Here is a 115,343-nt window from a genome sequence, read left to right as displayed (position 1 = left end):
AAACCCCCGTGAAAGACGATTCTGTACTGACCAGGGGGTGGGGTTGTCATCTTTTTGTCGGCGATCCGGCAGCCTTTACTGGTATCCCACATGAACGTTTTCGTTTCGCCGGGATGAACAGACCAGATATTTTCTGTCGGCCCCATATTCACGCCAAATGCCCTGAAACTGATCCAGGTGCCGTTCTGTTTTATCTGGGTGGAGATCGGGGCACCGAACAGGAACTCGATTTTTTCATGTCCGTTGTTCTCGATCCCGAAGGTCACGATGCCGCCGATATAGTATGACCCATGATCGGTGAACACCCTGACGCCACGATCATCGTGGAGTGTGGGTGTAGGAGACAGAGGAGTATCAAGAGAGGGAGAGGGGGTTGTGGAAATATTTGCTGGAGGTGGAATATCTGCATTCATACAACCCGCAATGACTACCGCAATGATAGTCAGCATGAGTGCCGGCAAAATTTTTTTCATTGTTTCACCTCATCGAATGAATTCCTGCAGCTAAAAAAAGGTTGATAATCTCATGCATAACAGTATGCAAAGCCGATCCGTTCAAAATCATCGTCCAGATCACTCCGATCTACCTGTATCGTATATGTTCCACTGACTGGTGCTGTGAATTCGACGATCTCATAACTATTGTCGAAGCTAACCGAATCTGTAATTAAATTACTGTCAGGATCGTAAACTGTGAGGTCCAGGTCAGATCGTAGTGGATCGCTTGACGGAGGATGATTATCATTGGGATGCGAGTTCCAACAAAGGACAGCACGGATCACCTGTCCTCTTGATGCGTAGATCTCATAAACTTTTGGGAAGTCAAAATAGAGTAGCGTTTCGTGGAAAACGTGATTGTCCCCTGCAATATCATCAGCTATCGAGCAGTCGACTCCGCCTGCTCCGTCTCTATCACTTAATCTACTTTCTCCTTCGAGGTTGTTGATCGCAGACGCCATGATGGCAGCTTTGACGGATTCAGGGTAGTTTTCGAGCCAATCGACTCGGTCTATGAGAAGCGCTGCTTCACCGGAAACGACTGGTGCGGCAAAACTGGTTCCGGCGCCTGCATCGGATATCCATGGATTCGATCTCGATGTTGAGAACATACTGATTTCATCGTCGATTCCGCTTGGTGCAACAACTTCGGGTTTTTCCCTGTCGCCATGACTTGATATCGGATCTTTGAAACTTGAATAGTATGTCACAGCATCGTCTGACCATGTTGCAGAGTCGTGATCGTCGTATGCCCCGACAGTTATCACATTATACGCGAGTCCCGGACTTGTGATGTTTCCACCAGTGCTTCCGAGATTACCCGCAGATTTGACGACAGTCTTATGATCATAATAGACGACATGATCATAATACCGGTCCATCTGGTTCATGTGGAGGGTATGGAGTTCTTCCGGAGGATCGTTGATGCTCCACGGCCACATAAAACTACATGAAAGGATATCTGCCCCGTTTGCAATCGCCCACTCTGTCGCTGTAATGATATCGCTGTCCGTAAATTCATCTCCTGCGTTTGCACTCATGAGAGCGGGACAGCCGTTTGCAATACCCCGATATGACTGGTGGGTGCTTGCAATGATGCCAGCAACCCAGGTTGCATGATCACTCAAATCTGAAGTTGATTCTGGAGGATCGTAATAACTTCCTTCGGCTAAATATGGATTTGTAAATGCAATGCCTTGATCTTCAATAACTGCAATTTGGACCCCCGATCCTGTGATCCCCCGATTCCAGACATCAGGTGCCTTCACCGACGGTGCCGCAGAATTCAGTTCAACTTTACCCGACCCTGAAAGGGCGATCGATACGACATCGGATCTTGTGCTCAGTTCGAGTATCATATCAGGAGGCAGGTCGGCAAATATCGACGGAGAGAGTTTGCTGGCATAGGTGATCTCGATCCCTTCTGCCCTGAGAAGATCGATCACCGGCTTTTCATGCGAGAGATACATCTGTGTTCGGGACTCGCGCGATTCCTCTTGTTTTTTGTCACTCGCGTCCTTTTCGATCTCAGGCATGTTTTCTGGCTCGGTCATCCAGATCCATATGGATATGTTCTCATCCGGGTCTGCTTTCTGGAGTTTTTTGTATAGATCTGGAGAGAACTTTCCATATCGATCCGCATACTCTGCTTGCTCTGTTTCTGCAACTCGATCGACATCCACGACATTCTGCTTTTCATCTATACTGACTGGATAATACTCCTCTGATTGCGTATCCCGCACTTTATATGAGTGTATTATCTCACCCGTGAGAGGATACTGCGCTACTGCCGAATGACGGATCTCCAGTTGTTCTATAGGAATATTATTCCTTTCAGAAACCACTTTAAGGGCTTTTTCTTCGAAAATCCGGTTTTCGTCTGAATATTCAGAAAGAGAATCTGCACTTGCTCCCGTCGCCATACTCACCAGCAACAGTGCCATGAGTATGGAGAATGACCACATCCCAGTCCTTTTGTTCATCTGATTTCCTCCCAATTTCTCCTGGAAGGCGGAGGATCGCAACGGCCATCTCTGATGAAAACCAACAACCCGATTGGCCTTCCAGGCAGTCACAAGGGGCCGAGCGTGTACACCGATCAAAGATGCCCGACCCCCTGTTGGACGTCTGTTCAGGCGTCCACGGCAGGTTGTATAAATCTATTTGTATATGTGGCTTGTGAGCTCAGTCTCTGCATATTGGAAAAAATAGGCTTTGTAGGGCTTTGTTGAAATCATCTGGATTGCTCTCTCTCCGGGGGGCTGGCCGCCCCCCCGAGTCCCCCCGCACCACGATAGGGGGGGGACTGCAACCCCATCTTCATGGCCATTTCTCCGCCTTCCCGGCCCTATCATGGGGGTCTCGGAGCCTCTCCCCCCGAAACGTGAGCATGCAGGAAGGCGATGGATTCAGTTCACCGGGGGGTTGAGGTGATGAAAAGAGGATGTTTTCTACAGAGCCGAAAAAAAAGAAACCATTGGTCCCTCAGATCAACCGCACGATCCCCCGCCTCGGCTGCATCGCCTGGCCGAAGCGGAACATCTTCTCCAGTTGCTCCTCGACGTCCTCGCGGTCGAAGCCTTCTCGGGCCAGGGCCTCGATCACCTCGGCGGTCCTGGCCGTGCCGTCCTCGCCGCTGAGTTCTTTGATCGTGTCTTTGATCGTGCGGATGAGGTCGCGTTTCTTCTTGGTGATCCCGCTCGCCCACTTGTCGATGTCCAGCGTGCCGGTCTCGGCGTCGTAGGCCACCTGCCGGAGACAGAGGTCGACGATCTTGACGACGCGCTCGGCGTCCGCGGGTTCGACGGTGCGTGAGAGCCGGATGCGTGCGCTCGCCTCGCCGAGGCGGACCAGAGCTTCGAGTTGCCGCGCCGTCACCGGCACCGGTTTGTTCTCGTCTGCCAGGTGACGGAGTTTGAGATAGTAGGCGATGAGGATCTCCCGCGCCTCGTCGGTGATGAGGGGGGTGATGTACCGCTTCGAGTACGCGACATATTTGCGGAGTACGTCGGGCGGGATAGGCGGGTCGACGGTGACGCTCTCCGCGGCCAGAAGTTCGGCGTGGTCGGGGGAGACCGGGCCGGTCTGCTGCTGCATGATCAACTCGCCCACCCGGTGCGCCGAGACGATGTGGTTGGCGATCGCCGAGTCCCGCTTCTCGTCGGGCTTGTCGGTCATGATGAAGATGAGGTCGAAGCGGGAGAGGAGCGAGGGCGGCATGTTGATCTGCTCGGCGATGGGTGCGTAAGCATCGAACCGCCCGAGTTTGGGGTTGGCCGCGCCGAGGAGCGCACAGCGCGAGCGGAGCGTCGCCGTGATCCCGGCCTTCGCCACCGAGATCGTCTGCTGCTCCATCGCCTCGTGCAGGGCGCTGCGGTCCTCCTTGGCCATCTTGTCCATCTCGTCCACGGCCGCGACCCCCATGTCGGCGAGGACCAGGGCACCGGCCTCCAGGGTCCAACTCCCGTCGCCGAAGTCGTCCTTCACCGCCGTCGCCGTCAATCCCGCGGAGGTGGAGGACTTGCCGGAGGTATAGATCCCCCGCGGCGAGAGTTTGACGACATAGCGGAGCATCTGCGACTTCGCGATCCCCGGGTCGCCGACGAGAAGCATGTGGATGTCGCCGCGCAGACGCGACCCATCGGGCAGGTCTTTCGCCACCCCGCCGAAGAGTTGCAGGGCGATCGCCTCCTTCACCTCGGTGTTCCCGTAGATGGACGGGGCGATCGAGGCGGTGATCTTCTGGTACAACTCCGGATCCTCTGAGAGCGCCCGGATCGTCGCCTCGTCCTCCTCTGAGATGTTCACCTCCTCGAACTCCTTCTCAGGCGACTCCACCGAGGAACATTCCAGGTAGAGGTCGAAGAGCGTGGACTTCGTCCCGTAGTTCACCCGCTGTTTCGAGCGGAGGACGCCGTTGAGGACCACCCGGTCGCCGGGAGCGATCGCACCGGTGAGGTCGTCGGCCACCTCGACGTCGAGGGTCTGCGGGCGCTCGCCGCCGCGCAACCCCTCGGGGGATTCCTGCACCCGCACCTTCTGCGAGTCGACGAAACGCGACCGCGCCGGGATCATCTTCAGTTTTTTCCGCCGGCACTCCGGGTTCGCGCACTCGTCGGGCTCCTCGAATTGCCCGAGGCCCTGCCGGATCCGCGTCTCGGTCCCGCACCCCGGACACTGGAAGAAGGCCTCGATGATCCTGGGACGGACGTCGGTGGTCTTCCTGATGATCCCCTGGACCGAGACGAAGCGGTTGATGTGGAAGGCCCTGATGTCCCTGATCCCGGTGACCCGCTCGATATGGTGGAAGCGGATGTTGACCTTCCTGACCTTCTCCTCGTCGATGACGGTCATCTGGCGCAGGGCGTCCCTGATGTCCCCGATCGCCTTGCCCGGTTTCTCGATCACCTCGTCGGCCAGACGCAAGCCCGAAGCGCCCGAGGCCTGCAGGGTCTGGTAGTCGATGTACACCGAGCGCTTGAACGGGAACTCGCGCTCGACCTCCGCGACCTCTCGCTTGCAGTACCTGGAGAGGAAAGCGACCCACTCGCCGACCACGTCGGTGATCTCGTCGGCCATCAGAAGTCACGCTCCAGCAACCGCACGACTCCCGGCCGCGTCTCGATCACTTCGCCCTGGTTCCTGAGCATCTTGACCGCCGCCTCGATCTTCTCCTTCGTGAAGCCCTGCTTGAGCATCTCCTCGACCACCTGTTCGAGGTGTGCCGACCCGTCCTCGCCGCCGAGGTCGCGGATCGCTTCCTTGACCGTCCGCACGATGTCGCGCTGCTGCTTCGAGATCCCGGTCGTCCACTTGTCGATGTCGAAGGTGCCGGACTCGGCGTCGTAGGCCACCTGCCGCAGGCAGGTGTCGACGATCTTGATGACGCGCTTGGCGTCCTCGATGTCGACCGTCTGGGAGAGCCGGATCCGTGCGCTCGCCTCGCCCAGTCTGACCAGCGCTTCGAGCTGTCGCGCCGTCACCGGCACCGGTTTGTTGGTGTCGGCGAGGTCCCTGAGTTTGAGATAGTAGTCACGCAGCGCCTCCTTCGCCTCGGGAACGATCGTCGGGAAACAGGTCCGCTTGGCGTACGCGATGTACTTCCTGAAGAGGAGCGGGTCGATGTCGGGAGTGACCGGTTTGAGCTGCTGCTCGATGTAGGCGTCGTCCACCCCTTCGACCGGCATTCGCTTCTTCTTCTCGATCAGTTCGCCGACCGAGTGGGATTTGAGGATGTGCTCGGCGATGGCCATGTCCCGCGCCGAGTCGGGTTTGTCGGTCATGATGAAGATGAGGTCGAAACGCGAGAGGAGGGAGGGCGGCATGTTGATCTGCTCGGCGATGGGGGCGTACTCGTCGAAGCGACCCATCTTCGGGTTCGCCGCACCCAGCAGAGCGCAGCGCGACTTCAACGTCGCGGTGATCCCGGCCTTGGCGATGGATACCGTCTGCTGTTCCATCGCCTCGTGCAACGCGCTCCGGTCCTCTTTGTCCATCTTGTCCAGTTCGTCGACGGCCGCCATACCCATGTCCGCGAGGACCAGTGCCCCGGCCTCAAGGGTCCATCTGCCGTCGCCGAACTCGTCTTTGACCGCCGTCGCCGTCAGCCCGGCCGAGGTGGAGGACTTGCCGGAGGTGTAGATCCCGCGCGGGGAGAGCTGCACGATATAGCGGAGGAGCTGGGACTTGGCGATCCCCGGGTCGCCGACCAGGAGCATGTGGATGTCGCCGCGGAGGTGCGAACCGTCAGGCATCTCCTTGGGGATCCCGCCGAAGAGCTGGAGGGCGACCGCCTCCTTCACGTCGGTGTTGCCGTAGATCGTCGGGGCGATGGAGCGGGCGATCTTGGAGTAGATCTTATCGTCCTGCGAGAGTTCATGGATCTCGGCCTCGTCCTCCTCTGAGATGTTCACCTCCTCGAACTCCTTCTCGGCCACCTCGATGGCGTTGCACTCGACATAGATATCGAAGAGCGTGGACTTGGTCCCGCCGTTCACCCGCTGGAACGAACGGAGGATCCCGTTGATCACCACGCGGTCGCCGGGCGCCGACGAGCCCGTGAGGTCGTCGGTGACGTCGATATCGATGGTCTGGGGCTGTTCGCCGCCCCGCAGGCCCTCAGGCGATTCCTGGATCCTGAGTTTCTGGGCGTCGACGAAGGTGGAGTGTTCGGGGACGAGTTCGAGGGGCGTCTTCTTCTGGCACTGGGCGCAGACCCGGAAGGGCTCCTGGTATTTCCCATAACTCTGCGGGTAGGGGGGCGTGATCGTCCCGCACTCCAGGCACTTGAAGACCGCGGCGGTGATCCTGGGCCTCACCTCGGTGGTCTTCCTGAGGATCCCCTCGACGGCGACGAAGGTGTTGATCTGGTTGGACCTGATGTCCCGGATCTTCGTCTTCCTGGTCAGGTTGGTGAACCTGATATGGACTCGCCGGCGGTCCTTCTCCCCGATGATCCCGAGTCTGACCAGGGCGTCCTTGACGTCGGCCATCACCTTCTCGGGCTTCTCGACGAGCTGGTCGGCGAGGGCCAGGCCCCGCCGCCCGAAGGCCTCGAGGTTCCGGTAGTCGATGTAGAGGGACCGCTTGTGCGGGAACTCCTTGGCGAGTTCGACCCGCTCTTTCTTGTTGTACTGTCGCTTGAGGAACTTCTCCCAGTCGGCGACGACGTCGGTCACGTCTGCATACTCTCTGTCTGCCATGTACCTCCTCGGTGGTGGGGGAGTGGGTCGTGCACCTCTTTACGCCTGTTTCTGCGCCGAGAGGACGAAGAGGGCGACGAGGGCTTCCATCTGGATCTCGGCGTCGGCCCCTTCGGAGATCCTGAAGTCGGCCTCGCCGAGGTGGTCGATGTAGGCGACCTTAAGGGCGGTCGGCATCTCGCCCCTGACGACAGCCTTGAAACACTGGTTGATCACCTCGTTGGGGGCGATCCCGCGGTCGCGCATCAGGTACCTGAGCGCGCCCTGTGCCCCGGCGAAGTCGCCGGTCATCGAGAGGTCGAGGAGTTCGGCGATCTCCTCGGGGCGGGCGGTGGAGGTGGTCTCGTAGACCATCGTCTCGTCGATCGCGGTGGAGAGGATCGCCGCGCCCTGCAGGGCGTTGAGCGCCTTTCTCATGTCGCCTTCGGCGATCTCCGTGATCGCGAGGACCGCTCCTTCGGTGATCTCGATCCCCTCGGTCTCCGCGACCCGCCGCACCTGCTCGGCGACGGCGCCCCCGTCCAGGGGTTTGAACCGGTAGATGGCGCACCTGCTCTGGATGGGGTCGATGATCTTGGAAGAATAGTTGCAGGAGAGGATGAACCGGCAGGTCATCGCGTAGTTCTCCATGGTCCGCCGCAGCGCCGCCTGGGCGTCGGTGGTGAGGGCGTCGGCCTCGTCCAGGAAGAGGATCTTGAAGGTCGCGCCGCCGAGGGGGGAGGTCCTGGCAAACTGTTTGATCTGGTTGCGCACGACGTCGATCCCCCGCTCGTCGGAGGCGTTCAGTTCCCGGAAGTTCATCTGCCAGGTCTCGCCGAAGAACTCCTTTGCGAGGGCCACCGCCGCCGTGGTCTTGCCGACCCCGGCCGGACCGGTGAAGAGCAGGTGAGGCAGGTCGCCGCTCCTGACGTACGACCTCAACCGCTCGACAATCTCCGCCTGGCCCACCATATCGGCGAGCGTCTGCGGACGGTACTTCTCGATCCAGATGGTGCTGTTGCCCTCCATTACAGTGTCATTGTCTCCGCCCCAAGAATAATGCTCTCATCCTGATCTTTATTACCGGAGGGGGTACACGATCATTCCATGAATGAGCGGAGCGGACCGTCTGGCGGGCTCGAGCCGGCCGTGCGTCTCTTCGCCGGAGAACTCGCGAGGACGCGGTTTTTCGAGGGCGGTACTTTCCTCTCTCCGACCGGTGCGTGTGGGCGGCGGGTCTTCTTTGCCGGGGCCCTCACTGCCGTCTGGACCGGGGAGGGGCGGGTCTGTGCCAGGGTGGCCGACCCGACGGGAACACTGCTCCTCTCTGCCGGGTGGCGGGAGAGCGAGGCGGCGGCCGCCCTGCAGGCGATGGAGGTCCCGGCCTTCGTGGCGGTGACCGGGAGACCGGTGCCCGACGAGGGCGGGCCGTCGCTGGTGCCCGAGACCGTGGTGCTGGCCGCCCGGCAGGTGCGCGATACCTGGGTGCTGCGGACCGCGGACCTCACGCTCTCCAGGGCCGAGGCGGTGCTGGCCGTTCTCTCCGATGAGGGCGCCGACCCCGACGCGCTCGCCGCGGTCGAACGCTATGCCCTGACGCCCGACGTGCTCGCCGAACTCCTGCAGATGGTGAAGGACGCTCTCGAAAGTGTGCACGAGGGCGACGGGACGGGGGCGGCGCCCCTCGACGCCCGCGCCCTCGTCATCTCGCTGCTCGAAGAGGCGCCGGGCCGGCGTGCGGCAGAGGCCGACCTGGTCGCGGCGGCCGGGGAGCGGGGCATCGGGCAGGCCGAGGCCGAGGCGGCGATCGAGGCGTTGATGGCCGAGGGCGAGTGTTACATGCCCTCGACCGGGCAGGTCAGGCTGATCTGATGCGGCCGCACTTTCTCCCCGACCTCCCGGCCCTCCTCGTCGAGGGGTGCCGGCAGCGGGTGCTCGTCGTCGCCGACCTCCACTTCGGGATCGAGTCGGGGCTCGCGAGGGCGGGCGTGCATGTGCAGAGCAGGAGCCGCGCGCGGGCCGAGAGACTCATCGCCGCCATCGAGGAGGCGGACCCCGACCTCGTCCTCCTCCTCGGCGACGTGAAACATTCAGTCCCGCTGACGAGCAGGCAGGAGTTCGCCGAACTCCCGAAAGTTTTCGAGGCGGTGCGGGCGCGGGCTCCGCTCCGGGTCCTCCCCGGCAACCACGACGGCGGGATCGCCAGGTTCCTGGATGAGGACGAACTCCTCCCCGCGGACGGGACGGTCATCGACGGGGTTGGATACCTCCACGGCCACACCCACCCGGCGCCCGCCCTCCGCGGTGGCCTGGTCGTGGCCGGCCACCTTCACCCGGCGGTGACGCTCTGCGACGAGGTGGGGTGTTCGCTCCGGGCCGAACCTGCCTATCTGTACACGCCGCTCACCGGCGAGTACGAGGGGACGCGTCTCCTCGCGGTCCCCGCGGCCTGCGAGTTCTCGGGGGGTGTGGACGTCCTCGACCTCCCGGAGAGCGGGCTCGGCCCGCTGGCACGGTGCATCGACGAAGAACATGCCGAGGTATGGCTGCGTGACGGGACCTATATCGGGACCTTCGGAGAGATCAGAGAACAGCGACGTGCTTGAACTCCTCAGGCCGGAGGTGCGGGCGCTCATCGAGGATCGGGGGTTTGAAACGCTCTCCGAGGCGCAGGCAGGAGCCATCCCGCCGCTCCTTGCGGGAGAGCACTTGGTGCTCATCGCCCCGACCGGGACCGGGAAGACCGAGAGCGCGATGTTCCCGGTCTTCAACACCCTTCTCTCCTCCCCAGGCCCCGGGTTCAGGGCGCTCTACATCACCCCTCTGCGCGCCCTCAACCGCGACATCCTGGGCCGTCTCACCTGGTGGTGCGAGCGGTTGGGGCTCACGGTCGGGGTGCGACACGGCGACACCCCGCAGAATGAGAGGAGAAAACAGGCCCTCCACCCGCCCGACCTGCTCATCACCACCCCGGAGACGGTGCAGGCCCTCTTCATGGGCAAGCGGCTCAGAAAACATCTCGAACAGATCACCCACGTCGTCGTCGACGAGGTCCACGAACTCGCCGGGAACAAGCGGGGCGCCCAGCTCGCGGTGGCCCTCGAACGTCTCCGTGAGTACGCCGGGGAGTTCCAGCGGATCGGGCTCTCGGCCACCGTCGGGAACCCGGACGAGATCGGGCGCTTCCTCTGCGGGGCGCGGCCCTTCACCCTGGTGGAGGTGCCGGTCGCGAAGCACCTCGACCTCGGGGTGCGGTGCTGCGCCGGCGAGTTCGAGGAACAGGCGAAGTGCGTCGAGGAGATGGTCGGGGCCGAACCCTCGTCCCTGGTCTTCGTGAACACCAGGGTGACCGCCGAGGCGCTGGGCCATGCCCTCCACGAGCGCGGGGACGTCGAGGTCCATCACGGTTCGCTCTCGAAGGAGGTGCGGATCGATGCCGAGGACCGGTTCAGGGTCGGGGCGGTGCGGGCGCTCATCTGCACCTCCTCGATGGAACTCGGGATCGATATCGGGCACATCGCCCACGTGCTCCAGTTCGGGAGCCCCAGGGAAGTGGCGCGACTGGTCCAGCGGGTGGGCCGCGCCGGCCACCAGCTTCACGCCGTCTCGCGCGGCACGGTCATCGCCACCGGCTTCGACGACCTCCTTGAGTCCCTGGCGATCATCCGCCGGGCGCGGGCCGGCGCGGTGGAGAAGATCGAGCCGTACGCCAACGCCGCCGACGTCCTCGCGAATGCCGTCGACGCGATGGCGGTGGAGTACGGCGAGGTGCCCCTGAATACGATCCGCGAGATCGTCGAACGCTCGGGATGTTTCGAGGACGCGGGCCCGCTCCTGGAGAAAGTCTGCAACCAGATGGTCGATCACCGCCTGATCAGGCTCGAAGGCGAGGGGCCGGCGACGCGGGTGGTCACGACGGGCCGCGCCCGGCGGTACCTCTTCTCCAACCTCTCGATGATCCATGACGAGCGCAAGGTCCCGGTCTTCGACATCGTCGCGAGGCGGACGGTCGGGACGCTGGACGAGTCGTTTGTGGTCAGTTCCCTCCACACCGGCGCGGTCTTCATCACGCGGGGCGAACTCTGGCGGGTGCTCGATTTCGAGGAGGGAAAACTCACCGTCGAACCGGCGCGGGAGGCGCGGGGCGAACTCCCTTCATGGGAGGGCGAGCAGATCCCGGTGCCGTACGAAGTGGCGCAGGAGGTGGGGGCGCTGCGGCGGACGCGGGACCTCGCGGCCTACACCCCGGACGCCGACGCGATCGCCTTCGCCGGCGAGATGTTCGCGCGGATGGACACGAACGGGGCGCAGGTCCCGACCGACCGTCTCATCACCGTCGAGGACTCGGACGAGGGCGTGGTCTGCAACATCTGCGCCGGGCACCGGGCGAACGAGGCGATCGCAAGAGTGCTCTCGGTGCTCATCTCGGCGCGGACTGGCACCTCGGTCGGGACCGAGGCCGGGGCATATAGATCGGTGCTCAGGCTGCCGAAGGGGGTGCGGGCCGCCGACGTCCGCGACCTCCTCCTCGCCACCGACCCGGCGCATGTGGAAGGGATCCTCCGCCTCGCCCTCCGCCACACCTCACTCTTCAAGTGGAAACTCGTCCAGGTGGCCAAGAAGTTCGGGGCCATCGACGCCGACGCCGATTACGAGAAGTTCAGTCTCCACCGGTTGCTGGATACCTTCAACGATACGGTCGTCGCCGACGAGGCCTACAACGAACTCTTCAGGGCGTACATGGACGTCGAGAAGGCCGCCGGGGTCTTCAGAGCGGTGCAGGCCAGGGAGGTCGCCGTCGAGGTCGGGCGGTTGTCGGCGATCGGGGCCGAGGGGCTCTCCTCGTCGCGCGACCTCATCCCGCCGCCGTCCATCGACCACGCCGTCATCTCCACGCTCAAGCGCCGTCTTGCCGGCGACCAGGTGGTCCTCTTCTGCATGCACTGCAGGGCGTGGACGAGCAGGACGCGCGTCGAGCGGGTGGCGGAGACGCCGCAGTGCCCGAAGTGTTCGGCCCGCCTCGTCGCCGCCCTCAAACCCTGGGAGGAGGAGACGGCCCGCGCCATGAAGAAAAAGGAGAAGAGTGCGGAGGAGCGGGCGGCCGAGAAACGGTTTTTGCAGAACGCAAACCTCGTTCTTTCCTATGGGAAACCGGCCGTCGTCGCCCTCGCCGCGCGCGGGGTCGGTCCCGAGACCGCCGCACGGATCCTTGCGCGGTCACGGGACGAAGAACGTTTTTACCGGGAAATATTGAAGGCGGAGAGGAACTATGTCCTCACCCGCAGGTTCTGGTGACCGGCCTTCACATGATGCTCTCGAGTTTCTGCTCGAGGAAGTCGAGGCCGCGCTTGATGTCTTCGAGGTTCTTCCCGCCGGTGAGGATGATCTTGCCTGAGGAGAAGAGGAGAGCCACGATCTTCGGGTCCTTGATGCGGTAGACGAGGCCGGGGAACTGCTCGGGTTCGTACTCGATGTTCTCGAGGTTGAGGGTGATGACGACCTTGTTGAGGTTGATGTACCTGCCGATGTCGTACGAGCAGACGATGTTGGTGATCCCGACCTGGGGCTCGTCGTAGGTGTCGACCCCCGCTTCCTTGAGGGAGGAGACGATGATGTTGAGCCCGTCGTAGAGGTCCTGCTTGTTCCTGATCCCGGTCAGGACGACCTTGCCTGAGGAGAAGATCAGGGATGCGATCTTCGGCTTGGTGATCCGGTAGACCGCGCCCGGGAACCGCTTGGTGTTCAGTTCGCAGTTCGGGATCTTCTGGGAGACCTCGCCCAGATCGATGGAATCTGCGATGACACCGGATGCAACGATGTTTTCGATCTTCAGTGACTCGTACCTTGAATCATCCATTATATATGGGTGCATCTCCTCGCACTATAATACTAACTGGAAATCTTTATGATACGTTGCGTGCTCCGGGTATTGGCGCATAATCTGACAGATCCCCTCGCCCGGATCGCCTCCCCGGCGCGTCTGGCGCTCTTCCACCATGCGGTCTCAGTTCCCCTCCTCCTCTCTCTCCCTCCGGTTTCAGGGGGGTTGTGCCGGGTCGGAGGGGGCATCGGGCCAATATCTTTATTTTCGAGGAGCGACAATAGGTAATAACGCGAGGGTTGCCGAGCCAGGTCAAAGGCGTTAGGTTCAGGGCCTAATCTCGTAGGAGTTCGAGCGTTCGAATCGCTCCCCTCGCACTCACTTCTAAGATGTTTTTAGAAAGAGGGTATCCCATAGGTACTCTCGCCTCGCCTGATGTCAGACCGATCAGACGTGCCGCCCACAGAGAGAATAAAGCATGTTTTCTTGCTCTCTCCTGCCGGGGGAGACCCCCCCGGACCCCCCACGACGAAGATTGGGGCGGGGCGGCAACAATCTCTTGAACGACACCGTGCTTCAGAAACATTTTCCACTCACCCATCAAGGTCAGAGAAGTTCTGGGATAGGCTCTGTAGAAAACATCCTCTTTTCATCACCACGACCTCCCTGTGAGCTGAATCCATCGCCTTCCCTCATGCTTGTACCGGGGGCAACGCCTCCGTACCCCCGGGATGAAGATCGGTCGGGAAGGCGGAGAGATGACCACAGAGAGGGGGTTGCAGTCCACCCCCTATCGTGATGCGGGGGGACCGGGGGGCGGCGAGCCCCCCGCAGAGATATTCAGCAAGAGGTTTTACCATGAAAATGATCGCGAAGATCATCCCTTTGAGTTTGCATAAGGATTTGAATCCACCAAACACCTTCTGGACCGATACGAAGATTGCGGATACATCTCCCGCATGATCAGGCCTCTGCCTTCCCCCCCATCGCAAGGATATGGGAATGCATGATGATCCAACGTGCCGTCCCGATCGTAGAGTCTTCATTGCCGTCTCGCGCCGGGGGGTTGCACCCCCCGGAACCCCCCACGACGAAGATAGGCGGGGGCGGCGAGTGAACACGATCCTCACCTGCTCTTCAGTCTTGAAAAAGAGGGATCAAGTGACGAGAAATTTTCATCCCGTATGTTTGAGCCGCGGGTTCATGGTGAATTCTACAAAGCCGGGATTTTATGAATCCCTCTGGGATAAAATATACAAAGGGTTATCTATTGCATTCCCCATGTGGAATCAATGAGATTCAAAGTAACATTATTGACATTCTTCCTTCTATCGATGCTTTTCATCTCCGGGTGTCTCTCGGAATCCGTCGAACTCAAAGTCGCAACCGAAGGAGCATGGAACGGGTCCTGCGTCCTTGACGGTGGCGAGGTGGTCTCCCTCTCCGGCGAAGGGCCTGCCACCGTCCCCCTGGGAACAGATCATAACGACGTCGTATGTACGCTCCAGAAGACCGGGAGTTCTGCGGACAAAATGGTGGTCTCCCTCTCTCGCGGAGAAACATTGCTCGTGGAAGGGAACACCTCGGTGCCGAACGGAATGGTTGTCTTCGCCTGCAATATTCCGACCGGCCGGTACGAACTGAAATCTCACACCGACGGTCCGAAGGAGTATCTCTTGAGCGTGCGGTATGGCGGACCGTGGGAGGCGGAGGTCCCTTCGGCCGAGGGGATACGCAAGGTGAACGGGTCCGGGTGGCAGGTGTTCTCCTATAATGCAAGTGATCTGGCCGTACGGATGGGAGCACGGAAACTGGATGCTTCAAATAATTCTCTGACCGTCGGCATCCACGATGCTCATTTGAGGGATCTTGCCATGAACAGCACGTCCGAACCGAACGGCGCTGTGTCGGTCTCATATGACGTGGAACCTGATCTCATCTTCAGAAGCGGTGTGAAGATCACGGTCTCCTCTGAAGAGAGGTGGAAGGGCTGGTACGACGTTGATGGAAATTATACCGCCATTGAGGGATTCGGCGATGATGAGATCTATTACCCGGGCGATGTGAGCGGACTGATCCGTCTGGGTCTCCAGAAAACCGGCGACGACGATGCAATGCTCTCCGTCAGTATCGAGAAAGACGGTGCCGTCATTGAGCGCGGTGAAACATCTACGAGAAATGGATCGATAACGCTCCGGGCGAATCTCTGAAGGGACGGCTCTGGAGAAATCTTCATCTTTTCAGGGTCTGGGCGGGACGGCTGAATCGATTCGGTGGAGGGTGGATGGTCAATTCTGATCACTACGCTTTTCTGTCGTCCCGACCCCGAAGATAAAAGTGCGATGGCCACGCCGCAGATCCCCGCTCATCGACTTGCGGCAAAACGCCAGAGACAAACTCAGGGCCGTGCCGTCCCCCGCCCTATCCTCTTGCGAGGCGGCAGGAAAGATCCGGGGAGGAGGAACGGAAGATTCTGATCACCACGCCGTCCCGCTATCATGACCCCCAGGATAGGAGCGGGACGGGAGCGAGCCGATCATTCTTCAGCGGGATCACGCGCCCCGTGCCGTTCCCCGTCCTATCTTCTCGCGAGACGGCAGAACAGATCCAATGAGGAGGAACGGAAGATTCTGATCACCACGGCGTCCTGCTGTCATGACTCCCAGGATAGGAGCGGGACGGAAGAGAGCCGATCGTTCTTCAGCGAAATCACGCGTTCCCTGCCGCCCCCCGCCCTATCCTCACGCGAGACGGCGGAAAAGACCCGGCGAAGAGGGACGGCATATTGATCAATCGCCGCACCCGCCCCTACCGCCGCGACCCCGAAGATTGGGCCCCCTCAGGCGGCGTTGATGATCATGAGGGACGGCGATGGGGCGAGGTCTCTACTGATTCTCCGGTCTTGATATGAGCGATCGAACGACGAGACATTTTCGCAGGTATGCTTGAGGCGTGATCTCGCATCATGGGTGATTCATACAGAGCCCAGGGCACATCCTGATATTCTCGATAGGGATGGCCGGTCCCCGGTCCTTCCCCGCCTCCTCCCCTGAGTTGTGTTGTCTCAATCGCAACAAATAGTTTATGCATCTCTGGAGCAGACATAGTGAGTTAATATGGAGGTCGAGGTGTGAAGTCCCCCTATCAGACAATCGCAGAAACCATCAATAAACACCCCGCCACGGTCGCCGGCCTCTTCGTGATGCTCCTCCTCGTTTCTTTCTATGGGATGAGTCTCATCTCGATGGAGACCGGGTCGGACACCTACCTGGACAAGTCCACGACCCGCGGGATGCTCTACGACAAGTACTCGGACTCGTTCATGTCCGACAAAATCATGCTACTGGTCGAGACCGACGATGTGCTCAATCCTCAGGTCCTCGAATACCTGGACACCCTCCAGGAGGACATCGGGGACGAGCGCTATGTCAGTTCGACGCAGAGCATCGTCGACATGGTCAAACAGGTCAACGGCGGCGTCCTGCCCCGTTCGGACGGCGAGGTGCAGCAGGCCAAGGCGAGAGTGCCCCAGGAGATCATGGACCGCTACGTCCCCTCCAACATGATGACCATCGGGATCATCACCCTCGATCCCGGAGTCTCCTCCGACGTCAGGGAGAACGTTCTCAATGCCATCGACTCGGCGGTGGCCATCTCCAACCCACCGCCTGGTGTCCAGGTGACGGTCAGCGGGGATCCGGCCTTCGCCCAGCAGATGAAGGAAGAGATGGGCTCTTCGATGGGTGTCCTCATCGGTGCGGCGATGCTCCTGATGATCCTTGCCGTCGGCCTCCTCTTCTCCCACGTGAGGTACCGCTTCCTCCCGGTCTTCATCGTCGCCACCGGCCTCATCCTCACCTTCGGGCTGATGGGCCTGACCGGGATCAAGATCAACATGGCGACGATGGGCGCCTTCCCGGTGCTCATCGGGATCGGCATCGACTATGCGATCCAGTTCCATTCCAGGTTCGAGGAGGAGCGGCGGCGGGCGCCGGTCGACGAGTCGGTGGTGACCACCATCACGAAGACCGGCCCCTCGGTCCTGTATGCGATGGTCGCGACCTCGATGGGGTTCCTGGCGATGTGGATCTCCCCGGTCCCGATGGTGCAGAGCTTCGGCCTGGTCTGTGTCATCGGCGTGGTGATGTGCTATCTTGCGGCCCTCATCATCGTTCCGACCTTCGGGGTGCTCATCAAGTACCGCCCGAAAAAAGAGGTCGAGGCCCCCACAAGCGGGAGGATGGACGCGTATAACTCCTTCCTCGGTGGTCTGGCCGTGAAGATCGCAAAGAACCCGGTCCCCATCCTCCTCATCCTTGGGCTCGTCGCCTTCGTCGGGGTCGAGATGGACGGCGAGATCAAGATCAGCACCGACGAGCAGACCTTCGTTCCCTCTGATATGCCGGCGGTCGTCGACCTCAAGAAGATCACGCGCACGATGGGATCGACCCAGACGCTGCCCCTCTATATCAGGGGCGACGACGTCACCAGCCTTGACAGTCTGGAATGGATCGAGCGGTTCGAGCAATCCGAGGTGAAGGAGAATGCCGAGATCACCGGCGCGACCAGTATCGTCACGCTGATCCAGAAATACAACAACGGTGTCCTGCCCGGCACCGACGCCGAGGTCGCCGCGGTGCTGGACCGGATCCCTGAGGCCGAGAAGGCGAAGTACCTGCGCGGGAACATGGAGACGGTCATCCAGTTCTCCCTGACCGATATGGAGATGGAGCACGCGCAGAGTTTTGTCAATAAAGTTCGTCAGGACATCGCCTGGGACAAACCGCCGGCAGGGATCGTCGCCGACCCCACCGGCACCCTCGAACTCTTCACTGCACTCATCGACGATATCGCCAAGGGCAAGACTCAGATGACGCTCCTGGGCTTCGGGCTCATCCTCGGGTTCCTCTTCCTGATATACCGCAGGATCGGGAAGGCGGCCTCCCCGCTGATCCCGATCATGATGATCGTCGGGTGGAACGGGCTGATCATGTACATCCTCGGGATCGACTACACTCCGCTCACCGCCGTCCTGGGTTCGATGACCATCGGGGTGGCCTCTGAGTACACCATCCTGATCATGGAGCGCTTCTACGAGGAGCGCGAGAAGGGTGCCGACGTCTACGACGCGATCCAGCAGGCCGTCTCCCAGATCGGGACGGCGATCACGGTCTCGGGCATGACGACAGTCTTCGGTTTCTCGGCACTGATCCTCTCGGCCTTCAACATCATCCAGAACTTCGGTGTCGTCACCGTGATCACGGTCGGCTTTTCACTGCTGGGCGCGATCATCGTGATGCCCGCGGTCCTCTCCCTGGTGGGGCGTTCCTGGCATGCAGACCAGGAAAACCCTGCTGCAGAGTGATCTCCGTATTTCTTCTTTTTCTCTCCTCTTATTTCCGTGGTTCTCAATCCCTGGATGCAGCGGGGCCGCCGGAAATTATTTTTGATTTGGGTTTGAATGCACTGTGGGCCGATAACTCAATTCAGAATTTTTAAATACTAAACTGCAGAATAATCTTCCATGGAAGGTATGGCCAAGTCCGGCACACGGGGAAGGAGCCTCACCCTCCAGATCCCCATCTTCTACAAACTCTTCGCGAGCATGCTCTTTGTCGCGGTGATCCCGGTCATCCTGCTCGGGATCATGGCGGCGGGAGACACCGGAGGGATTGTGGAAGTCCTTGGTCTCCAGGGGACGGTCTTTGTCCTGACCCTGGCGACTCTTGCGATCGTGGTGATGTGGAGTTTCTTCCTTGCAAGCAGCATCACAAGTCCTATCACGCAACTCTCCGAGGTGGCCAGACACGTCTCGATGGGCGACCTCAAAGAAGCAGAGGTCGACGTCATGAGCAACGACGAGATCGGGGACCTCGCCGCATCCTTCAACAGGATGATCAACTCGTACCGGGTCCTCGACGCCCTTGCCCGTGAAGACAACGAGTGAGGTGGTCCCTGGATGCCGCTGGACGACGAGGTACTCGCGGCGCTGAAGGAGGAGATCGGCCCTTCGGCCGGGTATCTCCTCTCCAGGTGTGCGAAGAAGACACTGAAGAAGAGTCCGTCCGGGCTGACCCGGGCCGACCTCCCCGCCCTGGCAGAGGCCTGCCACGCGGCGGTGACGCCGGTCCTCAGCACCGAGGCCGCCACCCGGCTTAGAAAGAGGATTCTGGAACTTTCGGGCATTGAAGAGGTTTTTTGATGGTTGGAATGCTCACCTTTGTTCTGAAAAAACTGCTGGTCGGCGGGGCGGTCGGTGCCGCCCTGGTCGGGCCTGAGGGCGAGGTGCTCGGTCAGGCCGGCGAGGCAGACTGGGACGGTGCCGCCCCCCTGATTCATGGGGCGGCCTCCTCCTGGGACCGGCTCGCCGGCGGACTGGAGACCGAGCGGTATGGCGGGGCCATCGTGGAGGGGACGACGGGAAGTCTCCTGGTCATGCCCATCGAGGACGGTTCGGTGCTTGCGGTCCTTCTCGGCCCGGGCGCCAATCAGGGGCGGGTCAGATACGAGATGAAGAAGAACATAGAATTGATTACATCAGTGGTATGACAGTGGAACTCCCTGAAGGAGCCAGTCTTGGCACGATGCAGGCCCCGCTCACGTGGATATTTTCCCACACCGGCAAGTTCGTCGGGAAGGTTGCGGTTGAGGTCCAGGGAGGGAACGGGTTTCTCCTGGTCAGGAAGGGCGAGGTGCTCGCCTACTGGTTCAGGTCAGGCGGGGTGGTCCTGCGCGGCAACGCGGCCCGGGAATATCTCCTCTCTCAAGAGGCGGTCGATCTGACCCTCTGTCGGTATACGACGGAGGAGTTCTCGGCCGCCCGGGAATGGTGCACGGAGCATGGCGTCCAGATCGCAGGCCGGAAGGCCGAGCCGACGCCGGTGGCCGCTCCACCGGTCCAGAGCCGGCCGCCACCAGTTCCGTCGTGGTCTGATGCCGGGATCATGATGGTGGGCAGGTGCGGTGCCGGAGGGCTTGAGGTCCTTGCCGGACGGCGACCTGCCGACCTGGACGAGCATGCGCTCTGTTCGGCCTTAGGAACCGCCCGCGACCTTGCGGACGTCCTCGGGATCGGTGCGGTCTCTGACTTCACGCTTGAGACCAGGTCCGGAACCTTCCTGGTCACCGACGATGACGACGGTGTTCTGTGTCTCATTGCGGCACCCGACGTTCCCTTCGGACGGGTCAAGGCACTCCTGCAACATAGATAAAATAAGGATCGATTCTGTCGGGGGGTGTGCCGCTCCCCGGTCCCTCCTTCTCAGCATAAGGCGGGGGATGATACTCTTCTCTTCAGGATCTTCGATGGTTCCTTCCATGTATAATCTTTGAGCATATCCCGGAAGTAGCCGTGGTTCGATAAATCACGGGATCGAGACTATTCTCAGCGATTATTCCTCTGCCTTCCTCGTTTCAATCGCCATCCCGGGGATCCGGGGGCAGCGCCCCCGGCGTGAAGATGTGGGAAGGCGTGATAGAATGATCAGACGTGCCGCCCCACCAGAAGGACAAGGACTGTTAATCTGTTTTCTCCCGCCGGGGGGAGACCCCCCGGACCCCCCCACGGCGAGGATTGGGGTGGGGCGGCAGCAATCACTTGAACGACGCCGTACTTCAGAAACATCTTCAGATCACATGTCAGGCCCGGAGAGTTTTGGGATGACCTCTTCATGTGGTGTTCTCGGGGGCAGCGCCCCTCGGTGCAAGCGTTTGGAAAGGCTACGGATGCATGGTCGCGCTCCAAAGAGGTGAGGATCTCTTAACCATCGTCCATCACTATATTCTGTGTGGATACGGCCGGAGAGTTTTTGGATGACCTCAATAACCGAAAAATCCTCCAACAATTAGCTGATCTGATTAGAAATTATATATTACATTATATCCAACTGGGAAAGTGGATACATCAAAATGTGTCCCATAGAAGTCTGGGTTCTGGATTCCAACCTCCCCAGACTCCCATGTAGCCCTGAGGCATGGTGATGTATGAGGTTCGTCCATGTAAAACCTACGCCATGCCTGAGGAAACTATCCGAAAGGAGTTGCCGAACATGGAACGAACAAGACAATGGTATTCATCCACTTTGTTCACCAGCTTGTTGCTAGTGTGCATGGTGCTTGCACCTGTGAGTGCAGAAAGACTGGATCTAGAACAGAATAAATCTCTTGAGAATGATCTGAGATTTGAATTTGAAGGGTGTACATATGTTATCCCATGTCAAGAATCCTCTTCAGATTTAACAGCAGACACAATTGAACACCCTGAAGAACTATTGATACCCACCAACGTACAGAAATACGACCTTGTTACCTTTGATCATACTACTCTAAACAAGAAAGTGCGATCAATTCTCCCATTACGAATAAATGGAACAACCTATGACACAACCCTTGCCCGAATGAATTTCGAACAGATCGATGACGGAATAGATTCATATGAAGGTACAATCCAGGGGATGAAAAACAGCAACGTCCTGATTACCATTTCCGATGATGCAATCATAGGGAGTGTAACCTTGGGAGATGAAACTTTCTGGATCATTCCCGTTGAACCCCACACAAGAACAGAAGAAAAAAAATCCCCATTGCATATAATTTACAGTTCAAAAGACGTTAAAGACTCAGAACCAGTAATGATCGATGAAGGCCCCCTACCAGCACCTTCTGGTGTCCTTTCTTCAACTGCTGTCCGGGAGATCCTTGATAAACAGAAGACGACGGATCGAGATCAAATAGCGACCGTCAACATACTCCTCGCTACTGATAACGGATTTTACAATTTTGCAGGTACAAACTGGAAAGTAACTGCACAGGATATTATTGCTACAGCAAACCAGCACTTCGGTAGAGATGATATAAAAGTGTCTCTCTGTGTCGCAAAATATGACGACTCAAAAAGGTACGATCTCTCCAATGATCAAAGAAAAACAACCTATCCACTCCAAATGTTCAAAGATCATTTCCCTCCGACCTATCTAAACGATAATTCCGCAGATATTGCACTCTACCTTGGAGGATATGACAAAAATGACGGCATACAGGGTTTAGCATGGGGCTTTAGAGCAGAGCATATTGATTACCGTAGATACGCATGGGCACAAATGGTGAAAGATGACGCATTTTATACTGGCTCACAACACGGCCGAAGATGCATATCCATTCATGAACTGGGCCATATTTTCGATGCAAATCATGAGAATACAGGAGGAGATAACCAGGCCTACAGTTGGTGGGATCTTGGACTGTATCACCGAACAGTCATGTGGAGCAATTTCGTTGAAGGTGCCAATACATATGAGTTTTCATCAGATAATTACCATGGCGACGCCACACATGACAACGCAAAGAGCATTCAGGCCGCAAAGTTAGAAGTTAAGGATTATGCTCAGATTAGATGTTAAAGGTTAACATCATATGAAGGGCATAAAAAAATAATTTTTCTTTTACCATCATGGCAGGGAAAGATAAAATGCCAACCCCACAGGAAGAGAAAGTACCGTATTACAAGATTGCGCTGATCTTGATCCTCGGCCTCGGGATCATCATCCTCATTCCATATATTCTGGGCTTCATCGTCGGCCTCACCGGGGAGGGTGCATATCTGGTCTGCGCCCACGTGGTCAATGAAAGCGAGGCCAGAAACGGAACCGTCGTCCACCTCACCGACGAAGACCTCAGACAATATCCGGCACTCCAGATCCTGGAAACTGAAGATTCATTTCCTACCGGAGAACTCCGTGCCGAGGGGAAGATCAAAGACCCACAAGAAGCCAGAGAATTTATCGAAAGATTCACGCGGACCGCTGAAGTACCTGACCGGTACGTCGAGTACCGCGGGAACTATTATTGGATCGATGTGACGATCTCGTGAGGGGAACGACGGTTTGAGGCTCAGTCCCGTAAATATGAAGAGATGTAGGTAGTATAGACCTCTCGTGGTTCCCCACGATAACAAAGGACATGGGACCACTGAATAGCAGAGGGGTTCCGGGGGGCATTCGCCCCCCGGTGCGAGATGGGGGGGAAGATTCTGCAATTGAGGGCGGCCTCTCTGATCGGCGTGCCTTCCCTCAATATACGCGCCGGGGGCAGAGCCCCCGGCGCGATGGTGTTGGAAGGCATGAATGCATGGTTGCGCAACGAAAAGGGGAGAATATCCCCACCACATCCATTGCTATCTTCTGGGAGGGGGAGGGTTGGAGAGTCTTGGGATGACCTCTATAGTAAATCGTTATGAACCCGAAGTCATATCCTCATAAGAACTCCTCCCCGGCAGGGGCAAGGATAATAGTTCCCAGGATCCAATCCTGGGTGAGTCTGATGACGCGCCTTTTTACCTTTTATCCTGAAGATTTCGGCGAGCTGCCGGTCGACATCCTTCACATGGACCTCATGATCTCGGTCGGCGACGAGGTGACCGAGGTGGGGTCGCGGATGCACCTGCGGGTGCGAGACGTTCCGGTCGAGAGGCTGGAACTGAATGCCCGCGACCTCGAGGTGCTGGCCGCCTCGTGCGAGGAGGTCCCGGCCCGCGTCGAGTACGACACGAAGGGACACCTCCTGGCCTTCACCTTCGACGCGCCTCTTCCCGCCGGCGCCGACCTTCACCTGCTCACCCGCACCCGGTGCCGTCCCTCCGACCACCTCCTGGAGGGCCTGTACTACGACGTGACCCCGGCCGGCGCCCCGCCGACCCAGATCACCCAGTGTCAGCAGTGGGGCTTCCAGCGGATCGTCCCGTGCTTCGACGACATGACCGCCAAGTGCACCTACATGACGACGGTCATCGCCGACGAACGCTATACCAACATCATCTCCAACGGCGACCCGCTCTCGGCCCCGAAACCGAATGGGAACGGTCGCACGGTCGTCACCTTCGAGAACACCGTCACGCCGATGGCCCCGTACCTTTTCTTCCTGGGCGTCGGGACGTACGCGACCTTCAGGCGCGAGTTCGAGTACCCGGACGGCCGGACCTTCGCCCTCGAACTCCTCGCCCCGCCGGGTGCGGACCCCGCGGCCGCCGCGGAGGCACTGGAGGTGCTTGCCGACGGGGTACTCTGGGTCTATCTCTTCACCGGCCCCGACCAATTCCGCGATCTTCCTCGCCGCCGGGCGTTGATGGCGCGGTGCCGTGAACGCGACCTCGCGAAGGTGGCGGGGGACGGGGCACGCGTCGCGACGTTACGGGCCGAACTCGCCGACGAGGTGAAGAGGATCACGCCGGGGTATGCCTACACCGGCACGGTCTACCGCGAGATCGGGATGCAGAACTCCGACTACGGCGGGATGGAGAATGTCGGCAACACCACCATCACCACCAACCGCCTGATGCCCTTCCCGCAGATGACCGACCGGGCCTACGAGTACATGGTGCGGGTGAAGGTCCACGAGTACTATCACAACCTCAACGGCTCCGAGGTGACCGGGAAGACGCCGTTCGAGATCTGGCTCAACGAGGCGGTGACGGTGCATGTGGAGAACGAGCACTTCGGGTTCTTCTTCGGCGAGGAGTATGCCCGTCTCCAGACGGTCCTCGACCTCGTCGATCCCGAGACCGGCACCTTCGCCCTGGACGAGGGGGCGGCCTCGATGCCCATCGAGCCGGACGGCTTCAACGATCCCAACGAGTTGATCAACGGGGTCACCTATGTGAAGTCGCCTGAGTTTGTCAGGATGGTCGAGACGGTGGTGGGGAGAGAGATGTTCGCCCGCGGGCTCGGGGTATATCACCGCCGGTTTGCCCACGGGAACGCTTCGAGGCAGGACTGGCTGGAGGCGATGGAGGAGGTCGCGGGGTGCGATCTTGCCGGGATGGCGGAGGGGTGGCTGAAGCAGACCGGGTACCCGGAGGTGCGCGTGACGCACCGGTACGATCCTGCGCAGCGCACCTGCACGCTCGCGCTCGACCAGGAGGGGGGTTCGGAGCCCTGGATCTTCCCGCTGACCGTGGCCCTGGTCGGGGCAGACGGCGTCGACCTCGCGGAGCAGACGCACCTGGTCGGGGAACGGCACGAGACGGTGGTCTTCGAGGACGTCGACGCCCCTGCCTATCTCTCGGTCAACCGCGGCTACACCTTCTACGGGCGGGTGACCGACGACGCCGCGCCCCCGGCGCTCTTCCTCCAGGCGCGAACCGACCCCGACCTCATCGCCAGGTTCTCTGCCTTCCAGCGGTGTGCGGAGGCCGAGATGCTCGGGTTGCTTGCCGACCCCGCGGCGGTGCCGTCGGCCGAGTTCTGCACGCTCTATGCCGACCTCGCCGCCGAAGACGACCTGATGCGTCGGGCGGGCGGGCAGTTCCTCACCATCTTCGAGTCGGTGACCGATCCCCGGTATGCCCACCGGTACACCGCCCTCCATGATGCCCGGGTGCGTCTGCTGCGGGGGATCGCGGCCGCTCACCGGGAGCGTCTTCTTGATCTCTACCGCCGGTACGCCGCGGCGCCGGCCGACCGGAGTCCGGCGGCGATCAAGGCACGGCAGGTGAAGAACGCCGTCCTGCAGGTGCTCGCCGCCCTCGACACCTCTGAGATCCACGCACTCGTCAGGGAGCAGTTCGAGGGTGCGGCGTGCGCCACCGACCGGATCGCGGCCTTCGCCGCGTACCTCGACTCCTCGGCCCCTGACCGGCGTGCGGTGCTCGACGCCTTCGAGGCGGAGGCAAAGGAGCACCCGGTCTCCTGGGAGACCTTCCTTGCCGTCGTCGCCGGTTCGTCCGCACCTGACGCCCTCGATCTGGTGCAGCGGGTGGCGGCCTCGCCGTCCTTCCACATCGAGCAGTCCAACGACCAGCGTGCACTCTTCGGCCGATTTGCCAGGAACCGGCGGCTCTCGCTTGAGACGCCGGAAGGCCGGGAGTATCTCGCCGGGGTGCTCGGCCGCCTCGGCCGGGTGAACGAGTACAACACGGTCAGCGCCCTCGAAGTCTTCGGCGCCCTCGACCGGATGGCCGAGGAGCACCAGGCGCCGCTGGTGGGCGTGCTTCTTTCGGTGATGCGGGCCGTCGATCCCGGGAAACAGCCAAGTGTCTACCACACCGCCCGCCGTCTCCTCATCGGGGCGCCGCATGCGGTGGCCGGGTATGTGGCCGCGTACGGTCCGGTGCCTGAACTGGAGGGGGCGGATCGGGTCAGGTGAAAATACGGCCATATCGGGCTTTGATGGGGTTCCGGGGGGGCTGATCCGGGCCCAAAATGAAGAGATCCTGAGATCTCAAAGGATCGCCGTTTTTTCACGGAACGCGGCCAGGATCGCAGGCTCATATTCGCCCCCTGATGGCCGATCAGGGGGCGGGTGATACCTGAAGTCATCTGAGAAATTTTAGGGGGCTTATTTTGCGTTTTTGATCGGTCGGCGCGCCTCCCCCCGTATGCCGGGTTTCATGGGGGCGGGTCGATACCTGCATCTGGTCCTATTAATAGTTTTATATCTTTTTCTGAAATTTTCCTGATATTATATTCTGATATGATTCTTCATGCTCTGTTGAATGCCGATGATCTCCGATATTCTTGCTTGAATAGTTTCTCGGGGTGACCGGAGCGTTTTCATCCAATTCGGTCCCCAAAAATAATAACTATTATATATTCATATGCTAGAATCTTTGATCGGAAAAACGCCTTTCATACAATTGGGGGAATCATTTTCTGCGTTTCCCCGATCATCTGCCCTGATTTTAGAGCCGAGGCTGTCGACATTGCGAGCCGACGGCTTCCAGGGAAGGGGTGCACACGGAGGTGAGAACGATAGCATGGTCTGCTGAGAGTCTGGGGATGGGGGCGTCGTCGTCGGTTCAGCCTCCGGCGCTGCCCGAGGAGAGGTCTCTTTATCGGGGGCGGCGGGTGGCGGTCGTCGTGCCGGCGTATAACGAGGAACTCGTCATCGGCACTGTCGTCCTCCGCGCCCGGCAGCATGCCGACGCCGTCATCGTTGTCGACGACGGCTCGGATGACCGCACCGCCCTGATCGCCCGGTTGGCCGGTGCTGACGTTTTCAGGATGCCCACAAACTCGGGCAAGGCGTCGGCCCTGATGGCAGGTTTTGAGTGCGCCCGAAAACTCGACTTCGCCGCTGTCGTCATGATGGATGCGGACGGCCAGCACGACCCCGCCGAGATCCCGGCCGTTCTCGCCCCGGTCCTTGCCGACGAGGCCGACCTCGTCATCGGCTCTCGCTTCCTGGACACAAAAGCCGAGGTCCCGGCCTACCGTCGGCTTGGCCAGGAGGTGCTCACCTTCGCCACCAACGTGGGCAGTGCCTGCCCGACCACCGATTCTCAGTCGGGCTTCCGCGCCCTCTCCAGGGAGGCCCTCGAGAACCTTGACTTCGCCTCAGAAGGGTATGCGGTCGAGTCCGACATGATCGCCCATTTCGCCTCCCGCGGCCTTGGCATCACCGAGGTGCCGATCTCGGTGCGGTACGACGTCCCGAACCAGCACAAGATGAACCCCCTCTCCCACGGCTTCGGGGTGCTCGCCACGATTGTCGGGCTCATCGGCTACAAGCGACCGATGCTCAGCTTTGGGGTTCCCGGCTTTCTCCTTACCTGTGTCGGCATCGGCTCCGGCATCTATGCTTTCTCTGAGTTCTTTCGCACCGACCAGTTCCACTACATCGTCTTCATGATGGGGGTTTCTGCGCTTCTTCTTGGTCTTCTTCTGATGACCACGGGTTTGATCCTCAACTCGCTTGTTTTGATTATGAGGGGCACGCAGTCTCGGCGGGAGGTGTCGGTGTGATCGCGATCATCCTCGGCACGCGGCCGGAGATCATCAAGATGTCCCCGATCATCAGGGAGTGTGAGCGTCAGGGGGTTGACTACTTCATTCTCCACACCGGCCAGCACTACTCGTACGAGATGGACCGGATCTTTTTTGAGGAACTCCATCTCCCCGACGCAAAATATCGTCTGGACGTCGGTTCGGGTTCTCATGGCGAGCAGACTGGAAAGATGCTTGCCGGAATAGAAAAGGTACTCCAGATAGGATCTCCAGATCATGTGGTGGTTCTTGGCGATCCCAATACAGCCCTTGCAGGCGCCCTGGCCGCTGCAAAAATGCACATCCCTATCTGCCATATAGAGGCAGGACGGAGAAGTTATAACCGAATGATGCCTGAGGAGATCAACCGCATCATTATTGATCATATCTCAGACTGTCTCTGTACCCCGAATGAGCTCACACAGGGAAATCTTCTGAAAGAGGGGATCGACAGTACTAAGATCATTCGCACCGGCGATCCAATCGTCAGTGCCGTTCGAGAGATCCTGACGGTTGCACAAGAATCCTCCACTGTTCTCGATGATCTACACCTGACCCCGAAGGGCTATATTCTGGTCACTGCTCACCGGGCAGAAAATGTAGATAAAAAAGAACGTCTGGAGGATATTCTGACTGCTCTTCGTGCACTCTCCACCGAATTTTCTCTTCCTGTTATCTTTCCGGTTCATCCCAGGACAGAGAAAAAGATCCGGGTATTTGGCCTCTCCCTCGAGGGGATCACCGTGACAAAGCCCTTCGGGTATCTTGATTTCCTTCAACTGGAGGTCAATGCAAAGCTTGTCCTCACCGATTCCGGTTGCATACAGGAAGAGGCCTGTATCCTTGGCGTACCCTGTGTCACCTTGAGGGACGATACCGAACGGCCAGAGACACTGACGATCGGATGCAATGTCCTCGCAGGGACGAACCCGGACCGGATCATGAGTGCGTCTCAGCGGATGATGTCTCTGGATCCAGGGTGGAGAAATCCATTTGGCGATGAACATAGCGGAAAACAGATTGTTCAATTTTTGTGTACTTAATGGGGCAGAATCATGGAAGTAAGTCATTTTCTGGACAATCAGACCATCCTGGTCACTGGCGGCACCGGATCTTTTGGCCATCAGGTCGTCGAGAGGATCCTCTCCGAATCCGACCCGAGGGAGGTCGTTGTCTTCAGCCGGGATGAGAAGAAGCAGTTCGACATGCGGAACCACTTCCAGAACCCCAAACTCACCTTTATTATCGGGGACGTGCGGGACAAAGATTCCGTCCGCAAAGCGATGAAAGGCGTGGATTATGTCTTCCATGCCGCCGCATTAAAGCAGGTTCCCAGTTGTGAGTTCTTCCCCTATGAAGCGGTGAAAACCAACGTCTTCGGGGCGTCCAACGTCCTCGACGCGGCTGAAGAGAATAAGGTAAAGAAAGTCGTGGTCTTAAGCACCGACAAGGCGGTGTACCCGATAAATGCCATGGGGATGACAAAGGCCCTCATGGAGAAACTGATGCTTGCGAAGGCACGGAGTACTCGCTCAGACACGATATTCTGTGGCGTCCGGTACGGGAATGTTATGTACTCCAGAGGTTCTGTCCTGCCTCTCTTCGCCGAGCAGATTCGCAATCACCATCTCCTGACCATTACAGAACCAAGCATGACCCGGTTTCTGCTCCCCCTGCCGACTGCAGTTGACCTTGTGTTTTTTGCCCTGAGTCACGGGGAGAACGGGGATATCTTCGTCAGGAAATCTCCTGCGGCGACGGTGACAGACATGGCCCAGGCCATGCTTGATATCTTTGGGTCTAATCTGAGTGTCGACGTTATCGGGATCCGTGAAGGGGAGAAGATGCATGAGACTCTTGTGACGCAGGAAGAGCTCATGAAGGCAGAGGAGTATAAAAATTATTATGCCATCCGGAACCTCGAAAAAATCGATTATGAAAAGTACTTCACCGATGGTAAGGACATCCCCCTCCCCAAGGAAGGCTACACCTCTGCAAACACTCAGCGTCTGTCCCTCGAAGAAACAAAACAACTGATCCTCTCCCTGAAGGAGATCCAGGAAGAACTTGCCCTGAAAAACCATAGCGGGGAGGCTCTGGTGTCTCTGAAAGAATCTCAGGACGTCGCCTTATGAGTGTGCTGAAGGTCGGGATCACCGGCCAGTCAGGCTTCATCGGGTATCATCTCACCCAGTACCTGCGTCTTCATGGCGACGAGGTCGAGGTCGTCCCCTTCGACGCCGCGTATTTCGAGAACCCGAATCAACTGGAGGAGTTCGTGCGGCAGTGCGACACCATCGTCCACCTTGCCGCGATGAACCGGGGTCCTGACGACGAGATCTATGTGACCAATGTCAGACTGGTGCATGAGTTGATCGAGGTGCTTGAAAAGACAGAGAGTAGCCCTCATATCATCTTCTCTTCCTCCATTCAGGAGGAGCGGGACAATGCCTACGGGCGGTCCAAACGCGAAGGTGTTCGCCTCCTTGCTGCGTGGGCAGAACAGAACAATGCACGCTGTACGTGCCTTGTCATCCCGAATGTCTTTGGGCCCTTCGGTCGGCCGTTCTACAACTCGGTCGTAGCGACCTTCTGCCACCAGTTAACCCGTGGCCAGGAACCAGAGATCAAGGTGGACGCGTCGCTTCCTCTTATCTATGTTCAGGATCTTGTTCGAGAGATCTTCAGGGCTATCAATGGTGCCTATGATCTGCCGGTGGTTTCTCTGGAGGCCACGGCAGAGAGGAAGGTGAGCGAGATCCTCGCTCGTCTCTGCGAGTTCAAGGAATGGTACCTCGACCGCCACATCATCCCCGACCTGAACGGACCGTTCGACACCGCCCTCTTCAACACCTTCAGGTCCTTCATCGAGCCCGATCACTTCCCTGTCTATCCCGAAGTCCACGCCGACGACCGCGGCTATCTTGCCGAGGTGCTCAAGGACCTCTCTGGCGGGCAGGTGTTCTTCTCGGTGACGAAGCCGGGGATCACGAGAGGGAACCATCTCCACATCCGGAAGATCGAACGGTTCTGTGTGATCCAGGGCGAGGCGGTGATCCGCCTCCGGAGGATCGGGACCGATCAGATCATAGAATATCATGTCCAGGGCTCCAGGCCGTCTTTTGTCGACATCCCGATCGATTACACGCACAATATCACCAATGTTGGGGCCACCGATGTCCTGACTCTCTTCTGGACAAATGAACTCTTCGATCCCACGGATCCCGATACCTTCTACGAGGCGGTCTGAAATGACAGAGAAAAGTCCACTGAAGGTCATGACCATCCTTGGCACGAGGCCCGAGATCATCCGGCTCTCCCGCGTCATGGTCCTCCTCGACCGACATGTCCAGCACATCATCGTCCATACCGGCCAGAACTATGACTATGAACTCAACGAGGTCTTCTTCAAGGACCTGGAGATCAGGAAACCTGACTATTTCCTCCAGGTCGACACCGGTTCGCTGGGAACGGTGCTCGGGGACACCCTCATCAAGATCGAGGGAGTTCTGAGAAAGGAAAAGCCCGATGCCGTCCTCATTCTCGGGGACACGAACAGCAGCATTGCCGGGATCATGGCCAAGCGGCTGAAGATTCCGATCTTCCATATGGAGGCCGGGAACCGGTGCTTTGACTTCAACGTGCCTGAGGAGATCAACCGCCGCATCATCGACCATATCGCGGACTTCAACCTGGTCTACACCGAGCATGCCCGCCGCCACCTTCTCTCAGAAGGGTTGCCCCACCGGCGGATCTATCTCACCGGATCCCCGATGTACGAGGTACTGACCTACTATCGGGAGAGGATTGACGCCTCGGAGATCCTGAGGGAACTCGACCTCCAGAAAAAGGGATATTTTGTCGTGAGCATCCACCGCGAGGAGAACGTCGACAACCCTGAGAACCTGGAGAAGATCCTGGCCGTGCTGAACCGTCTTGCAGAGCGCCACGATGTCCCGGTCATCGTCTCCACCCATCCAAGGACGAGAAAACGGCTGGAGGCTCTTCAAGAGGTGGAGATGGATCCCCGGATCCGCTTCCTGAAACCCTTCGGCTTCTTCGACTATGTCCACCTGGAGATGCATGCCCTCTGCACCATCTCAGACAGCGGGACGATCAGCGAGGAATCTGCCGACCTCTCTTTCCCTGCGGCGACGATCCGCGAGGCGATGGAACGGCCTGAGGCGCTTGACGCCGGGAGTATCATTCTCACCGGCCTTGATGTCGATACGGTGCTGGATGCAGTCGGTCTGGTGATGGCTGAGGGACAGGAGCGTGCTGAGACAGAGATCCCTGCTGAGTACCAGATCCCTGACACCTCGTGGAGGGTGCTGAAGTTGATCCTCGGGACAGCGAAGTTGAGCAATACCTGGGCCGGGATCAGAGAGCCGGTGAGGTAGGAGCTGTCTGGATATGAAGATCCTCCTTGTGGTCTCAAACTTTGTCCCGGAGATCGGGAGCACCTCGCATATCTCTTATGACCTGGCCCGTGCCTTTGCCGCCCATGGCCATGAGGTCGATGTCATCACCTCCTATCCCAGGAGGTACACGATGGACGTCTCTGATAGGGATCAGGATGTACCCACCGACGAGATCATCGAGGGGGTTCATATCCATCGGTGCAGGCATCCCTCAAACCGCGATAGGATTCTCGTCCGTGGCCTGGAGCATTTCTACCTGCCTCTCTATTATTACCGGACCTTCCGCCAGCTCAAGAAAAAGTTTGATGTCTGCCTGATGATGCTCCCTCCCCTGCCTCTCTATTATCTCGCAAAATGGATCAAGCACTACGACGGGACGCCCTTTGTCCTCAACATCCAGGACTTCCACCCGCAGGAGCTCACCGATGTCGGCTTCCTGACAAACCCTCTGGCGATTCGGGTTCTGGCGCACATCGAACGGGCAGCCTACACCAATGCAGATTATCTGACCGTCCTCTCTCCGGGAGGCGTCGATTATGTCGTGGCACGGGGAGCCGACCCCAAGCGGGTCTCTCATATCTACAATGCCGTCTCGCTCGACAGCGGTACACAAATCCGAATCTTCAAGGAAAAGGAAGGTATTGAAGATAAATTTCTGATCTCCTATGCAGGCATCCTTTCTCCCTTCCAGGGCATCGACCACATCCTTGATGTCGCAAAGGCCCTTCAGGGTCACAAAGATATCGTCTTCTTTATCGTGGGCGACGGTATGATCCGCTCCCACCTGGAGGAGCGCATCCGTACCGAGGAGATCACTAATGTCAGGCTTCGTCCTTTCCTCCCCAGGGACCAGTATCTCGACCTTGTCCGCTCCTCAGACCTATCCCTGATCTCTCTTGACGAGCGGATGAAGGCCCCCTGCATGCCCGGTAAACTGATCAGCCTCCTAGCCGCGGGCCAGCCGGTTGTCACCCTGGTGGACCCAGAATCTGAGACAGCACGGGTCGTGAGGGAGGCCGGGTGCGGTATCGTCGTCGATCCCTGTGATATCGAGGGTTTGAAAATGGCCATCATAGCACTGAAGGAGGATCCGGCGATCGCCTCTTCCTTTGGGGGGGCCGGGCGTTCATTCTTCGAGGGGCATATGGGGCCTAGTGTGGCGGTGGCGGCCTATAAGGTTGTATTTGAGATGTTCATCAAAATTTGAGGTAATCGTATGGCTAAAACAGATGTAAACAAGGAAAATTTTTCAGTGGGCCTTTTTGTCGAATATAGGAGTTTTAGAATCAAATGTTCACTTGTTAGATCCTTTTCACTGGGATTACAAAAGGAGGCTCATTAGTATGGATGTCGATATTCAGCAGCAAAGTTTAGACTATATTATTATTGCAGATCAAGGGTCCGAATCAAAGGAGAAGAATATTGATCTGGATAACCCACCAAAAATATCATTCTGCATTCCAACTCTGAACAATGAAGATACTATAGATGCATGTCTCAGTAGCATTAAGGATCAAGATTATGCAGATATTGAAATAATCATTATTGATGGTTATTCCAAAGACAAGACCATAGAAATTGCAAAAAATTTTGCTGATTTAATATTATATGACCAAGGAACATATGGAAGTGCTTGTCAAACAGGATTTAAACATGCAAGTGGAGAGGTCATCGCACTTTTTGATTCAGATATAATAATCCCCCATAAAACATGGTTAAGAGAAGCGATTCGATATTTTAACTTTGCTTCCAATGTTAGTACTGTTTGGCCTTTACTTATTGCTCCACCAAACTCATCACTTTTTGCCAGATTATATCAAACAAATTTACACCGGATTTTTATTGAGCACCGTATAGCCAATAAGATTGGTTTATACGGGGGTGGCAACTCCCTATTTTTAAGATCATGTTTGGAAGAAATAGGTGGGATCAATCCATCAATTCACTGGGGAGCGGACTTTGAATGGGCTCAAAAACTGAAAAATTTGGGATATTGTGTTGTTTATCTTAAGGATCCAGTCTATCATGACACTATGAGAACCTTTGGACTATTCGTAAGGAAGCAATTTTCGGGCGCAAAAACATTTACAAAGCATGGATTTCAGTTTATGGGACTTTCTTTTAAGGATATTTTTTACGAACATTTTATACTTGGTACAAAAGGGATGATAAAAGGAATAATAATTGATAGGGACGTTTCTTGGTGTCTCTATCCTCTAGTTGTATCTGCACGAGGATTTGCATATGGGTATACGTACTTGGTTAGCATGAGGAGGGACTGAATATGGATTTGTATAAGGTTAATTTTGAGAGACTATCTTTAGAGTATTCAGATCCCAAGAGTATAGGATACAAAAAACTCCGAATTATTGACTCATACATCCCTGAAGGAGAGACGCTTCTCGACGTTGGGGTGGGCACAGGGGAAACAATCAGTTTAGAAAAGCAAAAATTTAAAAAAATATGCGGTGTTGATGCTGATTATGATTCTGTCCGCATCTGCCGCACAAGATTCCAAAGTGATGCCTCAATTAATATTTTACACGGCTCTACTAATGACCTCATGGATCTTTGTGGTGAAACCAAGTATGATGTAATAACTGCCCTGGATATCCTGGAGCACCTTAATAGAACCGATTGTGAGACTGCTCTTCATACTTGCTATGATCTGCTCAAAGGGGGGGGGATATTCATATTTCCTGGCCCAGGTATCTTCGAGAAGATCAGGATTTGTTTGGGTCTCTCACCTACACACTTACATTCTCATTCTCCCTCAGGATGGAAAAAAATGATTGAGAAGGCTGGTTTTACAATAGTAAATACTGAAACTGCCGAATTCCCGATATTTAACAGTGAATATCTGAGGAAGAATGTTTGCATCTTTGGTAAGTGTTGCATCATTGTCGCGAGGAAATGGGGGGCTTCATGATGAAGATACTGCAGGTGATATCCAGTTTTCCCCCAGCGTATTCATATGGCGGAGCAGTAAAGGTGTCTTATGAAGTATCAAAGGAACTTACAAAGAGGGGCCACGAGGTAACGGTATTTACAACAGATACGTTAAATTCGCAATCAAGGATTAATGAGTCAGTGACGCATATGGAGGGAATAAATATATGCCGATTCAGGAATCTTAGCAACAATTTAGCCGCCAAGAACCTGGCAATAGCCCCTGGAATGGCTCTAAGTTTACGAAAGATCGTAAAAGAATTTGATGTTGTTCATATCCATGAGTATCGCTCGTTTCAAGCAATCGCTACATGTCATTATGCTAAGAAATATAATATCCCATATGTTCTCCAGCCCCATGGTTCTCTACCTCGAATAATCGAAAAAAAAGGACAGAAAAAGTTCTACGATGAGATCTGGGGAAACAGGATGCTGAAAGATGCCTCACAGATCGTCGCTGTTTCTAGAACCGAAGCAGAACAGTTCAAGCAGGTCGGAATCCCTGATGAAAAGATCACTGTGATCCTGAACGGCTTCGATGTGAGGTCGTTCACGGATCTTCCCCCTGCGGGGCAGTTCAGGGAGCAGTATGACATCCATCAAAAACATGTCATCCTGTACGTCGGGCGGATTCACAAACGGAAGGGTATAGACTTTCTCATACGTGCGTTCCACTCCTTCCTTCAGACTTGGACGGGGGATGATGTCGCACTGGTCATTGTCGGCCCGGAAGATGGGTATCGATCGGTTCTTGAGAACCTCGTGGAGCAACTCGGCATTCCATGTACGGTGAAATTTATAGGATACATTTCATCCCTTGAGGCTGCTTATCGGGACGCTGATGTTCTGGTCTATCCTTCAATCTATGAGATCTTTGGTCTTGTTCCCTTCGAGGCGCTGCTCTGCGGCACGCCCGTGATCGTGACTGATGACTGTGGGTGCGGTGAGATCATCGAGGAGGCGGGGGGTGGGTATCTTGTTCGGTATGGGGATGTGGCTGGCTTGAGCGAGACGCTCAGATCTGCTCTTGAACACTCTGATGTGAATAGAAAGATGGTTGAGGTAGGGAGGTGGTATATTGAGGAGTATCTTGTATGGAAGAAGATTGTGAAACAGGTGGAGGCAATGTATGGGGGATGTATACAATGAATTATTGTGAATGTCTCATTGGTCTGTGTTCCGTAACTATGGATGATCAAAATGCATAATTTTAGAGTAGGTATTGTTACTTTTCCAATAGGGGACGCAAGTAAAATACCATTATATAATATGCTGAAAATAACTCTCTGCTTCACGAATCAAGTCCATGTTGTTACGGGGAATGCAGGGCTTGACGTTTGTCAGCAATTAAAGGGAATTAACTTTGAATCAATATGTCATATCTCAGGTTCTAATGTAATTACTAGGATCTACAACTATACAATGACTCAGTTTATAATAAACTATCGTATGATCAAATTATCAAGGAATGTTGATTGTTGGATCTTTCCGATTTGCGCAGATGCTTTGTTACCATGTTCAATATTTGCAAAGATTATAGGGAAACCAGTTATTATGGTTTTATCTTCGTCGAGTGAATCTGTGATAAGGTACCAGTCAGATTTCTTATCTCTAATCGTTACTTTGTTTTCTAAAATAAACTATTTTCTGGCCAGTAGAATTATTCTGTACTCCTCAAGACTTATTTCAGACTGGCACCTCGAGCCTTACCACCACAAGATTCTCATTGCCCACCGACACTTCCTCGACTTCAACAACTTCGACTTCATCACTTCTCTGTCTGACCGTCCCATATTCATCGGTTACATCGGGCGGCTGAGCGGGGAGAAAGGCGTCCTGAACTTTACCTGGGCCCTCCCTGCCATTCTCAGCAACAGGCGGGATCTCCGCGTGTTCATCTGTGGGGACGGGCAGTTGAAGGGGGCGATTGAGACCTCCCTACAGGATGATGGTATCGCCACCCGCGTTGACCTCCATGGTTGGATCTCACATGATGACCTCCCTAGATACCTGAACCAGTTGCGTCTCCTAGTCCTCCCTTCCTACACCGAGGGGCTCCCCAACATCATGCTTGAGGCCATGGCCTGTGGTACCCCAGTGCTTGCGACACCGGTCGGGGCGATACCGGATGTTATAGTGGATGGGAAGACAGGGTTTATAATGGAGAACAATTCTCCAGAATGCATTTTAGAAAATGTGATCCGGGCGCTGAGTTCTCCAGATCTGGAACAGATCGCAGAGAACGGGAGGCAGTTTGTGGAGGAGAATTTTACGTTCGAACATGTTATTGCTCGGTGGAAAGAAGTGTTTGAAGAAATTTCGCAGGTGGAATCATAGGAAGCGTTACAAATTATTAGTGTTGATCTATTGTGATTGATTTGAATTCTCTCTTAATATTGGAGATCTGTAGGTAAGCGGTGAACAAATGGATATTACTAATCATATTTCCTTTCCTCTTGTGTTGGCGTTTACTGTAATTATGGCCGATATATCAATAGTTCTAGATATTCCCATATATCGACAAGTCTTTGGTTTCTTCCTTGTGACCTTTGTACCGGGTTTATTGATCTTCCATATTCTAGATCTAAAATTTAAATGCCCTTCTAAAACAGTACTCTATTCTGTAGGGTTCAGTGTTGCTATCGCGATGTTCCTTGGGTTTTTTGTAAATCTCATTGGCCCACTGTTTGGGCTCAATAGGCCAATATCAATCACCCCGCTGTTGGTGAGCATAAACGTTGTGGTTATAATATTGTTTATTATATCGTTTGTGGTGAGCCCTGCAGGATATAAATCTCCCATTGATCTTAGTGGATCTTTTGTCTTACTCTTCTCACCTCAAGGCTCCTTTTTATTATTGATCCTTTTATTAGGGATTATTGGAGGGTTCGCAGTAAGGTATTACATTTGGAGCATTTTTTCAGTAACTGCAATGTTTTTGATTTCTGTGACTGTTTCACTTATTGCTTTCGATAAATTCTTCAAGAAAAGGCACTATGCACTCACACTTTTTATCATTGGTTTGACTCTTCTCTTAAACCGTACGCTTACATCTCCATATGTGGGTGGCACTGATATTCATGTTGAATTATTTTTCCAGAAACTCACCGAAGTTAATGCCTATTGGGATCCCAGCATATATCCATATACGTGTAATACCATGCTCAGTACGGTAATTTTACCGACCGTGTATTCGGTTCTCCTTGGCATAAACACTATATTTGTGTATAAAGTAATATTCTCAATATTTTTTGCATTGGTTCCTGTTGCTCTTTATCATTTATTTAGAACCCAGATCAAGCCAAAATTTTCGTTTTTTTCAGTTTGTTTATTCATGTCATTTTATGCATTTTTTTTGGTGCTAACTTGGTTGCCGAGACAGCAGGTTGCAGAGTTGTATCTTGTCTTACTGCTACTTACATTGTTTCTACCACAAAGGAGATGCCAGTCCCTCCTAGATTCACGCCTACAGGGAATAACTTCATGGGCTGAGAATCGCTCTTGTGGCGGATCAGTCCAGAAGGAATCTCATGAAGGTGTCTCTACATTATTTAACTGGAGGAGGTGCCACCCCCTGCTCATCTTCACCCAGCGGCAAAGTTCTCTGGGAGAGGATATTAGCCTGAAAATCTTGGAAAAATACGCTCCGATCCAGAGAAGAATTCAAGTCTTAGATACTTTAGGGATAGTCTCTATTATATGGATGTCTTCCATAGTTGTATCCCATTATTCATTGGCATATATGTCTCTTTTTTTTATTATAGTCGTTTCTATCATTGTATTTATTTCCAATAGGAAGATAAATCGTATCAAATTATTGGTGATTGTTTTTGCAGTAATAATGACCTTTTCATGGTATGTATACATTTCATTATCAAAGACCTTAGAGGCATCTGTTAGTATAGTTCAGGGGATTATTCAAGGAATAGAAAATGAGTTATTTTCTCCAAGTGCAATAGACCCTAATGTTGACAAAGCATTGGGCATTGGTCTCTTCGACCTGCCCTTCTGGCATGCTATAGGCCATATATGGCAACTTGGTACTCAGATCCTTATCTTGCTGGGTTTTGTTTATGTTCTTTCAGGATATGTGAGGAAGCGATCTCGCCCAGAATTGACTCTGTTTCAGATCGTTGGTATGATAATTCTCTTTATGTCGATGACATTGCCCTTTTTCGCAAGTAGTCTGAACTTGGATCGAATTTACCATATTATTTTAATTTTTATCTCGCCGTTATGTGTTATTGGTCTAGTATACTTGATTGAATGGATCTCCCGACATTTTAACATTCAAAGTCTTAATAAACAAAAAATTATATCAGTTTGCCTCGTGCTTGTGTTTGTGCCATATTTTTTGTTCAATTCCGGTGCGATATTTGAGGTAACAGAACGGAGTAATAATCTTGTCTTAGAGATCGATCAATCTATAGATCATTCTCAATATTTCTCAAATAGCACATATTATTTTCTTAATCAAAGAGTACCCAGTGAAGATGTTGCTGCCTGTGAATGGATATCCACTTTTAGGATTACTGGTTCTCCAGTCTATTCGGACGTTCAGAGAGAATGTGAGTTATGGGGATATGGTCTTATTCCTTTATCAGACGTATTTGGAAGGTTATATCCCCCGACTACAGGGGGATATGTCTTTGTGGGGCGACAAAATGTTATTGAAAACAGATATATCTGTCTTGATAGAGATAGAGTTCGCAGTAGTGTCATATATGGTTTTGATCAAATTCAGTCTGACCTCAAGCCTCGGAATTTAGTATATTCAAGTGGAGCTGTAGTCTACAAATGATATTTAGTAGGCCCTGTAGAATCGGGCATGAACTCCTGACTCAAGCATGCGGGATGAAAAACCTGATGTGTGTCCTGGTTTCTTTGGTGTTTCATGGGGAGAGCAAACTGTCAGGTTTGTGGGATCTGAATCCCGTTGTAAAATCTAGCTTTATGTCCGTTTCAAAAGCATACGTGTGTCTTCGAACGCGAATGGTAAATTGCCTTTGAGGGACATCTCTCTCCCCTGGGAGAGGCCTATGTCACTTCAACGAAGGAAAGTTTGTGGGATCGATGTCCACAAGACCTTCTTGCATAAAATGATTGGATCTTAGATCATGGGTGTGAAGTTGTTGCCGTTGAGTCCACAGGAGTGTATGTACTAGTATTCGATCTACTCTACGCTTGAAGACAGCGTACCGGTGATCGTTGCGAATCCGTACCTGATCAAAAATATTCCTGGCAGGAAGACTGACGTCATTGATGCTCAGTGGATCGCTGAACTTACCCTGAACAATCTGATCAAACCGTCCCGGATCTTTCCGAAAGATGATCGTGAGTTGAGAAATCTCACACGGGCGCGGGAGAACCTGGTTCAAAACCGTACCCGTCTCAAGAACCGGATCCATCGTTCTCTGGAATCCGCGTCCATTAAACTTTCTTCGGTACTCTCCGACATCTTTGGAAAGTCTGGTCAGTACATTCTGGAACATTTACTGCAACATCACCAAAGCAGTCCACAACGAGATCCGTGTGGTTGTGATCAGGAGTTACTATGAAAATTACCCTGAAGATCTGCTATGAAAGATTTTCATTTGATATGCTTGAGGCGTGCTTTCGCTTCATGAGCAATTCTACAGAGCCTTCTGTGCAAGTTTCTGTTATAAATAAAGGACACTGCTTGACAGAATACGATCAGATTTTTGAAATAGATTTTCAGTTCTATTCTGGGGCACTACCGATTATTTTGGTTTTGATTAAAGAATTACCATGAAAATCACCTTGAGGATCGGGTGTGGAAGATTTTCATTCGGTGTGCCTAAGACGTGCTTTCGCCTCATTCCTAATTCTACAGGGCCTATTATTAAGGCAATCTAAGTAAATTCCCTCTATGGTTTCAGTAACTTTGTCCCATGTAAACATCTCTGCTTTTCTTATATTATTGATTGATATCTCTTCCATTATTGTATTGTTCTGCAGAAGAATCAACAATTTATGTGCAATCTGATCCGGTTTTTTCGCTTCAACCAGATATCCATTTACTCCCTCCTCGATAATATCTGGTAATCCCCCCACCCGTGTTGCAACAACGGGTAGGCCAAAGGCCATTGCTTCAATATTGACGATTCCAAAACTTTCTGACAGACTGGGCAAGACAAAAATATCTGCTTTACACATGTAGTCAGGGATCCTCTGGTGCGGAACCTTCCCAACGAAATCCACCCACCCCCTCATCTCAAGGCGATCTGTCAACTCTTCCAAGTAATTCCTCTCTTCACCGTCTCCGACGAGGATCAACCTCGTGTCAGGCATCTCCTCATGAAGAATCTGCATCGCAAGAAGGAGGTACCGAACTCCTTTGATGGGGTGCAGGCGACCGACAAAAAGGACTATCTTTTCGCGGCATTTTACCTTTTGCATTGGTGACTTGTCTATATAACCCTCCAATTCGATCCCGTTTGGCACAACTGCCATGTTGCGGTTATATATATTTTTCATGGCCTCCTTCATGTTGCTAGTCAAGGCGATTGCTACGTCTGCATTTTTTATGATGGTTTTTGAGGTCAGTTTCGTGAACCAGTCTGGGAGATATACATCTGACCCCTGTCCCCAAACAACATAGGGAATTCTCAGTATTTTTTTCGAGATTACAGCCGGAAACGCAATACCAAGGCTCTGGACATGGACGATGTCTGGACTGATCTTCTGTATTGTCCTAACAATATCAGCCCAGAAGATGAACGCACCGACAAAGCGGACTCTAACTCTTGGTAATCGATGAATGTAAAAGTCTTTTTCATAACTCTCTTTAGGGAGATCCTCATCCCAAGAAGTGATCACATGCACTTCATGTCCGCGTTGTGCGAGATGCCCTGCCATGTAATATGTTGCAATCTCTGTCCCAGCGAGCCATTTTGGGGGGAAGAGACTAACCAGAATAGTGATCTTCATCTTTACATATAATTTCTGCATTCTGCTACTTCAATTATGGGGATTTCCATTTGCCTCTCTCTTTGCGCATATCCTAAAAGTGATCCTGATGCCCCGCCACCCCATTATAAATGTCTTTCTATAATGGCTAAATCTCGTGATATTCAACGAGATTGATGATTCAGATCCAGATCCCTCAGACTGCACTTCAAAGAGAGCTTAGAACAGGTTTTGAGGAAAGGGAATTTGTATGGGAGGGTTTTATCATGGGAAACTAAAATGAAGATATATAAAAACTCTGCTCTGTAAATCTGCCACCCCTGCCATCGGGTTGGGGAGCGGGTCTGAATTTTAGACTCTGTAGAATCGGGCATGAACGTGGGGTTCAAGCATATGGGACGAAAATTTCATATTGCAGGTCTCCGGAGTGTGATATGATCCTTGATCCTTCTCCTTGTGACGGGGGAAATGTCAGAGATCTCTTGACCTGCTGCCCCTCGGCGCGAGACGGCGGGGAAGTTTCTGCAATTGAGGGTGGCATGCCTGATCATTCCATCGCGCCTTCCTTCATCTTCACGCCGGGAGCGCTGCTCCCGACCCCCGGGACGAAGATAGGAAGGGGAAGGCAGAGAGTCTGATCGTTCGGGAGACAGTTTTGTTCTCCGCATATCAACTATAGGGGAAATCTGTGTGTTCAAATTCTTGTCTGTAACTCCAGAATTGAAAGTCAGGATCATTTCCATGAAACGACATGAGGCATTCGCCTCATGCTGAACCAATGAAAACCGACAAATTGAATTTTATTCGGCTCTGTAGAATCGGGCATGAACCTCCGGCTCAAGCATACGGGATGAAAATTTTTCGTCGCTTGATCGCTCTTTTTCAAGAGAGGAGAATCGATGAGGATCGTGTTCCATCGCCGCCCCCACCTATCTTCGTCGTGGGGGATCCGGGGGGTGAAACCCCCCAGCGCGAGATGGCAGGGAAATTTCGACGACGGGGGCGACCGATGCATCAGAAGAATTTTCTATCCTCTGCGTATCGGCTTCAGCGTGATATGGCGAGTTTAAAATCTCATGCAAACCTGAAGAGAGGATCGTCAGGATCATTTTCATGGTAAACCCTCCAGTCTAGTGATGACCCCTGAAGGGAAAGATCAATAAAATCGTTGCTCCTTGTGTAAGTGACGAAACCAACCGCAAGGAGCAGTAATCAATGTCAACGAACAGTTATATCAACCTTCTTGAGACGACTCTCAGCGTGATCAGACATGCTCATATCCCTCTCTATTCCTGTAAATACTCCCGGAAAACGGCCCTGTAGAAAACATCCTCTTTTCATCACCACAACCCCCCTGTGAACTGAATCCATCGCCTTCCTTCCTGCTCATGCCGGGGGCGCTGCCCCCGGGCCCCAGGGATTGCGATAGGGTCGGGAAGGCGCAGAGAAGACCATGAAGTGGGGGGTGCAGTCCACCCCTCTATCGTGATGCGGGGGAACGGGGGGCGGTCAGCCCCCCGGCGAAGAGGACCATCAAGATGATTTCTACAAAGCCCCTCAAAGGCAATTTACCATTCGCGTTCAAAGACACACGTATGCTTTTGAAAAGGACATGAAGCTAGATTCTACAACGGGATTCAGATCCCACAAACCTGACAGTTTGCTCTCCCCGTGAACCGCCAAAGAAATGAGATTACACATCAGGTTTTTCATCCCGTATGCTTGAACTAGGGGTTCATGCCTGATTCTACGGGGCCAAAATATGAGAATTTTAGGTTCAAAGAAATTACTTTTTTGGTGCGTCAAGATATAAAATGTTTAAATTATTTGACACTCATATCTATTCTCATGGATGAGTGTGCAAAACAAAAAATGTGTGAAGAAGTTATCAGCGCTTGTGCCGCTGAAGGAGTACATGAAACTGCTTTAAAACTAATGAACATTAAATATGGGAGAGTACTGGATGCAGCTGCGGGGAGGGGAGCGTTATCCCAAAAAATAATTCAAATGGGCTTTGAAACTTATCCTGTTGATATAAATCTGGATCAGTTTATGTTAAGTGGCATTAAATGTTTCAAAGCAGATTTGAATAATCAAATTCCGTTTGCAGACGATTTTTTTGATGTAGCAATGAGTATTGAAACAATAGAACACCTAGAAAATCCATATCAATACCTGAGGGAAGTTTACCGTGTTCTTAAACCGGGTGGCCAATTAATTATTTCTACACCAAATATTACTAATATATTCTCTAGGGTTAAATATTTACTTCATGGAAATTATCATTTATTCTCAAAACAAGATGTTCTCGATCACTATCATATTGAACCAGTACCTCACTGGAAACTTGAGGCAATGCTAGAATGTGAAGGATTTGAGATCGTAAAAAAGACGTGTAGTAAGGGGTATATTCCATATTTGGATCGATATTTTGACACAGATTCTATTCTTTTGGGATGGATTTTTTTTATTAGTGCAAAAAAATGATACTGGTTGGTTTCAACACCCCGATCTCTCCTCTGATCTTTTTATGGAGTTTTTCGGAGTCATATCCCCGATCCATGCAGAAACATTCTGTTCTCCTAGTTCTGGTACATTGATTCAAGAGTTTTTCTGGCTCTTCGCTGTTTCATGGGGGGGTTGGCCGCCCCTTGGTCCTTCCGCACCAGGATAGGGCAAGGGACGGTAAATTCCTCTTCATGTTTATTGATTTTGCCTTCCCGTCCCTATCTTCATCCCGGAGGTCTGGGGGTAGCGCCCCCGGCGCGAGGTTTGGGAAGGCAGTCGATACATGCACGCACCTGAAGGGGGGGGTTCAACAGAGCCCTTACAACTTTCGTTCTCCGCTTCAGTTCCTTGTTGATTCGTTCCATCATGTTCGTTGTTCGAATCCGTTTTGCGTGCTCTTTTGGGAGTGCTGTGTAACTCATGAGTCCCGGACGGAATCTCGATGGTATTCGCTGATTTCAGAGATCATCGTTCGTTCAGGCCATCTGCGACTTCCTGAAGTCTCTCTTCGTTCCCATATGCTTCCTTCAAACTCTCAGCAACTTCTTACTGGCATTTTCGGGGAATATTTCTCAAAACCGCACAAGTAAAGTGGACCGAGCACATCTGCCATGATGCACCGAGGAAAGCAGTTTCTGCTGCCTTCTGGATCCCTGCATGGCCATCTGAGACGATCAGTTTGACTCCAGTTAATCCTCGTTCTTTGAGTTCCTTGAACAGACCGAACCAGAACTCCTCATTCTCACAGTCTGTGATTCTGGCTCCTAGAATTTCCCGGTACCCGTCCACACGCACGCCAGCGATCACAGAAGAGCTTTGGTGATGTACCGTGGTCCATCTCGGATTTTGAAATAGGAGGCATCGACAAAGATATAGGGGGTCTCCTCTTCAATTGGTCGCAGGAGAAATGTATGGACCTATTCGTCGAGATCTTGTGCCATCTGAGAAACGGAAGAAAGAAAGAGTTGATCGATCCCCAGATGAGCAACGATTTCTTGGATCCGCCGGGTTGAAACACCCTGAAGATAGGATTCATAGATCGCATTCACAAGAACTTTCTCAACCCGGGAATAACGTCCAAATACTTGGATCTCGAAGGGAATTCACGAAATTGAGGTTTCTGGAGAACAAGATCACCATGCCGAGTTTTCGAAGATCGAGTCTTGTACCCCTTGTGGTGCGCCTACTATGCATCAGTTCGTTCATACTGCTCGGCTCCAACCTGCTGGAGTATCTCTAACAACATCATCGGGTTGATAAACCCGGTGATAAGGTTCTTCATACCAGTATCATTATCAGAAAGATAATCTTCGATAAACGCTAAGGGATCCATGGCTCTGTTTCTCCTTTCTAAAAATCTAGGTTGGAGACAGGGCTAGGTTAATTTTTACAGGAGATTCGTTACACTATGAGCATGTCCCAAAACTCTCCCAGGGGGGCCATCTCCTCGAACCGAAGCGCATCCTTCCGGAAACTTTGAACCCTCTCCTCCACCGGGGGTCCGGGGGCGCAGTCCCCCGGCGCGGCGGTGTGGGAAGGCATGAATGCATGGGGGGGCAACGAAAAGAGGAGGGTATTTTCTCCACATCTATCGCTATCTTCTGAGAGGGGGAGGACTGAAGAGTTTTGGGATGACCTCCGTCCAAAATGAAAGAAGGTAATCATTGAGAATGGATCGATCCGACAATTAAGATGATTGTTCGGCCCTGTAGAAACCCTTCCGTAGAGTGATCACTCCTGAAGAGAAAGATCGATAAAATCGTTGCTCCTTGTTGTAAGTGACCAAACCAACCGCAAGGAGCAGTAATCAGTGTCAACGAACAGTTATATCAACCTTCTTGAGACTACGCTCGCCGTCATCAGAAACGCTCATATTCCTCTCTATTCCTGTAAATACTCCAGAAAAACGTATACTCAACCTCAGTTAATGTCTCTCATCATCTTCCGTGAGATCATCGGAGAGGACTACCGTGATACAGTCCAACTCGTCGATCTGATGGACAGAATCAAAGAGATTCTCCAGCTGGATCAGGTTCCACACTACACGACCCTTCACAAATTCAGCCAGAGAGTTCCCTCAATAATCTTCACCAGGATCCTCAAGAAAACTCTGGATCTCTTTTATTCACGAGGAGACATTATCCCCATAACCGCGATCGATTCATCGGGGTTCACCAGTTCATACGCAAGTCATTATTATTCCTGGAGGACGGGAAAAACGCGGAAAAACTTCCTGAAGACCTCGATTGCAGTCGATACGGCGAAACAGATCATCATCTTCTGTAAAATCTCACAAAAACCGGTACATGACATAAAACATGCAGAAAAACTCTTGAATCAATGTACCAGAACGAGGAGAATAGAATGTTACTGCATGGATCGAGGATATGACTCCGAAACACTTCATCAGAAAATCAGAGAAGAAATAGGAGCGTATTCACTGATCCCGGTCAGAAAATGGAAGGGAAAGATATACTCAGGACACTATCGACAGGAGATGTTCGATGGATTTGATCGAGAGAAATATCATCAGAGAAATAAAGTCGAAACAGCCTTTTCAGTTCTCAAAAGGAGATTTGGAGAGAGTCTGAAGGCGAGAAAGTTTCACTCACAGATCAAAGAAATCAAGATCAAAATCATACTCCACAACATCATCAAAGCAGTCCAAAATCAGATTATTGTGGTTGAGATAAAGGAATTCTACAGAGCCGATTGTTCCAAGGTATGAAAGAAAAGAAGGATCATTCATAGGACTGATACTCTTTGTATCTGGCATGAAGGATCAGGGAGGGTTTTGAGATGAACTCAAACAATGAAGGAAGGTGCAGTCGACAAGAGGTTAATGGAAATCCTCATCAGGTTTGTAATCAGGTATGCTTGAGCCGCGGCTTTATGTCTGAATCAACAGAGTCTAAAAATCTCTTTCCATGGTAGAAGTTATAGTATAGACCAAGCGCAAAAGCAAGTGCGGTCGCGCCAATGGCACCATAAAGTCCAATTTGTGGGATAAGCATGATATTTAAAATAATATTTGCTATTGCAATGATTAGTGTTCCAGAAACTGTTAATTTCGATCCTTCTATCCCCTCAGAACTGAAAAACCATGCATATATGCCATACCATGTCACCAACATCGCGGCGATCGCAAATATAAGCATCAAAGGAAGTTGTATGGGATAACCTTCTCCAAACAACCGTAAAATTGTATATTCTCCTATTAATGTTATAGGTGTCCCAAATATCATCAAATATGGGACGGTTTTATTGAGTTTGTCATAGAGTGATCTCTTATCATGTGATTTTGAAGCTGTTGGAAAAAATACAGTTATGAATATTCCTGAAACTAGGGTCAACAATGTGAATGATGCATAATAATATATTCCATAGATCCCTACACTTTCAACATCCATATAATAATTGATTATGATCCGGTCAATATTAGTGTAAAGAGTGAAGGATAACCCTCCTATGACTACTACAGAACTATATTTCCATAATGTCGAAAAACATGAACGATCAATGGTAAACGCTAGATACTTTTTGAGGAATATCAATACAATAATAGATCCAACTATCCCATAGGCAAGGCAATTAGCGTAAACCATCGTTTTGAAGGAATTAAACTGTATATGGATGAAAAATAAAAACACTGATAAAAGTGTGATTCCATACATCGGTTGAAAAATGGCATAATCTTTCATGAGATGCAGGCTACAGAGGCTACTAGTAGTTAAGGTGTAGAATACAAAAATCACTGCAAAAATGATAGATAGTTCAATAATTTCTTGATCTACAGAGAAGATAACTGCAATATGATGTTTAAATATATCATAAAGCATTACAGAAACTATAGTCAAGCAAATGACGACACTATATGTTGTCGACATAATTTTACGCTGTTGATATTGATCTCTGCTCTCAGCACAATATTTTATCATGGCCGAATTCAGTCCCAATAGCATGGGAATATAAAGGAACATAGCGATGGATTGGACAAGTGTGAAGTTCCCATACCCTGAGGGGCCGAGCACTCGCCCGGCGATGAGGTTGTATGAAAATGAAAATATTGATGATAACATTGTGCCCAAACCCACATAGGATACATTTCGAACAAATTTTATTACCTCCTCACCCATGGGTTCATGGAATATCCTTTCATAAAAGAATGATATTGGTCCCCTGAATAATTGTGAGAAGGTATTCCTAATGGTAATATTTAGACAACACTGTCCCTTTATTAGTCGGTCAGTTATGGCTCTAACCATTATATTATCCTCTGGGATTATCGCTATCTTTAGGGCATACTAGGGGCTATTATATGATAATGGTCTATCCGGATATGCATGCAATCAACTACATATTTTGGAGAGACTTATATTGACATAGCCTATCTATCATTTCCTGAGTTCATCGGGATCACCACTTGTAGAGATATTTATCCAGATTTATGTTATTTTGGCCTTATTCGCACTTTTTATGCCACATTGAATCTGTTTTCTGGGGTGTAGATTAGGGAGCATCAGCACTTACAGCGTACAATATACACATCCTCCTCTCACCCCCCTATTCCTCTTCAACATCCCCGTCACATCCACAATAAGCGGCTTGCCATTGCAGATCGAGAGCACCTCCTCCAGCATCAGCGACGCAAAGGCATCATGCGGTGAATTGATGATGATGCACGCCATCGGATCGTCGATCTCCTGGAGCGAGGTAATCGGCATCGCTCCGAACCGCTCGATCTCTTTTGCTCCGAGAAGCGGGTCATACCCATACACGTCCACATCAAACTCCTTCAGCTCGCGAACCATCTCCCTGACCGGGCTCTCCCTGGTGTCCGGGACGTTCTCCTTGTAGGTGAGGCCCATGATCAGAACCTTCGAGTCCCTGATCACCTTGCCGGCGCGGTTCAACTCCTTGATCGCCATGTCGGCGACGTGCTTGGGCATGGAGTCGTTGATCGCCCGCCCTGCCAGGATCACCTGGGGGTGGTAGCCGAGTTCCTGGGCCTTGTAGACGAGGTAGTAGGGGTCGACCGGGATGCAGTGGCCGCCGACGAGGCCGGGGCGGTACTGGTGGAAGTTCCACTTCGTGCCCGCCGCCTTGATCACCTCCTGGGTGTCGATGCCCATCTTGTGGAAGATAATGGAGAGTTCGTTCATGAGGGCGATGTTCAGGTCGCGCTGGATATTCTCGATCACCTTCGCCGCCTCGGCGGTCCTGATGTCGGGGGCACGGTAGACGGTGGTGACGAGGCTGTAGAGTTCGCAGAGGGCGTCGCTCGATTCAGGGTCCATGCCGGCGACGTTCTTGGTGATCTTTGCGAGTTCGTGGGCGTCGTCGCCAGGGTTGATCCGCTCGGGGGAGTAGCCGACCTTGAAGTCCTTGCCACAGACGAGACCTGACTCCTCTTCGAGGATTGGTTTGATGATCCCTTCGGTGACGCCGGGGTACACCGTTGACTCCAGCACGACGATCGCACCGGGTTTCAGGTGCTGGCCGACGGTGTGGGCCGCAGACTCGACATAAGATAGGTCGGGCTCTTTGGTCTTCTTCACCGGCGTCGGGACGCAAATGGAGATGAAGTCCGCCTTTTTGATCTCGGCGGGGTCTGAGGTGACGTGCAGCGGCGCCTTCGTGGTCTCCGCGATCTGCCGCGCCTTCTCTTCCACGATCTCGTAGCCGATGGTGGTGATCTTCTCTGCAAATGCCTCTGCAAGGGGCAGGCCGACATAGCCGAGCCCGACGACGCAGACCGTCTTGTCTTTCAGTGATTCCTGAACCATGTGATCGTCTCCATAAGTCCTGTTTTCAGGTCGTACTCCGGTGCGTACCCAAACGCTTCCCGCGCACGGGAGATGTCGGCGAGCGAGTCCCGCACGTCGCCGGGGCGAGGGGCCTCGTGAATCGGTTCGAGGACCTTCCCGACGATCTCCATGATGGTGCTCGCGAGTTCCAGGAGATCGATCCGCTCACCGCAGGCGATGTTGAAGGCGCCCTGGGCGTCGCTCTCCATCGCCCTGATGTTCGCCTGCACGACGTTTTTGATATAGGTGAAGTCGCGCGTCTGTTTCCCATCGCCGTAGATGATAGGTGGCTGGTCGTTCAAAATCCGCTTCACGAAGTTCGGGATGACGGCGGCGTACTGGGAGTTCGGGTCCTGGCGCGGGCCGAAGACATTGAAGTATCTGAGGCAGACGGTCTGCACCCCGAAGAGGTCGGAGAAGACCGACGCATAATACTCGTCGGCGATCTTTGAGACCGCATACGGGGAGAGGGGATGGGGGATCATGCCCTCGTGCTTGGGCAGGGTCGGGGTGTTGCCGTAGACCGAGGAGGAGGAGGCCATGACGACCTTTCTCACGCTGGCGTCGCGGGCTGCGAGGAGGACGTTCAGGGTGCCGGTGACATTTGCCTCGTGCGTTGCCATCGGGTTCTTCACCGAGCGCTGGACACTGGGAAGTGCCGCCTGGTGGAAGATCCCGTCGGCGTCCTGGAAGAGGTCCTGGAGGAGGTCGGTGTCGTTGATGTCTCCCTGGAAGAAGGTTACGTCTTCCCTCTCGACGAGGTCCTGGATGTTCTCCATCCGCCCTGTGGAGAGGTTGTCGATGATGGTGACTTCGTGGTTCTGCGAAAGTGCCCGGGCAAGATTTGACCCGATGAATCCTGCCCCGCCTGTGACAATGTACTTCATTCTTTCTCCGTTTTTTCAGATATTTCAATAAGATGGCCGTTTTTGTCGCCTCTCCCTATCCCCCGGTAGGCAAAGCCCGCGTCGATCCACGCTTCCGCATCGATCACATTCCGCCCGTCCACAATCGCGGGATGCACACACCCACACAACCCCTTCACCTCATCAGCCACCAACCCCCGATACTCCCGATGCCCCGCAAACACCACGACCGCGTCCGCACCCGCAAGCACCCCCTCTAAATCCCGACTCAACCCCGCCGGCACCCCCGCCGCCGTCGCGGGGTCAACCCACGGGTCATGCACAGCAACCTCCGCCCCCGCCGCAATCGCCGCTTCATAAAACGGCTCTGCCGGAGTATTCCTCGCATCATCCGAATCATTGAGGAACGCCCACCCGAGCAGTGCAATCTTTGCACCATTCAGCGTCTTGCCCACCTGCGCCAGCGCCGACTCCGTCAACCGGAGCATGTGCGCCGGCATGAAATCGTTGATCCCCCGTGCGAGAGTGTACAGCGACTCCCGGCCCTCCGGATAGTCGAGTTCGCCGCCGAGCACCTGCACCCCCCGTTCCAGGTGGTAGGTGTCCTTGGTGAGGCAGTGGCCGCCGACGCCGGCGCCGGGCCAGAGGATTGCACGGGTAATGCCCTCGCCCTTGATGGAAGCGATGCCGTCACGGACATCGTAGACGTTGATGCCCATCGCCTCGCAGTACAGGGCGAGCTGATTTACAGCGGCGATCTGGAGATCGCGGAAGGTGTTTTCCGCAGTCTTCGTCACCTCGGCGGCGGTGGCGGTCATCGGGATGACCTGGCCGGTGGTGAGCACCCGCGAGTAAAGATCGACGGCCCTCGCGGTGGAGACCTCGTCGATGCCGCCGACGCAGCGGTCGTGCTCGCGGATGTTCCTGAGCAATCGGCCGACCATCACCCGCTCGGGAGCGTGGGCGAGGGCGAAGTCCTCGCCCGCGACGAGGCCGGACTCCTCTTCGAGGATCTCGCGGGCCATGCCCGCGGTGGTGCCCGGGGTGATCGTCGATTCGAGGACGACGAGGGAGCCGGGCGTGAGGTGGCGGCCGACGTTTCTGATCGCTTCGATGAGGGGGGTGAAGTCGGGGAGGAGGTCTTTTGAGTCTTTGAAGGGCGTCTGGATGGCGAGAGTGACGGCGTCGCACCCGGCGACCTTCGAGAAGTCGGGCGTGCAGGAGAATGTGCCGGATGAGACGACCTTCTGGAGAAGATCTTCGAGCCCCGGCTCCTCGCCCTTCAGGGGCGACTCGCCCCTATTGAGCATCGCGATCTTGTAGCCGGAGGTGGCCGAGTCGCGCTGGAAACCGTAGACGTGCTCGATCCCCGGGGCGTCCGCAAAGAGGAGGGCGGCCGGGATGCCGACATAGCCCATGCCGAAGACGCCGACGGTGCGGATGGGGCCGCGCCGGTTGATGAGTTCCTGGAGATGTGTCATGGGGTTATGCTCCGTTCTTGATCGCCTCGCAGACCTGCACGTTGGCGAGCCCCTGCTCCGGCGTCACCGGGAAGGGTTTTTGATCGCGGGCGCATCTGACAAAAGTCTGGAGTTCGGTCTTGAGAGGCTCGACTTTGTTCACCAGGAGCTTCTCGATGATGTTCTCCTGGTGGTACAGCCCGTTGGTCTGGTCGTAAGTGCAGGGCTTGCGGTAGACGTACACCTCCTGGGCCATGAAGTCGGCCTCGATGGTGCGGTTCTCCTCCTCGATGTAGAGGGAGCGGACTTTCTTTGATGACTTGCGGGAGGCGGAGAGGTAGACCGGCGTCGTGCCGAAGGTGGCGATGGCAGCGGCGACGTCCGCCGTGCCGCCGGCCTGGAGGATGTACTTCCGGCCCGGAAAGAGGACGTTGAAGACGACGTCGATGTCGTGGATCATCAGGTCCTCGACGACCGAAGAACCGTTCACCCTGGCCGAGGCCGGGTTGTGGCGGTGGAAGGCGACGTAGAGAGGGTCGTGCACGATCCCCGCAACCTCGGTGACGACCGGGTTGAAGCGCTCGATGTGCCCGACGCCGACGACGACGTCGTCCGGGATCATGGCGATGAGGGCCGTGCCCTCCTCCGCGGTGGGGCAGATCGGCTTCTCGACGAGGGTGTGCACCCCGGCCGCGATCACCGCGCCGGCGGTCCTGAAATGGTACGGCGTCGGGACGCAGACCGAGACGCACTCGGCCTTGCTGAGGAGGTCGTCCATCGAGCGGCAGACCTCGGCGCCGGTGGCGACCGCCACCTCCTCCGCGGCGGCGGTGTCGAGGTCGTAGACATAGGTGGTGCCGACCTCTTTGAGTTCGGTGTACACCCGGACGTGGTTTCGTCCCATCGCCCCGGTGCCGATGACGCCCGCGTCCATTTAGACCACCCCGTTGATCGCGTCGCAGATGTACACCCGGCCCTCGTCGGTGACGTTGGGGTGGACCGGGATGGAGAGCACCGAGGCCGCGAGTTTCTCGGAGACCGGGCAGGCGTTGGCCCCGGCATAGAGGGGCTGGCTGGGGAGGGCTACAGGATAGTGGACGGCGCAGCCGATCCCCCGGTCCCGCAGGGTGGCCATCAGGTCGTCGCGGCTGAGCGGGAAGGCGTCGGTGACCTGGAGGGAATACTGGTGCCAGACATGGGTTCTGCCGGTGGTGACCGCGGGGAGCACCAGGCCGGGTGCGGTGATATGAGTACTATAATAGGCGGCGTTCTCCTGCCGGCGACGGTTGAAGCCGTCGAGTTTTTTGAGCTGCACCCGGCCGACCGCCGCGGCGAGGTCGGTCATCCGGTAGTTGTAGCCGAGTTCGATGTGGAGGTATTTGTCGGCCTGGCCGTGGTTGATGATCCGGCGGAGGTGTACCTTATAGTCGTCGGAGGCGGTCGTGACCATCCCGCCCTCGCCGGTTGCCATGTTCTTGGTGGCATAGAAGGAGAAGCAGGCAAGGTCGCCGAGCGACCCGGTCCTCTCTCCGTGATATTCCGCCCCATGGGCCTGGGCAGCGTCCTCGATGAAGACGAGATTGTTGGCGTCGCAGATCTCGCGCAGCGCCCCGGCGTCGCAGGGCTGGCCGTACAGGTGGACGCCGATGATGGCCTTTGTCCGGGAGGTGATCTTTGTAACGACGTCGGCCGGGTCGACGGTGGCGGTCGCCTCTTCCACGTCGGCAAAGACCGGCACCGCCCCGCACATCGAGACCGAGGAGGCGGTCGCAAAGAAGGTGAAGGCGGGAACGATCACCTCGTCGCCCGGCCCGACGCCGGCGGCGAGCAGCGCGGCGTGGAGGGCCGCGGTGCCGGAGTTGACGGCGACGGCGTGCAGGACACCGCAGTACGCGGCGAATTCCTGTTCAAACGCGGCGGTCTCCGGGCCCTGGGCGATCATGCCCGAGTCGAGGACGGCGGTGACGGCCTCTGCCTCCTCGGTTCCGAGGGAGGGCTGTGCGATGGGTATCTGCATGGGGGTGCTCCGAATGGAGAATAATTTCATAGTTCAATATATATGCCTTCGTATTCGTGTCTGAAAAATACATCGGGTTCATTAAATCCCCCGGATATGCTCTTCTTTCCCTGGCATGAGTGATCCTCGCGGCGGTCCATGTGTCCGGCCTGACTGAGAGGAGGTCGCCGTCATTGGAATGGGGGCCATCCCGTGTACCGCCCTCCCGGCGTTTCACTCCGGGGTTTGAGGGATGGACGGAGATGCGCCAGGCGTGGGAGGGGGAGGAGGCATCTGATCGGAAGGAGTCGCCGCCCACGGCCCGGCCCCCGAACTGGAGGGGGTGCCGCACCCGGCGGCCTGAAACCTGGGAAAATGTACTGGCGTGTGCACCAATGCACACATATCTTTTTGAACAATATTTCATACTCGATATCGATGCAATCTCATGGGCCTCAAGATCGGACAAAAAATGGCATATTCGGGGCTATTTGCTTCATTTATTCTCTCAGGATTCTTAATCGCCCGAATTAAAACAGTATTGGTCACATTTTGGCAAATTAAACCTGATTTTTTTGATTTTCGTCGTGCCGGGCCGTGCCGAATTGAAATCTGGACGCGTATAGGGCGCAGAACCGATCCGTGCCCTGAGCGTCCCTCGCTGGATCTGGATGCCAGGATCGGGGCATGGATTGGTCTTATCTCACTTTGGCCGGAAATATTCGGTTTTTATCAAAATATTGGCTTTTTTAGCCATATTTTGTCGTTTTAAATCCGATTTTGTCCTTGTTTTTGTGATCCTCACGAGGTATCGCGAAAGATATTTTTAAATCTCCATCTTGTGTTGTAGATCCATCAATATCCCGTAGACCCCCAGGAGGGGATCAGTATGGAGATGACCACTACCGAAATGAACAACCAGCCCGACATGCTTGGCCTGAACCGTGCAATGACAACCTGGGACGCCCTCTCTGACGACGAAATCATCGAGCAGTTCAGAGAGCGGGGCTCCTGGGGGCTGTACACCAGTGTCGACCTCAAGGACTGCGACCCTGAGACGATCAGAGACGCCGACGCGATCAGACGGTTTATCGTTGAGCTCTGCGACCTCATCGACATGAAGCGTTTCGGCGAGCCGACCGTCGTCCACTTCGGCCCGAACGAGAAGGTCGCCGGTTACTCGATGACCCAGCTCATCGAGACCTCCCTTGTCTCCGGCCACTTCGCGAACGAGACCAACGCCGCCTACCTCGACATCTTCTCCTGCAAGGAATACGGCCCCAAGAAGATGGGAGAGTTCTGCAAGCAGTTCTTCGGCGCCAGCTCGATGACCACCCACGTGCTCTTCAGGGACTGAAAGTCCCTCCCTTTTTTATTGCTCTGCAGAATTAGGCATGAAGCGAAAGCACGCTTCAAGCATACCGGATGAAAATATCATACCAGAACTGGATCGATTCTTGATCCTCATCTTTGCGTTCGAGGAGTGCATCGAAGTCGAGCATCATGCCTCCCCCTGGCTATCTTCGTCGAGGGGGGTCGGGGGGGTTTCCCCCCGGCGCGAGACGGCGGGGAAGATTCTGCAATTGAGGGCGGCACGTCTGATCATCATGCCCTCTGTTTCAGAAACTCTGATCTCATGCCTTCCCACATCGATCGCACCGGGGGCTGATCGTCTGGAGGTTGGTGCTGTCCTCTGCGTATCAGTCATGCGGGGGCTCGAGGCAGGCATATGTGGACAAATTGAAAATGGAATTTACAATTTGTCCGCCAGAACACAGAGGATGAGATCCATCATCAGGCGGGATGCAGAGGTGAAGATTTGATCCCGGATCTCCCATAACCTGGGGTACAGCACTCCCGGGATAGATGAGGCATGCCACTCATTCCTTCCCTGTCCGCACTTTCTCCACAAGTGCCGTACAATCATCGAGGTCGAGACAGATATCCTCGCCGTCGGCCCTGCGCGAGAACGACCGCGCAACGACGCAGAAACACTCCTTCCGCCGGTCGTTATGCCATGAAACCAGAGGTGCTTTCCGCCGTAGCCCGGCGATGACCTCGGTGGCATCGACCCCGTCCTGCCACTTACACTCGCAGAAGAGGATCCGGTGTTCGTCCTCGGCGAGGCAGACGATATCGATCTCCTCTCCCCGGTGCCACCAACTCCCGATTCTGGTGAAGACGAACGGCAGGAGGCCGTGCCGATTGAAGGAGTCGAAGAGGTCCGTCACCATGCCCTCGAAGTGCTTGCCGACGTACCGCGCAAAGTGCGGCCGCACGTATCGGTCCACGATCAGTGGTGCGTTGCCGCGCTCAAGCGTATCGAGGTAGGGATTGACGAACGAAAACCAGAAGTCAAAAAGGTTGTCTGAGAGGAAGTAGAGACCTTTTCTGCTCTTCTGCCCTTCGGTCACAGGGATGCGTCGGTGCACCAGTTTCAGATCGATAAGGATCGAGAGGTACTTGTTGACGACACTCTTGGAAAGCCCGGTATCGTTGCAGATGAGGCCTATCCTGTTGTTCCCCTGTGCGAGAGAGTAGAGGATAGAGAAGTAATACCTTGGCTCGACAAGTTCGGTCCTGAGGACGAAATCCACATCCCTGAAGAGAAACGAATCTTCCCTCATCACCTTCTCTTCGATATTTTTCAGGATGTTCTCTTCCGGATCGGCAGCCATGAGGTATGCCGGCGTCCCTCCAAAGACCGCGTAGAACTCGACCGCCTTCTTCATGTCCCCAAGGTAATCGAGCACATGGATGAACCTGAGAGGGTGCAGGAGGATCTGCCCGGTTCTCCTGCCAAAAAGGGGACTTTTATAGTCCATGGTCGCAGACTCCATCATCGATATGCTCGACCCTGAGAGGATGAGAAAAATCGAGGTATTTTTCAGGTGCGTATCCCAGTATTCCTGTAGCACCGAGGGAAGCGAGGGGTCTTCCTTGATCAGATAAGGGAATTCGTCGATGGCGACCACGACACGGGGATCTGCGTGCTGGATGAGATACTCGAAAAAACTGTCCCAGTCGGAAAAACCGTTTTTTTGAAGGAAGGGATCCTGGAAGTAGGCACTCAGGTCTGCAGAAAATTTTCTGAGTTGCAGTTGTTTTGATTCCTCCCTGGCGATCAGGTGGATTCCTCTGGAGGTACGGAGGAACTGATCGATGAGTTCGCTTTTTCCGACCCGCCGCCTGCCGTAGAGCACCATGAACTCCGCACCGTCGCTCTGGTATCGCTCATGGAGCTGGGAGAGTTCCCGCTCCCGGTCGAGGAAGACACTCATAAGTATTATACTCTGAAGTGTACTATTTTATGGTTGCGGGAGTTCAGAACAGAGCGCAGGAGATCTGTCCCGGTCTGATCTGAATACCTTACCTTATTTTGCAGGATCGATCGGCGGGGCACGTTGCGACTGGGGGCACGCCTCCCCCCTCACGACCGGATCAACAGCGCCTTCTCCTCGGTATAGCGCTCAAGCGCGTGCGGTCCGTTCTCCCGTCCGGTGCCGCTCCACTTCACCCCGCCAAACGGCGTCTCCGGCGGTGCCTTGAGGTGCTGGTTCACCCAGACGATGCCGGCCTCCAGGTCACGGCAGCCGCGTTCGGCCCGCCCGAGATCTTTCGTCCAGATCGATGCCCCGAGACCGTAGCGGGTTCCGTTCGCCGCCGCCACCGCCTCGTCGAGGTCTTCGACCTCCACGACCGGGAGCACCGGGCCGAAGACCTCCTCGCGGAGGGAGGGGGCGTCGACGGGAAGGCCGGTGATCAGCGTCGGCTCATAGAAGAACCCCTTCCCCTCCGGCCTCTTCCCGCCGACGAGGACCTCCGCCTCGTCCCGCACGTCCTCGACCACCGTCTCGATCCGCTCGAGCCCGGCCGCGTTGTTCAGCGGGCCCATCCGCACCCCCTTCTCCATGCCGTCTCCGACGGTGATCGCCCGCGTCTTCTCGACGAGCAGTTCCCTGAACCGGTCGGCGACATCCGAGAAGACATACACCCGCTTCACCGCCGTGCAGGTCTGCCCGCAGTTGTAGAACCGCCCGCCCGCCGCCCCGGCCGCGGCGACCGCGAGGTCGGCGTCGTCGCAGACGATCATCGGATCGCTCCCGCCGAGTTCCAGGGTCACATGCTTCATCGTCTGGGCCGCCGTCTCGGCCACGTGCCGCCCGGTCCCGATCTCGCCGGTGAACGAGACCTTCCTGACCACTGGATGCGTGACCAGGGCCTCGCCCAGCGTCTCGCCAGGGCCAGTGACGATATTGAGCACCCCGGCCGGCAACCCTGCCTTCAAGAAGAGGTCGCCGATGGCCAGGGTCGTCAGCGGCGTGGTGCTCGCCGGTTTGAGGACCATGGTGTTCCCGGCAGTCAGGGCCGGCCCGATCTTCCAGCCCGCGATCATCACCGGCATATTCCAGGGGATGATCCCGGCACAGACTCCCAGGGGACGCCGCTCGACAATGATCCGGCCGTAGGCCTTCGTGTTGATGCTCTCGCCGTACAGCGACGACGAAAGTCCCGCGTAGTACTCCAGGACATGCGCGAAACCCCGCACCTCGTCGGTCGCCTCCCGTAGGGGTTTACCCTGCTCTGCAACAAGGGTGGCCGCCAGGCGCTCCGTCTCCTCGCGCACCAGCACCGCCGTCCTGAAAAGGACCTTCCCCCGCTCGACCGGCGGGAGGTCGGCCCACGGCGCGAACGCCTCGCCCGCGGCGTCCACCGCCGCACCGGCATCCTCGTGCCCGCCCGAGGGGACCGTCCCGACCGTCTCCCAGGTCGCCGGGTTGACCACCTCCATCTCCCTGCCGCTCGCTGCCGCCTTCCATTCTCCGCCGATGAGCATCTTCATAATGCGTCACTCCTATATTTTCCTGCACAATAGCCTTTTCCCAGGCCGGCGGCCAGACCGACCTCACCTGACGGTGGTTTTCCGATGGAATGGACCAGAAAAATAGAACTCACAGAATTTCTTGCACAGCCCGGGATCGGCGTCACCGACCTCGACGACGAGGCCATCGCACGCTTCGACCAGGCCATGACGCACCGGTCCTACGCCTACGAACATCCCCTCGGTCCTCTCCTGCCCCGCCCCGACTACGAGCGGATCGAGTTCCTCGGCGACCGCGTCCTCAACTTTATCGTGGCCGAATACCTCTTCAGCCACTTCGACTGCTCTGAAGGGGCGCTCTCCAAACGGATGGAAGCGACCAAGAACGAGCACCTCGGGACGATCGTCCCCGCGACCGGGATCGGGCTCGAACAGCACATCCTCCTCGGCGCAGGCCAGCCCCTCACCCGCTCGATCATCGCCGACGTCTTCGAGGCCTTCATCTGCGCCCTCTATCTCCACCTCGGCCTCGACCGGACGCGCGAGATCGTCCTCGGGCTCATCGCCGATGACGTCCTCCACTTCGACCCCGGCGGCAACGTCATCGGCAGACTCCAGGAACATCTCCAGCAGGAGTGCTGCGAGATGCCGGAGTACCACATCCTCGGGCGCGAAGGCCCGGACCATGCCCCGACCTTCGCCTGTGCGGTCACTGTCCCCGGCATCCTCTCGGCCAGGGGCCTGGGCCGGAGCAAGGCCGACGCCAGGCGGGCCGCCGCGAGGAAGGCCCTCGCCGCCATGGAAGACCGGGCCGGCGCCTGACTTACTCGACGACCTCGGGTTCCTCGAAGTCCTCGAGGTCGTCGAGGAACGGCATCAGCCCGGTCATGTAGGGCTCGCCCTCGATCTCGCCGACGGCCGCGACCTCGATGATGATCGGGAGATCCTTGAGCCGCAGTTCGAAGGAGTAGGGATCGAACTCCCTCGCGAATTTCAGGAACCCGTCCACCGAGATGAACGGCCGTTCGGTCTCGGGTACATTTTTGTACGCCTTCTCATCGGCCGCAAGGTCGCCGATCCTCCCCATCTCCTCCTCGAAATAGAGAACCGCCCTGAAGCCGTAGTCCTGGCTGAGCCGCTGGATTTCGAGGATGTCGATCCGCTCGCCCGGGGCGATCCCCAGGGCGGCAAACTTCTCCCGGACGCTTTCGCCGTCCAGATTCTCAAATGCATCATTCTGTGTCATGGTATTCTCTCCGAGTTCATCTCGAAACCTTCTGATGGGGGTATTGATCTCTCTAGTACATTTCCCATGCTGGTATTATGTAGGTTCTGGAGTGTGGGGCTGTCGCCCCCCTCTCTCATAAGGAGGGGTAGAACACCCCGGATCCTGCCATTCATAAACCATCTGTTCTCCTGGCTGCCGTCAAAGATCGCTACGACGTTCCCATTTGCAGGACACTTCAATCCTCGGCTCTGTAGAATCGGGCATGACCTTGGGGCTCAAGCATACGGGATGAAAATGATCGTGGTTTTCCAGGGTGTTTGGATCCGTGTTCCTTCTTCAGAGCAGGACACCAGATGGGACCGTCACTTCATTGCCGCCCCCGCCCTATCTTCTCGCGAAATACCGGAAAAGATTCTGCGATTGAAGGGCGGCCGATCATTCTGAGGGAGATTCTGTACTTCGTATATCAGTTGTGAGGGATTCCGGTGAGAAGAAATCCCCATGCAGACCTCTCGGGTTCATCGTCAGGATCATTTTCATGGTAAATCATCGTGATGGTTCTCTTCGCCGGGGGGCTGGCCGCCCTCCGAACCCCCCACGACGAAGATAGCCGAGGGGCGGCACGATGCTCGACTTCGATTTACTCCTCGAACGCAAGGATGAGAGTCAAGAATCGATCCAGTTCTGAGATGATATTTTCGTATGCTTGAGGCGTGATCTCGCCTCATGATGAATTCTACAAAGCCGAAATTTGGGCTCTGTTGAATTCGGCATGAGGGGAAAGCACGGCTCATGCCTGATTCTACAGGGCCATTATTCCGGCACCCGGCACCGGCACCGCCCGATGGTGGCGGCCATCAGGGCCGAAAGGATGGCGGTCATCAGAAACGCCGCTGCAAACCCCCGGAACTCGGCGACGATCCCGGCCACGAAGGGCAGAAGCGTCATCCCCGCATAGGTCGCGGTGTTGAAGAGCCCCATCACCGCCCCCTGGTGAGTCGGGTTGGCCGCCAGGTAATTGACCTGGGCGATGATCACCACCCCGGCCAGTGCGCCGATGAGCACGAAGGCCACCGGCGTGAAGTACAGGAGCACGACCGCCGCCCCCATCAGTGCCGCCGACGCACGGATCGTCGGGATCGGCCGCAGAGACACCCGTGACGCCGCCAGAGACGAAAAGATGGTGGCCACATTCATCGCCCCGATCAGCAGGCCCAGGGCCGCCGCCTCTTCACCGGTGTACTCAGGATACAGTGCCGTCACCACGCCGGTCGCCCCGATCAGGATGATCGTCGCGATGTACATCCAGAAATAGTCCTTCCCGATGGCAAGCAGGTCGGCACCGCTGCCCGGCACCGGGCCGACCGCCACGTCCTTCATCAGCAGGCTCAGGGAGAGCGGGAGGAGGGTGACGACCGTGAAGGCCATGATCCCCCCGACCGCCCCCAGCACTCCATTTAGCCACCCGGCCACGACCAGGCCGGAGACCAGGCCCACGTTCAGGGCGGCGATGAAATTGCCGCTCATCCGCCGGTGGTCTGGCTGGAGATTGATCCAGGCCATCGCCGCCGGCACGAAGAGCCCGGCCCCGACCCCCTCCAGGGCCCGCGCCGCCAGAAGAACGAAGGGGTCGGGGACCATCAGGATCAACGCCCCGCTCGCCAGGGTGAGCAGGAGTGCGGCCCTGACCAGGGGCACCCGCCCGATCCGGTCGGAAAGAAGCCCCGCCGGAAAGACCGTCAGGGCCGCCCCGAAGAAATAGGCGGAAAAAATCGCGCCCTGGAACGCCGCGCCCTCCGCGAGGGCCGGCAGAACCGGGACGACTGCATTGGACAGCGCCATCACGGCGAAGACGCCGAGCAAAAGGGTGAGGCGCTGTCTCATCTATACCATGCGATAGGTCTCGAGGTTCATCGGCGAGCGCGTCTCGATCCGGTACCGCTTGTAGATCGAACTGGCCAGGTCGATGGTGCTCCCCTCGTCGCCGTGGATGGTGAAGATCTTCTCGGGCCGCGGCTGGAGGTGATGGACGAAGTTCATCAACTGCTTGCGGTCTGAGTGGCCCGAGAACCCGTCGACCGTCTCGATATCCAGTTTGACGACCAGCGTCTCGCGGTTGCCCATCGGGATCTCGCGCCAGCCCTTCTGCAGCCTGCGCCCGAAGGTTCCGTCGGCCTGGTAACCGACGAAGATGAGCGTGTTCCTCTCGTCCGGGGCCAGGGCGTAGAGATACTCCATGACCGGCCCGCCGCTGAGCATGCCGCTCGTGGTGACGATGACGCACGGTTCGCCGCCGATGACCTTCTCCCGCAGCTCGGAAGAGTCGACCTGGACAAAGCACTCGGCCAGGAAGGGGTTGAGCCCGTCCCTGAAGATCTGGTTGCGCAGGTCGGTGTTGAGATACTCCGGGTAGGTGGTGTGGATGGCCGTCGCTTCCTTGATCATCCCGTCCAGGTAGACCTTGACCTTCGGGATCTTCTCCTTCCTCATACCCTCTTCGAGGGCGAGCATGACCTCCTGCGACCGTCCGACCGCGAAGGCAGGGATGATGACCTTGCCTTCCCGTTCGATCGTCCGGTTCACGACCTCGTAGAGTTTGTTCTCGGCCTCCTCGCGCGGCGGCTGCAGGTCCCTCGACCCGCCGTAGGTGCTCTCCATGAACACGGCCTCGAGGCGGGGGAAACTCGAGACCGCCGGGGAGAAGAGGCGGGTCTTCTGGTAGTTGAAGTCGCCGGTGAAAGCGATGTTGTAGAGCCCGTCACCGACATGGAAATGTGCGACGGCCGACCCAAGGATGTGCCCGGCATTGTGGAACGTGAGTTTGATGTCGGGCGCGATATCGGTGACCGACCCGTAGTTGAGGGTGATCGAGTGCTTGAGGTATTCCTTCACCTCGTTGGAGGTATAGGGCTGCCTGCCGGCGTCCTTCTTGACCACGTCCAGGTAATCGAGCTGGAGAAGGGCCGCGAGGTCACGCGTCGGCGGCGTCGAGTAGACAGGCCCGTCGTAGCCGTACTTGAAGAGGAGCGGGACCAGGGCACAGTGGTCCAGGTGGGCGTGGGTGAGCACCACCGCATCGACCGACGAGAGCGGGGAGATCTCGGGCACGTACAGGTACGGCGTGCTCGTGGCGCTCCCCGGCTTTTCTCCGCAGTCGATGAGGATCTTGCTCTCCGGGGTGGTGAGAAGGAACGCCGCGCGTCCGACCTCTCTGCAGCACCCCAGGGTCGTGACCCTCACCCAGTGGTCCTTGGCGATGACGTCCCGGTGGATCCGCCGACCGATGGTGCGCAAGAATGCCTTGCGCTCGTCTTTGATGGAGCGGAGGTATTGCCGCACCTGCTTGACCGTCGAACTCTCGATCGGCGGGGTCCGCACCACCTTGGGCGTCCAGCAGGTATTCTTGGTGATCTCACGCAGGGTCGCCCCGTTCTTGCCGATGACGACGCCCGGCTTCTCGGCCTCGATAAGCACCTCGCCGGTATCAGGGTCGAAAAAAATGTCTGATATGCCTGCGTTCTCAGGGACGACCGCGTTGATCTTGGTGACGGCGGTCTCCGGATCTTCGAGGATGGTGGGTCGAACAACGATACGCTTACGCAGGTCCCTGGCAAGCACCTTGATCAGGTCTTCCTGGTCGGCGAACTTCTTGGGTTCGTCGGTGTAGATGACCAGCTCAGGGCCTTCAAACTCGACCTGGGAGATGGTTATCCCGGCCGGAACCTTGGCGTTGATCTTGTCCCTGAGTTCTTTGAGTCTGTCCTCTATGAGCATTACTATCGTCCTGAAAAAAGAATTATGGGGTCAGTTCAGGGTATTTTTTCTTCGTGACCTCGACGGTTTTCTCCTCGTATTTCTCCCCGGTAATGACGACGACGCTGATATCCTCGCCTGACGCCGAGTCACGACGCATCGCGGCTTTGAGTGCCCGGGTGGCGAGTTCGGCCGCTTCGGCCTCCTTCAGGTCAGGGTGGTACCGGTCTTCGAGGACACCGTAGGCCATCGGCGAACCCGACCCGGTGGCGACGATCTCGTCTTCCAGCGAGGCCCCGCCCATGGCGTCGACCGAGTAGACGCTCGCGCCCTTCCGGTCGACGCCGCCGACCAGGAGCTGGACATAGTAGGGGTAATACCGGTTCTGCTGGAGATAGTTGGAGAGGAGTGTTGCAGCGGCCCCGACCGAGATGGTCTTGCCGTGGCGGACCTTGTAGAGGTTGCACTCCACCTGCATCAGCCTGGCGAGCGACTGAGCGTCGCCGACGCCGCCGGCCGTGGTCATTCCTATTCGGTCTGCGATCTGGTAGACCTTCTTTGCCTTCTTGCTTGCGATGAGATTGCCCATCGTCGCACGCCGTTCGGTGGCGAGGACGATGCCCCCATCAAAGACTAAACCCACAGTTGTGGTCCCTTTGAGTATTTCCTGATGAATTTCAGGCATTCGAATACCCCCAAAAACTACACGCTAAAAGTTGGAAAAGCGTTATCAGTTATAAGTGATACCAAGAAATTTAAAGGTTATTGATCCGGGGCCTCTCCGGCCCCGGCACAAAGCACCTTGATAAGCTCCCGGTCAAAGAGCATGGCAATGAGTTTTTTGTCGCCGTTGACCACCGGCAACTGGTCGAGGCGCGAGCGCTTCATCAGGAGGGCGCACTCGCTCACACCGGCATTTTTCGGGACGGTGATGACGTTTGTGATCATCGATGCACTCACCGGTTTGTCGGGGAGCCTCACCTTGGAGACGCCGTAGCTGATCACGTGCATGTCCCTGATACTCTCCCAGGTCCATTCGTCGTCGTCGGTCCCATTCGAGAAGTCGGAGACCTCGACCGAGTCCTCGATGTGAGAACTGCGGATCAGGTCGCGTTCAGCGATGATCCCTGAGACCCGGCCCTTGTCGTCCATGATCGGCACGGCCTCGACGTCGGAGATCTCCATGATCCGTCCAACGAGCGGGAGCGGTGTCTCTTCCCAGAGGGCAAAGGTGCTGCTGGTGTAGCACTCTGAGATCTCGTCCTTGATCCTGAGTTGAGCGATCGCCGCCACAAGGTCTGCGGCCGAGATGAGTCCGACAAGGCACTCGTTCTCGTCGATGACCGGCAGTCTGCGGAACCGGTATCTGGTCATCACGGTGGCCGCTTCGGTCAGCGTGGCATCGACGGAGATCATCACCGGGTTGGGAGTCATCAGGAGGGCGACCTGGGTCTCCTCCGACTTGCGGAGGAGATCTTTTCTGGTCACCACGCCGACGACTTTTCCCTTCTCGGTAACCGGGACGCCGCTGATCCCGGTCCGCTTGAGGATCTTGAGGATGTCGTCACGGTTGCTGGGGATTTCAACCGAGACAACGTCTTTTGTCATATAATCTCTGACGTACATGTCATCTGCTATTGAAGGAATTATCTCACCACCATGGTCGTGCAGCTGCTGTTTCTGACCACGTGCTCGGAGACACTGCCGAGGAGAAGGCGGTCGATGTTGCTCTTGCCGCGAGAACCGATGATGATCAGATCGGCCCCGACCTCGTCGGCCAGGGTGAGGATCTCGTTTCCGGCGTGGCCGTCTCTCAGGTGGGTCTCGATGGAGAGTTCCTCCTGTTCGGCGCGCGCTCTGGCTTTTTCAAAGACTTCTTTCCCTTCGGTCTCCAGGAGAGAGTAGATGATCTCCCAGGTATTGTCCATAGGGATAGAGGAGAACATGCTGGTCTCGACGACGTAGACCAGATGGAGGTCCGCGTCCCAGACCTCCGCTTCATGCATGGCGGTCTCGAGGGCCTTCATGCTAATCTCTGAACCGTCGACAGCGACGACAATTGTGTGGAACATAGCTGCACCTCCTAAAATCAGAATTTGCAAGATCACTCAGTTTATGGGTTTATAACGGTTTCGAGGAGGTCACCCCGGTCCGCCCGCCTGACGATCGAGGCGACCGGGTCCGAGCTGAACCTGAGATTTGATCTCAGAGCGTCAATAACGATGAAATTTGCTTTTTCTCCCTCTTCGATGAAGTACGTCCTGCCCGCGAGGCCTGCACCCCGGACCGCGGCGCGCAAGACCTCGGCAGGCGGGAGTCTGGTGACGGTCTCGACAAAGGCCATCTCGCGCAATATGTCGGGCTGGACGAACATGACGTTGTCGGTGCCGAGGAGGGGCGTGCACCCGGCCTCAAGCATCTTTTTCACCGGCGGGTGGTCGGCGCCGCGGGTCACGCCCAGGACCCAGTTGGAGCGGATGCAGACGGCGATGGGGATGCCGGCGTCGGCGATGGCCCGCAGGTGCCGGTCGGTGGCGTGGGTGCAGTGGACCAGGAGGTCGGGGTCGTAGGCGAGGGCGCCGTCGATGTCGTCCGGGTTCTTCTCCCCGGCATGGAAGGCGACGGCCTTGCCGGCGGCCCGCGCTCTGGTGACCTGCTCCTCGGCGTCGGCGACGTCTCTGACGCTGCTGATCCCGACGCCGTCGCCGGGGCCTTCGCCGCCGTCCCGCCCGAGGATGAGCGAGTGGAGGGGCGATCCTTCGAGCGCTTCCCTGAGGGCGAGCACTCCTTCGGGTCCGCCTTCCCTGAAGTCGGCGAACCCTGCCGTGCCGGTGGCCGCCATCGCGTCGAGGCTGGCCTGCATACCGGCGACGAGCCGGTCCCGCGGGGTCGCCCTGAGGATCCGGTGTTTGAGCCCGTGCGGGGGCTTGACCAGGTCGGAGAGGTCGCCGCAGGTGGCGCAGTCCATCGCGACGGTGTCGCCGAGGTGGGTGTGGGCATTGAAGAAGGCCGGCGCGATCCAGTGGCCGGTGGGGACCGGGCCTTCTTCGATCGCGGTGACGATGCCCCCTTCGACGACGACCGTACCGGTCACCGCCTCGAGGTACTCCCCGACGAGAACGGTGCCCTGATACACCTGTTCGGGCATACCCATCCATTGACACCGATTTTATATATATTGAATGAGAACCTTTCATCATGGCGAAGAAAAGTGGCGGACGGCTGGTGTCGTCTGCGGGTCTTGTAAACTATTATGACAGCGAGAGCCGGCGGGCGTTCCATATCAACCCGATGTACGTGATCGCTGTCGCTGCGGCGGTGGGCGTCTTTATTCTCCTGCTGGACTTCTTCTACTGATATTTTTTTTTGTCTGGCCGGGTGCCGGCCCTGCATCTTTCCTGAGGGGTGGAGATCGAACTCCGGGCCGCGGTTTTGTGGCGGGGCGTGCGTGTCCCGTGATGGGGATTGGGGTGAGGGGGCGTGAAGACCAGACGTGCCGCCCATCGAGAGAATAAAGAATGGTTCCTTGCTCTCTCATGTCGGGGGGAGACCCCCCGGACCCCTCGCCCAAAGATGGGCGGTGGACGGCAACCCCCTCTCCGTGGTCCTCTCTCCGCCTTCCCCCCCCAATCTTCATCCCGGGGGTCCGGGGGCGGAGCCCCCGGCACCGATGGTTGGGAAGGCATGACGATCAGGCGTGCCGCCCTCATCACAGGATCTTTCTCGCCATCTCGCGCCGGGGGGCTTTGCCCCCCGGACCCCCCACGACGAAGATAGCCAGGGGGCGGCATGATGCTCAACTTCGCTTCACTCCTCGAACACAAGGATGAGGGTCAAGAATCGATCCAGTTCTGAGATGATATTTTCATCTTGAGCATATCCCAAAACTCTCTGAGGCTTGAACACTCCCTTGAACTGAAACGCTTCTTTCCAGGGAGGATGCCTTCCCGTCCCTATCGCCATCCCGGGGGTCCGGGGGCAGCGCCCCCGGCGCGAGGGTGGAGGAAGGCATGATGATCAGAACGGCCGCCCCCATCGTAGAATCTTCACGACCGTTTCGCGCCGGGGGGAAACCCCCCGGACCCCCCACGGACCAAAGATAGGTGGGGGCGGCGATGGGGTGAGGTCTCCATCAGTTCTCCTGTCTTGAAAAGAGAGCGATCAAGCGACGAGAAATGTTCATCGCGTATGCTTGAGCCTGGGGGTTCATGCAAAATTCTACAAAGCCGAACGTTCTTGCTCCCCTCACCCGAGCAAAAAAGGAGATTCAGTTCTTGCTGAGCGCCTCTCTGATGATGTCTTCGTCTCTCCTGAAGTGGAGGTCGTCGTGTCCGGCCCACTGCGGGCAGTTCCTGAAGACCACGGCCGGGATACCGTTGTTGCTCTCGCCCATCACGAAGTTCGAGAAACCGGCGACCTCGTCGACCACCGCTTCCTCGGTGATCTCGAGGGTGTGGCCGAAGAGGTCGTGGTCGCCGCGGAAGTCGCGGATCGCCGTCATCCCGCTCCACCCGATGGCGACGCCCGCCTGGCCCCGCCTGAAAGAGCGGCCGCAGGTGTCGGTGATGATCACCCTGACGTCTTTGCCGGAGACTGCACCGAGTGCGTCCCGCAGTCCGGCCGCGGCATTCATCGGGTCGGGGGGGAGACGGACGACCATGCCGTCCTCGACATTGGAGTGGTCGAGCCCGGCCCGCACCCCTACATGGCCGGTGACGGTCTCTGAGAGGATGAAGGGCTCTTCCAGGATGACGTCGGTGGTGTCGTCGAGGACGGCCTGGACGAACCTGGGGTCTTCATGGGTTTTTAGCGCGATACGCTCCGCGTCGACCGAGGGAACGATCTCGTCGAGCAGTCTGGTGTGGCCGTGTGCCTTGGAGTAGACCGAGGAGGCGAGGCAGAGGATGTCGCCGTCCTCGAAGGCGACCAGCCGGCAGATCATCTCTGCGAGGTCATCCCCCTGATGGATGAGTGGGAGGCCTTCGACCGGGATTACCTCGATATGCATAGAATATCTCTATCAGTCTCCTCCAGACTAATAGCCATCGGTCGGGGTTCGGGTGACGCTGGAGAAATTTTCTGGACGGGTCTCTCTGCCGGGAGGCTGGGGGAAGGCACGTCGATCAGATGTGCCGCCCCTATTGAGAACTTTCACCGTAATCTCGCGCCGGGGGTTTCACCCCCGGACCCCCCACAACGAAGAGAGGTGGGGGCGGCACAATGCTCGATTTCTGTTCGCTCATCGAACGCAAGAAAAAGGATCAAGGATCGATCCATCCTCACCCCGGGGCGCCACAAGAATGTTCATCCCGTATGCTTGAGCCAGGGGCTCATGCCCGATTCAACAGAACCGAACATTCGACCATCTCGTTCACAGCGTTCTTCGAAACCCGGAGGATTGCAGACGACACTGCTCATCGCAGCATATCAAAAAGGTCTTCTTTTGTGATGCAGTTCCAATCCGGCACCCTGGTAACGATATCGTTCAGGGTGCCTTTCGCGATCTCCTCGTGCAGGGGGATCGTGATCCGGTGTTCGCCGGCGGCCGTGTTCTTGCCCATCTGAACGTGGCTGCCGCGCTGCCGCAGGACAGTATATCCAAGAGATTTGAGCACTTTCACCAGACGAAAGCCGCTAACAACCGGAGATTTTGGCAACTGAACCGACCTGGAATTCTGTCAGGGAGACAACCGTGATCTCCTCGCCGGCTTCTATGTTCTCCTCAAAGTGGAGTTCCACTGCATCGTTGATATTCTTCATGAGTTCGTCAAGCGTTTTTCCCTGGGTGAAGATATCCACTCCCATACCACGGGCACACCACCAGTCGCCGTCATGATAGATATCAAATTTTATCAGCATGATCTGGGCCTTCCCTCGATGGTTCATGTTAGATCCCTACAATCTTAAATATGACCAGAGTCAGGTGGCACTCTCTGTGAGGCGTATGAACCGGAGACGCCGCCCTCGGATCACCGTATCCGCTGTCAATTATCAATTCTGCCGGCAGAATCCTCGAACACAACATACCACAAAAACATGCTGTTGATACAGGCTATGGATCGTTATTCTCGCCGGGGGTCACCCAAGGACCCCCACAGAGCGAGGATGGGTGGGGGCGGCATGCTCTTCCTTCAGGATCTCATTCTCTGCCTTCCCGCCTCCGTCTTCATCCCGGGGGTCTAGGGGGCAGCGCCCCCGGTGCGAGTGGTGGGAGGGCGTGGGACCAGAAGAGTCTCACCGTACCAAACCGGAGTGACGTACCGCGTCCGCCCCCATGGGTTTGATATAGCTGGGCCGAGATGGGGGGGTGTGCGGGCGGCCCTGGACGGCCGTCTGTGGAGGTGTCGAGATGACATGGTACAGCATCGGAAAACTCGGAAAAGAGGAACTTGCCCAGCGGAAGTTCGGGCCCCGCGTGAAGACAACCACTGGTGAGGCGGCCGGAGGGCCTGCGGTCCCGGCCACGATGGAAATTATTGTCAGGACCGAGACCGGAAAGCAGGAAGGACGCTGGCACTGGCACTGGTGAGAGGGCCGGCCACGGCTGTGCATCCTTGGGACCGATGAACGAACAGAAATCGAGCATCGTGCCGCCCCCACCTGGGGTCTGGGGGGCATTCGCCCCCCGGCGCGAGATGGCGGTGAAGATCCTGCACGGGGGGCGGCCAGTCTGATCATCACGCCTTCCTGCATGAATCGCGCCGGGGGTCCGGGGGCGGAGCCCCCGGCATGAACAGGAGGGAAGGCGATGGATGAAGGTCACAGGGGGGTTGAGGTGATGAAACGCGGATGTTTTCTACAGAGCCGACCCTACAGAACCCCGGCCAGATCTTTTTTCTTCTGTCGCGGCACCGGTTGCCTGATCGCGACCCTTTATCTAATAATGCGCATATGAGTAATAATTGCGGGTGCATGCCCGCGGATGTGATCAGTATGCCAGGTATGGACGGTACCGGTCCCCAGGGGAGGGGGCCACTGACCGGATGGGGACGCGGCCGGTGCAGGCCGGTCGCTCCCGCACCCATCGCAGAGACCGACGAAAAAGCAGCACCGGCACCGCCGCAGCAGGGCGTCGTCTACGGCCTCGGGCGCGGCGGACTTCCGCGGGGTTGCGGCAGGGGCCGCGGCTTTGGCGGAGGACGCGGCCGGCGCTGGTGACCGGGGCACTGCACGCCCCTTCTTCTTTTTACCGGTGCAGAGAGGAATCTTTTTCACCGCGCAGCACGCATCTCGGGATGATGTACCGCGTCATCCGCTGTCCGGGGTGCCTCACCTTCACCTATGTCGACCCCTACCAGCACTGGAAGCTCTGCCATGTCTGTGGGGAGGTGATAGACGTCATGCGCGCCCCCGTCTATCTCGAAGCCCTCGACCATCAGGACGCGGAAAAGGTTGTCTGCCAGCTCCAGGAATTTCTGGACGATACCGGCAGAGACGATCTGGACGATTCGGAGAAAAATAGGCTCCGTTTGGAATATTCCCGCTGGGTTCGAAGCCGGATCGAATAGAAGTGCCTTTTCACGGCTCTGTAGAATCAAGCATGAGGTGGGACCATGCCTCAGGCACACTGCATGAAGGGCTCTTTCATAGAGGGCATCCCAGAACCTCTCTGGCCTTGATCGGTGAGTGGAAGACGTTTCTTGAAGCACATCGTCGTTTGAGAGATTGTTGCCGCCCCTCGGCTATCTTCGTCGTGGGGGGTGGGGGGTCTCCTCCTGGCAGGAGAGAGCAAGGAACGGCTATGTAGAAAACATCCTCTTTTCATCACCTCAACCCCCCTGTGAACTGAATCCATCGCCTTCCCTCCTGCTCAAGCCAAGGGGCTTTGCCCCCGGACCCCCTGGATGAAGATTGGGGCGGAAGGCGGAGAAATGGCCATGAAAGGGGGTTGCAGTCCACCGCCTATCTTCGCGCGGGGGGTTCGGGGGGCGGCAAGCCCCCCGTCGAAGAGAACCATCACGATGATTTACCATGAAAATGATCCTGACGATCATCTCTTCAGGTTTGCATGAGAGTTTAAACTCTCCATATCACGTTGAAGCCGATACGCAGAGGATAGAAAATTCTTCTGATGGATCGGCCGCCCCTAATCGTCAAGATTCCCCTGCCATTTCGCACCGGGGGGCGTTGCCCCCCGGACCCCCCACGACGAAGAGAGGTGGGGGCGGCGATGGAACACGATCCCCACCGATTCTTCGCTCTTGAAAAAGAGCGATCAAGCAACGAGATATTCTCATCCCGGACGCTTGAGCAGGGGGTTCATGCTTGATTCTACAAAGCCCAAGGAACTATTCTTTATTCTCTCAGTGGGCGGCATGCCTGATCGGTCTGCCTTCCTCCGTCACTCGCACCTGGGCCGCCGCCCCCTGACTCCTGACATGGCGATTGAAGTGAGGGAGGCAGAGGAATGGCCGGTAGGTGTCTCGAGATCGCCTTCCCCCACCCTCTCGTCGGGTGCAGCGCCCGCGGCACCGCGGTTTGGGAAGGTGTGATGATCGGATGTGCCGCCCTTATTGCAGAATCTCCACCACCGTCTCGCGCGGGGGGTTGCACCCCCCGGACTCCCCGCGGGCGAGGATAGGCGGGGCGGCGATGAGACCAGATCTTCAAGATGCCCTGTCAGAAGGAGAGGGATCCGCCCACACGCTGAGGTGCTGCTCAGAAAATGTTCATCGCGTATGCTTGAAAAAGAAGGTTCATGCCGAATTTTATGAAGCCCTCTTCACCAGCGTTTCCCACATTTCGGGCAGATCATCGTCACCTGACGGCCGCAGTTCGGACAATAGATCCCGCGGCGTTCGGCGTATTCGAGGGGGCGGCCGCAGCGCCGGCAGAAGACCGGCGCCTCATATCCGCATTCATGCCGTATCATCATTCCAGATATTGATAGCGCCTGACCAAAAGATTTCCTTTTCCGCGGTTGGCCACGTCGCCGGTGAAGCGGGTGAGCGGGAGACCGTCTGGTCCTTCTGCCTCGCCCTGCTTCTCGAACGTCGGGAGCATCCCCGACGCGCATCCCAGCACCACGCACCTCCCGTCGGTCATGTTCCCGCAGGGCCGCGAACAGTCGCCGTGGATGGTGAGCGTCCCGCCCTGCATTTCGACGCCGGGCATATCGCCGCAGTTCCCGTGGACGATCACCTCGCCGCCGAAGAGATGTTCGGCCGTGAAGTCCCCGGCGTTCCCGAAGACCTCCACCTTCCCGCCTTTCATCCCCTTCTTCTCGCCCCGGTAGCCTGCGGCGCAGTAATGACCCGCGTCGCCGTGGCAGACGACCGTGCCGCCCCGCAGTTCGCGGGCAAACCACCCGCCGGCATTGCCCATCACCTCGATGGTGCCTGCGGCCATGAAGTTGGCGCAGTGCATCCCGATATCGCCCTCGATGACGATCCGGCCGCCGTCCATGTACTCGCCGACCCGCTTCACCCTGGAGGTGTCGCCGCGGAGCACCACCTCGACCTCGTTGACCGATGAGGCCGTGCCCTCCACCTCGATCTCAAAGACCTCGTCGAGGCGGCGCTCTTTGTTCCCCTCCCAGACCGTGAGGTCGTCAGACCCCCACCGCAGGAAGGCCGGGTTGATCGTCTCTGCCTCGATGGGGATGTGCGGGTTCGTGCGCTTCTTCATCGTCAGCACGACCCGCATCATATCGCCGCCTCCGTCTCCATCCGCAGATGCCGTTTGAGATACTCGTCCTGGACCGGGTAGTTGCTCATCCGCACCGAGTACCAGTGGTTGAACATCTCGGTGAACTCGGGGTCGCGGCTCATATCGCGCTCAGGACTGATCTTCGGGTCGACCCAGATGGTCGTGTTCTCGCCGTGGACCAGGATCTCGCCGTCCCGCGCCACCGGGCGGCCCCGCTTGACGGTCCACTTCGCCCTGGCAAACCCGTCGATGACCTTCTGGTACTCCTGCGCCGGGTCGATCTCGCCGACCTTCAGCGGGTAGACGGCGATGTCGGCCTCTGCCCCGATGCCCAGGTGGCCCTTCCCGATATCGACGATCCCGAGGGCCTTTGCCTGCCCGGCCCGCGTCATCACCGCGATCTCGTTCCAGTCGAGTTCGCGGTCGAGGGCGGGGAGGTCGACCCTGGACTCGGTCCTGCGGTGCACCGTCGCGAACTCGGCGTCCCGGTACTTCTTGCTCATCAGAAGGGCGATGATCTCGGGGTACTTCACGAAGGGCGCCCCGTTGGGGTTGTCGGTCGTGAGCAGACACCGCCAGGGGTCCTTCACGAGCAGTCCCAGTTCAAGCCCGATCGCCCACATGATCGAGTTGACCAGGTTCTTCTTCCTGTACAGCACCGGGATGATCCCCGACCCGGTCTCCAGTTCCACGTCGTGGTTGGACCACTTGTTGTGGTGGAGGCGGTAGAGGTTGAACTCCATCGGGCCGTCCGCGGTCATGGTGGTGGTCTTGCCGAACATCACCTGCCCCATGTCGATGACGATCTGGGGGCGGTTGTTCACGGTGTACGCCACCGGTTCGGCCTTCGAGCAGAAGGTCTTCCAGTCAGACCCGCCGTAGCTGTGGAACTGGACGTGCGTCGCGTACAGGCTCTGCCGTTTCTCGTTGAGGTCTGGGACCAGGTTGAAGGTCCCGACCGTGCAGGAATAGTTGCCGGGCGTGCCCAGGTTGTTGCAGTGGAGGTGGACCGAGTGCGGGAGCCTGAGCATCTCGCAGGCCCGGATCATCGCCTCGATGATCTCGGCCGGCGTCACCCCGAAGTGCGGGACCTCGTCCTTGATGCACCTGAGGTCTTTGCCGTACCCCCAGGCCTCGGTCCCGCCCGGGTTGGTCAGTTTGATCCCGAAGCCCTTCACCGCCGAGAGCGTCCACCCGACGATCGCGGCCACGCGCTCGATGTCGCCCTCGCTCACCGCCTTCATCACTCCCCAGTTGCCGTCGAAGAGCGTGTTGGCCATCATGTCCTGGAGGGGCGTGGCCGAGAACTCCTCGTGGGTGTGGCGGGCCTCGAGCGGCGCCATCGCCCCTTCGAGGAGGGTGGTGTAGCCCATGAGGGCGTAGCGGTACGAGTTGGCGTACGTCGTCGGGACCGAGTAGCCCGAGGTGGCGTGCTTGACGCCGCGGCGCACCTCTCTCCCGGCCCGCATGTCCTCGGGGCTCATGTACCGCCCGAAGTTCACCTTGGTCCCGCAGACATGGGTGTGGGAGTCGACCCCGCCTGGCAGGGTGAGGCAACCCTCGGCGTCGATCACCTCGGCCTTTGGGCCGACGTCCTCGACGATACGACCGTCCCTGACGGCGATGTCCATCACTTCCCCGTCGATACGGTTGATGGGGTCGATGACATAGGCGTTTTTGACGAGTAACTCGCTCATGGATGTCTCACCTCCGTGACCTTCTCGAAGATTTTCGTGATGATCTCGGTGTCGGTCGGGTAGCCCAGGTCCAGGAACTTCTTCACATGGATCGGCACCCCGTCCATCCGGTAGGCCGTGCCCGAGGCGTCCATCCCGGTGACGGCCACCGGGATCTGGCACCTGACGAGCGGGGTGGTCATGGTGTGCATCGGGTCGATGAGCACCGAAGGGATCGAGGCCAGGTGTTCCAGGCATTTCTTGGGGAAGTGGGCGCCGGGATCGCTTGCCACGATGAGCGCGGCGTCGCATTCCTGCCGCGCCAGGATGTCCACCGCCGTCGTCTCGCCGGGATTGTAGAAGGCGATCTGCCTGGAGAAGTCGACGGCGTACGGGTACCCGGTCATCCAGGTGAAGACTTCGTTGGAACCGTAGACATTGTAGTGGCCCCGCAGGGGCGTGAGGGTCCACTTCGTGTACCGGTTCAGGTCGTCGACCAGTTCGATGGCGTTCCTGACATTCTTGTACTTGCCGGGCGACATCGTCAGCCCGACCCCGAAGAAGAGGGCGCCGAACTTTGCCTCCTTGCAGAGGGCGGCGACCCTGAGAAGTTGCTCCTTGGTCACCCCGGCCACCGTCGGCGGGACGACGTCTTCGCGTCCCCGCACGATCGCCCGCAGCGCCGAGAGGACCGCATAGTCTCCGCCGGGTTTCACCTGCATGAACTCGTCGGCGATGCTCCCGGTCTCGGTCTTTCTGACGTCGACGATGATGAGCTTCCGGTCCCTGAAGGCGTTCTCCAGGAAGTAGCCGTCGGCGTAGGTGGTGTACCGGCTCATGTGCCTTGGGTGGGCCTCGGTCGGGTTGCATCCCCAGTAGACGATGAGGTCGGCCCGGTTCTTCACCTGCCCCAGGGTGCAGCCCGGATGGCCGACCTCCTGAATGGCCAGGATGGAGGGGCCGTGGCAGACCGAGGTGGTCGAGTCGATCACCCCGCCGAGGAGTTCGGCCATCGAGACGCCGGCCCCCTGCGCCTCACCCTGCGTGCTGGACCAGCCGTACAGCAGAGGCCGGTCGGCGTCCAGGAGGATCCCGGCGGTGTACTCCATCGCCTCTTCATAACTGGCGTCCCGCCACGCTCCGCCGTCGCGCATGATCGGGGCCTTGAGCCGGTGTTTCCCGGCGTTCATCAGTTTGTGGCTCCCGAGGGTACAGGCATTGTCCACCCGCACCACCTCGCTCCCCTCGGTCTCGATGACCAGGTCGTCGCAGAGACAGCCGCAGAACGGGCAGATCATATCTTCGTGGATCATTCTTCGTCCCCCAGGTAGGCGAGTCCGCCGACCGCTTCCATCAGTTCGGCCGGCCTTTTCACCTCGTCGTCGGTCGGTTCCAGGTCCACGGTGCAGGACTTGTAGTCCGGCATGCCGGTGGCGTGGGTGCCGGCGTCGATGACGGCGTTGGCGTACGGGCCCATCGGGACATAGACCGTCCCCTGCGGCACGCCCTCGTTCTGGACCGCGGTGAGGACCACCTCACCCGCGGGCCCGCGGACGAGCACCCGCTCTCCTTCCTCCAGTTCGAGGTCCATCAGGTCCACGGGGTTCATCATGCAGATCGAGGTCGCCGCCATGTATTCGGGCCGCGCCTTCGCCTCCAGCCCCTGCCCCTGCGCCGAGGTCCGTCCGGTGTTGAAGCGGGCCTTCACGACCGTCCCTCCTGCGTCCCTTCGGCGACCCGTGCGATCGCGATGGCGTCGGTCGGGCAGACACTCTCGCAGGTCTTGCACCCGGTGCACTTCTCGTCATGGATCACCCAGAGGTTGCCGTTGCGGATCTTCATGATCACCTCGTCGTTGGCCGAGGTCCCGGTCGCCCCGAGTTGGGGGTCGACCTCCTTGTTCACCGGACAGGCGACGACGCAGTTGCCGCACCGCACACAGGCCTCGGGTTTCACCGTCACCTGGTACCTCACCGAGATCTCGGTGTGGTCGCGGTGCTGGGTGGCGAGCACCCGCCCGGCGTCCAGGACGTCTTCGGGGCAGGCCTCGACGCAGAGGCCGCACCTGATGCAGTGCCCCTCGTAGATCTTGGGGGTCCAGCCTTCGCCCTCTTTGACCACCTCGATCGCGCCCGGCGTCGGACAGATCATCATGCAGGCGAGGCAGTGGGTGCATTCCTTGCCGGTGAGGGCCGGGTAGCCCCTGAAGTAGGGGGGGTCGACGAGCGGGGCGGTTCTGGCGAAGAAGAACTTCTTCACCCATTCGCCACGCAGGAATTCTCTCAGATACCAGATGACCGAAGCACTCATCCTCTCTCTACCTCTCATTGCAGGCGATGCACGGGTCCGAACTGATGAACGTCGAGGTCACGTCGGCGAGCGAGGTGACCTCTGTGAGCATATAGTGGGCGCATGCATCGATGTTCATAATGGACGGCGTCTGGATGGCGATCTCCTCCACCCGGCCGTACCGGTCGGTCCTGATGAAGTACGTGAGTTCGCCTCGGGGGGCCTCGCCCGAGTAGCGCGCCTCGCCGCCCTTGCACTCTCCGCCGCCGCGGACCGGGCCCTCGGGCATCATCGCCAGGGCCCTTCTGATCAGCCCGATGCTCTGCATGAACTCCTCGAACCTGACCATGATCCTGGCATAGTTGTCCCCCTCGGTCCTGACCACCGGTTCGAAACCGAGTTTCCGGTAGGTCGGGTGGTTGCTCCGGCAGTCCACAGGGATCCCGCTTGCCCGCCCTGTCGGGCCGACGGCATGGGCTTCGAGGGCCTCTTCTTCGGTGAGCACCCCGATCCCGCGGCTCCGCAGGGCGATCAGCGGACCGCCCTCGAACATCTTTATGTAGCGTCTGAGATTCTTCTCGAGACGGTCGAGGTGTTCTCTCATGGTCGCGGCGTCCTCCTCGCGCAGGTCGTAGCGCACCCCGCCCGGGATCATGTACGCGGCGTTCACGCGGTTGCCGGTGAGGAGTTCGATCATGTCCATCACCGTCTCCCGCTCGTTGAGGAGGTACATCGCCAGGGTCTCGTGCTCGATGGTGTAGCAGTACGAGAAGTTGGCGATGAGGTGGCTCTGCATCCGGTCGAGTTCGTTGGCGATGACCCGAAGGAACGCCGCCCGCTCGGGCGGGACGATCCCTGAGATCTCCTCCATCGTCTCGGTGAAGACCATGTTGTGGACGATCGAACAGATCCCGCAGACCCGCTCGGCCAGGAACATCACTTCCTGCCAGGGGCGGCCCTGCATGATCCGCTCGATCCCCTTCTTCATATAGCCCATCTCGACCTCGGCGGCGAGCACCTTCTCGCCCTTGGTCTCGCACTTGATCCTGACCGGTTCCTTCCAGCAGGGGTGGACCGGGCCGATCGGCATCGCAACATCGACGGTCTTTTTCATCCTTTCTTCTCCTCGTAGTCCTCGAAAACCTGCGGCGCAAGCGTAAGGATCGCTCTGATGATCTCGGTCGGCCGGGGGGGGCATCCCGGGACCGACGCCGCGATCGGGATATGTTTCTCTGCCGGCGGGTTGACGTACCCGCCTTCACGGTTGAAGACGCAGCCCGAGACCGGGCAGTTGCCGATGGCGATCGCCACCTTGGGCTCGGGGATCTTCTCCCAGATGGACCTGAGTTTGTCCTCCCACTGCGGGGTGCAGCACCCGATCACCAGGAGGACGTCGGCCTCCCTGGGGTTGTTGTGGACATAGATCCCGTACTGCTCCAGGTCGTAGCGGGGGGAGAGGCATGCGAGCACCTCGATATCGCAGCCATTGCACGAGCCCGTGTCCACGTACGAGACGTGGATCGAACGGGACCGCACGGCGTTTTTCATTTTCTGGAGGACGCTCATCCTACAATCACTTCCTTGAGCAGGTCTTTGCCGGCCTTTGCCGCCACGTCCGTGTCGCCGCCTTCGCTGCCCGCCGCCAGGGCCGCGTCGAGGGCGCGGGCCATCTCCTCGTCGGTAAAGAGCGGGATGTTCTGGGTGAACCGACGTGCCCCGAGCGCGGCCTCGAGGGGGTCGGCCTCGGGCGCGGCCTCGGCGACCTCCCAGCGGGCCGGCATATTCTCCATATCTGACATGTCCAGCCTCTCGATGAGGAACTTGCGCATCGGCTGGACACGAACGTTGAACCATTTCGCGATCGCCCGCACGGCACGGTCCTGCCGGGGGCCGGTGAGGACATGGTACTTCATCGGGCGCAGGTCTTTCTCATAGATGATATCCACCATCTCAGAACACACCTCCGATCCTGACAAGGGCATAACCTGCGATCGCAAGGACCGTACACCAGAGCAGGGCCTGTTCGGCCCGGTGCAGTGGTTCTTCTCTTCCGAAGAGGAGTGCCCCCAGGAGGACGAGAAGGGCGGCGATTGCACCGGCCTGATAGAGGACCGATCCCGTGAGGATCCCTTCGGTCAGGGCGATGACCAGGTAGACCGCCGCACCGCCCGCGATGAGTTCGCGTATCATAAAACCACCACCAGAAGCGCCGTCCAGGCGAGCACCACCACGATGAGTCCGGTCTGCACCGTGACCGAGTCGAAGGGAGCGAGCATCGGGGTGAGGGCGCAGACAAACGAGAGGGTGAGCATGAGCACGAGCATTGCCAGGAGCGCCAGCAGCAGCGGGAGCGGTCCCACGAAGAGGAGCACGAAGAGGTACAGCAGGACAAAGGTCTTGATCCCGTCCGCGGCCTCCAGTCCGGCCCGCCAGACGCCGAAGTGCTCGGTCTTGTAGCCGCTGACGATCTCTTTGCTCTCCACGATGGAGAAGGGGCTGTAGTGCATCTTCGAGAGGAGGACGACGTAGAGTGCCAGGGCCGCCGGGGCCGCGGTGACAAGCAGCGGGCCGTGTTCGGCCTGGAAGGCGGCGATGTCCCCGATCATCAGCGATCCGGTGAAGAAGTAGAGCACGCCTACCGAGATGAGGAGCGGGATCTCGGAGGCCGCCGAGATGACCGAGCGCACCCCGCCGAACTTGGCGTACGGCGAACCCGGCGAGAGCCCGACCCCGTGCTCGACCATCTTGTAGCAGATGTAGAGTCCGAAGATGATCAGCAGACTCCCGCCCGAGACGACGACCCAGAGGGCGGCCGTCCAGATCCCGATGGCCACCAGGACGATCCCGATAAAGATCGCCGGGCTTGCGGTCTTTGGCACCCAGGTACGCTTGAAGGAGAACTTCAGGGTGTGAAGGAGTTCCTGCCAGATCGGCGGGCCGGGCCGTCCCTGGATCCTGGCGATCACCTTCCGGTGGATGCCCATATACAGCAGGCCGATGAAGACTGCGAGTATCAGATAGCCGATCATTCTAGTACCCCATGAATGGAATGTCTCCTTCGCCCTTCCCGGCCATCCACCAGAGCATGGTGGTGACGGCAGAGACCGGGAAGGCGAGGATGGTGAGGGCCGCCGCGGTCCAGTCGGGCACGACGCCCACAAATCCGGCAAGACCGGCCCCGATCCAGAGGAGGGTCGAGACCGCTGCAACCAGTCCGTATGTCTCTTTCTTCATTGCATCACACCGCCAGGAGGATCTCGATCACCCGCAGGAACATCAGCAGGGACGAGACATGGATCAGGATCACGTAGGGCGCACCCGGCGCCCTGAAGAGTTCGGTCTTTGCGGCGTAGAAGGGAGCGATCCCTTCGCCCATCACACCGAGGAGCAGCAGCAGTTTGGCGATGAGCGGCACGCCCGTTCCTGCGGAGAGTTCCCAAATCGAGAGGGTGCCGGTCGTCGCCAGGGTGATCGCCGCACCGGCAAAGAGCGGGACCGTGGCGGTCATGGCGACGATCCCGTACTGGAAGGCGGCGTTGAGGACGTGCTGGTTCTTCACGGCGGCGACGATCCCGATGATCGTGATCCCGATGAGGGAGACGAAGAGGGTGAAGTTGAAGATGTCGCCGCTCACCATCGCGCCCAGGGTCGCGATCCCGCAGGCGACGGCCATGAACCGCCTGAACTTCAGTTCGTCAGGGGTCACTTCCTTCGCATAGACGGCGTCGGTGCCGAAGACGATGTCGAGCTGCTTCTCGGGCCTGGAGATGATGGCGAAGACCGTGAAGATCAGGGCCACCGCAAAGAGGGTTGCCGTCAGGGGCGTGATGTAGTTGACGATGTCGCCGAAGGGGACGGCCGCGAGGAGATCGCCGCCGATGGCGCCGCCGGTGAACTCAGGCATCCTGACCACCCCGCATCGTCCCGAGGAGGGACATCTTGGTCATCACCTTGACGAGGACCGCAGTGCCTGCGACCATCACGGCGAAGAACCAGTACTGCGGCAGGAGCATGAAGACCAGGAAGGCCCCGATCCATGCCGCCCAGGCATACCCGCTGACGGTTTCCAGGAGTTCGAACTGTTCCCGGTGCCCCTTGCAGAGGAACCAGAAGAGGACACCGAGGCCGGCGACGGCCCCGCCCGAGAACCCGGCGAGGACGACGCCGTAGACGACGAGGACGGCGCCGAGGATCCCGGGCGCGGTGTCCATCACTTCGAAGTGCACCCGCTCTGTGGGTTCGTCATAGAGACGCTCCTTCTTCAGGTAGATCTCGGAGAGGGCCATCAGTTCCGAGATCCCGACGACCAGGCCGGGCAGGATGAGGGCCTCGGCAAGGTCGGTGCCGACGAGGGCGATGACCGCGAGGGCCAGGATCTCGGCGAGGTCGGTGAGGAGGAGGCGGTGGAGGTCGTCTCTCTCTCGTGCCAGGGCCAGGAAGGCGACGGCGATGCCGGTGAAGGCGACGGCAAGTCCGATGGTGTATTCGTTCATCAATCGCGTCCCCTCCTGAAGACATAACTGGCGATTGCAAAGGCCACGAAGAGGATGGTCGTCTCGACGACGGTATCCAGGCCCCTGGTGTTGTACAGGATCTCGTCGATGATCCCGCCCGGGTGGGAGACGATCGTCGTCCCGGTGTAGAGCGTGATCGCCGCCATCGCCCGTGTGAGGGGCGTGAGGTAGGCGGTGACGTAGCCGAGGTACGGTGAGTTCTCCGGGTACTGCGCCACGACGGTGGTGTTCTCGAAGGGCACGCCGCCCCGGTCATAGGGGTCGAGGGGGCTGGTGCGGTCGATGCTCTTGGGGTAGAGCTGGTCGTCGTGATAGGCGAGTTCGGGGAGCGTGAAGATCCCGACGATCGCGACCAGGACGACGATGGCCGCAAAGACGCTGACCAGTTGTTCGTAGTCTGAGAGCACCTCGGAGATCCGGTGCACGAGTTCGTAGATCCTCATGGTTCACCTCTCCGCTCGATCACCCGCACCAGCACGAAGGTGGAGATGGCCGTCACCGCGATGAAGGTGAGGAGGGCCAGGGTCTCGTTGTAGGCGAGCATGACGAGCAGCAGTCCCCAGGCCGGGATCTCCAGGCTGATCATCCGGGAGAGGTAGGTGTGCGGCCGCGGTCTCGCGGCGGCAAGGGTGCCGATGACGAGCACGGCGAGGCCGAGATAGAACTCAGGCGTCATAGAAGTCCCTCCTCCCTGCGATGAGCAGGACGAAGATGGTCGCAAGCGGTGCGATGAGACTCACGGCGATGGCGACGTCGAGGTATCCTCGTGCGACGATGAAGGGTATGACGCCCCCGATCATCACCCCGAGGGCGATGAGTTTGGAGAAGGGGTCGCGCACCAGGGCGGTTGCGACCGCACCGGCAAGCACGATCGCCGCCAGCACGACGGTCAGAAACTCAATCATCGCGGGTCACCCCCGCACGGGCCGAGGCGATCGCGTTGGCCTCCAGCGTCGAACCGACAAAGTAGGCGGCGGCCGCCGCAATGGAGAGCGGGTGCTGGAGGACCAGCACGATGAGTCCGGCGATCGCGAAGTTGAGCACGTTGAGGTACGGGAGCTTCCGGTACGGGTCGGGCTCAATGAGCGTCCGGGCGGCCGCGAAGAGGGCGACCGCACCGCAGACGTACAGGGCGATCAACTCCGCCACCCCCAGATGCGTCCCAGCAGCCTGCTCGCATACCGGTGCGAGAGGCCCTGGACGGTGAGGATCGCGATGACCATTCCGGCAATAAAGTTCTCGGCAGAAAAGCCGGCCCCGACAAGGCCGGTAAAGATGAGGCTGGCAAGCACCGCGCCGGTCGTCCCGGCGTACCCGGGGTCGTGGCAGATCCGGTTTCCGATATAGACCAGAACCGCCGCCGCAAGCCCGCCCGGCAGCCCGGCGACATAAACCCCGCACGCGGCAAGCAGGGTGCCGGCCGAGGCGTCGGGCGAGGAGACGATGTTGCCCATCATGTACCCGCCGTGCAGGGCGCCGCCGTCGGCCTCGATCTTCTTCCCGATCGCAGTCGCCCCGCTCACTCCTCCCTTCTCAGGCAGCCTGAAAAGGACGTCGACGGTGACGAAGAGGATCCAGCAGAGAACGGCGGCGATCAGTACCTGTTCATAGTCAGCGAGCATTTCAGGTCTCCGGGTACGGTTTATTAAACGTAGTTAACAGGGACTAGAGGATAAATCTTTTGTAATCCTGTTAATCCGTCTCTTCTCTTTTAATTCCCGTATGATCGAGGTATTTGCTCACCATCCTATAAGAAAATTGATATTATGGCAGATTTTCTTTCAGGCCCGATCGGGGAGGATTTATACCGGCTGAGGCGCACTCACATGTACATCTCTATGAAGCCACACTCCTCCCCCCTCGACCGACCGACTCTGGTCCTGGTCTTTGTCGTCTTCCTCGCGGCGGCCGTCGCCTTCTGGGACCTCCTCTGGGTGGTTGTCCTCGCCCTGTCCCTGGCGGTGGTCGTGCTGCCTCTCCAGCGCTGTCTGGTCGAGAGATCGGTCCCTGAAGGGCTGTCGGCCCTGATGGTGACGACGCTCGTCTTTCTCCTGCTGACCGGCGCGGTCGGGTTTACGGTGGCGGTCCTTGCGCAGAACGCCGATTTTCTCGCCGAGATCGTGCAGGGGATCACGGGCTGGATCGGCATGGCCGGTGGCGGGCCTGCGCCCGGTGTCGGCCCCGAGAGCGAACTGGCGGTCTGGTTCGACGAGCGGTTCGCCTCGTTCGCCGACGCCGCCGCAGCCTTCGCCGCCCAGGTCCCGACGCTGGTTCTGGACTTCATCGTCTTCTTCCTGGCGCTGTACATGTTCGTGTACCGCGGCGCCGCCGTCGCCGTCGAACTGACGGCCGCCCTGCCCGCTCGTCTGCGGTCGGCGGTGGAGCGGATGACCGCCGCGTCGGTCGACACCCTCTATGCGATCTATATCGTGCATGTGGCCACCTCGGTGGTCACCTTCCTTCTGGCCATCCCCTTCTTCTGGGTGCTCGGCTATGACCATATCATCTTCTTCTCGTTGATGGCCGGGATCTTCCAGCTCATCCCGATCATCGGTCCCTCGGTGATCATGCTCATCGTCGGGGCCTTCGCCCTCTCCCAGGGCGACCTCAGGGGTGCGGCCCTCGCCGCCCTTGTCGGCTACCCGGTCGTCTGCGCCCTCCCGGACATCTATTTCCGCCCGCTGATGATGGGCCGGCGGGCGCGGATCCACCCGGTGATCATGTGGATCGGGTTCTTCGGCGGCCTGGTGGTGATGGGATTGGTCGGGTTCGTCCTGGGGCCGCTCTTTGTGGTGCTCGCGATCACGGCGTACCATATTCTGGTGGAGGAACTGGAGGGCTCGAAGGAAGCGGTGGACGCCTGAAGGAGGGGGGTCGGGCAGGGCGGGAGGTACGACCCGCCCTCGAATACGGCCGTATTGGCCCCCGTTTCAGGGGCATGCCCCCCGATCCGGGGCCGTTTCGGGCTTCGTTCCCGATCTGGCCATGGGGACGTTTTTTCATCCAACGCAGCGAGGAAACCGGGTCACACACGGCCCTCCGAGCCCTCGAATTACTGTGAGTAATGTTAATCCCTCGTGGCCGCCCGGTACGCCTGCGAGAGGGGTGGAATAGGAGAGAGGATTGCGGCTGGATTTTTGGGGGTCTGGCCCGATCGGCGGGTACGACCTGCCCTCAAATACGGTCATATTGGCCTCTGTTTCATGGGCAGAGGGTCAGATCCGGGGCTGGTATGGGCCCCATTTCTGATCTCTCCATGGGGTCGTTTATTCATCCAACGCAGCGAGGAAACCGGGTCACACAAGGCTCGCTGAGCCCTTGAATTACTGCAGGTAATGTGGATCTTCGTGGCCGCCCGGTACGCCTGCGAGAGGGGCGGGAAAGGAGGGAGGATTGCGGGCGGATTTGGGGGTGGCCCCCTGATCACCTGCTGTCCGCCCCCTCAATCGTTCCCGCTCTCATGCCTTTCCACACGCTCGCGGACCCCCAGGATGGCGATTGGGGTGGGAAGACAGAGGGGGGGAGAATCATTCGGAGTTTGTTCCCTATTCCGGTCTATCAAGTTCCACGCGGGGCGGAGGGTGACATCGATCTTGTAGATGCTGAGCGCTTCAGCATTGATCTCACGGCCGTCGAGCGGTAATACTCACTTCTTTTTTTGGCCTCGTGGAACCGTTCATGAAGCGAAAGCGTGTCTCAAGCATACCACGAGCATATCCCAAAAGTATCCAGAGTTCGATCAATCATCTGGATCAAGACTCTTTTCGGTTGTTCATCTGCCTTCCCTGCTTCAATTGCCATCCAGAGGTTTCCAGAGGCAACGCCTCCCGTGTGAGTTACAGAGGAAGGCAGACCGATCAGAGGTGCCGCCCACAGAGGGCAGAAAGAATGTTTCCTTGCTCTCTCCTGCCGGGGGGAGACCCCCCGGACCCCCCACGACGAAGATAGGGGTGGGGCGGCAAAAATCTCTTGAACAACACCGTGCTTCTGAAACTTCTTCTCCTCACCTATCAAGGCCAGAGAAGTTTTGGGATGACCTCCACATGAAAATCTCATGTCGCTGTCCCCTGGGACGAGGAAGGATCGGTCCTTGATTCATCTCCTTGCGACGGGAGAGCGAACAGAAATCGAGCATCGTGCCGCCCCTCGGCTATCTTCGTCGTGGGGGTCCGGGGGTCTCCCCCGGCGCGAGAGAGCAGGTTCGTATCTTCTGGGGAGGGCGGCACATCTGATCATCATACCTTCCCGCCACTCACATCGGGGGCGCCGCTCTCGTCGAGAGACCGCGTGCGGCCCGCATGCCATGTGTCTGGAGCCATCCACTCTTCAGGTCACCCTTCTTCCTTCTCCCACCGGATCATCGCCATCCTCCTCTTCCGCCTGAGCACGTACCCGCCCCCCTCCAGCGGGACGAGCACCCGTGCGAAGTGCGCCCGCACCGTCGCTTCGTTCCCCTCCGGCGCATCGTGGAGACGGGACCACTCGGCCGCCGCCTCATCGACTGAGGAGTACACGGAGGCACGTTCGGTCCCGTAGATGGTGACATTGGCATAGATCCCCATCTCGTGGAGGACATGCACCACCCAGAGATAGTCGGGGTAGTTCCCGTGTCCCTTCTCAAAGATCGCCCGGTACAGCGCCATCTCGTCCGGCTCCCGCCACTCCCCCGCGTGCCAGAAGAGGTAGACGGCCCGGCCTGCGGCGGCGTCCATCCTGGCGAGGGCCGCACGGAGGTCGGCAAACCCCAGGACATTCGCACCCACCACCACGTCGTGACTCTCGACCTCCGCCACCTCCCACCGTCCCTTGAGCGTCGTGTAGTTGGAAAGCCCGGCCTTTGCCATGTGCCGCCTGAGTCGTTCGAGCATCTGCTCCGAAGGGTCGAGGGCGGTGACATAACGCGCCCGCCGTGCGAGCGGGACCGCGAGCCGCCCGGTTCCGGCACCGATGTCCAGGACCGTCTCATTCGGCCTGACACCGATCATGCATATCTCGACCGGCACGCCGTCGGTGCCGGCCGCCCGGTCGAAAGCCCCGGCTTTTTTGTCCCAGCGGGCGCCCGGGTCGCGCTCCTCGCCCCGTTGCGCCTCGACCGCCGCCCGCCAGAGTTCGTTGTAGTCAGGGAGGTCGTCCATGTTCCCCCATGCGGGTGCGGGCATATCAGTCTGGCGGTCGGCCGCCTCCTCCCTCTTGCAGGGCACGGTTCTTCGAAAAATGAATACGCCCGTGAGAAGAAAGATTTGTAGTGAATATCATGACCGGGCGATGTGAACACAGAGTTTCGTCCCCAGGGAGGGACCATGTTCTTTGAACGAGTGGCCTCGGTCCTCGTCGGCTACCCCCGCCAGGTAGCCCTGGCCCTTCTCTTCCTCTTCCTGCTCGGCCTCGTCGGGATGACCGGCGTCTCGATGGAGACCGGTTCTGACACCTATCTCGACAAGTCGACGCGGGAAGGGGTACTCTATGACAGTTATACCGAACGCTTCCTCTCAGACAGCGCCGTCCTCCTGGTCAAGTGCGACGATCCCCTCGACCCCGAGTTCCTCGGGTTCCTGGACCGTCTGGAGACCGAGGTGCGCGAGGTCCGCCATGTCGAATCGGTCGAGGCCCTCCCCGACGTGCTCAAGGCCCTCAACCACGGCCGTCTCCCTGCGTCGCGGGCCGAGGCCCTCCCCGACGTGCTCAAGGCCCTCAACCACGGCCGTCTCCCTGCGTCGCGGGCCGAGGCCGAGATGCTTCTCGGTCACCTCCCGCCCGACCTCAGGGCACAACTCCTCCCCTCGAACATCCTCACGCTCGTTCTCGTCGATGTCGAGCAAGGGGTCTCGACCGACGTCTCGCGCGGCGTGCTCCACAGCGTCCAGGCAGTGATCGAGAGCGAGTCGCCGCCGCCCGGCGTCTCGATCGAGGTGACCGGGAACACCGCCTTCGACGAGCAGATGGAAGACGAACTCACCGCTTCGCTGGCGGTGCTCATCGCCGCGGCGATGGGGTTGATGGCCATCACCCTCGCCGTCCTCTTCTCCTCGATGAGCCACCGCCTCCTCCCGGCCCTCCTGGTGGCCGTCGGGATGATCCTCACCTTCGGGGTGATGGGCTTTACCGGGATCAACCTCAACATCGGGGTGGTGGCGGCCTTCCCGGTGCTCCTGGGCCTCGGGATCGACTATGCGATCCAGTTCCAGGCCCGTCTGGACGAGGAGTGTCGTCGCTCGCCTCTGCCTGAGGCCGTGCGCACCACCCTCGTCCGCACCGGCCCGGCCGTCCTGGTGGCGATGGCCGCCACCGGCATGGGGTTCATCGCGATGTTCATCTCGCCGGTCCCGATGGTCAAGTCCTTCGGGATCGTCAGTCTCATCGGGATCGCCTGTTGCTACGGAGTGACTCTCCTCGGCCTCCCGGCCTACGCCCTTCTCAGGGACTACCGGCCGAAGCCCGCAGCGGCAGGGCGAGGGGTGGAGATGAAGGAGCGGTATGATTCTCTCCTCTCGAGGACGGCCGGGCGGATCGCAAAACATCCGGTCCCGGTCCTCCTCGTCGCCGCCCTCGTCGCCTACGGCGGCGTGGTCGTCGACTCCTCGATCCCGATCGACACCAACCAGAACACCTTTGTCCCACCAGAGATGCCGACCAAACTCTCCCTCAACGAGGTGACCGGTCTGGTCGGGTCGGTGCGGCCCCTCCCGCTCCTGCTCCAGGGCGAGGGGGTGGACGACTACGAGACCGTCGTCTGGATGGACCGGTTCGGGGACTATGAACTCTCCCGCCACGCCGAACTGACCGGGGTGACGAGTGCGGCGACGTTGATCAAGAAATACAACGGCGGCGTCCTCCCCACCGATCAGGCCGGCATCGACGCCGCCCTTGCCCGGGTGCCCGACGACGAACTGAAGGGCTACCTCTCCGGGCACACCGCCGGGGTCATCGACTTTGCGACCATCGATATGCAGATGGGTGCCCAGGACCGGGTCAAGAAGGAAGTGATGGCCGACGTCGGGTGGATGCGTCCGCCGCCAGGGATCGAGGTGGACCCGACCGGGGACTATGACATGTTCACCTCGCTCATCGCGAACATCGCCACAAGCAAGGAGCAGATGACGTACCTCGGGTTCGCGCTCATCTTCGCCTACCTGGTCCTGGTGTACCGGAAGAGATACGCGATCTCCCCGATCATCCCGCTCGTCTGTATCGTGGGATGGAACGCCGTCGGGATGCTCCTGATGGGAATCAACTACACCCCCATGACCGCCTGTCTGGGGTCGATGACCATCGGGGTGGCGTCCGAATACACCATCCTGATGATGGAGCGCTACGGCGAGGAGATCCGTGAGCACGGCGATCCGCAACGGGCGATCCGTGAGGGCGTCCAGAAGGTCGGGACCGCGGTGACGGTCTCGGCCCTCGTGACCGCGTGCGGTTTCTCGGCCCTGGTCCTCTCGAACTTCCAGATCATCGCGAACTTCGGGATCACGACGGTCATCGCCGTCGGGTTCTCGCTGGTCGGGGCGATCATCATCATGCCCGCGGCCCTCGCGATCGTCGGCGGCGGGAAGAAGGAACTGGAGGCCGGGACCGATCAGGGCGACCCGGCCTCCTCGCCGGGCGGAGTATGATCCTTCTCCCTGGCTTCACATTTTTTTCTCTGCATCGAGGAGATCCTTTCTGTATTACCGTCCCTCTGGGCCTCATGCCTCTCTCCTCCTGACAGGACCATCATCTTCTTATATCGATAGATCAGGAAGGACACGACGGGGATGTGTCGTGCAGCAGGCATTTGGAAGACATGCCGCACAGATGGCAGAAGGAGAAATCCTTGCCGCCGCTCATCTTGTCCCGGCACCGGAAGGTGCGAAGGTCGGGTTCGCCCGGATTTCCAGAGATTTGCCGGAACGAAGGCCCTGTAGAATCGGGCATGAACCCTGGATTCAAGCATACGGGATGAAAAATCCTGCTAATGGTCTCTGGCAGGAACCACATGGGACCACCACTTCATTGCCGTCCGCCGCACATCTTCGCGCGGGGGGACCGGGGGGCGGCCAGCCCCACGCAGAGATATTCAGCAAGAGGTTTTACCATGAGGTCATCCCAAAACTTCTCTGGCCTTGATAGGAGAGTAGAAGAACTTTCTGAATCACGGTGTCTTTCAAGAGATTGGTGCCGCCCCTCCCCTATCTTCGTCGTGGGGGGTCCGGGGGGGTCTCCCCCCGGCAGGAGAGAGCAAGGAAACATTCTTTATGCTCTCTGTGGGCGGCACCTCTGATCGGTCTGCCTTCCTTCGTCACTCTCGCCGGGAGCGTTGCCTCTGGATAGCAATTGAAGCAGGGAAGGCAGATGAACGGCCGAAAATAGTCTTGATCCAGATGATTGATCAAACTCTGGATACTTTTGGGATATGCTCCATGAAAATGATCAAGAAGATCGCCTCTCCGGGTTTCCATACTGGTTTGAGTCCACCAAACACCTTCTGAACCGATACAAAGATTTCGGATACATCTTCCGAATGATCAGACCTCTGCTTTCCCGCCCCCAGCGCGAGGATGCGGGACAGATATCCCTGCGAGACGTTCCGTTCCCTCTGATGCGCAGGGCGAGGTATTTCTCCCCCATCCGGCGGCTATGCCCGACTATGCCTCTATCTTGATGTCTTTCGCCTTCTTGATCAGGAAGTAGCCACAGGCCAGGGCGATGATGACGAACCCTATCCCGACGAGGGAGAGTTCATTGACCTGCTCCGTCTCGAGGATGATGACCTTTCGAGCGACGGCGATGATCGCGACGAGCATGATCACCTCGACATGCACCCTGCGGTCCTCGACATATGCCCGGATCGTCTCCATGAGTTCGAGGCCGATGAGGACGAGGAGGAAGAGCCCGAAGACTCCGATGATCTCATGGTTCTCGAGCCGCATGGCCGATTGATAGATCAGGCCCTCGACGACCAGGACCACCAGTTCGATCACGGAAAAACCGACGATGACGGCGAGGAGGCCGATGAGGACATAGTAAATCCCCTTCTGATAGGTGTCCAGCGCTTTGAGCATGGTCCACTTGTCCTGCCCTTCATTTGGGTGGAGGAAAGATAAAATCAGGTGGTCCGGTATCTATGGTTTTTATAGGGGGCGCTCATATCAGAGAGTGGTCTTTGCGAAGCGGGAGCGAGGGTTGCCGAGCCGGGTCAAAGGCGCTGGATTTAGGGTCCAGTCTTGTAGAAGTTCGAGGGTTCGAATCCCTCCCCTCGCATTCATCCTGAACGCAGGTGTTTTTTTCTTGCTCTTCGTTTTTCCCGATGCAATCGTTTCTGACAGGTGGCACTCTGGACTGTCTGAGAGGAAAAGATTCTGCGGTGATCGCGAGGGATCCGGTTTTCTCTCATGAGTGTGGAAACCGTGGGTGCTGAGGAGATGTACGCTTCACACCCGCTATGGAGAGTCCAGTTCATGGGAAGATGTTGTGGCGGTTCTATGTCTCTGTCCTCTTGCAGTGCGTCTTTGTTTGGTATATTGATCGGTTCATAATATGTATTGATGATAAATAATCTCATGAAAATCTTTTATTTCAGAATATAACTTAAGAATTAGCTACGATTGGAGACGATCGTATGCAAGAATATTAAATTTAGCTTATTTTCTTCATGGTGACAAAAATGATAATTATAATTCTCAATAATCATAGAATTAGGTGACAAATTAATAGAAAATATTATTTGTGATGAGTTAACTCTAGTTATTTATGCTCCGCTGGCTGTGAAAGCCACCAGTAGCGAATGCTGATGGAGATACCCTCATCAAATGGATTAGAATCCCATACGCTTGGTAGAGTGTAGAGTATATACTGGCAGGTGAATCGAAGATGGAGATTACAGAGATTACCAAAACCATATCAAGAGCACTGAACGGGGATTTTTCACAGACCCTCGATGAAGAACAGTGTGACGCAGAGATCAGGCCCATCGCAGCGGCAGTGAACGAACTGATCGGGAAACTGCAGACGAAGGAAGAAGAGAACGAGGAACTCACTCTCAGTCTGAAGAATTACACCCGGACCGTCGCCGAGAACCCGGTGCCCATGCTCTACCTGGACGCCGATTGCAATGTCGTCAACGGCAACAAGGCCTTCGAAGAGTTCAGCGGGATGAGTCACGACGAGGTCGTCGGAATACATGCCGAGGACTTCACAATCCTCGAACAGGAAGGGGACGGCCTCAGCGACACCCTCAGGAAGAAGACGCGGGGAGTCTCCAGGACGGTGGTCGAATATCCTGTCGGGGTGAAGCGCGCCCTCGAGTACAGCATCCCCTTCCTTGACGAAGATGGGAAAGTTGAGGGTATCCTCCTCGTCCTCGTCGACACCACCGCGGCGGACGAAGAGCAGGCGCGGGCTGAAAAAATTGCCGAGGAGGCAGAAGCGAAGGCCCAGTGGTATCAAGAGATCATGGACGCCGTCCCGTACCCGATCACCGTCACCGACATGGCGATGAACTGGACGGCGATGAATACCGCCTTCGCGGAATCCTTCAGCCTCGATCGCGACCACCAGATCGGCCGGCACTGCAGCGCCACGAACGGCCCGCTCTGCCACAACGACGGCTGTGGCATCAAACAACTCCAGAAAAGCGGGAAGGACGCGATCACCACCTACTTTGACGTCGGTGAGGAGAACTTCCAGCTTTACTGTGCCTATCTCAAAGACGCGGTGGGCCAGAGGGCCGGGCACATCGAGATCGTCCAGGACATCACCGTCATCAAGGAACAGGAGAAGCAGGCGAAAGATAACGCACGCTGGCTTGAAGAGAGTGCAGGTGAACTGGAGGTGGCCCTCGAAGCCATGACAAAGAGGGACCTCACCGCTGCTCTTAAAATTCACAAGGACGATCCTCTCCTGAAACTGAAGCAAGATTTCCTTGACACCCGGAGTGCCATAACCGACCTGATGAGCGACATCATCATAGCCATCAAGGACGTTGATTCCAACACCGACGAGACGAGCAAGAGCGCCGAGGAGATCGCCAAGGCGATCGAGCAGGTAGCGATCAAGAGCCAGAAGACGTCGGACGACTCCAAAAAACAGCTCGACAACATCGAGGACGCCGCACGGGCGATGTCCGACCTCTCGGCATCGGTCGAGGAGATCGCCAGCACCTGCCAGGAGGTGCTCCATACCACCGAGAACGGGGCCGAAGTCGGCGAACAGGCCAAAAACCTCGGTGAGGAAGCGACCCAGAAGATGCAGGCGGTCGTGACCATCGCCCAGCGGGCGGTGGGGGAGATCGGCAAACTCAATTCCCAGATGCAGGAGATCGACAAGATCGTCAAGTTGATCACCGACATCTCCAACCAGACCAACCTGCTCGCGCTCAACGCCGCGATCGAGGCGGCCAGGGCCGGCGAACACGGCCGCGGCTTTGCCGTCGTCGCGGGTGAAGTGCGGAACCTTGCCGGCGAGTCAAAGAAGGCGACCAGCCACATCGAGGGACTGATCACCACCATCCAGGGCCAGACCGAGATGACGGCCAGGGACATGGAAGGGGTCTACGCCGAGATCAACTCGGGGATTGCCAGCGTCGACAAGACACTCGAGGCCCTCAACCACCTGGTCATGATGTCGAAGGAGGTCAAGGAGAACGTGACCGAGATCGCCAGGGCCACCGAAGACCAGGCCAGCAACACCAACCGCGTCACCGAGAGGGTGGCCGAGACGAGGGGCATGACCCAGGAGAACATGCACAACATCGAGGACATGGCCGCCCTCACCGAAGAAGTATCGGCCTCGGCCCAGGAGGTCGGGAGCGGCGCCCAGGAAGTCGCCGAGATGGTCACCCGCCTCAGGGAGAAGGTGGAAGGGTTCAAACTGGAGTGAGGCCGTGCCATGCCAGAAACTGTCGATGTCGTGAAATTCGAACTGGGCGGGGAGCGTTATGCTCTGGACATCTACCTGGCCCGGGAGATCGTGGAGATGATCCCGATCACCCCGGTCCCCAGGGCCTCGGCTCATATCGCCGGACTGATCAATCTCAGGGGCGAGGTGACCACCGTCATCGACCTCGCCGCGCTCCTCGGCGTCCCTGATCCCGAGACCGACATACCAAAGAAGATCATCGTGCTGATGCCGGAGGCGACCGGCGGGGCGAACGTCGGGGTGATCGTTGGCGATGTCCACAGCGTCATCCAGGTATCGGAGAAGAACGTCGAGCAGATCGAGCAGGCCCTCGGTGCCGACGGCTTTGTGAAGGGGATCATCAAGAACGGCGACGAGGACGCCGAGAAGGGTGAACTCGTGATCTGGCTGGATATGCTCAGGATCATGAAGGACAACGCGAGATACTGAGCGCGGCCCGCACTGCTTCCCGCACCCGTCCTTCCTGGCCGGGTATCGTCCTGACGTCCCGCACCCGGTCGATCCCGTCGATGAGCACCTCACCGGCCGGGACGATCCCGAGGTTCTCCATGAAGACCTCGACGACCGGTGCGAGATATGCAAAGTTTTCCCGGCCCTTCCGGCCGCAGACGCCGAGGAGAAGGCCGGATGTGCCCCTCAGCCGCCCCCTCCCCGTGAAGTTCAGGGCGGCGTGCAGGGCCTGGCAGCGGTCGACGAGGGCCTTGAGCCCTGACGGGACGGTGCTGGTGTAGACCGGCGAACAGACGACGAGGAGGCGGGCAGACCGCAGGGCGCGGACGACCCCCTCCATCTCGTCCTCGAAGGTGCAGGCGCCGGTGTTGTAGCACTGGTAACACCCGATGCACGGATGGATCTCCATGTCGTCCGGATAGAGCACCTGCACCGACTTTCCTGCAGCCCTGACCTCTTCGGCGACCCACCCGGCGAGGATGCTGCAGTTCCCATCGGCCCGCGGACTGCCCTGGACGACGAGCACGTCGGTGAGCGAGAGGGCCGGCGGGCGCCGGGTCTCTTCTTTTCCGAGATATTCGAGGAAGTCGAGGGGTTCGTCCTTCAACCCCTCTTCCCAGATCAAGGCGCGATGCCTGGCGACCGATGAGGGGTCGAGACCGACGGTCGGGGAGTATTCGTAGGTGTTGGTCCTGAAGACGGCGACCTCCTTTTTTCCGGCCCTGAGCGTGAGGGTGTAACGCTCCATGTCGGGGTACAGGGCCGAGAGGTCTTCTCTCTCAAGGGTGATGACAAACGTCCCTTCCGAAGTTCGGACCTCTCGCTCTTCAAGGAGGGCCCGCTTCCAGGCCATGAGGATGAGTGCACGGCCCCCGTTCATATACTCTCCGCCGGCAAACTTTTAACCAGGGGCCGGACGTTCATCTGCCGGGAGGCATGCCCGACTACTTTATCAGGTTCGACCTCAGGGGCGGGGACGAGGCGCTCATGGAGATGCAGGCGCGGTTTGCCTGCCGGCACCGGATGGGCCTTGAGGTCGGTATCAGGTCGCGGCGCGACCTGGAGACCCTGAAGAATTTCCTGGCAGGTCTTCCCCGGGCACCCGAGGTCTCGATACACCTCAGGAGGGGGAAGGAGTTTGATTTTTATTTCTCCGACGACGACCCGGGCCGGAACAGACACTCTATCGAGGCGGCGGTCGCCCTCCTCGATCTGCTTCCCGGCACCGCGGTCATCGTCCACGACGAGACCGACCCGCACGCCGGGACTCTCTCGGCATCCAGACTGGAGGCATATGCCGGTGCCTGCAGGGCGATCGACCCGCACCTCAGGCGGCATGGGAAGATCCTGTACGTGGAGTTCAGCGGGCGCCTTGTCCCCCGTGATTATATCGGGCTGATGGAGGCGGTCAGGGCGACAGGGGCGGAGTCGGTGGGGGCCTGCGTCGACACCGGACATCTCTACTACTATTTCAGAAAAAAAGTGAGGCAGAGAAGGGGAAAGGCCGTCGAGTCCATGAGTCGGTTCATCGGAGAGGTCAGGGCGACCGGTGTGCCGGTGGCGTATCATGTCCACGACTGCACCCCGGAGAGTCCTCATCCGCGCTCCCACGTCTCCGACCACCGGCCGGTGGGCGAGGGGGAGATCGGGCTTGGGGGGTTCAGGCGTATCGCCGGGTATCTTGCCGGGGAGAGGGTGACCCTTGAGATCCTCCCCTTCCCCGACCCCGGGAGGACCGTGCTCACCGACGAGGAGGTCACGCTCCTGACCGGATATGCCGCCGCTCACGGGACCGACGAGGGCCGGGAACTGCGGGACGGGAGGATCATGAAACGGACGCTGGAGGCGATGGCAGAGAGCAGGCGGGTCCTGGACGCCCTCATTGCGTCTGTATGAGAATGATATGGGAGGAGTGCCCGACCTATTTCCTCTCGTCAATCTCCCTGAACCTGACGAGGTCGGCGATGCACCGGTTGTACGGCGTCGGGATCCCGCGTCGCTCTCCCAGGTCGGCGATGTAGCCGTTGAGAAGGTCGATCTCGGTCCTCCGTCCCGCCTGGATGTCATAGTACATCGAGGGGTAGGCGGTGGCGAAGTCCGGGACCTGCACCGCGAAGAGGTGATCGAGATAGGCTTCTGCAGACGGCCATCTTGTCCCGACTCCCTCCGCATCCATCACCGCGAAGGTCTCTGAGACGATCTCCCTGATCACCCGCTGCAGGCGGGGGTCGGCCGCCTTTCCGACCGGGATGGAGAGGAGGGCGCAGATCGGATTGACCGAGAGGTTCAGGAGCGACTTCGACCATTTTGCCGACCTGATATCGGTGCTGGCCTCGACGAGAATGCCGGCCGAGCGTATCAGGTCGACGAGGCGTGGGAGTGCGTCGGCATCCGGGCCCGACCAGAGGCCAAAGACCATCGGACTGCTCTGGCTCTTCACCCTCACATGCCCGTCGCCGACGACCGAGAAGTTGGTGGTGACCGTGCCGCCGATGACGGTCCCGGCATAGTCGGCGATGACCTCTTCGTTGCCGATCCCGTTCTGAAGACTGGCGACGGTCCTCCCCCTGAGCACGTCGGCGTACTCCTCGCAGACCGCTCTGGTGTCAAAGCCCTTCGCCGTGACGATGACGAGGTCGGGTGCTGGCGGCGCCTCTCCGGGCCCGGCGACGCAGGCGATCTCCCGCACGGTGCGCTCCCCCCAGACCCCTTCCATCACGAGACCGTCTCGCCTGACCGCCGCGGCATGGCGCGGCCGGCATGCGACGGCGACCCTGGCGACCCCGGCAAGTGCCCCGGCAAGGGAGAGGCCCACCCCTCCCGCACCAAGGATCAGGACTACGGGTCGTTCTGGTTCAGTCATATCTCTGGTATCGTTCGGTGCACGACAGGATAACGGTATCCCGCTACCTTCCTCTCCAGAAGGCGCCGGCCAGGGCCGCGGCCAGGGCAAGGAGCGGTCCGAGGACCAACCCGGCCCAGAGAAGGAGGCCGAGCAGCCCGACGCCGGCCATCTTCAGGAAAAAGCCCTTCCGCTCGCTCTCCATCCCGGCCCTGAGGGCGACGACGCCGAGGAGCATCGGGCCGAGGGCGAAGAGGAGGGTGAACAGGGCCGAAGCGGCCCATCCGGTCTGCGCGAGGGTGATCCCCATCTGGAGGAGGACCATCGCCCCTCCGCCGACATACAGCAGTCCGGCCACAAGGGCCAGGAGCCCGGGCAGGTCGGGGCGCCGCGGTGCCCGGAAGAGAAAGACGGCGCCGAGTGCCAGGGTCAACACGAGGGGGCCGAAGACCAGGGCCGGAGACTGCCCCTCCCAGAGATGGACGCCGACCACGGAGAGCGGGACCCCGAGCCACTCTGAGGGTGAAAACTCCTCTCTGAACCCGACCGAGAGCCCGAAGTTCCCTTCGTCTCCGGCGACAGCGGCATAATAGGTGCCCGGCACGGTGGCGACGAGAGTGTATGCCGCCACCGGATAGAGTGCCGAGGGGGTGAAGGGTTCGTACTCGGGACGTTCGGGTGGGGTGCTCTCCACGACGACGGCGCCGGTGTCCGGCGGGACCTCGACGCCGGAGGGGACGGCCCCGGAGGGGGCGACTTCCGGCCCCATTACCACCAGCGTCGGCAGCGAGGCGGGACGGCCGGGGGTGAAGAGGCCGAGGCGGAGTTCGTCTCCTTCTTCCAGGTCGAAGCGGTAGTACTTCACCCCGCCGCCGGGCGGGAGGGTGTCGTAGACCACCCAGGACTTTTCCGGGTCTTCGACGGCGAGGGCATGGTCGAGGTGGTCGTTCTCTCCGCCCTGGACCGGGACATGGGCCGTGCCCACCGTGGTGCAGAGGCAGAGGGCGAGCAGGCACGCGAGTGCGAGGGATCTGTGGATGACACTCATGCCCGCACCTGTTCCTGACGTTATATGAAAGTGACCCCGCCCGGCGGACCCGCCACCGCGGTTGGTGAAGGGAGAGGAGATCTGGGGGCCCGGGGGGGTTTGGCATGATCAGACCTCTGCCTTCCCGCCCCTATCTTCATCCATGGAGTCTGAGGGCGGCGCCCCCGGCGTGAGGGTGTGAAAAGGCGAATGTTCAAAACGTCCGGGTGGAAGGCAGATGATGATCCGATGTGCCGCCCCTATCGTCGGATCTTCACCGTCATCTCGCGCTGGGGGGTTGCACCCCCCGGAACCCCCCACGACGAAGATAGGAGCGGGGCGGCCATGGAACAAGATCCCCGCCGATTCTCCTGTCTTGAAAAGAGGGCTCTGTAGAAACCATCCTCTTTTCATCACCTCAATCCCCCTGTGAACTGAATCCATCGCCTTCCCTCATGCTCATGCCGGGGGCTCCGCCCCCGGGCCCCCTGGATGAAGATTGGGGCGGAAGGCGGAGAAATGACCCTGAAAGTGGGGTTGCAGTCCGCCTCCTATCTTCGTGTGGGGGGTTCGGGGGGCGGCCAGCCCCCCGTCGAAGAGAACCATCAAGATGATTTACTATGAAAATGATCCTGACGATCCTCTCTTCAGGTTTGCATGAGAATTTGAACTCGCCATATCCCGTTGAGGCCAATACGCAGAGGATAGAAAATTCTTCTGATGGATCGGCCGCCCTCATCGCAGCATCTTCACCGCCGTCTCGCGCCGGGGGGCGTTGCCCCCCGGGCCCCCCCACGACGAAGATAGGGGCGGGGCGGCACGATGCTCGACTTCGATTCACTCCTCGAACGCAAGGATGAGAGTCAAGAATCGATCCAGTCCTGAGATGATATTTTCATCCCGTATGCTTGAGGCGTGATCTCGCCTCATGATGAATTACTATGAAAATGATCCAGAATATTGGCTCTGGGGATGCGGATAATGATTTTACCGCCCCAAGCATCTGCATGGACTTGATACGCAGAGGACAGAAACACCCTCTGAACGATCAACACTCTGCCTTCCCGGTCCTATCTTCATTCCGGGGTTCGGGGGGCAGCGCCCCCGGCACCGATGTATGGGAAAGCGTGATGATCAGGCGTGCCACCCCCTATCGCACGATCGTTCCTGCCATCTCGCGAGAAGATGAGATGGGGTGGGGGCGGCGATGGAGCGAGGTATCAACCAGTTCTCCTGTCCTGAAAAGGAGAGATCAACCGAAGAGAGATTTTCATCCCGTATGCTTGAGCTGCGGGTTCATGCCCAATTCTACAAAGCAGGTCACACAAAAACGATCTGAAAAGATGGAGGTGCCCATCCCCCCGGCCACTCACACCTTATGCTTGTGCATGTAATAGACACCGAGCGAGATCGCCAGGATCGAGAGGGCCATGAAGAGCATGTCCTGCGACGTCTCGAATTCCATCGTGAGCACCCTCTGGAAGAAACTGACGATGAGCACCATGATGATGACCTTGATGATCTTGCTTTTGAGGTCGTCGAGGGTATAGATCTCGAGGATATTGTTGAAGTCCCCTTCTTTACGTGCGATGTCGATCTTCGAGATGAAGAGTTCGTAGATCCCGAAACTGAAGATCAACAACACGACCCCGATCAGGTAAAAGTCGATGGCTCCGACGATCCCGATCAGGATCTCCTCGTGCTTGACCGAGGCCTCGGCGATCGAGATGCTGTGCATCAGCGTCGTGACGATCTCGATCGAACCCGAGATAAAAAGCACGACCGCACTCAATATCCCGAAAACGACGGCAAGCAACACGATGAACCGGGAGTTCCAGAGACATGTCTCGATCGTCCGCTCGATGAAACTCTGTTCGTCGTGGTTTTTTACACCTGGGGGTGAAGGGTGGGGGTCCATTTCTCCCAGATCATGGTCCCCGATCTGTACAAATAATTTGTGAAAAACCATTCGGGACAGTAGAGGTGTACCCTCCCTCTCATGACCTCATGCTACAGGCACCTTCCCGTAGCGCACCTCCATGTGCCGTCCGGCCTTACGGTACAGCAGCCTCTGGTAGGTGTTGAAGGTGTAGAATGAACGGAGGTACGGCAACGGATCCTTCACCCCTCTCAGTCGCCGGTAGATCCCGGCATAGTTCTCCAGACCATACCGGTCCCAGAGGTAGCGGTTGACCACGCCGGCTTTCAGCATATCGCCGAAGGCTTCCTCTGCCGCGTGGCCGTAGTCGAAGTCCTTGATGATGCTCTCGGCAGCGAGGCGGCCAGACCTGACGGCATACAGGATCCCGAATCCCCAGAAGGGATCCTGGAGGCCGGCCGCTTCCCCGGCGTACCGTCTCCTCTGGACCTGGAAGTGCGGCGGCAGGACAAATCTCCCCACTCCGCCGCAGGGCTTTGGCTCCCGGACCTCCAGGTCGACGAGTTCGGAGAAGGCCTGTTCGGCCTCGGCCAGACAGGCCCCTGCCTCGTCGAAGCACCTGGTCAGCATCGTGCAGAGGCAGCCGCGGCCGTTCATCACGAGGAGATAGGCATACCCATTCCTGGATGCGGTGGTGTTGATAAGCCCGTAAGCCAGGTCGTCCATCGAGGTCGAGAAGGTGTAGCCTTTCGCGACGGCATGCACGCCCCGCCTGTCGGGACCGGTGGCCACGATGTCGGCTTTCTCCACCGGGATGGATTCATTGAACCTGATCTCGGCCCCGGCATCGAGAGCCTGCTCTTTGAGGGCGTGGTCGAGACTGCCGGGTTCGTTACCCCGCCTGACCAGATAGAAGGCCGGCTTCTGACAGGCAAAGGAGAGCACCTCCCGGCCGTCTGAGACCGAGAGACGGGGGTAGGGGCGGTGCTCGAACGTAGGCCTGATTCCGATCTCCCCGAGACGTTCGATGACGTCAGTGGCATCCGACCAGTTTTCCAGGCCCTGAAGGTCGCCCCTGAAGCGCATCCCGACGTCTCTCCGCCTTTCGTACACCTCTACATCGAACCCTGCCTTCGCCAGGGCGATGGCCGAGGAGAGCCCGGCCGGGCCTGCACCCAGGATCCGGATCATATCCATAGGGGGTGATCCTGCCATTCCTGGCATATACAGGTGGCGGTCGAACGTCGCCGCGAACTCTATATTTTATAGAGGGCCCCAGAAGATCCATCGGGCACCTCTATAATTTGGGGGCCATGATTTCTATTCATGTCATTGTGGAACGGGCCGGTTGATCGCGTTCAGACGACCGCTGCAGACGCTGGACGCGCCAGGCTTGACATGCATGTCCACACCTCTTACTCGCCTGATGCCGTCGTCGGGACCGACGCCGTCGTCCGGGCATGGCAGACACGCCGGGTCCTTGCCCTGGTCTGCGACCACGACACCGTCCGCGGCTCCGAAGAGGTCTACCGCCGGATCAGAGCGGTCGACCCCGACGTACCTTTCATCCGTGCCGAGGAGATCTCGACGGCCGAGGGGGAGGTGATCGGCGCCTTCCTCACCGAGGAGATCCCCCCTGGTCTCTCCGCCGCCGAGACCGTCGACCTGATCAGGGAGCAGGGCGCCATCTCGATCGTCCCCCACCCCTTCTGCACCTTCAGGTCGAGCGCCATCGAGAGGCGCGCCCTGGATGAGGTCATCGGCCGGGTCGATATCATCGAGGGCTACAATGCCAGGAACGTCTCGCCGGAGGCGAACGGCACGGCAGAGACATACGCCATGACCCACAATAAAATGCTCTCCGCCGGTTCGGACGCACATCTTCCCTTCGAACTCTGCCGAACTTTCGTCGAACTCGAACCCTTCGATGGACCGAAAGACCTCCTTGCCCACCTCAGGGAAGGGACAATCCATTTCAGGGTCACCAACCCGGCAGTGCATACGGTCTCGCGGGCGGTGAAGGCCGTGAAGCGTGCCGGCCTTCTTCCGGGGGATCAGCAGATTCTCGCCCGTTTGGAATCAGGAATGGAACATTAAATGGGATATATTATTTTACAAATATATTTATAGTGCGGACGATATGATCAGGATCCAGACCGAGTGCCTGCGTCCCGACGGTCCGGACCCCCCCGACCTCTTTCCGGCCCCGGTCTGGTCAGGAGGTGCTGAGATGCTCGAGAACGAGACGGTAATCAGTGCGGTCTGCACCTATGCAGACGCCGAGAAAGGCTTGTTGAGGGAGGGGATCGCGGCGGTCGAACTCCCGGAAGAATTTGTGGCCGTCCTCCCCGAATATGAGGAACACTTCGGTGAACGGAACCGGTTTCTCTGGCAGTGGTGCTGGAAGATCCTGTACGAGGAGGATCCGGCCTTCGGTTTCTCCTCTGTCCCCCCGGCATGCCGCCGGGATGCGGCGCTGGTCAAACTCTTCATCATCCTGGCCACGACGGTGACCGACGACGTCTCCGACCGGCATCAGAACCGGCGGCTGCTTGAGGTGATGCTCCAGGTCCCGTTCAGGCGCGACGACCTGCAGGTGCCGGGCGACCTGAAGCCCGAAGAGGCGCGCCGGGTCCGCTACCTCGCCGCGCTCTTCGACGAGATCTATGCCAGGGTGGAAGCGGCGCCGCGCTGGGCCGAGTTCGGCGACCTCTTCTTCTTCGATCTTGTCCAGACCTGGAACTCGTTCAGGTACGCCTATCTCATCAACCGGCACCCCGAGGCGATCAGCCATGCCGAGAACCTCTCCTACAACTCGCACAACATGACCATCTACATCTGCGGGACGGTGGACGTCCTGTACTCGCCTGCCCTCAGGAAGGAAGACCTCCCCTATCTCAGGGAACTGGTCTGGTACGGTCAGCAGATGGTCAGGATCGGCAACTGGGTCGGCACCTGGGAGCGGGAGGTCGGGGAAGGCGACTACTCCTCCGGGGTGATGAGCTGGGCGCTGGCCTACGGGCTCATCACGCCTGCCGACATCGCCGCCCACCGCGCCTCGGGTGACGATGCAGCCTTCCTCTCCTATCTCAGGGATGCAAACGTGGAGGAACGGCTTATGGAAGAGTGGGAGGAGGACCATCGACGGGTGAGAGAGATCAGTGGACAGATCCGTTCGGTCGACGCCGCCGAGTACATCTGGGGACTCGAGACCCTGATGGCCTACTTCCTCGCGTGCCGCGGGTTGATCTAATATATTTTTCCCGAAGATGTACGGCAACCCGGCGGTGATTATTCCATGGTGGAGAAGCGTGACTGCAGGCCTCGGCGAGAGGGTTTCGATCGATGACCGATACCTGCGCAAATTCATGCTGGAAGGCTGTTGTGCCCATATTCTCGATCATAGCAGGAGGGAGCGTCTCAGGCTCCCGATAGCGTTCGGCCTCAAGTCCTCCCTCCTCCGCGCCCCCGCGCCCGCCCGCGCGAGGAGATGAATATGGCCGTAATGGGAGCAATATGCGATAAAGAGCTCTATATCTCCGTCTTCTGGAACCCTGATGAGCATCATCCGGGATAGAGGTTTTCAGAAAAAGGGCCGGAGAGAGGAATTTGTCCCTGCCCTGACATGGTACCTAATGAGGGGTGAGCACACACTTGTAAGGAATGCAAGAATATTGTGGCTTCTCAAGTTTTTCCATCTCCCCGAATATCCTCAAGGCAATAGAAGATATGGGCTTTGAGGAGCCAACACCCATCCAGAAACTCGCTATTCCAAAGATACTGGAAGGAAATGACGTTACCGGTCAGGCCCAGACCGGTACGGGCAAGACGGCGGCATTCGGGATTCCGCTCGTCGAAAAGATCGCTCCTGAAGACCCCAGGACGCAGGCGCTGATCCTCTCTCCGACGCGCGAACTCGCCCTCCAGACCTCCGGCGAGATCAGAAGGCTTTCTCGCTACGAGGGAAATCTCTCGGTCGTCCCGATCTACGGCGGGCAGCCGATCGGGCGGCAGTTCGGAGCACTGCGGCGCGGGGCGCAGATCATCGTCGGGACGCCGGGACGGGTGATCGATCACCTGGAGCGCGGCACCCTCTCCCTTGACGCTGTGCAGACCGTCGTCCTCGACGAGGCCGACCAGATGCTGGACATGGGTTTCAGGGAGGACATCGAGCGGATCCTCTCGGAGACCCCGGAAGACCGCCAGACCGTCCTCTTCTCGGCGACGATGCCCAGACCGATCCGTGAGATCTCGCGCCGGTTCCAGCGGGATCCGGCATTTGTGCGGGTGCAGCAGAAAGAGATGACCGTCCCGCAGGTCGAGCAACTCTCGGTGAAGGTGCGGGGGAAGGAGAAGCCGGAGGTGCTCTCCAGGCTCCTCCAGATCTACAACCCCGAACTCACGATCGTCTTCTGCAACACCAAGCAGGGAGTGGACGACCTCACTGCGCAACTCCATGCCCTGGGGGTCAGGGCCGAGGCCCTCCACGGCGGGATGAAGCAGATGCAGCGCGACCGGGTGATGGGCAGGTTCAGGAACGACGCCATCGATGTGCTCATCGCCACCGACGTCGCCGCCAGGGGGATCGATGTCGAGGACGTGGAACTGGTCATCAACTACGACCTCCCGCAGGACATCGAGTATTATGTCCACCGGATCGGGCGGACGGCCAGGGCCGGGCGCGGCGGCCGGGCGATCACCTTTGTCGGACCGCGGGACGGGTACCGGCTGAAGGCGATCGAACGCCACTCCAGGGCCAGGATCCACAACCTTCCGGTCCCGACCGAGCGTGACGTCGAGAAGAGCAGAATGCGCAACCTGGCCGAGAAAGTCAGGCAGACGATCGAGGACGGGGACCTCGACCGGTACGCCGGGATCATCGACCAGGTGATCGGCGAGGACGATCTCTCTCCCAGGGACGTCGCGGCGGCCCTCCTGAAGATGACGCTCAGTCACGGGACGCGGCAAAAATCGGCGGCAACAGGTGCGGAACCTGAGGACAGAAGCGAGGTGGAGGCAGGGATGGTCCGTCTTCACCTCAACGCCGGCAAAGACCGCAACCTCAGGCCCAAAGATATCGTGGGGGCCCTGGCCGGTGAGACCGGGATCTCCGGACGGTCTATCGGGGCGATCCGGATCGAAGAGACCAACACCTTTGTCGAAGTGCCCGAGGAGTCGGCAAAGGCCGTCGTCGAGCGCATGAAGGGCAAGAGCATCGGCAGCGTCCGCCTCATCGGCGGAACCTGCCTCACCTTTGCGACACCGGCCAACCGGTGAGACGAATTCTCTTTTTTCGGCTCTGTAGAAAACACCCTCTTTTCATCACCTCAACCCCCCTGTGACCTTCATCCATCGCCTTCCTTCATGCTTATGCCGGGGGCTCCGCCCCGGACCCCCTGGATGAAAATTGGGGCGGAAGACGGAGCAATGATCCTGAAAGGGGGGTTGCCGTCCACCGCCTCTCTTCGTGCGGGGGTTCGGGGGCGGCAGGCCCCCCGTCGAAGAGAACCGTCACGATGATTTACCATGAGCATATCCCAAAAGTAGCCGGAGTTCGATCAATCATCCGGATCAAGACTCTTTTCGGCCGTTCATCTGCCTTCCCTGCTTCAATTGCCATCCTGAGGTTTCCAGAGGCAACGCCCCCCGTGTGAGTGACGGAGGAAGGCAGACCGATCAGACGTGCCGCCCACAGAGAGCATAAAGAATGGTTCCTTGCTCTCTCCTGCCGGGGGGAGACCCCCCGGACCCCCCCACGACGAAGATGGGGGTGGGGCGGCAATAATCTCTTGAACGACGCCGTGCTTCAGAAATTTCTTCTCCTCACCTATCAAGGCCAGAGAAGTTTTGGGATGACCTCCATGAAAATGATCCTGACGATCCTCTCTTCAGGTTTTCATGAGAGTTTGAACTCGCCATATCCCGTTGAAGCCAATACGCAGAGGATAGAGAATTCTTCTGATGGATCGGCCGCCCCCAATCGTCGAGATTTCCCTGCCATCTCGCGCCGGGGGGCCTTGCCCCCCGGACCCCCCACGACGAAGATAGCCGAGGGGCGGCATGATGATCGACTTCGATTCGCTCCTCGAACGGAAGGATGAGGGTCAAGAATCGATCCAGTTCTGAGATGATATTTTCAGAGCAGCGCTCCAGCGTGTGGGCTGATCCCTATCCTCAAGACATCTACAAGACTCTACAATGCCTTTTTTCTGCGGCCTCTCCCATCAGCGCCCGAACGCCTCTCTCACCGCCGTGGCCTGGCACATCCCCCCGTGCGCGAGATGGACCCGCTCGGGCCCGCAGGCCAGCACTTTTCTGACGCTTTCCCTGATCTCCTCTCGGCTTTCGCCCCAGAAGGGGACGCCGGGCTTTCCTGAGAGGACCGAAGGGATGATGAGGTCGCCGACGAGAGCGTCGCCGCTCTCCAGGATGACCGAGACACTCCCGGCGGTGTGGCCGGGCGTCGTGATCACCCTGCCCCTGACGCCGAAGGGTGCCAGGTCGAGTTCGTCCTGGATGAGGATGTCGGGATCGCAGGCCGGGTACCTGGAGTACGCCTCGCGCTCGAAGAACCACCCGGTCAGTCTCCCCACCAGATTGAGCGGACGGATCCGGCCCTGAAGACCGTTCCTGAGATTTTCGGCGTCCTGACGATGTATCGCGATCCTGCCCCCGGTCTTCAGTCGCAGGGCCGCAGCGCTCCCGGCATGGTCGGCATGGCAATGTGTCAGGAGGATGAGGGTGACGTCCTCGGGAGCCGCGCCCGCCTCCCGGAGTTTTTCGAGGATCGTCTCCTCGCTCCCTGGATACCCGGTGTCGACCACGATCACTCCTTCTTCCATCACCAGATAGGCGCTCACCATCTGCAGAGGTACCGGCACGATCCTGGTGGGCGGTCGGGCTGCATCTTCTTCTTGCATCATCTCCCCCCGCGCCGAGATGGGGACCGCGAGATATAGGGGTGTCGGCGGCCACTCTCAGGGGCCGCGAGAGAGATCGTCCATGAATGCCGCCTTTTTCTGTGCATAGATCCCGGACAGTTGAAACACCGATTTCTCAAGGCTTTTCTCCGGGTTTTTCCGGATCAATATACCCGAGTCGACGAGACGGTGGAGTGCCGCCCGCAGACTGCTCTGGTCCAGACCGATCTTTCCTTCCCGCCTCTGCTGCGTCAGGTATGCGATGAGGTACTGATACCATCCCTGGGTATACTTGCCCTCGCCCTCGTGGAAACACCGTTCTATCGTCTCGAAAATGACCTCCCATTCCAGGATATTGGGTTCGCGCTGCTGATATTCCTCTGAGGTGATCATCTCGTCGTCGTCGGAGAAGTAGTCGAGGTACCAGTCTCCGCTGTCCCTGGAGTGGATTTTTATCGGGAGGAGACACTCGTCGCCGATGTACCGGATAAATGTTCCAAAATTGGAAAAGCCGTAGGACTTCTCGTTGAATGAAGGATCGAGTCTGAGCATCTGGTTCTTGATCGCGGCCAGGTGCAGTCCCCGTCCTTCGTCGACCCTGGAGAGGATGACCTTCTCGAGCAGTTCGATCGCATCTTTCAACTTCTTCTTCTGTTCATGGGGTTTCTCGATCCCGGCGATCGTCTCGTATGAGATGAACTTGTCGCAATTTTTCATAATAAACGGACTGGTAAAACCGTCCCCGCTGATCACCGTCACATATTTGCCATATTCTCTCAACTTCTGGATGAGCGGGAGAAAATCGCTGTCTCCGGATACGATCGCAAAAGTACTGATGAAGTCGTTCTTCAGGGCCAGGTCGACGGCGTCGATGGCGATCTTAATGTCCGCACCATTCTTTCCGCTGTTGGTGATGACGGTCCGTTCGATCAGTTCGATCCCGTGTTCGATGAGACCTTCGCGATAGGTCTGATAAGATACCCAGTCGCCGTACGCCCTCCTGACGACGACGGTGCCCCTCTCTGAGAGTTCTTTTATAATCGGTCCGATGGAGAAATTTCGGTTATATTCTCGCTTAATCCCGATCTCGATATTGTCAAAATCGATGAAAAGTGCGATTGAATCTGATTTGGTATCCATTCCAACAGGGAATAGATGTATTGGTGCATATAAACATCTCGATATCATAGCAGGAGGGATTGATCCGCGACTGACTTCCGGTGCCCCGGACCGGGTGTGGAAGGATATGGTTTTTTTTATCTCCTGTGCCGATCGAAGGACGATGATCGACGCAAAGGCGGTGCTGCTCGATATCGAAGGGGTGCTCCATGTCGCCGGCGTGCCGGTTCCCGGCGGGGCGGCGGCGGTGAACGCGTTGCAGGAGGCCGGAGTTCCCTTCAGGTGCGTCTCCAACACGACTCGCCGCTCCCGCGCCTCGCTGGCGGCCAGGCTCAGGGAACTGGGGTACGAGATCCCGGAAGCTTTCATCTTCACCCCGGCGCTCGCGGCCGTGCGGGAGATCGAACAGCGCGGCGGCGGCCGGTGTTTTCTGCTCGCCACCGGCGATGTGCACGCCGACTTCTCGGCGGCCGGGATCCCGCTCGGTGCGGACGGTGCCAGGTTCGTCGTTGTGGGGGACGCCGGCGACGACTTCACGTATGAGTCGATGAACCGCGCCCTCCGCCTCCTCCTCGGCGGTGCCGCTTTCATCGCCCTCGAGAAAGACCGCTACTGGCGGGGCGCGGCGGACTTCATGCTCTCCGCCGGCCCCTATGTGGCGGCCCTCGAGTACGCCGCCGGGACCGGAGCCCATCTTGTCGGGAAACCCTCCAAAGCCTTCTTCACCCTTGCCCTTGACGACATGGGTGTGGCTCCGGAGGAGGCGGTCATGATCGGGGACGACATCGCCACCGACATCGGCGGGGCCAAAGATGCCGGGATGCAGGCGGTCCTGGTGAGGACCGGGAAGTATCGGGAGGAGGCGGTGCAGAACGCAAAGGTAGCGCCCGATGCGATCATTGACTCGATGGCGGCGCTGGGGGAGATGGTGGGACTGCGGTAAGAAAGACCATCGCTACCGCTCTTGAGAATTATGATACAAATTTGGGGGCCGCGTCATGGCGGCCCTATTGATTGGATCGCTACTGCAAGATAGGACTGATAGCAATGAAATTGAATTCTATTGAACAGCAGCCTCCAGACCATACATGAGTTTCAATCGTGTCAGAGGAGACCGCTGACAGATGCTCGACGTAGAAATATATAAAAGCGCCGATAATGGCCTGAGGGCCCTTCATCGGTCGGACAATTATTCTGCGAGGTCATCCCAAAACACTCCGGCCTTCCCCTCGCTGAAGATGGCGATGGACGATGGTTGAGAGATCCTCGCCTTCTCGTAGCGCAAAGAAGCATCTCTGGCCTTCCCGATCGATCGTGCGGGGGCGCTGCCCCCGGACCCTTCGGGATGGCGATGGGGGCGGGACGGCATCCTTGATGATCCCAAAATGGAGATTGCCGTTCTCCTCCCTATTTTGTGGCGGGGGAACGGGGAGATGGCAACCCCACGGCGGGAGATCCGCATTCAAAACGCCTGGGAAGGAATGTTTCGTTTCGAGGAAGTGTTCAAACCTCAGAGAGTTCTGGGATATGCTCTGTATCTCTGCTCCCTGGTGCCCGGAGATCCCCGGCACAGTGCGATGCACTCCGGTCGGATGATCGACCGGACGGCATCATGACCCCGTGACGGTTGTCAGAATGAATGAAAGAGAGAAAAATTGTATTGGCAAGAATATCAATGATTTTTTCCGAATCGAAATTCTTTAAAGCCACCGTATCACGCGTACCCCCGAAGTCAAGTCCGAACCCTATAAATATTGTTCCTGTGAATCTTTCTACAAATCGATGAGTCTCTGCCCTCTTTTTTAAGATACGGGTGAATGGCGGACGGAGACCTTCGTTACAGGAGAGAGCATGTTCAGTAATGGCACCGCTATATTAGCCGCATTTATCGTCTACCTGGGCGCAATGGTCGTCATCGGGTTCTTGTATTACAACAAGACGAACACTGTCAGCGATTACATCCTCGGGAACCGGGGTCTGAACCGCTATGTTGCAGCACTCAGTGCCGAAGCCTCTGATATGAGTGGCTGGCTGCTCATCGGCCTGCCGGGGTTGGCCTATCTCTCCGGCATGAGTGCCGTCTGGGTGGCGCTCGGGCTCATCGTCGGCACCTTCCTCAACTGGAAATTCGTCGCCAAACGCCTGCGCATCTATACCCAGCGAGCAAACGATTCGCTAACCCTCCCCGACTTCTTCAAGAACCGCTTCAATGACCAGTCCGGTCTGATCAGTGCGATTGCAGCGGTGTTTATCCTGATCTTCTTCCTGATCTACACCTCGGCGCAGTTCGTCGCCGGCGGGAAACTTTTCAACACCGTCTTCGGACTCGACTACACCACCGCGCTGCTGGTCGGGTCGCTGATCGTCGTCGCCTACACCTTCACCGGCGGGTTCAAGGCGGTCTGTCTCACCGATTTCATCCAGGGGACGTTGATGTTCTTTGCTCTCCTGATGGTCCCGATCATGGCCATCCTCCTTCTTGGCGGACCCGGTGCCACCGTCGCCAGCATCGAGCAGGTCGACCCCGCGCTCCTCAATCCCTTCATGGATGCGGAGACCGGTCTGCCCCTCACCGCCATCGCGATCATCTCCAGTCTCGCATGGGCACTCGGGTATTTCGGTCAGCCCCATATTCTGGTCAGGTTCATGGCGATCAGAAAACCCGAAGAGATTAGAGAGGCGAGATCGGTCGCCATGGTCTGGGTTACGATCTCTCTTCTTGCTGCGGTTGCGATCGGTCTCATCGGCCGCGCCTTTCTGGACCAACCTCTTCTGGGCCCTGATGCCGAGACGGTCTTCATGGTGATGACCAGCGAGGTCTTCATCTCGTTCCTTGCCGGTATCGTGCTCTGCGGGATCCTCGCGGCGATCATGAGCACGGCCTCCTCGCAGCTCCTGGTCAGTGCCTCGGCGGTCTCGCAGGATCTCTACAAGTCTTTCTTCAGACATGAGGCAGGCGAGAAGGAACTGATCTGGGTGAGCCGTTTCTCTGTTCTTTTCGTTGCTGTGCTGGCCATCCTCCTCGGCCTCGATCCCGAGAGCAGCGTCTTCAAGATCGTCTCCTATGCCTGGGCCGGATTCGGCGCGACCTTCGGTCCGGTGATCCTGATGGGTCTCTTCTGGAAGCGGGCGACGCGGCAGGGCGCCCTCGCCGGGATCGTCGTCGGCGGACTGACGGTCCTGATCTGGAAGTGGTTCGGGTTCTTCGGGCTGTACGAGATCGTGCCCGGGTTCATCTTCTCGATGCTTGCGATCTATGTCGTCAGCAAGATGACGCCCGAGCCCGAACCTGAGATCGTGGCGGTCTTTGAAGAGACCGAGAAGGAACTTCAGAAGAGTGAGTCCTGAAGAGGCCTTCGATCTTTTTTTGTCCTGAGAGACGGCGTCGCTGTCATCTCGCCGGGGTTTTGGGCTGCGGTGACGAGGAGATGTGGCCTGAGGCATTGCTCTGGTGGCAGACCCTCCCCAGAGCCTTCGGACAGCCGCGTAGAATCGCTCATGAAGCGAACACATGCCTGATGAAAATTGCTCAGGATTTTAGGGTGTGGAAGGATCGATGATTCGTTTCCTCGCGGTAGGGCCGTGAGGGGACAACCCTCAATGGCCGCCTCCCGAACCCCCCGCGTGAAGATAGGCGGTGGACTGCAACCCCCCTTTTATGCTCATTGCTCCGCCTTCCACCCCAATCTTCATCCTGGGGGTCCGGGGGCGGAGCTCCCGACGCCTATGCTGGTGAAGGCGTGATGATCCGATGTGCCGCCCCTGTGGTAGAATCTTCACTGCCGTCTCGCGCCTGGGGAAACCCCCGGACCCCTCACGACGAGGATAGCCGAGGGGCGGCATGATGCTCGACTTCGATTCGCTCCTTGAACGGAAGGATGAGGGTCAAGAATCGATCCAGTTCTGAGAAGAAATTTTCATCGCGTATGCTTGAGGCGGGCGCTCGCCTCATGAAAATTACCATGAAAATGATCCTGACGATCATCTCTCCAGGTTTCCATAATGGTTTGAATCCACCACCCGCCTTCAGGACTGATACAGAGATTGCAGATGCATCTCCTGAATGATCGGGCCTCTGCCTTCCCGGCCCTATCTTCGTCCCGGGGGTCCGGGGGCAGCGCCCCCGGCACCGATGTTTGGGAAGGCGTGATGATCCGATGTGCCGCCCTCATCGTAGAATCGTTCCTGGAATCCCGCACCGGGGGGTTTCACCCCCCGGACCCCCCACGACGAAGATGGGTGGGGGCGGCGATGGAACTAGATCCCATCCGATTCTCCTCTCTTGAAAGAGAGCGATCAAGCGACGAGAAATTTTCATCCCGTATGCTTGAACCCGGAGTTCATGCCCGATTCTACAGAGTGATTTTCTGGATGGATGCCGCCGCCTCAACGGTATCAGGCGCACATCTGAGAGAAATGATGAGCCTCCCCGGCTCGGAACGGGAAAAAGAGGGGGGATCTCTTATCCCAGGGACGCGATCCCCTTGCAGTCGACAGCATTCACGAAGGTGTCGAGATCGTCCTTTGATCCCGTATCCACCGAGACGTAGACCATGAACCGGTCATCGATCCCGATCCACTGTGCATAGATCTGCGAATCTTTCTCATAGGATTCCCATGATGGATAACCCTGGGCCTTGCCGGACTTGAGATAACCGTCGGTGGTCTCGTACGAGAATTTAGTCTCCCAGAATTCCCATCCGCCGACCTCATAGTAGGCTGAGTCGTAGATGACAAGTTCTGCGGTCGTCTCCTCGTCGGCGTCCTTGAGATAACTCATGGTTGCCATGCTCCACGTTCCGTCGTCGATCTGGTTGGTGATGCCGAAGGGTTCTTCAGCAGTCCATCCTGAAGGCGCGGCGGGCAGATAGGAGATCAACGCTTCATAGCCGACTGCCGTGACGCTTCCTCCCTCCGGTCTCTCTTCCTTGCCTGCAGAGAGATCTGCGCTCGGGCCGGAGTCGCCACTGCTTGTTGCGCCGCTGGCACCCTCCTGATCTTTTTCCTCGTCTGTACTGGAAGATGCACATCCTGCAATGCAGCAGGCGGCGATAAGCATCAATACACAGATGATGGGCACTGCTTTCATCAGAGGTCCCTCGCATGATGAACATCACGATTGGATATAAATATTTTCAAATAATCCGGGATGAATTGAGGGTTGTGCAGGGCGATAAAGATGTTTGAGATAATAAAAAATCATACAAATGTATTAAATTTGAAATTCTGTGATGGTTATTAAATCTCATGTATCTGTGCATGTGGGCATCATTCCTTCGATTTGAAGGGGATATCTTGTTTGTCCGCCTTGAAGGTGACAGCAGATCAGATCGGTCCTGGCCTCTCTATTCCGGGTGGTCGGGAGGGTTCCCTCTCAATCGCCACTCCTTCATACCCTCGTCGTCTCGTACCGGGCTCTGCCCCTGAGACCGCCGGGATGACTATGAGAGAGGCACACGGTCTCTCAGTCCACCCACAATGTAAAGTGTCCTTAACACCAATAGCAATCAGATCAACAACCATGAGCATACTACTCGTCCTCTTCTGGCTCCTGATGACGGCGTTCTGGGCCGTCCGCATAGAAGACAAGAGACTCAAACTCAACCATCCAGGACTCATCGCCCTCGGCGCCGTCGTCTCCGGCGTCATTCTGTATACCACGACACCGGCGCTGGTCCCGCTTGAGATCCTCTTCTACCTCGGACTCTCGCTGGCGATGAGCGCCTTCGCCTCCTCATGTCTCCATCATGACGAGAGGATGGGAGTCGTCGGCGGTGCCGCCCTGACCGTGGCCCTCGTCGCGGTCCCGTTCATCACCTCGGGGGCATACATCATCGGGGCCCAGAGCCTCGCCGAGATCCCGCAGGTCGAGACGACCGACACCACCGTCGACCTCATCGACACCGACCACATCAGGTTGACCTCGGCCAAAACCGCCCTCTGGCGGGCCGACAAGGTCATCGGGAACCTGGGTTACAAAGTGGGCGTCTTCGAGCCCGACGTCCAGTTCCTCAACGGAGAACTGACCTGGCTGGTCCCCCTGGACTACAACTCCGTCGACAAGGCCCTCATCTATGCCGGCGAGGGCACCGACGGCTACATCCTCGTCTCGGCAGAAGAGCCGAAGGCCGAACCCAGACTGGTCACCGGGATACCGATGCGCTATACGCCGAACGCCATCCTGGAAGACGACCTGACCAGGCATATCTGGGAGGACTATCCCACCTATATCATCCACGACCCGGTCTTTCAGATCGACGAACAGGCTACGCCGAAGTGGGTCACCCTCCTCTCGCAGCCCGGGCTGTACGGCATCATCGGCGAGACCCCGCGGGGCCTGGTCATCACCGACCCGGTCACCGGCACCAACGAGTTCTACGAGATCGGAAAACAGCCCGCCTGGATCCAGCGGGTCTATGACGAAGACCTCACCGAGACCTATCTGGGCTGGTGGGGCACCTATTCGGACGGCTGGATCAACTCCTGGTGGGGACAGCGCAACCTGAAGTATCCGACCGGCAGCGTCTACATCGCGCACGGTGAGGCCGGGGCCAGCCTCTCCGCCGGCGACCCGGACGTCTACCTTGTCC

General features: G+C 57.8%; 103 protein-coding genes, 2 tRNA genes and 3 pseudogenes (2 of these 108 only partly in view). 52 read left to right on the top strand and 56 right to left on the bottom strand.

The features are described from left to right. The 5 genes from E2N92_RS03065 to E2N92_RS03045 all read right to left on the bottom strand — a co-directional run. A protein-coding gene (locus E2N92_RS03065) for an immunoglobulin-like domain-containing protein (RefSeq protein ID WP_220682235.1) crosses the window boundary here: on the bottom strand, positions 1 to 473 show its 5' portion. It extends 469 nt beyond the left edge of the window; only the first 473 of its 942 coding nucleotides appear in the window; its start codon is at positions 471 to 473; its stop codon lies off the left edge, out of view. 50 nt (positions 474 to 523) lie between these two features. After that, positions 524 to 2,479: a S8 family serine peptidase gene (locus tag E2N92_RS03060; protein WP_220682234.1), complete on the bottom strand. Its 1,956-nt coding sequence runs from the start codon at positions 2,477 to 2,479 to the stop codon at positions 524 to 526. Between the two features lie 502 nt (positions 2,480 to 2,981). After that, complete coding sequence (locus E2N92_RS03055; RefSeq protein ID WP_220682233.1) at positions 2,982 to 5,075, bottom strand: minichromosome maintenance protein MCM; 2,094 nt, start codon at positions 5,073 to 5,075, stop codon at positions 2,982 to 2,984. Further along, positions 5,075 to 7,198, bottom strand: a complete 2,124-nt coding sequence (locus tag E2N92_RS03050) for a minichromosome maintenance protein MCM (protein WP_220682232.1) — start codon at positions 7,196 to 7,198, stop codon at positions 5,075 to 5,077. The genes E2N92_RS03055 and E2N92_RS03050 overlap by 1 nt, the downstream gene beginning before the upstream one ends. A 39-nt stretch (positions 7,199 to 7,237) precedes the next feature. Then, positions 7,238 to 8,206, bottom strand: coding sequence for a replication factor C small subunit (locus E2N92_RS03045; protein ID WP_220682231.1), 969 nt, complete (start codon positions 8,204 to 8,206; stop codon positions 7,238 to 7,240). Between the two features lie 78 nt (positions 8,207 to 8,284). Between E2N92_RS03045 and E2N92_RS03040 the strand changes: the two genes are divergently transcribed. From E2N92_RS03040 to E2N92_RS03030, 3 genes are read left to right on the top strand one after another with little or no spacing between them, the layout of a single operon-like run. Further along, entirely contained in the window at positions 8,285 to 9,049 is a 765-nt protein-coding gene (locus E2N92_RS03040; RefSeq protein ID WP_220682230.1) for a hypothetical protein, read from the top strand. Next, complete coding sequence (locus E2N92_RS03035; RefSeq protein WP_220682229.1) at positions 9,049 to 9,783, top strand: metallophosphoesterase; 735 nt, start codon at positions 9,049 to 9,051, stop codon at positions 9,781 to 9,783. Before E2N92_RS03040 ends, E2N92_RS03035 begins: the two co-directional genes overlap by 1 nt. Then, positions 9,710 to 12,472 carry a DEAD/DEAH box helicase gene (locus E2N92_RS03030; RefSeq protein ID WP_220682228.1) on the top strand — a complete coding sequence of 921 codons (2,763 nt, stop codon included), beginning with the start codon at positions 9,710 to 9,712 and terminating at the stop codon, positions 12,470 to 12,472. The genes E2N92_RS03035 and E2N92_RS03030 overlap by 74 nt, the downstream gene beginning before the upstream one ends. A gap of 7 nt (positions 12,473 to 12,479) precedes the next feature. On the opposite strand, the gene E2N92_RS03025 is transcribed toward E2N92_RS03030, so the two are convergent. After that, positions 12,480 to 13,034, bottom strand: coding sequence for a TATA-box-binding protein (locus E2N92_RS03025; RefSeq protein ID WP_220682227.1), 555 nt, complete (start codon positions 13,032 to 13,034; stop codon positions 12,480 to 12,482). A 256-nt stretch (positions 13,035 to 13,290) separates the two neighbouring features. Between E2N92_RS03025 and E2N92_RS03020 the strand changes: the two genes are divergently transcribed. The 23 genes from E2N92_RS03020 (at position 13,291) to E2N92_RS02910 (ending at position 40,897) form a co-directional block, all read left to right on the top strand. Continuing rightward, positions 13,291 to 13,375 (top strand) — tRNA-Leu (locus E2N92_RS03020). 1,221 nt (positions 13,376 to 14,596) lie between these two features. Then, positions 14,597 to 15,208 (top strand): hypothetical protein, encoded by a 612-nt coding sequence (locus E2N92_RS03015; protein WP_220682226.1) that lies wholly within the window; start codon positions 14,597 to 14,599, stop codon positions 15,206 to 15,208. 920 nt (positions 15,209 to 16,128) lie between these two features. Continuing rightward, entirely contained in the window at positions 16,129 to 18,363 is a 2,235-nt protein-coding gene (locus tag E2N92_RS03010; protein ID WP_220682225.1) for an efflux RND transporter permease subunit, read from the top strand. 159 nt (positions 18,364 to 18,522) lie between these two features. Continuing rightward, positions 18,523 to 18,945: a HAMP domain-containing protein gene (locus E2N92_RS03005; protein ID WP_220682224.1), complete on the top strand. Its 423-nt coding sequence runs from the start codon at positions 18,523 to 18,525 to the stop codon at positions 18,943 to 18,945. Positions 18,946 to 18,957: 12 nt separating this feature from the next. Continuing rightward, complete coding sequence (locus tag E2N92_RS03000; RefSeq protein ID WP_220682223.1) at positions 18,958 to 19,200, top strand: hypothetical protein; 243 nt, start codon at positions 18,958 to 18,960, stop codon at positions 19,198 to 19,200. Further along, complete coding sequence (locus E2N92_RS02995; protein WP_220682222.1) at positions 19,200 to 19,547, top strand: roadblock/LC7 domain-containing protein; 348 nt, start codon at positions 19,200 to 19,202, stop codon at positions 19,545 to 19,547. The genes E2N92_RS03000 and E2N92_RS02995 overlap by 1 nt, the downstream gene beginning before the upstream one ends. After that, the gene (locus E2N92_RS02990) at positions 19,544 to 20,209 is read left to right on the top strand and encodes a roadblock/LC7 domain-containing protein (protein ID WP_220682221.1); all 666 of its coding nucleotides are present in this window, start codon (positions 19,544 to 19,546) and stop codon (positions 20,207 to 20,209) included. Before E2N92_RS02995 ends, E2N92_RS02990 begins: the two co-directional genes overlap by 4 nt. Before the next feature lie 897 nt (positions 20,210 to 21,106). Then, positions 21,107 to 22,396: a M12 family metallo-peptidase gene (locus E2N92_RS02985; protein ID WP_220682220.1), complete on the top strand. Its 1,290-nt coding sequence runs from the start codon at positions 21,107 to 21,109 to the stop codon at positions 22,394 to 22,396. 68 nt (positions 22,397 to 22,464) lie between these two features. After that, on the top strand, positions 22,465 to 22,866 hold the full coding sequence (locus E2N92_RS02980; protein WP_220682219.1) for a S1 family serine peptidase: 402 nt from the start codon (positions 22,465 to 22,467) through the stop codon (positions 22,864 to 22,866). A 449-nt stretch (positions 22,867 to 23,315) separates the two neighbouring features. After that, entirely contained in the window at positions 23,316 to 26,135 is a 2,820-nt protein-coding gene (locus E2N92_RS02975; RefSeq protein ID WP_220682218.1) for a M1 family metallopeptidase, read from the top strand. A 596-nt stretch (positions 26,136 to 26,731) separates the two neighbouring features. Further along, positions 26,732 to 27,733: a glycosyltransferase family 2 protein gene (locus E2N92_RS02970; RefSeq protein ID WP_220682217.1), complete on the top strand. Its 1,002-nt coding sequence runs from the start codon at positions 26,732 to 26,734 to the stop codon at positions 27,731 to 27,733. Beyond that, complete coding sequence (wecB, locus tag E2N92_RS02965; protein WP_220682216.1) at positions 27,730 to 28,797, top strand: non-hydrolyzing UDP-N-acetylglucosamine 2-epimerase; 1,068 nt, start codon at positions 27,730 to 27,732, stop codon at positions 28,795 to 28,797. Before E2N92_RS02970 ends, wecB (E2N92_RS02965) begins: the two co-directional genes overlap by 4 nt. 12 nt (positions 28,798 to 28,809) lie before the next feature. Beyond that, a complete protein-coding gene (locus tag E2N92_RS02960) occupies positions 28,810 to 29,889 on the top strand; it encodes a polysaccharide biosynthesis protein (RefSeq protein ID WP_220682215.1) in 1,080 nt (359 codons plus the stop codon). Continuing rightward, positions 29,886 to 31,004, top strand: coding sequence for a polysaccharide biosynthesis C-terminal domain-containing protein (locus tag E2N92_RS02955; protein WP_220682214.1), 1,119 nt, complete (start codon positions 29,886 to 29,888; stop codon positions 31,002 to 31,004). The genes E2N92_RS02960 and E2N92_RS02955 overlap by 4 nt, the downstream gene beginning before the upstream one ends. A gap of 1 nt (position 31,005) precedes the next feature. Then, positions 31,006 to 32,154 carry a non-hydrolyzing UDP-N-acetylglucosamine 2-epimerase gene (gene wecB, locus E2N92_RS02950; RefSeq protein ID WP_220682213.1) on the top strand — a complete coding sequence of 383 codons (1,149 nt, stop codon included), beginning with the start codon at positions 31,006 to 31,008 and terminating at the stop codon, positions 32,152 to 32,154. 13 nt (positions 32,155 to 32,167) lie between these two features. Next, positions 32,168 to 33,382, top strand: coding sequence for a glycosyltransferase family 4 protein (locus E2N92_RS02945; RefSeq protein WP_220682212.1), 1,215 nt, complete (start codon positions 32,168 to 32,170; stop codon positions 33,380 to 33,382). Between the two features lie 136 nt (positions 33,383 to 33,518). After that, positions 33,519 to 34,457, top strand: coding sequence for a glycosyltransferase family 2 protein (locus tag E2N92_RS02940; RefSeq protein ID WP_220682211.1), 939 nt, complete (start codon positions 33,519 to 33,521; stop codon positions 34,455 to 34,457). A gap of 2 nt (positions 34,458 to 34,459) precedes the next feature. Further along, positions 34,460 to 35,104, top strand: coding sequence for a class I SAM-dependent methyltransferase (locus E2N92_RS02935; protein ID WP_220682210.1), 645 nt, complete (start codon positions 34,460 to 34,462; stop codon positions 35,102 to 35,104). Then, positions 35,104 to 36,273: a glycosyltransferase family 4 protein gene (locus E2N92_RS02930; RefSeq protein WP_220682209.1), complete on the top strand. Its 1,170-nt coding sequence runs from the start codon at positions 35,104 to 35,106 to the stop codon at positions 36,271 to 36,273. The genes E2N92_RS02935 and E2N92_RS02930 overlap by 1 nt, the downstream gene beginning before the upstream one ends. Positions 36,274 to 36,705: 432 nt before the next feature. Continuing rightward, positions 36,706 to 37,461, top strand: coding sequence for a glycosyltransferase family 4 protein (locus E2N92_RS02925; RefSeq protein WP_220682208.1), 756 nt, complete (start codon positions 36,706 to 36,708; stop codon positions 37,459 to 37,461). A gap of 88 nt (positions 37,462 to 37,549) precedes the next feature. Next, positions 37,550 to 39,925 carry a DUF2206 domain-containing protein gene (locus E2N92_RS02920; RefSeq protein ID WP_220682207.1) on the top strand — a complete coding sequence of 792 codons (2,376 nt, stop codon included), beginning with the start codon at positions 37,550 to 37,552 and terminating at the stop codon, positions 39,923 to 39,925. 370 nt (positions 39,926 to 40,295) lie between these two features. Beyond that, positions 40,296 to 40,682: an IS110 family transposase gene (locus E2N92_RS13775; protein WP_425515763.1), complete on the top strand. Its 387-nt coding sequence runs from the start codon at positions 40,296 to 40,298 to the stop codon at positions 40,680 to 40,682. Beyond that, complete coding sequence (locus E2N92_RS02910) at positions 40,679 to 40,897, top strand: hypothetical protein (RefSeq protein WP_220682205.1); 219 nt, start codon at positions 40,679 to 40,681, stop codon at positions 40,895 to 40,897. Before E2N92_RS13775 ends, E2N92_RS02910 begins: the two co-directional genes overlap by 4 nt. Positions 40,898 to 40,929: 32 nt before the next feature. Here E2N92_RS02910 and E2N92_RS02905 read toward each other — a convergent pair whose 3' ends face one another. Further along, the gene (locus E2N92_RS02905; protein WP_220682204.1) at positions 40,930 to 42,075 is read right to left on the bottom strand and encodes a glycosyltransferase family 4 protein; all 1,146 of its coding nucleotides are present in this window, start codon (positions 42,073 to 42,075) and stop codon (positions 40,930 to 40,932) included. Between the two features lie 1,194 nt (positions 42,076 to 43,269). On the opposite strand from E2N92_RS02905, the pseudogene E2N92_RS13545 reads away from it, so the two are divergent. Both E2N92_RS13545 and E2N92_RS02900 read left to right on the top strand, forming a co-directional pair. Beyond that, positions 43,270 to 43,368 (top strand): annotated as a pseudogene (locus E2N92_RS13545) (IS5/IS1182 family transposase); the annotation flags it as partial. Between the two features lie 423 nt (positions 43,369 to 43,791). Then, positions 43,792 to 44,541 carry a class I SAM-dependent methyltransferase gene (locus E2N92_RS02900; RefSeq protein WP_220682203.1) on the top strand — a complete coding sequence of 250 codons (750 nt, stop codon included), beginning with the start codon at positions 43,792 to 43,794 and terminating at the stop codon, positions 44,539 to 44,541. A 19-nt stretch (positions 44,542 to 44,560) separates the two neighbouring features. Here E2N92_RS02900 and E2N92_RS13770 read toward each other — a convergent pair. Both E2N92_RS13770 and E2N92_RS13765 read right to left on the bottom strand, forming a co-directional pair. Further along, positions 44,561 to 44,668 (bottom strand): annotated as a pseudogene (locus E2N92_RS13770) (IS5/IS1182 family transposase); the annotation flags it as partial. Positions 44,669 to 44,786: 118 nt separating this feature from the next. Beyond that, positions 44,787 to 45,895 (bottom strand): annotated as a pseudogene (locus tag E2N92_RS13765) (IS256 family transposase). Between the two features lie 477 nt (positions 45,896 to 46,372). Between E2N92_RS13765 and E2N92_RS02875 the strand changes: the two are divergent. Next, entirely contained in the window at positions 46,373 to 47,290 is a 918-nt protein-coding gene (locus E2N92_RS02875) for an IS5 family transposase (RefSeq protein WP_220682199.1), read from the top strand. Positions 47,291 to 47,429: 139 nt separating this feature from the next. Here E2N92_RS02875 and E2N92_RS02870 read toward each other — a convergent pair whose 3' ends face one another. From E2N92_RS02870 to E2N92_RS02845, 6 genes are all read right to left on the bottom strand, one after another. Then, a complete protein-coding gene (locus tag E2N92_RS02870; RefSeq protein WP_220682198.1) occupies positions 47,430 to 48,698 on the bottom strand; it encodes an oligosaccharide flippase family protein in 1,269 nt (422 codons plus the stop codon). A 390-nt stretch (positions 48,699 to 49,088) separates the two neighbouring features. Next, positions 49,089 to 50,348: a nucleotide sugar dehydrogenase gene (locus tag E2N92_RS02865; protein ID WP_220682197.1), complete on the bottom strand. Its 1,260-nt coding sequence runs from the start codon at positions 50,346 to 50,348 to the stop codon at positions 49,089 to 49,091. Beyond that, entirely contained in the window at positions 50,330 to 51,256 is a 927-nt protein-coding gene (locus E2N92_RS02860) for an SDR family oxidoreductase (RefSeq protein WP_220682196.1), read from the bottom strand. Before E2N92_RS02860 ends, E2N92_RS02865 begins: the two co-directional genes overlap by 19 nt. After that, complete coding sequence (locus E2N92_RS02855; protein WP_220682195.1) at positions 51,253 to 52,716, bottom strand: nucleotide sugar dehydrogenase; 1,464 nt, start codon at positions 52,714 to 52,716, stop codon at positions 51,253 to 51,255. Before E2N92_RS02855 ends, E2N92_RS02860 begins: the two co-directional genes overlap by 4 nt. 4 nt (positions 52,717 to 52,720) lie before the next feature. Continuing rightward, positions 52,721 to 53,629: a Gfo/Idh/MocA family protein gene (locus E2N92_RS02850; RefSeq protein WP_220682194.1), complete on the bottom strand. Its 909-nt coding sequence runs from the start codon at positions 53,627 to 53,629 to the stop codon at positions 52,721 to 52,723. Then, the gene (locus E2N92_RS02845) at positions 53,630 to 54,712 is read right to left on the bottom strand and encodes a DegT/DnrJ/EryC1/StrS family aminotransferase (RefSeq protein ID WP_220682193.1); all 1,083 of its coding nucleotides are present in this window, start codon (positions 54,710 to 54,712) and stop codon (positions 53,630 to 53,632) included. A gap of 427 nt (positions 54,713 to 55,139) precedes the next feature. Here E2N92_RS02845 and E2N92_RS02840 point away from each other — a divergent pair, with 427 nt between their 5' ends. From E2N92_RS02840 to E2N92_RS02830, 3 genes are all read left to right on the top strand, one after another. Then, positions 55,140 to 55,463 (top strand): hypothetical protein, encoded by a 324-nt coding sequence (locus tag E2N92_RS02840; RefSeq protein ID WP_220682192.1) that lies wholly within the window; start codon positions 55,140 to 55,142, stop codon positions 55,461 to 55,463. Positions 55,464 to 55,640: 177 nt separating this feature from the next. Continuing rightward, positions 55,641 to 56,048 (top strand): S-adenosylmethionine decarboxylase, encoded by a 408-nt coding sequence (gene speD, locus E2N92_RS02835; protein WP_425515762.1) that lies wholly within the window; start codon positions 55,641 to 55,643, stop codon positions 56,046 to 56,048. Between the two features lie 37 nt (positions 56,049 to 56,085). Then, on the top strand, positions 56,086 to 56,514 hold the full coding sequence (locus tag E2N92_RS02830; RefSeq protein ID WP_220682191.1) for a hypothetical protein: 429 nt from the start codon (positions 56,086 to 56,088) through the stop codon (positions 56,512 to 56,514). Positions 56,515 to 56,571: 57 nt separating this feature from the next. On the opposite strand, the gene E2N92_RS02825 is transcribed toward E2N92_RS02830, so the two are convergent. Beyond that, positions 56,572 to 57,972 (bottom strand): ATP-binding protein, encoded by a 1,401-nt coding sequence (locus E2N92_RS02825; RefSeq protein WP_220682190.1) that lies wholly within the window; start codon positions 57,970 to 57,972, stop codon positions 56,572 to 56,574. A gap of 149 nt (positions 57,973 to 58,121) precedes the next feature. Beyond that, positions 58,122 to 59,534 carry an aldehyde dehydrogenase family protein gene (locus tag E2N92_RS02820; protein WP_220682189.1) on the bottom strand — a complete coding sequence of 471 codons (1,413 nt, stop codon included), beginning with the start codon at positions 59,532 to 59,534 and terminating at the stop codon, positions 58,122 to 58,124. A gap of 84 nt (positions 59,535 to 59,618) precedes the next feature. Here E2N92_RS02820 and E2N92_RS02815 point away from each other — a divergent pair, with 84 nt between their 5' ends. Then, positions 59,619 to 60,335, top strand: coding sequence for a ribonuclease III family protein (locus tag E2N92_RS02815; RefSeq protein WP_220682188.1), 717 nt, complete (start codon positions 59,619 to 59,621; stop codon positions 60,333 to 60,335). Between the two features lies 1 nt (position 60,336). Here E2N92_RS02815 and E2N92_RS02810 read toward each other — a convergent pair whose 3' ends face one another. The 7 genes from E2N92_RS02810 to E2N92_RS02780 all read right to left on the bottom strand — a co-directional run bounded on the left by E2N92_RS02810 (position 60,337) and on the right by E2N92_RS02780 (position 67,642). Continuing rightward, positions 60,337 to 60,759, bottom strand: a complete 423-nt coding sequence (locus E2N92_RS02810) for a hypothetical protein (protein ID WP_220682187.1) — start codon at positions 60,757 to 60,759, stop codon at positions 60,337 to 60,339. A gap of 795 nt (positions 60,760 to 61,554) precedes the next feature. Then, complete coding sequence (locus E2N92_RS02805; protein WP_220682186.1) at positions 61,555 to 62,625, bottom strand: MFS transporter; 1,071 nt, start codon at positions 62,623 to 62,625, stop codon at positions 61,555 to 61,557. Then, positions 62,626 to 64,515, bottom strand: coding sequence for a beta-CASP ribonuclease aCPSF1 (locus E2N92_RS02800; RefSeq protein ID WP_220682185.1), 1,890 nt, complete (start codon positions 64,513 to 64,515; stop codon positions 62,626 to 62,628). A 22-nt stretch (positions 64,516 to 64,537) separates the two neighbouring features. Beyond that, complete coding sequence (gene psmB / locus E2N92_RS02795) at positions 64,538 to 65,179, bottom strand: archaeal proteasome endopeptidase complex subunit beta (protein ID WP_220682184.1); 642 nt, start codon at positions 65,177 to 65,179, stop codon at positions 64,538 to 64,540. A gap of 77 nt (positions 65,180 to 65,256) precedes the next feature. Then, complete coding sequence (locus E2N92_RS02790) at positions 65,257 to 66,120, bottom strand: CBS domain-containing protein (RefSeq protein WP_220682183.1); 864 nt, start codon at positions 66,118 to 66,120, stop codon at positions 65,257 to 65,259. Between the two features lie 20 nt (positions 66,121 to 66,140). Beyond that, positions 66,141 to 66,566, bottom strand: a complete 426-nt coding sequence (locus E2N92_RS02785) for a universal stress protein (RefSeq protein WP_220682182.1) — start codon at positions 66,564 to 66,566, stop codon at positions 66,141 to 66,143. Positions 66,567 to 66,607: 41 nt separating this feature from the next. Continuing rightward, positions 66,608 to 67,642 (bottom strand): amidohydrolase family protein, encoded by a 1,035-nt coding sequence (locus E2N92_RS02780; protein WP_220682181.1) that lies wholly within the window; start codon positions 67,640 to 67,642, stop codon positions 66,608 to 66,610. Positions 67,643 to 67,692: 50 nt separating this feature from the next. Between E2N92_RS02780 and E2N92_RS02775 the strand changes: the two genes are divergently transcribed. Then, positions 67,693 to 67,851, top strand: coding sequence for a preprotein translocase subunit Sec61beta (locus E2N92_RS02775; protein WP_220682180.1), 159 nt, complete (start codon positions 67,693 to 67,695; stop codon positions 67,849 to 67,851). A 910-nt stretch (positions 67,852 to 68,761) separates the two neighbouring features. On the opposite strand, the gene E2N92_RS02770 is transcribed toward E2N92_RS02775, so the two are convergent. From E2N92_RS02770 to E2N92_RS02760, 3 genes are all read right to left on the bottom strand, one after another. Continuing rightward, positions 68,762 to 69,502, bottom strand: a complete 741-nt coding sequence (locus tag E2N92_RS02770) for a coenzyme F420-0:L-glutamate ligase (protein WP_220682179.1) — start codon at positions 69,500 to 69,502, stop codon at positions 68,762 to 68,764. A gap of 406 nt (positions 69,503 to 69,908) precedes the next feature. After that, positions 69,909 to 70,115: a type II toxin-antitoxin system HicA family toxin gene (locus E2N92_RS02765; RefSeq protein WP_246589291.1), complete on the bottom strand. Its 207-nt coding sequence runs from the start codon at positions 70,113 to 70,115 to the stop codon at positions 69,909 to 69,911. 13 nt (positions 70,116 to 70,128) lie between these two features. Further along, a complete protein-coding gene (locus E2N92_RS02760; RefSeq protein ID WP_246589289.1) occupies positions 70,129 to 70,299 on the bottom strand; it encodes a type II toxin-antitoxin system HicB family antitoxin in 171 nt (56 codons plus the stop codon). Positions 70,300 to 70,843: 544 nt separating this feature from the next. On the opposite strand from E2N92_RS02760, the gene E2N92_RS02755 reads away from it, so the two are divergent. From E2N92_RS02755 to E2N92_RS02745, 3 genes are all read left to right on the top strand, one after another. After that, positions 70,844 to 71,023 carry a hypothetical protein gene (locus E2N92_RS02755; protein ID WP_220682176.1) on the top strand — a complete coding sequence of 60 codons (180 nt, stop codon included), beginning with the start codon at positions 70,844 to 70,846 and terminating at the stop codon, positions 71,021 to 71,023. A 404-nt stretch (positions 71,024 to 71,427) separates the two neighbouring features. Continuing rightward, positions 71,428 to 71,652, top strand: coding sequence for a DUF5320 domain-containing protein (locus E2N92_RS02750; protein ID WP_220682175.1), 225 nt, complete (start codon positions 71,428 to 71,430; stop codon positions 71,650 to 71,652). A gap of 80 nt (positions 71,653 to 71,732) precedes the next feature. After that, entirely contained in the window at positions 71,733 to 72,002 is a 270-nt protein-coding gene (locus E2N92_RS02745; RefSeq protein ID WP_220682174.1) for a DUF1922 domain-containing protein, read from the top strand. Between the two features lie 1,214 nt (positions 72,003 to 73,216). Here the strand turns inward: E2N92_RS02745 and E2N92_RS02740 are convergent. The 19 genes from E2N92_RS02740 to ehaB are packed head-to-tail and all read right to left on the bottom strand — an operon-like array spanning position 73,217 to position 84,243. Beyond that, positions 73,217 to 73,366: a DNA helicase PriA gene (locus tag E2N92_RS02740; protein WP_220682173.1), complete on the bottom strand. Its 150-nt coding sequence runs from the start codon at positions 73,364 to 73,366 to the stop codon at positions 73,217 to 73,219. After that, positions 73,366 to 74,139, bottom strand: coding sequence for a formylmethanofuran dehydrogenase subunit C (locus E2N92_RS02735; RefSeq protein WP_220682172.1), 774 nt, complete (start codon positions 74,137 to 74,139; stop codon positions 73,366 to 73,368). Before E2N92_RS02735 ends, E2N92_RS02740 begins: the two co-directional genes overlap by 1 nt. Next, positions 74,139 to 75,839, bottom strand: coding sequence for a formylmethanofuran dehydrogenase subunit A (locus E2N92_RS02730; protein ID WP_220682171.1), 1,701 nt, complete (start codon positions 75,837 to 75,839; stop codon positions 74,139 to 74,141). The genes E2N92_RS02735 and E2N92_RS02730 overlap by 1 nt, the downstream gene beginning before the upstream one ends. Then, positions 75,836 to 77,131: a formylmethanofuran dehydrogenase subunit B gene (locus tag E2N92_RS02725; RefSeq protein ID WP_220682170.1), complete on the bottom strand. Its 1,296-nt coding sequence runs from the start codon at positions 77,129 to 77,131 to the stop codon at positions 75,836 to 75,838. Before E2N92_RS02725 ends, E2N92_RS02730 begins: the two co-directional genes overlap by 4 nt. Then, positions 77,128 to 77,526, bottom strand: coding sequence for a molybdopterin dinucleotide binding domain-containing protein (locus tag E2N92_RS02720; RefSeq protein ID WP_220682169.1), 399 nt, complete (start codon positions 77,524 to 77,526; stop codon positions 77,128 to 77,130). Before E2N92_RS02720 ends, E2N92_RS02725 begins: the two co-directional genes overlap by 4 nt. Further along, a complete protein-coding gene (locus E2N92_RS02715; RefSeq protein WP_220682168.1) occupies positions 77,523 to 78,128 on the bottom strand; it encodes a 4Fe-4S binding protein in 606 nt (201 codons plus the stop codon). The genes E2N92_RS02720 and E2N92_RS02715 overlap by 4 nt, the downstream gene beginning before the upstream one ends. Positions 78,129 to 78,135: 7 nt before the next feature. Then, the gene (locus tag E2N92_RS02710) at positions 78,136 to 79,221 is read right to left on the bottom strand and encodes a hydrogenase large subunit (RefSeq protein WP_220682167.1); all 1,086 of its coding nucleotides are present in this window, start codon (positions 79,219 to 79,221) and stop codon (positions 78,136 to 78,138) included. Further along, positions 79,218 to 79,673, bottom strand: a complete 456-nt coding sequence (locus tag E2N92_RS02705) for an NADH-quinone oxidoreductase subunit B family protein (RefSeq protein WP_220682166.1) — start codon at positions 79,671 to 79,673, stop codon at positions 79,218 to 79,220. The genes E2N92_RS02710 and E2N92_RS02705 overlap by 4 nt, the downstream gene beginning before the upstream one ends. Further along, the gene (locus tag E2N92_RS02700; RefSeq protein WP_220682165.1) at positions 79,670 to 80,056 is read right to left on the bottom strand and encodes a DUF1959 domain-containing protein; all 387 of its coding nucleotides are present in this window, start codon (positions 80,054 to 80,056) and stop codon (positions 79,670 to 79,672) included. The genes E2N92_RS02705 and E2N92_RS02700 overlap by 4 nt, the downstream gene beginning before the upstream one ends. A 1-nt stretch (position 80,057) precedes the next feature. After that, on the bottom strand, positions 80,058 to 80,297 hold the full coding sequence (locus tag E2N92_RS02695) for a hypothetical protein (protein WP_220682164.1): 240 nt from the start codon (positions 80,295 to 80,297) through the stop codon (positions 80,058 to 80,060). After that, positions 80,294 to 81,136, bottom strand: a complete 843-nt coding sequence (locus E2N92_RS02690; RefSeq protein WP_220682163.1) for a respiratory chain complex I subunit 1 family protein — start codon at positions 81,134 to 81,136, stop codon at positions 80,294 to 80,296. Before E2N92_RS02690 ends, E2N92_RS02695 begins: the two co-directional genes overlap by 4 nt. A 1-nt stretch (position 81,137) precedes the next feature. After that, on the bottom strand, positions 81,138 to 81,341 hold the full coding sequence (locus E2N92_RS02685) for a hypothetical protein (protein ID WP_220682162.1): 204 nt from the start codon (positions 81,339 to 81,341) through the stop codon (positions 81,138 to 81,140). A gap of 4 nt (positions 81,342 to 81,345) precedes the next feature. After that, positions 81,346 to 82,011, bottom strand: a complete 666-nt coding sequence (locus E2N92_RS02680) for a hypothetical protein (protein WP_220682161.1) — start codon at positions 82,009 to 82,011, stop codon at positions 81,346 to 81,348. Next, positions 82,004 to 82,600, bottom strand: a complete 597-nt coding sequence (locus E2N92_RS02675; protein ID WP_220682160.1) for an EhaG family protein — start codon at positions 82,598 to 82,600, stop codon at positions 82,004 to 82,006. Before E2N92_RS02675 ends, E2N92_RS02680 begins: the two co-directional genes overlap by 8 nt. Beyond that, entirely contained in the window at positions 82,600 to 83,064 is a 465-nt protein-coding gene (locus E2N92_RS02670; RefSeq protein WP_220682159.1) for an EhaF family protein, read from the bottom strand. The genes E2N92_RS02675 and E2N92_RS02670 overlap by 1 nt, the downstream gene beginning before the upstream one ends. Beyond that, a complete protein-coding gene (locus E2N92_RS02665; protein WP_220682158.1) occupies positions 83,061 to 83,297 on the bottom strand; it encodes an EhaE family protein in 237 nt (78 codons plus the stop codon). Before E2N92_RS02665 ends, E2N92_RS02670 begins: the two co-directional genes overlap by 4 nt. Then, a complete protein-coding gene (locus E2N92_RS02660) occupies positions 83,287 to 83,526 on the bottom strand; it encodes an EhaD family protein (RefSeq protein ID WP_220682157.1) in 240 nt (79 codons plus the stop codon). Before E2N92_RS02660 ends, E2N92_RS02665 begins: the two co-directional genes overlap by 11 nt. Then, entirely contained in the window at positions 83,519 to 83,770 is a 252-nt protein-coding gene (locus tag E2N92_RS02655; RefSeq protein ID WP_220682156.1) for an EhaC family protein, read from the bottom strand. Before E2N92_RS02655 ends, E2N92_RS02660 begins: the two co-directional genes overlap by 8 nt. Further along, positions 83,758 to 84,243 carry a [NiFe]-hydrogenase-3-type subunit EhaB gene (ehaB, locus tag E2N92_RS02650; RefSeq protein ID WP_220682155.1) on the bottom strand — a complete coding sequence of 162 codons (486 nt, stop codon included), beginning with the start codon at positions 84,241 to 84,243 and terminating at the stop codon, positions 83,758 to 83,760. The genes E2N92_RS02655 and ehaB overlap by 13 nt, the downstream gene beginning before the upstream one ends. A gap of 216 nt (positions 84,244 to 84,459) precedes the next feature. Between ehaB and E2N92_RS02645 the strand changes: the two genes are divergently transcribed. Next, the gene (locus E2N92_RS02645) at positions 84,460 to 85,485 is read left to right on the top strand and encodes an AI-2E family transporter (protein ID WP_220682154.1); all 1,026 of its coding nucleotides are present in this window, start codon (positions 84,460 to 84,462) and stop codon (positions 85,483 to 85,485) included. A gap of 1,467 nt (positions 85,486 to 86,952) precedes the next feature. Here E2N92_RS02645 and E2N92_RS02640 read toward each other — a convergent pair. Beyond that, on the bottom strand, positions 86,953 to 87,822 hold the full coding sequence (locus tag E2N92_RS02640; protein ID WP_246589287.1) for a class I SAM-dependent methyltransferase: 870 nt from the start codon (positions 87,820 to 87,822) through the stop codon (positions 86,953 to 86,955). 99 nt (positions 87,823 to 87,921) lie between these two features. Here E2N92_RS02640 and E2N92_RS02635 point away from each other — a divergent pair, with 99 nt between their 5' ends. Beyond that, positions 87,922 to 90,234, top strand: coding sequence for an efflux RND transporter permease subunit (locus E2N92_RS02635; RefSeq protein ID WP_220682153.1), 2,313 nt, complete (start codon positions 87,922 to 87,924; stop codon positions 90,232 to 90,234). A 1,011-nt stretch (positions 90,235 to 91,245) separates the two neighbouring features. Here the strand turns inward: E2N92_RS02635 and E2N92_RS02630 are convergent. Continuing rightward, the gene (locus E2N92_RS02630; protein ID WP_220682152.1) at positions 91,246 to 91,662 is read right to left on the bottom strand and encodes a phosphate-starvation-inducible PsiE family protein; all 417 of its coding nucleotides are present in this window, start codon (positions 91,660 to 91,662) and stop codon (positions 91,246 to 91,248) included. Positions 91,663 to 91,776: 114 nt separating this feature from the next. On the opposite strand from E2N92_RS02630, the gene E2N92_RS02625 reads away from it, so the two are divergent. From E2N92_RS02625 to E2N92_RS02615, 3 genes are all read left to right on the top strand, one after another. Continuing rightward, positions 91,777 to 91,861 (top strand) — tRNA-Leu (locus tag E2N92_RS02625). 609 nt (positions 91,862 to 92,470) lie between these two features. Further along, entirely contained in the window at positions 92,471 to 94,477 is a 2,007-nt protein-coding gene (locus E2N92_RS02620) for a methyl-accepting chemotaxis protein (protein ID WP_220682151.1), read from the top strand. A 9-nt stretch (positions 94,478 to 94,486) separates the two neighbouring features. Continuing rightward, a complete protein-coding gene (locus tag E2N92_RS02615; RefSeq protein ID WP_220682150.1) occupies positions 94,487 to 94,945 on the top strand; it encodes a chemotaxis protein CheW in 459 nt (152 codons plus the stop codon). Here E2N92_RS02615 and E2N92_RS02610 read toward each other — a convergent pair. Continuing rightward, on the bottom strand, positions 94,920 to 95,846 hold the full coding sequence (locus E2N92_RS02610) for a flavodoxin family protein (RefSeq protein ID WP_246589286.1): 927 nt from the start codon (positions 95,844 to 95,846) through the stop codon (positions 94,920 to 94,922). The two genes, E2N92_RS02615 and E2N92_RS02610, sit on opposite strands and share 26 nt — an antisense overlap. 56 nt (positions 95,847 to 95,902) lie before the next feature. On the opposite strand from E2N92_RS02610, the gene E2N92_RS02605 reads away from it, so the two are divergent. Continuing rightward, positions 95,903 to 96,862 (top strand): sugar phosphate isomerase/epimerase family protein, encoded by a 960-nt coding sequence (locus E2N92_RS02605; protein WP_220682149.1) that lies wholly within the window; start codon positions 95,903 to 95,905, stop codon positions 96,860 to 96,862. Positions 96,863 to 96,887: 25 nt separating this feature from the next. Here the strand turns inward: E2N92_RS02605 and E2N92_RS02600 are convergent, their stop codons facing one another. The 4 genes from E2N92_RS02600 to E2N92_RS02585 form a co-directional block, all read right to left on the bottom strand. Further along, a complete protein-coding gene (locus tag E2N92_RS02600; RefSeq protein ID WP_220682148.1) occupies positions 96,888 to 97,829 on the bottom strand; it encodes a ketopantoate reductase family protein in 942 nt (313 codons plus the stop codon). A 43-nt stretch (positions 97,830 to 97,872) separates the two neighbouring features. Next, positions 97,873 to 98,856: a hypothetical protein gene (locus tag E2N92_RS02595; protein ID WP_220682147.1), complete on the bottom strand. Its 984-nt coding sequence runs from the start codon at positions 98,854 to 98,856 to the stop codon at positions 97,873 to 97,875. Between the two features lie 1,348 nt (positions 98,857 to 100,204). Beyond that, the gene (locus E2N92_RS02590; RefSeq protein WP_220682146.1) at positions 100,205 to 100,753 is read right to left on the bottom strand and encodes a YqhA family protein; all 549 of its coding nucleotides are present in this window, start codon (positions 100,751 to 100,753) and stop codon (positions 100,205 to 100,207) included. An 87-nt stretch (positions 100,754 to 100,840) separates the two neighbouring features. Continuing rightward, entirely contained in the window at positions 100,841 to 101,911 is a 1,071-nt protein-coding gene (locus E2N92_RS02585; protein WP_220682145.1) for an NAD(P)/FAD-dependent oxidoreductase, read from the bottom strand. A 129-nt stretch (positions 101,912 to 102,040) separates the two neighbouring features. Between E2N92_RS02585 and E2N92_RS02580 the strand changes: the two genes are divergently transcribed. The 5 genes from E2N92_RS02580 (at position 102,041) to E2N92_RS02560 (ending at position 105,991) form a co-directional block, all read left to right on the top strand. Beyond that, positions 102,041 to 102,811 carry a PHP domain-containing protein gene (locus tag E2N92_RS02580; RefSeq protein WP_220682144.1) on the top strand — a complete coding sequence of 257 codons (771 nt, stop codon included), beginning with the start codon at positions 102,041 to 102,043 and terminating at the stop codon, positions 102,809 to 102,811. A 43-nt stretch (positions 102,812 to 102,854) separates the two neighbouring features. Continuing rightward, positions 102,855 to 103,967, top strand: a complete 1,113-nt coding sequence (locus tag E2N92_RS02575) for a hypothetical protein (protein ID WP_220682143.1) — start codon at positions 102,855 to 102,857, stop codon at positions 103,965 to 103,967. Between the two features lie 16 nt (positions 103,968 to 103,983). Continuing rightward, complete coding sequence (locus E2N92_RS02570) at positions 103,984 to 104,208, top strand: hypothetical protein (RefSeq protein WP_220682142.1); 225 nt, start codon at positions 103,984 to 103,986, stop codon at positions 104,206 to 104,208. Positions 104,209 to 104,271: 63 nt separating this feature from the next. Further along, positions 104,272 to 104,454, top strand: a complete 183-nt coding sequence (locus E2N92_RS02565; protein ID WP_220683041.1) for a hypothetical protein — start codon at positions 104,272 to 104,274, stop codon at positions 104,452 to 104,454. Continuing rightward, positions 104,444 to 105,991, top strand: a complete 1,548-nt coding sequence (locus tag E2N92_RS02560; RefSeq protein ID WP_246589285.1) for a DEAD/DEAH box helicase — start codon at positions 104,444 to 104,446, stop codon at positions 105,989 to 105,991. The genes E2N92_RS02565 and E2N92_RS02560 overlap by 11 nt, the downstream gene beginning before the upstream one ends. 947 nt (positions 105,992 to 106,938) lie before the next feature. Here the strand turns inward: E2N92_RS02560 and E2N92_RS02555 are convergent. Continuing rightward, positions 106,939 to 107,634 carry an MBL fold metallo-hydrolase gene (locus E2N92_RS02555; protein WP_220682140.1) on the bottom strand — a complete coding sequence of 232 codons (696 nt, stop codon included), beginning with the start codon at positions 107,632 to 107,634 and terminating at the stop codon, positions 106,939 to 106,941. Between the two features lie 57 nt (positions 107,635 to 107,691). Then, on the bottom strand, positions 107,692 to 108,774 hold the full coding sequence (locus E2N92_RS02550) for an NYN domain-containing protein (RefSeq protein ID WP_220682139.1): 1,083 nt from the start codon (positions 108,772 to 108,774) through the stop codon (positions 107,692 to 107,694). Between the two features lie 142 nt (positions 108,775 to 108,916). On the opposite strand from E2N92_RS02550, the gene E2N92_RS02545 reads away from it, so the two are divergent. From E2N92_RS02545 to putP, 3 genes are all read left to right on the top strand, one after another. Further along, complete coding sequence (locus tag E2N92_RS02545) at positions 108,917 to 109,696, top strand: TIGR01458 family HAD-type hydrolase (RefSeq protein ID WP_220682138.1); 780 nt, start codon at positions 108,917 to 108,919, stop codon at positions 109,694 to 109,696. A 181-nt stretch (positions 109,697 to 109,877) separates the two neighbouring features. Beyond that, positions 109,878 to 110,012 (top strand): hypothetical protein, encoded by a 135-nt coding sequence (locus tag E2N92_RS13685; RefSeq protein WP_281425791.1) that lies wholly within the window; start codon positions 109,878 to 109,880, stop codon positions 110,010 to 110,012. A gap of 592 nt (positions 110,013 to 110,604) precedes the next feature. Continuing rightward, positions 110,605 to 112,101, top strand: a complete 1,497-nt coding sequence (putP, locus tag E2N92_RS02540; protein ID WP_220682137.1) for a sodium/proline symporter PutP — start codon at positions 110,605 to 110,607, stop codon at positions 112,099 to 112,101. Between the two features lie 1,114 nt (positions 112,102 to 113,215). Here the strand turns inward: putP and E2N92_RS02535 are convergent. Beyond that, the gene (locus E2N92_RS02535; protein WP_220682136.1) at positions 113,216 to 113,842 is read right to left on the bottom strand and encodes a hypothetical protein; all 627 of its coding nucleotides are present in this window, start codon (positions 113,840 to 113,842) and stop codon (positions 113,216 to 113,218) included. 432 nt (positions 113,843 to 114,274) lie between these two features. Here E2N92_RS02535 and E2N92_RS02530 point away from each other — a divergent pair, with 432 nt between their 5' ends. Next, on the top strand, positions 114,275 to 115,343 hold the 5' portion of the coding sequence (locus tag E2N92_RS02530; RefSeq protein WP_220682135.1) for a hypothetical protein. It continues 497 nt past the right edge of the window; 1,069 of the gene's 1,566 nt are visible here — the first part of the coding sequence; it begins with the start codon at positions 114,275 to 114,277; its stop codon lies off the right edge, out of view.

Origin of the sequence: Methanofollis formosanus (genome assembly GCF_019633745.1) — an archaeon.
Taxonomy (GTDB): domain Archaea; phylum Halobacteriota; class Methanomicrobia; order Methanomicrobiales; family Methanofollaceae; genus Methanofollis; species Methanofollis formosanus.
This window is presented reverse-complemented; position numbering and strand designations above follow the sequence as displayed.

Bases quoted from the DNA above. Each gene is read 5' to 3' on its own strand.
- E2N92_RS02575 (WP_220682143.1), top strand. From the start codon at position 102,855: ATGATCAGGATCCAGACCGAGTGCCTGCGTCCCGACGGTCCGGACCCC.
- E2N92_RS02695 (WP_220682164.1), bottom strand. From the start codon at position 80,297: ATGATACGCGAACTCATCGCGGGCGGTGCGGCGGTCTACCTGGTCATC.
- E2N92_RS02725 (WP_220682170.1), bottom strand. From the start codon at position 77,131: ATGATCCACGAAGATATGATCTGCCCGTTCTGCGGCTGTCTCTGCGAC.
- E2N92_RS03015 (WP_220682226.1), top strand. From the start codon at position 14,597: ATGGTTGTCTTCGCCTGCAATATTCCGACCGGCCGGTACGAACTGAAA.
- E2N92_RS02620 (WP_220682151.1), top strand. From the start codon at position 92,471: ATGGAGATTACAGAGATTACCAAAACCATATCAAGAGCACTGAACGGG.
- E2N92_RS02840 (WP_220682192.1), top strand. From the start codon at position 55,140: ATGGGCCTCAAGATCGGACAAAAAATGGCATATTCGGGGCTATTTGCT.
- E2N92_RS02690 (WP_220682163.1), bottom strand. From the start codon at position 81,136: ATGATCGGCTATCTGATACTCGCAGTCTTCATCGGCCTGCTGTATATG.
- E2N92_RS02800 (WP_220682185.1), bottom strand. From the start codon at position 64,515: ATGCTCATAGAGGACAGACTCAAAGAACTCAGGGACAAGATCAACGCC.
- E2N92_RS02560 (WP_246589285.1), top strand. From the start codon at position 104,444: ATGGGCTTTGAGGAGCCAACACCCATCCAGAAACTCGCTATTCCAAAG.
- E2N92_RS03030 (WP_220682228.1), top strand. From the start codon at position 9,710: ATGCCGAGGTATGGCTGCGTGACGGGACCTATATCGGGACCTTCGGAG.
- E2N92_RS02710 (WP_220682167.1), bottom strand. From the start codon at position 79,221: ATGAAAAAGACCGTCGATGTTGCGATGCCGATCGGCCCGGTCCACCCC.
- E2N92_RS02760 (WP_246589289.1), bottom strand. From the start codon at position 70,299: ATGGGAGTGGATATCTTCACCCAGGGAAAAACGCTTGACGAACTCATG.
- E2N92_RS02985 (WP_220682220.1), top strand. From the start codon at position 21,107: ATGGTGCTTGCACCTGTGAGTGCAGAAAGACTGGATCTAGAACAGAAT.
- E2N92_RS02700 (WP_220682165.1), bottom strand. From the start codon at position 80,056: ATGGTGGATATCATCTATGAGAAAGACCTGCGCCCGATGAAGTACCAT.
- E2N92_RS02905 (WP_220682204.1), bottom strand. From the start codon at position 42,075: ATGAAGATCACTATTCTGGTTAGTCTCTTCCCCCCAAAATGGCTCGCT.
- E2N92_RS02705 (WP_220682166.1), bottom strand. From the start codon at position 79,673: ATGAGCGTCCTCCAGAAAATGAAAAACGCCGTGCGGTCCCGTTCGATC.
- E2N92_RS02605 (WP_220682149.1), top strand. From the start codon at position 95,903: ATGCCCGACTACTTTATCAGGTTCGACCTCAGGGGCGGGGACGAGGCG.
- E2N92_RS03040 (WP_220682230.1), top strand. From the start codon at position 8,285: ATGAATGAGCGGAGCGGACCGTCTGGCGGGCTCGAGCCGGCCGTGCGT.
- E2N92_RS02610 (WP_246589286.1), bottom strand. From the start codon at position 95,846: ATGAACGGGGGCCGTGCACTCATCCTCATGGCCTGGAAGCGGGCCCTC.
- E2N92_RS02935 (WP_220682210.1), top strand. From the start codon at position 34,460: ATGGATTTGTATAAGGTTAATTTTGAGAGACTATCTTTAGAGTATTCA.
- E2N92_RS03050 (WP_220682232.1), bottom strand. From the start codon at position 7,198: ATGGCAGACAGAGAGTATGCAGACGTGACCGACGTCGTCGCCGACTGG.
- E2N92_RS02715 (WP_220682168.1), bottom strand. From the start codon at position 78,128: ATGAGTGCTTCGGTCATCTGGTATCTGAGAGAATTCCTGCGTGGCGAA.
- E2N92_RS02775 (WP_220682180.1), top strand. From the start codon at position 67,693: ATGGCGAAGAAAAGTGGCGGACGGCTGGTGTCGTCTGCGGGTCTTGTA.
- E2N92_RS02635 (WP_220682153.1), top strand. From the start codon at position 87,922: ATGTTCTTTGAACGAGTGGCCTCGGTCCTCGTCGGCTACCCCCGCCAG.
- E2N92_RS02565 (WP_220683041.1), top strand. From the start codon at position 104,272: ATGAGCATCATCCGGGATAGAGGTTTTCAGAAAAAGGGCCGGAGAGAG.
- E2N92_RS03055 (WP_220682233.1), bottom strand. From the start codon at position 5,075: ATGGCCGACGAGATCACCGACGTGGTCGGCGAGTGGGTCGCTTTCCTC.
- E2N92_RS02535 (WP_220682136.1), bottom strand. From the start codon at position 113,842: ATGAAAGCAGTGCCCATCATCTGTGTATTGATGCTTATCGCCGCCTGC.
- E2N92_RS02995 (WP_220682222.1), top strand. From the start codon at position 19,200: ATGGTTGGAATGCTCACCTTTGTTCTGAAAAAACTGCTGGTCGGCGGG.
- E2N92_RS02825 (WP_220682190.1), bottom strand. From the start codon at position 57,972: ATGAGTGTCTTCCTCGACCGGGAGCGGGAACTCTCCCAGCTCCATGAG.
- E2N92_RS03035 (WP_220682229.1), top strand. From the start codon at position 9,049: ATGCGGCCGCACTTTCTCCCCGACCTCCCGGCCCTCCTCGTCGAGGGG.
- E2N92_RS03060 (WP_220682234.1), bottom strand. From the start codon at position 2,479: ATGAACAAAAGGACTGGGATGTGGTCATTCTCCATACTCATGGCACTG.
- E2N92_RS02815 (WP_220682188.1), top strand. From the start codon at position 59,619: ATGGAATGGACCAGAAAAATAGAACTCACAGAATTTCTTGCACAGCCC.
- E2N92_RS02670 (WP_220682159.1), bottom strand. From the start codon at position 83,064: ATGAGGATCTACGAACTCGTGCACCGGATCTCCGAGGTGCTCTCAGAC.
- E2N92_RS02940 (WP_220682211.1), top strand. From the start codon at position 33,519: ATGGATGTCGATATTCAGCAGCAAAGTTTAGACTATATTATTATTGCA.
- wecB (WP_220682213.1), top strand. From the start codon at position 31,006: ATGACAGAGAAAAGTCCACTGAAGGTCATGACCATCCTTGGCACGAGG.
- ehaB (WP_220682155.1), bottom strand. From the start codon at position 84,243: ATGCTCGCTGACTATGAACAGGTACTGATCGCCGCCGTTCTCTGCTGG.
- E2N92_RS02845 (WP_220682193.1), bottom strand. From the start codon at position 54,712: ATGCAGATACCCATCGCACAGCCCTCCCTCGGAACCGAGGAGGCAGAG.
- E2N92_RS13685 (WP_281425791.1), top strand. From the start codon at position 109,878: ATGCTCGACGTAGAAATATATAAAAGCGCCGATAATGGCCTGAGGGCC.
- E2N92_RS02555 (WP_220682140.1), bottom strand. From the start codon at position 107,634: ATGCAAGAAGAAGATGCAGCCCGACCGCCCACCAGGATCGTGCCGGTA.
- E2N92_RS02820 (WP_220682189.1), bottom strand. From the start codon at position 59,534: ATGAAGATGCTCATCGGCGGAGAATGGAAGGCGGCAGCGAGCGGCAGG.
- putP (WP_220682137.1), top strand. From the start codon at position 110,605: ATGTTCAGTAATGGCACCGCTATATTAGCCGCATTTATCGTCTACCTG.
- E2N92_RS02745 (WP_220682174.1), top strand. From the start codon at position 71,733: ATGTACCGCGTCATCCGCTGTCCGGGGTGCCTCACCTTCACCTATGTC.
- E2N92_RS02780 (WP_220682181.1), bottom strand. From the start codon at position 67,642: ATGCCCGAACAGGTGTATCAGGGCACCGTTCTCGTCGGGGAGTACCTC.
- E2N92_RS02570 (WP_220682142.1), top strand. From the start codon at position 103,984: ATGTACGGCAACCCGGCGGTGATTATTCCATGGTGGAGAAGCGTGACT.
- E2N92_RS02550 (WP_220682139.1), bottom strand. From the start codon at position 108,774: ATGGATACCAAATCAGATTCAATCGCACTTTTCATCGATTTTGACAAT.
- E2N92_RS02545 (WP_220682138.1), top strand. From the start codon at position 108,917: ATGATCGACGCAAAGGCGGTGCTGCTCGATATCGAAGGGGTGCTCCAT.
- psmB (WP_220682184.1), bottom strand. From the start codon at position 65,179: ATGCCTGAAATTCATCAGGAAATACTCAAAGGGACCACAACTGTGGGT.
- E2N92_RS02860 (WP_220682196.1), bottom strand. From the start codon at position 51,256: ATGAAGTACATTGTCACAGGCGGGGCAGGATTCATCGGGTCAAATCTT.
- E2N92_RS02730 (WP_220682171.1), bottom strand. From the start codon at position 75,839: ATGAGCGAGTTACTCGTCAAAAACGCCTATGTCATCGACCCCATCAAC.
- E2N92_RS02960 (WP_220682215.1), top strand. From the start codon at position 28,810: ATGGAAGTAAGTCATTTTCTGGACAATCAGACCATCCTGGTCACTGGC.
- E2N92_RS02930 (WP_220682209.1), top strand. From the start codon at position 35,104: ATGAAGATACTGCAGGTGATATCCAGTTTTCCCCCAGCGTATTCATAT.
- E2N92_RS02675 (WP_220682160.1), bottom strand. From the start codon at position 82,600: ATGAACGAATACACCATCGGACTTGCCGTCGCCTTCACCGGCATCGCC.
- E2N92_RS02790 (WP_220682183.1), bottom strand. From the start codon at position 66,120: ATGTACGTCAGAGATTATATGACAAAAGACGTTGTCTCGGTTGAAATC.
- E2N92_RS02590 (WP_220682146.1), bottom strand. From the start codon at position 100,753: ATGGACCCCCACCCTTCACCCCCAGGTGTAAAAAACCACGACGAACAG.
- E2N92_RS02685 (WP_220682162.1), bottom strand. From the start codon at position 81,341: ATGAAGAAAGAGACATACGGACTGGTTGCAGCGGTCTCGACCCTCCTC.
- E2N92_RS02600 (WP_220682148.1), bottom strand. From the start codon at position 97,829: ATGACTGAACCAGAACGACCCGTAGTCCTGATCCTTGGTGCGGGAGGG.
- E2N92_RS02740 (WP_220682173.1), bottom strand. From the start codon at position 73,366: ATGATACGGCATGAATGCGGATATGAGGCGCCGGTCTTCTGCCGGCGC.
- E2N92_RS02680 (WP_220682161.1), bottom strand. From the start codon at position 82,011: ATGCCTGAGTTCACCGGCGGCGCCATCGGCGGCGATCTCCTCGCGGCC.
- E2N92_RS02910 (WP_220682205.1), top strand. From the start codon at position 40,679: ATGAAAATTACCCTGAAGATCTGCTATGAAAGATTTTCATTTGATATG.
- E2N92_RS02810 (WP_220682187.1), bottom strand. From the start codon at position 60,759: ATGACACAGAATGATGCATTTGAGAATCTGGACGGCGAAAGCGTCCGG.
- E2N92_RS02615 (WP_220682150.1), top strand. From the start codon at position 94,487: ATGCCAGAAACTGTCGATGTCGTGAAATTCGAACTGGGCGGGGAGCGT.
- E2N92_RS02975 (WP_220682218.1), top strand. From the start codon at position 23,316: ATGACGCGCCTTTTTACCTTTTATCCTGAAGATTTCGGCGAGCTGCCG.
- E2N92_RS02630 (WP_220682152.1), bottom strand. From the start codon at position 91,662: ATGCTCAAAGCGCTGGACACCTATCAGAAGGGGATTTACTATGTCCTC.
- E2N92_RS02855 (WP_220682195.1), bottom strand. From the start codon at position 52,716: ATGACACATCTCCAGGAACTCATCAACCGGCGCGGCCCCATCCGCACC.
- E2N92_RS03025 (WP_220682227.1), bottom strand. From the start codon at position 13,034: ATGGATGATTCAAGGTACGAGTCACTGAAGATCGAAAACATCGTTGCA.
- E2N92_RS03005 (WP_220682224.1), top strand. From the start codon at position 18,523: ATGGAAGGTATGGCCAAGTCCGGCACACGGGGAAGGAGCCTCACCCTC.
- E2N92_RS02920 (WP_220682207.1), top strand. From the start codon at position 37,550: ATGGATATTACTAATCATATTTCCTTTCCTCTTGTGTTGGCGTTTACT.
- E2N92_RS02870 (WP_220682198.1), bottom strand. From the start codon at position 48,698: ATGGGTGAGGAGGTAATAAAATTTGTTCGAAATGTATCCTATGTGGGT.
- E2N92_RS02805 (WP_220682186.1), bottom strand. From the start codon at position 62,625: ATGAGACAGCGCCTCACCCTTTTGCTCGGCGTCTTCGCCGTGATGGCG.
- E2N92_RS02900 (WP_220682203.1), top strand. From the start codon at position 43,792: ATGCCTGATTCTACGGGGCCAAAATATGAGAATTTTAGGTTCAAAGAA.
- E2N92_RS02865 (WP_220682197.1), bottom strand. From the start codon at position 50,348: ATGGTTCAGGAATCACTGAAAGACAAGACGGTCTGCGTCGTCGGGCTC.
- E2N92_RS02980 (WP_220682219.1), top strand. From the start codon at position 22,465: ATGCCAACCCCACAGGAAGAGAAAGTACCGTATTACAAGATTGCGCTG.
- E2N92_RS02750 (WP_220682175.1), top strand. From the start codon at position 71,428: ATGCCAGGTATGGACGGTACCGGTCCCCAGGGGAGGGGGCCACTGACC.
- E2N92_RS02755 (WP_220682176.1), top strand. From the start codon at position 70,844: ATGACATGGTACAGCATCGGAAAACTCGGAAAAGAGGAACTTGCCCAG.
- E2N92_RS03045 (WP_220682231.1), bottom strand. From the start codon at position 8,206: ATGGAGGGCAACAGCACCATCTGGATCGAGAAGTACCGTCCGCAGACG.
- E2N92_RS02770 (WP_220682179.1), bottom strand. From the start codon at position 69,502: ATGCATATCGAGGTAATCCCGGTCGAAGGCCTCCCACTCATCCATCAG.
- E2N92_RS02785 (WP_220682182.1), bottom strand. From the start codon at position 66,566: ATGTTCCACACAATTGTCGTCGCTGTCGACGGTTCAGAGATTAGCATG.
- E2N92_RS02580 (WP_220682144.1), top strand. From the start codon at position 102,041: ATGTCATTGTGGAACGGGCCGGTTGATCGCGTTCAGACGACCGCTGCA.
- E2N92_RS02945 (WP_220682212.1), top strand. From the start codon at position 32,168: ATGAAGATCCTCCTTGTGGTCTCAAACTTTGTCCCGGAGATCGGGAGC.
- E2N92_RS02735 (WP_220682172.1), bottom strand. From the start codon at position 74,139: ATGCGGGTCGTGCTGACGATGAAGAAGCGCACGAACCCGCACATCCCC.
- speD (WP_425515762.1), top strand. From the start codon at position 55,641: ATGACAACCTGGGACGCCCTCTCTGACGACGAAATCATCGAGCAGTTC.
- E2N92_RS02830 (WP_220682191.1), top strand. From the start codon at position 56,086: ATGAAGCGAAAGCACGCTTCAAGCATACCGGATGAAAATATCATACCA.
- E2N92_RS02665 (WP_220682158.1), bottom strand. From the start codon at position 83,297: ATGACGCCTGAGTTCTATCTCGGCCTCGCCGTGCTCGTCATCGGCACC.
- E2N92_RS02585 (WP_220682145.1), bottom strand. From the start codon at position 101,911: ATGGATATGATCCGGATCCTGGGTGCAGGCCCGGCCGGGCTCTCCTCG.
- E2N92_RS02955 (WP_220682214.1), top strand. From the start codon at position 29,886: ATGAGTGTGCTGAAGGTCGGGATCACCGGCCAGTCAGGCTTCATCGGG.
- E2N92_RS02595 (WP_220682147.1), bottom strand. From the start codon at position 98,856: ATGAGTGTCATCCACAGATCCCTCGCACTCGCGTGCCTGCTCGCCCTC.
- E2N92_RS02660 (WP_220682157.1), bottom strand. From the start codon at position 83,526: ATGATTGAGTTTCTGACCGTCGTGCTGGCGGCGATCGTGCTTGCCGGT.
- E2N92_RS03000 (WP_220682223.1), top strand. From the start codon at position 18,958: ATGCCGCTGGACGACGAGGTACTCGCGGCGCTGAAGGAGGAGATCGGC.
- E2N92_RS02645 (WP_220682154.1), top strand. From the start codon at position 84,460: ATGAAGCCACACTCCTCCCCCCTCGACCGACCGACTCTGGTCCTGGTC.
- E2N92_RS02850 (WP_220682194.1), bottom strand. From the start codon at position 53,629: ATGGACGCGGGCGTCATCGGCACCGGGGCGATGGGACGAAACCACGTC.
- E2N92_RS02990 (WP_220682221.1), top strand. From the start codon at position 19,544: ATGACAGTGGAACTCCCTGAAGGAGCCAGTCTTGGCACGATGCAGGCC.